The sequence below is a fragment of the Rufibacter ruber genome, assembly GCF_001647275.1.
Taxonomy (GTDB): Bacteria; Bacteroidota; Bacteroidia; order Cytophagales; family Hymenobacteraceae; genus Nibribacter; species Nibribacter ruber_C.
Window position 1 is genome coordinate 1 of sequence record NZ_LRMM01000010.1, and the last position, 107,997, is coordinate 107,997.

The 107,997-nt window shown below is 49.7% G+C and carries 84 protein-coding genes, 1 tRNA gene and 1 pseudogene; 53 read left to right on the plus strand and 33 right to left on the minus strand.

Going from position 1 to position 107,997, the window contains the following annotated elements:
* Positions 1–624 precede the first annotated feature (624 nt).
* Positions 625–1,734, plus strand: coding sequence for a type III polyketide synthase (locus tag A8O25_RS05750; RefSeq protein ID WP_066832018.1), 1,110 nt, complete (start codon positions 625–627; stop codon positions 1,732–1,734).
* A gap of 187 nt (positions 1,735–1,921) precedes the next feature.
* On the opposite strand, the gene A8O25_RS05755 is transcribed toward A8O25_RS05750, so the two are convergent.
* Positions 1,922–3,421 carry a hypothetical protein gene (locus A8O25_RS05755; protein ID WP_066832020.1) on the minus strand — a complete coding sequence of 500 codons (1,500 nt, stop codon included), beginning with the start codon at positions 3,419–3,421 and terminating at the stop codon, positions 1,922–1,924.
* A 290-nt stretch (positions 3,422–3,711) separates the two neighbouring features.
* On the opposite strand from A8O25_RS05755, the gene A8O25_RS22875 reads away from it, so the two are divergent.
* The 5 genes from A8O25_RS22875 (at position 3,712) to A8O25_RS22880 (ending at position 8,679) form a co-directional block, all read left to right on the plus strand.
* Positions 3,712–3,927 carry a hypothetical protein gene (locus A8O25_RS22875; protein ID WP_153042607.1) on the plus strand — a complete coding sequence of 72 codons (216 nt, stop codon included), beginning with the start codon at positions 3,712–3,714 and terminating at the stop codon, positions 3,925–3,927.
* Positions 3,928–4,045: 118 nt separating this feature from the next.
* Positions 4,046–5,773 carry an ABC transporter substrate-binding protein gene (locus A8O25_RS05760; protein WP_082893476.1) on the plus strand — a complete coding sequence of 576 codons (1,728 nt, stop codon included), beginning with the start codon at positions 4,046–4,048 and terminating at the stop codon, positions 5,771–5,773.
* A gap of 60 nt (positions 5,774–5,833) precedes the next feature.
* On the plus strand, positions 5,834–7,156 hold the full coding sequence (locus A8O25_RS05765; RefSeq protein ID WP_161947703.1) for an ABC transporter permease: 1,323 nt from the start codon (positions 5,834–5,836) through the stop codon (positions 7,154–7,156).
* A 2-nt stretch (positions 7,157–7,158) separates the two neighbouring features.
* Entirely contained in the window at positions 7,159–8,217 is a 1,059-nt protein-coding gene (locus A8O25_RS05770; RefSeq protein WP_066832023.1) for an ABC transporter permease, read from the plus strand.
* Positions 8,218–8,418: 201 nt separating this feature from the next.
* Entirely contained in the window at positions 8,419–8,679 is a 261-nt protein-coding gene (locus tag A8O25_RS22880) for a hypothetical protein (protein ID WP_153042608.1), read from the plus strand.
* Positions 8,680–9,547: 868 nt separating this feature from the next.
* On the opposite strand, the gene A8O25_RS05775 is transcribed toward A8O25_RS22880, so the two are convergent.
* The 9 genes from A8O25_RS05775 to A8O25_RS05815 all read right to left on the minus strand — a co-directional run bounded on the left by A8O25_RS05775 (position 9,548) and on the right by A8O25_RS05815 (position 17,534).
* Positions 9,548–9,634 (minus strand) — tRNA-Ser (locus tag A8O25_RS05775).
* 72 nt (positions 9,635–9,706) lie between these two features.
* Complete coding sequence (locus tag A8O25_RS05780; RefSeq protein ID WP_066832025.1) at positions 9,707–10,780, minus strand: asparaginase; 1,074 nt, start codon at positions 10,778–10,780, stop codon at positions 9,707–9,709.
* A 4-nt stretch (positions 10,781–10,784) separates the two neighbouring features.
* On the minus strand, positions 10,785–11,546 hold the full coding sequence (locus A8O25_RS05785) for a TatD family hydrolase (RefSeq protein WP_066832027.1): 762 nt from the start codon (positions 11,544–11,546) through the stop codon (positions 10,785–10,787).
* A gap of 89 nt (positions 11,547–11,635) precedes the next feature.
* Complete coding sequence (locus A8O25_RS05790) at positions 11,636–12,727, minus strand: glycosyltransferase (protein ID WP_082893477.1); 1,092 nt, start codon at positions 12,725–12,727, stop codon at positions 11,636–11,638.
* A 3-nt stretch (positions 12,728–12,730) separates the two neighbouring features.
* Entirely contained in the window at positions 12,731–13,360 is a 630-nt protein-coding gene (locus A8O25_RS05795) for a polysaccharide deacetylase family protein (protein WP_066832029.1), read from the minus strand.
* 110 nt (positions 13,361–13,470) lie between these two features.
* Positions 13,471–14,694: a PP2C family protein-serine/threonine phosphatase gene (locus tag A8O25_RS05800; protein WP_066832031.1), complete on the minus strand. Its 1,224-nt coding sequence runs from the start codon at positions 14,692–14,694 to the stop codon at positions 13,471–13,473.
* A gap of 454 nt (positions 14,695–15,148) precedes the next feature.
* Positions 15,149–15,406 carry a hypothetical protein gene (locus A8O25_RS05805; protein WP_066832033.1) on the minus strand — a complete coding sequence of 86 codons (258 nt, stop codon included), beginning with the start codon at positions 15,404–15,406 and terminating at the stop codon, positions 15,149–15,151.
* Complete coding sequence (locus A8O25_RS05810; protein ID WP_161947704.1) at positions 15,403–16,539, minus strand: glycosyltransferase; 1,137 nt, start codon at positions 16,537–16,539, stop codon at positions 15,403–15,405. The genes A8O25_RS05805 and A8O25_RS05810 overlap by 4 nt, the downstream gene beginning before the upstream one ends.
* Positions 16,536–17,534 (minus strand): lysylphosphatidylglycerol synthase transmembrane domain-containing protein, encoded by a 999-nt coding sequence (locus A8O25_RS05815; protein WP_161947705.1) that lies wholly within the window; start codon positions 17,532–17,534, stop codon positions 16,536–16,538. The genes A8O25_RS05810 and A8O25_RS05815 overlap by 4 nt, the downstream gene beginning before the upstream one ends.
* Positions 17,535–17,537: 3 nt before the next feature.
* Between A8O25_RS05815 and ruvC the strand changes: the two genes are divergently transcribed.
* Positions 17,538–18,110 (plus strand): crossover junction endodeoxyribonuclease RuvC, encoded by a 573-nt coding sequence (gene ruvC, locus A8O25_RS05820; protein WP_066832036.1) that lies wholly within the window; start codon positions 17,538–17,540, stop codon positions 18,108–18,110.
* Between the two features lie 318 nt (positions 18,111–18,428).
* Here ruvC and A8O25_RS05825 read toward each other — a convergent pair whose 3' ends face one another.
* Complete coding sequence (locus tag A8O25_RS05825; protein WP_066832041.1) at positions 18,429–18,821, minus strand: HIT family protein; 393 nt, start codon at positions 18,819–18,821, stop codon at positions 18,429–18,431.
* A 3-nt stretch (positions 18,822–18,824) separates the two neighbouring features.
* Positions 18,825–19,298, minus strand: a complete 474-nt coding sequence (gene greA, locus A8O25_RS05830) for a transcription elongation factor GreA (RefSeq protein WP_066832043.1) — start codon at positions 19,296–19,298, stop codon at positions 18,825–18,827.
* Between the two features lie 256 nt (positions 19,299–19,554).
* On the opposite strand from greA, the gene A8O25_RS05835 reads away from it, so the two are divergent.
* A complete protein-coding gene (locus tag A8O25_RS05835) occupies positions 19,555–20,478 on the plus strand; it encodes a Ppx/GppA phosphatase family protein (protein WP_220483053.1) in 924 nt (307 codons plus the stop codon).
* 281 nt (positions 20,479–20,759) lie between these two features.
* Here the strand turns inward: A8O25_RS05835 and ppk1 are convergent, their stop codons facing one another.
* Positions 20,760–22,868 carry a polyphosphate kinase 1 gene (gene ppk1 / locus A8O25_RS05840; protein WP_066832045.1) on the minus strand — a complete coding sequence of 703 codons (2,109 nt, stop codon included), beginning with the start codon at positions 22,866–22,868 and terminating at the stop codon, positions 20,760–20,762.
* Positions 22,869–23,084: 216 nt separating this feature from the next.
* A complete protein-coding gene (gene gyrB, locus A8O25_RS05845; RefSeq protein WP_066832047.1) occupies positions 23,085–25,049 on the minus strand; it encodes a DNA topoisomerase (ATP-hydrolyzing) subunit B in 1,965 nt (654 codons plus the stop codon).
* Positions 25,050–25,627: 578 nt separating this feature from the next.
* Between gyrB and A8O25_RS05855 the strand changes: the two genes are divergently transcribed.
* The 4 genes from A8O25_RS05855 (at position 25,628) to A8O25_RS05875 (ending at position 29,774) form a co-directional block, all read left to right on the plus strand.
* Positions 25,628–26,593 (plus strand): ROK family protein, encoded by a 966-nt coding sequence (locus A8O25_RS05855; RefSeq protein WP_066832051.1) that lies wholly within the window; start codon positions 25,628–25,630, stop codon positions 26,591–26,593.
* 576 nt (positions 26,594–27,169) lie between these two features.
* Positions 27,170–28,162 carry an ABC transporter ATP-binding protein gene (locus A8O25_RS05865; protein WP_066832174.1) on the plus strand — a complete coding sequence of 331 codons (993 nt, stop codon included), beginning with the start codon at positions 27,170–27,172 and terminating at the stop codon, positions 28,160–28,162.
* 373 nt (positions 28,163–28,535) lie between these two features.
* The gene (dcd, locus tag A8O25_RS05870; RefSeq protein ID WP_066832055.1) at positions 28,536–29,072 is read left to right on the plus strand and encodes a dCTP deaminase; all 537 of its coding nucleotides are present in this window, start codon (positions 28,536–28,538) and stop codon (positions 29,070–29,072) included.
* A gap of 219 nt (positions 29,073–29,291) precedes the next feature.
* Positions 29,292–29,774 carry a hypothetical protein gene (locus tag A8O25_RS05875; RefSeq protein WP_153042609.1) on the plus strand — a complete coding sequence of 161 codons (483 nt, stop codon included), beginning with the start codon at positions 29,292–29,294 and terminating at the stop codon, positions 29,772–29,774.
* Positions 29,775–29,852: 78 nt separating this feature from the next.
* On the opposite strand, the gene gldC is transcribed toward A8O25_RS05875, so the two are convergent.
* Positions 29,853–30,218, minus strand: coding sequence for a gliding motility protein GldC (gene gldC / locus A8O25_RS05880; protein ID WP_377047720.1), 366 nt, complete (start codon positions 30,216–30,218; stop codon positions 29,853–29,855).
* A gap of 602 nt (positions 30,219–30,820) precedes the next feature.
* Between gldC and A8O25_RS05890 the strand changes: the two genes are divergently transcribed.
* Positions 30,821–31,165, plus strand: coding sequence for an energy transducer TonB (locus A8O25_RS05890; RefSeq protein WP_066832061.1), 345 nt, complete (start codon positions 30,821–30,823; stop codon positions 31,163–31,165).
* A 189-nt stretch (positions 31,166–31,354) separates the two neighbouring features.
* On the opposite strand, the gene dnaN is transcribed toward A8O25_RS05890, so the two are convergent.
* From dnaN to A8O25_RS05905, 3 genes are all read right to left on the minus strand, one after another.
* Positions 31,355–32,479, minus strand: coding sequence for a DNA polymerase III subunit beta (gene dnaN / locus A8O25_RS05895; RefSeq protein ID WP_066832063.1), 1,125 nt, complete (start codon positions 32,477–32,479; stop codon positions 31,355–31,357).
* Positions 32,480–32,915: 436 nt separating this feature from the next.
* Positions 32,916–33,686, minus strand: coding sequence for a hypothetical protein (locus tag A8O25_RS05900; protein ID WP_066832066.1), 771 nt, complete (start codon positions 33,684–33,686; stop codon positions 32,916–32,918).
* A 122-nt stretch (positions 33,687–33,808) separates the two neighbouring features.
* On the minus strand, positions 33,809–35,359 hold the full coding sequence (locus tag A8O25_RS05905) for an N-acyl-D-amino-acid deacylase family protein (RefSeq protein ID WP_082893479.1): 1,551 nt from the start codon (positions 35,357–35,359) through the stop codon (positions 33,809–33,811).
* 516 nt (positions 35,360–35,875) lie between these two features.
* On the opposite strand from A8O25_RS05905, the gene A8O25_RS05910 reads away from it, so the two are divergent.
* A complete protein-coding gene (locus A8O25_RS05910) occupies positions 35,876–36,535 on the plus strand; it encodes a hypothetical protein (protein WP_066832068.1) in 660 nt (219 codons plus the stop codon).
* Positions 36,536–36,605: 70 nt separating this feature from the next.
* Here A8O25_RS05910 and A8O25_RS05915 read toward each other — a convergent pair whose 3' ends face one another.
* From A8O25_RS05915 to A8O25_RS05950, 7 genes are all read right to left on the minus strand, one after another.
* Positions 36,606–37,700 (minus strand): AMP-binding protein, encoded by a 1,095-nt coding sequence (locus tag A8O25_RS05915; RefSeq protein WP_082893480.1) that lies wholly within the window; start codon positions 37,698–37,700, stop codon positions 36,606–36,608.
* Positions 37,701–38,121: 421 nt separating this feature from the next.
* Entirely contained in the window at positions 38,122–38,946 is an 825-nt protein-coding gene (gene menB / locus A8O25_RS05920; RefSeq protein WP_066832073.1) for a 1,4-dihydroxy-2-naphthoyl-CoA synthase, read from the minus strand.
* Between the two features lie 723 nt (positions 38,947–39,669).
* The gene (gene menD / locus A8O25_RS05930) at positions 39,670–41,382 is read right to left on the minus strand and encodes a 2-succinyl-5-enolpyruvyl-6-hydroxy-3-cyclohexene-1-carboxylic-acid synthase (RefSeq protein WP_066832077.1); all 1,713 of its coding nucleotides are present in this window, start codon (positions 41,380–41,382) and stop codon (positions 39,670–39,672) included.
* Complete coding sequence (locus A8O25_RS05935; protein ID WP_082893481.1) at positions 41,379–42,605, minus strand: chorismate-binding protein; 1,227 nt, start codon at positions 42,603–42,605, stop codon at positions 41,379–41,381. The genes menD and A8O25_RS05935 overlap by 4 nt, the downstream gene beginning before the upstream one ends.
* Before the next feature lie 77 nt (positions 42,606–42,682).
* Positions 42,683–43,036, minus strand: coding sequence for a DUF5615 family PIN-like protein (locus A8O25_RS05940; RefSeq protein ID WP_066832079.1), 354 nt, complete (start codon positions 43,034–43,036; stop codon positions 42,683–42,685).
* On the minus strand, positions 43,033–43,269 hold the full coding sequence (locus A8O25_RS05945; RefSeq protein WP_066832081.1) for a DUF433 domain-containing protein: 237 nt from the start codon (positions 43,267–43,269) through the stop codon (positions 43,033–43,035). Before A8O25_RS05945 ends, A8O25_RS05940 begins: the two co-directional genes overlap by 4 nt.
* 33 nt (positions 43,270–43,302) lie before the next feature.
* Complete coding sequence (locus tag A8O25_RS05950; RefSeq protein WP_066832083.1) at positions 43,303–43,728, minus strand: hotdog fold thioesterase; 426 nt, start codon at positions 43,726–43,728, stop codon at positions 43,303–43,305.
* 50 nt (positions 43,729–43,778) lie between these two features.
* Between A8O25_RS05950 and A8O25_RS05955 the strand changes: the two genes are divergently transcribed.
* Both A8O25_RS05955 and A8O25_RS05960 read left to right on the plus strand, forming a co-directional pair.
* Positions 43,779–44,393: a histidine phosphatase family protein gene (locus A8O25_RS05955; protein ID WP_153042610.1), complete on the plus strand. Its 615-nt coding sequence runs from the start codon at positions 43,779–43,781 to the stop codon at positions 44,391–44,393.
* 137 nt (positions 44,394–44,530) lie between these two features.
* Complete coding sequence (locus A8O25_RS05960) at positions 44,531–46,246, plus strand: pyruvate dehydrogenase complex dihydrolipoamide acetyltransferase (protein ID WP_066832087.1); 1,716 nt, start codon at positions 44,531–44,533, stop codon at positions 46,244–46,246.
* 647 nt (positions 46,247–46,893) lie between these two features.
* Here A8O25_RS05960 and tsaD read toward each other — a convergent pair.
* Entirely contained in the window at positions 46,894–47,898 is a 1,005-nt protein-coding gene (tsaD, locus tag A8O25_RS05965) for a tRNA (adenosine(37)-N6)-threonylcarbamoyltransferase complex transferase subunit TsaD (protein WP_066832092.1), read from the minus strand.
* A 6-nt stretch (positions 47,899–47,904) separates the two neighbouring features.
* Here tsaD and A8O25_RS24200 point away from each other — a divergent pair, with 6 nt between their 5' ends.
* The 11 genes from A8O25_RS24200 to A8O25_RS06020 all read left to right on the plus strand — a co-directional run bounded on the left by A8O25_RS24200 (position 47,905) and on the right by A8O25_RS06020 (position 60,421).
* On the plus strand, positions 47,905–51,621 hold the full coding sequence (locus tag A8O25_RS24200) for a translocation/assembly module TamB domain-containing protein (protein WP_479559375.1): 3,717 nt from the start codon (positions 47,905–47,907) through the stop codon (positions 51,619–51,621).
* A complete protein-coding gene (locus A8O25_RS24205) occupies positions 51,531–52,481 on the plus strand; it encodes a translocation/assembly module TamB domain-containing protein (RefSeq protein ID WP_082893488.1) in 951 nt (316 codons plus the stop codon). The genes A8O25_RS24200 and A8O25_RS24205 overlap by 91 nt, the downstream gene beginning before the upstream one ends.
* Before the next feature lie 440 nt (positions 52,482–52,921).
* On the plus strand, positions 52,922–53,821 hold the full coding sequence (locus A8O25_RS05980; protein WP_066832098.1) for a cell division protein FtsX: 900 nt from the start codon (positions 52,922–52,924) through the stop codon (positions 53,819–53,821).
* Between the two features lie 15 nt (positions 53,822–53,836).
* The gene (locus A8O25_RS05985) at positions 53,837–54,058 is read left to right on the plus strand and encodes a DUF3098 domain-containing protein (protein ID WP_066832100.1); all 222 of its coding nucleotides are present in this window, start codon (positions 53,837–53,839) and stop codon (positions 54,056–54,058) included.
* Positions 54,058–54,900, plus strand: a complete 843-nt coding sequence (locus A8O25_RS05990; protein ID WP_066832102.1) for an undecaprenyl-diphosphate phosphatase — start codon at positions 54,058–54,060, stop codon at positions 54,898–54,900. The genes A8O25_RS05985 and A8O25_RS05990 overlap by 1 nt, the downstream gene beginning before the upstream one ends.
* Complete coding sequence (truB, locus tag A8O25_RS05995) at positions 54,900–55,613, plus strand: tRNA pseudouridine(55) synthase TruB (protein WP_066832104.1); 714 nt, start codon at positions 54,900–54,902, stop codon at positions 55,611–55,613. Before A8O25_RS05990 ends, truB begins: the two co-directional genes overlap by 1 nt.
* Positions 55,591–56,517, plus strand: coding sequence for a bifunctional riboflavin kinase/FAD synthetase (locus A8O25_RS06000; RefSeq protein ID WP_066832107.1), 927 nt, complete (start codon positions 55,591–55,593; stop codon positions 56,515–56,517). The genes truB and A8O25_RS06000 overlap by 23 nt, the downstream gene beginning before the upstream one ends.
* 95 nt (positions 56,518–56,612) lie before the next feature.
* Positions 56,613–57,017, plus strand: a complete 405-nt coding sequence (locus tag A8O25_RS06005; RefSeq protein ID WP_153042612.1) for a hypothetical protein — start codon at positions 56,613–56,615, stop codon at positions 57,015–57,017.
* Between the two features lie 116 nt (positions 57,018–57,133).
* Positions 57,134–57,829 (plus strand): CoA transferase subunit A, encoded by a 696-nt coding sequence (locus tag A8O25_RS06010; RefSeq protein WP_066832111.1) that lies wholly within the window; start codon positions 57,134–57,136, stop codon positions 57,827–57,829.
* A 21-nt stretch (positions 57,830–57,850) separates the two neighbouring features.
* Positions 57,851–58,510 carry a 3-oxoacid CoA-transferase subunit B gene (locus A8O25_RS06015; protein ID WP_066832113.1) on the plus strand — a complete coding sequence of 220 codons (660 nt, stop codon included), beginning with the start codon at positions 57,851–57,853 and terminating at the stop codon, positions 58,508–58,510.
* A 357-nt stretch (positions 58,511–58,867) separates the two neighbouring features.
* Positions 58,868–60,421 carry a GNAT family N-acetyltransferase gene (locus tag A8O25_RS06020; protein ID WP_377047721.1) on the plus strand — a complete coding sequence of 518 codons (1,554 nt, stop codon included), beginning with the start codon at positions 58,868–58,870 and terminating at the stop codon, positions 60,419–60,421.
* Positions 60,422–60,912: 491 nt separating this feature from the next.
* Here the strand turns inward: A8O25_RS06020 and A8O25_RS06025 are convergent, their stop codons facing one another.
* Entirely contained in the window at positions 60,913–61,545 is a 633-nt protein-coding gene (locus A8O25_RS06025) for a hypothetical protein (protein WP_153042613.1), read from the minus strand.
* An 843-nt stretch (positions 61,546–62,388) separates the two neighbouring features.
* Between A8O25_RS06025 and A8O25_RS06030 the strand changes: the two genes are divergently transcribed.
* From A8O25_RS06030 to A8O25_RS06050, 5 genes are all read left to right on the plus strand, one after another.
* Positions 62,389–63,822: a lipopolysaccharide biosynthesis protein gene (locus tag A8O25_RS06030; protein WP_066832119.1), complete on the plus strand. Its 1,434-nt coding sequence runs from the start codon at positions 62,389–62,391 to the stop codon at positions 63,820–63,822.
* Positions 63,823–63,934: 112 nt separating this feature from the next.
* On the plus strand, positions 63,935–64,717 hold the full coding sequence (locus A8O25_RS06035; protein WP_082893482.1) for a methyltransferase domain-containing protein: 783 nt from the start codon (positions 63,935–63,937) through the stop codon (positions 64,715–64,717).
* Positions 64,710–65,792: a DegT/DnrJ/EryC1/StrS family aminotransferase gene (locus tag A8O25_RS06040; RefSeq protein WP_066832121.1), complete on the plus strand. Its 1,083-nt coding sequence runs from the start codon at positions 64,710–64,712 to the stop codon at positions 65,790–65,792. Before A8O25_RS06035 ends, A8O25_RS06040 begins: the two co-directional genes overlap by 8 nt.
* Positions 65,793–65,795: 3 nt before the next feature.
* Positions 65,796–66,446: a NeuD/PglB/VioB family sugar acetyltransferase gene (locus A8O25_RS06045; protein ID WP_066832122.1), complete on the plus strand. Its 651-nt coding sequence runs from the start codon at positions 65,796–65,798 to the stop codon at positions 66,444–66,446.
* Complete coding sequence (locus tag A8O25_RS06050; RefSeq protein WP_066832123.1) at positions 66,431–67,366, plus strand: glycosyltransferase; 936 nt, start codon at positions 66,431–66,433, stop codon at positions 67,364–67,366. The genes A8O25_RS06045 and A8O25_RS06050 overlap by 16 nt, the downstream gene beginning before the upstream one ends.
* Positions 67,367–67,442: 76 nt before the next feature.
* Here the strand turns inward: A8O25_RS06050 and A8O25_RS06055 are convergent, their stop codons facing one another.
* Positions 67,443–67,772: a hypothetical protein gene (locus A8O25_RS06055; protein ID WP_066832124.1), complete on the minus strand. Its 330-nt coding sequence runs from the start codon at positions 67,770–67,772 to the stop codon at positions 67,443–67,445.
* A 332-nt stretch (positions 67,773–68,104) separates the two neighbouring features.
* On the opposite strand from A8O25_RS06055, the gene A8O25_RS22885 reads away from it, so the two are divergent.
* From A8O25_RS22885 to A8O25_RS06150, 20 genes and pseudogenes are all read left to right on the plus strand, one after another.
* Positions 68,105–68,296, plus strand: coding sequence for a hypothetical protein (locus A8O25_RS22885; RefSeq protein ID WP_153042614.1), 192 nt, complete (start codon positions 68,105–68,107; stop codon positions 68,294–68,296).
* Between the two features lie 114 nt (positions 68,297–68,410).
* Positions 68,411–69,349, plus strand: coding sequence for a glycosyltransferase family 2 protein (locus A8O25_RS06060; protein ID WP_082893483.1), 939 nt, complete (start codon positions 68,411–68,413; stop codon positions 69,347–69,349).
* Complete coding sequence (locus A8O25_RS06065) at positions 69,303–70,364, plus strand: glycosyltransferase family 2 protein (protein WP_153042615.1); 1,062 nt, start codon at positions 69,303–69,305, stop codon at positions 70,362–70,364. The genes A8O25_RS06060 and A8O25_RS06065 overlap by 47 nt, the downstream gene beginning before the upstream one ends.
* A 3-nt stretch (positions 70,365–70,367) precedes the next feature.
* Positions 70,368–71,672: an O-antigen ligase family protein gene (locus A8O25_RS06070; protein WP_066832127.1), complete on the plus strand. Its 1,305-nt coding sequence runs from the start codon at positions 70,368–70,370 to the stop codon at positions 71,670–71,672.
* Positions 71,653–72,777, plus strand: coding sequence for a glycosyltransferase family 4 protein (locus tag A8O25_RS06075; RefSeq protein WP_066832129.1), 1,125 nt, complete (start codon positions 71,653–71,655; stop codon positions 72,775–72,777). Before A8O25_RS06070 ends, A8O25_RS06075 begins: the two co-directional genes overlap by 20 nt.
* A 65-nt stretch (positions 72,778–72,842) precedes the next feature.
* A complete protein-coding gene (locus tag A8O25_RS06080; RefSeq protein WP_066832131.1) occupies positions 72,843–73,964 on the plus strand; it encodes a glycosyltransferase family 4 protein in 1,122 nt (373 codons plus the stop codon).
* Positions 73,936–75,201, plus strand: coding sequence for an O-antigen ligase family protein (locus tag A8O25_RS06085; protein ID WP_066832132.1), 1,266 nt, complete (start codon positions 73,936–73,938; stop codon positions 75,199–75,201). The genes A8O25_RS06080 and A8O25_RS06085 overlap by 29 nt, the downstream gene beginning before the upstream one ends.
* Positions 75,202–75,417: 216 nt before the next feature.
* Positions 75,418–76,800, plus strand: coding sequence for a histidine--tRNA ligase (gene hisS / locus A8O25_RS06090; protein ID WP_066832133.1), 1,383 nt, complete (start codon positions 75,418–75,420; stop codon positions 76,798–76,800).
* Between the two features lies 1 nt (position 76,801).
* The gene (hutH, locus tag A8O25_RS06095; RefSeq protein ID WP_066832134.1) at positions 76,802–78,307 is read left to right on the plus strand and encodes a histidine ammonia-lyase; all 1,506 of its coding nucleotides are present in this window, start codon (positions 76,802–76,804) and stop codon (positions 78,305–78,307) included.
* 35 nt (positions 78,308–78,342) lie between these two features.
* Positions 78,343–79,953 (plus strand): T9SS type B sorting domain-containing protein, encoded by a 1,611-nt coding sequence (locus tag A8O25_RS06100; RefSeq protein ID WP_153042616.1) that lies wholly within the window; start codon positions 78,343–78,345, stop codon positions 79,951–79,953.
* A 663-nt stretch (positions 79,954–80,616) separates the two neighbouring features.
* Positions 80,617–83,103: a PKD domain-containing protein gene (locus tag A8O25_RS06105; protein WP_161947706.1), complete on the plus strand. Its 2,487-nt coding sequence runs from the start codon at positions 80,617–80,619 to the stop codon at positions 83,101–83,103.
* Positions 83,100–84,584, plus strand: a complete 1,485-nt coding sequence (locus A8O25_RS22625; RefSeq protein ID WP_082893485.1) for a T9SS type B sorting domain-containing protein — start codon at positions 83,100–83,102, stop codon at positions 84,582–84,584. Before A8O25_RS06105 ends, A8O25_RS22625 begins: the two co-directional genes overlap by 4 nt.
* 6 nt (positions 84,585–84,590) lie before the next feature.
* Positions 84,591–85,585 (plus strand): annotated as a pseudogene (locus A8O25_RS06115) (PorP/SprF family type IX secretion system membrane protein).
* A gap of 77 nt (positions 85,586–85,662) precedes the next feature.
* Positions 85,663–86,067, plus strand: a complete 405-nt coding sequence (locus A8O25_RS06120; RefSeq protein ID WP_074987942.1) for a VOC family protein — start codon at positions 85,663–85,665, stop codon at positions 86,065–86,067.
* A gap of 925 nt (positions 86,068–86,992) precedes the next feature.
* Positions 86,993–88,891: a glycoside hydrolase family 13 protein gene (locus A8O25_RS06130; RefSeq protein ID WP_066832147.1), complete on the plus strand. Its 1,899-nt coding sequence runs from the start codon at positions 86,993–86,995 to the stop codon at positions 88,889–88,891.
* Positions 88,892–89,081: 190 nt separating this feature from the next.
* The gene (gene pgmB / locus A8O25_RS06135) at positions 89,082–89,744 is read left to right on the plus strand and encodes a beta-phosphoglucomutase (protein WP_066832149.1); all 663 of its coding nucleotides are present in this window, start codon (positions 89,082–89,084) and stop codon (positions 89,742–89,744) included.
* Positions 89,745–90,056: 312 nt separating this feature from the next.
* Positions 90,057–90,920: a hypothetical protein gene (locus A8O25_RS24210; protein WP_153042618.1), complete on the plus strand. Its 864-nt coding sequence runs from the start codon at positions 90,057–90,059 to the stop codon at positions 90,918–90,920.
* On the plus strand, positions 90,892–92,370 hold the full coding sequence (locus A8O25_RS24215) for a family 65 glycosyl hydrolase domain-containing protein (RefSeq protein ID WP_153042619.1): 1,479 nt from the start codon (positions 90,892–90,894) through the stop codon (positions 92,368–92,370). Before A8O25_RS24210 ends, A8O25_RS24215 begins: the two co-directional genes overlap by 29 nt.
* A gap of 361 nt (positions 92,371–92,731) precedes the next feature.
* A complete protein-coding gene (locus A8O25_RS06145) occupies positions 92,732–94,495 on the plus strand; it encodes an alpha-amylase family glycosyl hydrolase (protein WP_082893490.1) in 1,764 nt (587 codons plus the stop codon).
* A gap of 122 nt (positions 94,496–94,617) precedes the next feature.
* Entirely contained in the window at positions 94,618–95,943 is a 1,326-nt protein-coding gene (locus A8O25_RS06150; protein ID WP_066832153.1) for an MFS transporter, read from the plus strand.
* A gap of 363 nt (positions 95,944–96,306) precedes the next feature.
* Here the strand turns inward: A8O25_RS06150 and A8O25_RS06155 are convergent, their stop codons facing one another.
* The 5 genes from A8O25_RS06155 to A8O25_RS06175 all read right to left on the minus strand — a co-directional run bounded on the left by A8O25_RS06155 (position 96,307) and on the right by A8O25_RS06175 (position 106,443).
* The gene (locus A8O25_RS06155) at positions 96,307–98,514 is read right to left on the minus strand and encodes a glycoside hydrolase family 97 protein (protein WP_066832191.1); all 2,208 of its coding nucleotides are present in this window, start codon (positions 98,512–98,514) and stop codon (positions 96,307–96,309) included.
* Positions 98,515–98,627: 113 nt separating this feature from the next.
* Positions 98,628–100,169 carry an alpha-amylase family glycosyl hydrolase gene (locus A8O25_RS06160; protein ID WP_241498944.1) on the minus strand — a complete coding sequence of 514 codons (1,542 nt, stop codon included), beginning with the start codon at positions 100,167–100,169 and terminating at the stop codon, positions 98,628–98,630.
* A gap of 168 nt (positions 100,170–100,337) precedes the next feature.
* Positions 100,338–101,780, minus strand: a complete 1,443-nt coding sequence (locus A8O25_RS06165) for a cadherin repeat domain-containing protein (RefSeq protein ID WP_066832157.1) — start codon at positions 101,778–101,780, stop codon at positions 100,338–100,340.
* An 18-nt stretch (positions 101,781–101,798) separates the two neighbouring features.
* Positions 101,799–103,283 carry a RagB/SusD family nutrient uptake outer membrane protein gene (locus A8O25_RS06170; protein ID WP_066832159.1) on the minus strand — a complete coding sequence of 495 codons (1,485 nt, stop codon included), beginning with the start codon at positions 103,281–103,283 and terminating at the stop codon, positions 101,799–101,801.
* A gap of 55 nt (positions 103,284–103,338) precedes the next feature.
* Positions 103,339–106,443 carry a SusC/RagA family TonB-linked outer membrane protein gene (locus A8O25_RS06175; protein ID WP_066832161.1) on the minus strand — a complete coding sequence of 1,035 codons (3,105 nt, stop codon included), beginning with the start codon at positions 106,441–106,443 and terminating at the stop codon, positions 103,339–103,341.
* Between the two features lie 424 nt (positions 106,444–106,867).
* On the opposite strand from A8O25_RS06175, the gene A8O25_RS06180 reads away from it, so the two are divergent.
* Positions 106,868–107,911 carry a LacI family DNA-binding transcriptional regulator gene (locus A8O25_RS06180; protein WP_066832164.1) on the plus strand — a complete coding sequence of 348 codons (1,044 nt, stop codon included), beginning with the start codon at positions 106,868–106,870 and terminating at the stop codon, positions 107,909–107,911.
* Positions 107,912–107,997: the final 86 nt, after the last annotated feature.

Consider the following 107,997-nt stretch of genomic DNA (forward strand, 5'->3'; position numbering starts at 1 on the left):
CCCTCGGGGCCGGGGGCGGAAGCCGTAGTAGTTTTCACACACCGCTAACAGTGCTTCTGCCCTTTTTTATCCTTCTACCTTAAAATGTCCGAAGTATTGCAGAAAAACAGGCCTAAAACGGCGTCTGTCTTTTCTCTAGCAGTAAGAGTAGCCTTCGCTCAGACCATGCCGCTTACCCGTGCCCGTTACCCTTTAAAGTTCTATTAAAAAGGGCGCTCTTCCAGATTGGTAATTCCGGAGCAAATATGGAAGGGGGGATTGGCAACCCTAGGGCTCTGCAACTCTGGCGGCAGGGCGGCCGTTTCCAGATCTGCAGGTGCCAGAATTGAGGATTGCAAACCCATCAAAGCTGGCAACGTCATGGCCCTGCCACTCAAACGGGGAAACAAAACCCGCGCAACTAGATGTGGGGCTTCAATAGAAAAAGCATACATGTAGGACTACACGCCTCACCCAGTACATCTCCTTTGGCATTAACCATATTGCACCACAACCCCTTCCACCCTCACCTAAAGACAATATCAACCCAGACACAACCTGCACCGGCGGTTCTAAGTATGCCCTTGCAACAGCTTTCTCACAACAGCCTAAACATCTTGGCCGCTTTTTGCTTATACTTAGAATATGAAGAGTTACCTCTGCGCCATTGGCACGGCCAACCCCCCGCATGCTTACCCTCAGCTACAGATTGCTGATTTCATGGCGCAGGCGCTCCAGCTGGAGGAGCAGGAGACCAGAAAACTGAAAGCCCTTTACCGCGTCTCTGGCATTGAACAGCGCCACACCGTGCTGCCAGACTACGGCAGAGAGAACGGCAACTATGACTTCTACCCCAATACCCCGGGGCTGGAGCCTTTCCCCACGGTGGGGCAGCGCATGCAGGTGTTTCAGGAGACGGCGCTTCCGCTCTCAGTGGCCGCGGCGCAGGACTGCCTGCGCCAACTGCCCCAGGTCCCTGTTGACAGTATCACCCATTTGATCACCGTAAGCTGCACCGGCATGTACGCCCCGGGGCTGGACATTGAACTGGTGCAGGCGCTGGGGCTGTCTGCGCAGGTACAGCGCACGTGCGTCTATTTCATGGGCTGCTACGCCGCGTTTAACGCCCTAAAAGCCGCCGATGCCATTTGCCGCGCAGATGCCCACGCCCGCGTGCTCATTGTCTGCACTGAACTCTGCACCCTGCACTTTCAGAAGCGCCCTGAAAGCGACCATCTGGTCTCCAACGCCCTGTTTGCTGATGGCTCTGCCGCCGTGCTGGTGAGCGCGCAGCCGCTGTCTGACCTCACGCTCCGGGTAGAGGCGTTTCACTGTGACCTGGCCCCCTCTGGCCAGAAAGAGATGGCATGGCATATCAATGATTTCGGGTTTGAGATGACGCTCTCTTCGTATGTGCCCGCCCTGATCAAACAGGGCATTGGGCAGCTCACGCAAAAGCTGCTGCAGAAACTCAACCTCAGCCTGGAGGAGGTGCCCCATTTTGCCATTCACCCCGGCGGAAGGAAGATTCTGGAAGTGATAGAGCACGCGCTCCACCTGACCAGAGAAGACAACCGCCACGCCTATGCCGTACTCCGCCAGTTCGGCAACATGTCTTCGGCCACGGTGCTGTTTGTGCTCAAGAGCCTCTGGCAGGAGCTGCAGCCCCAGCAGCAGAACGAGCCCATTCTCAGTTTTGCCTTCGGCCCCGGCCTTACCTTAGAATCTATGTTACTCACCGTGCACCATGTTTAGGGAGCGTTCTACCCAGCCAAACAGATAATTAAAATGGTGAAAAAATTCCCCTTTTTCCTAGTAGTTTCAATACCCTTGGATAGTTCCTAAAATATTTAATCCTGATAGTGAATAAATAATTATGCCAATCTGACGTAAGATAGCTTACGTCTTATGCTTTTCAACAGCAAGGCTTCAAAATAGAATTCTATGCCTTAGCTCTAGCTTTGGAAAGGCCGTGTAACATCTTTAGAATCAATTCCCAAAGGTGTTCATATGGTATTATCTCCGTTTCAGCATAGGCATCACCAGGAGTGGGGATACGCTGCAGTTTTTGATACAGGTAATAACTTTTCTTGGAAGTCTCCCAGGGGTCAAAATCTGTTCTCACCATCACTCCTAATAACCGGAAGAAAGTGCGGCTCCTGTCACTGAAACTATCTTTAAAGTGATTATGGGCATATTTTTTTAAAGCCTCCATCCGGTACTCAAGAGTTTCTATTTCATGTTTCTCCAAATAATACATCACCTGGAGAATGAGAATGGCAACATTAAACCCTTCTTTATCTTTACTATAGCTAGGTGCATTCTGTACAAGTTCCTGTAGTTTAAACGGCTTTTTCTTTAATGGATCAACAAAGTGGACATATGCTTCAAACAAATACCACCTTTCCTGAGCCATTTTATTGATTTTATTGAAGAAAGGATTGCTTAGAATTTTTTCCAGCAGATAATGAGCTTCTGTATAACGTTTAGAGTGAAGCGCCAGAAGCAGATAATTTTCCATAAAGGCAAACCAGTTGTTACTAGAAGGGTTAAAAGCTTCTTCGTATGATTTGGCTAATTGCAAACCTTTTTCTAATTTCTTTGCCCTTAAGTGCGCATATACTTGTATATATTTATTAAACCGATGATCAAAGCGTTGTGGATGTATTTTTTCAGTTTTTAACAGATCCTCAGAATTGTCACTAAGTTCTACAATACTCTGGAAATTTCCTTTCAGTTCCTGGGCCCAAATAGATAGCCTATAATAATTGTCAAACGTATCATAAGTTTGTGCATTGATCCAAAGGGAATGCATTTCCTCCAAAATGACATCAATTCTATCTAGATACTTCTTTCGGGCAGCCACAGAAGAATTTAATTCTAAAGTAGATTCCAAAATTAATTTTTCAGATTCCTGATCCGCCAACATACAAGCACTGATTTTCTTTAACTGTGATGATGCTTTAGCAAATTCTTTCTTTTTACCTAAATTAACATAGATATGCAACAAGGATCTAAGTGCCAGGTAAGCCACATCATTAAAACTATATTCTTCTGAGGTGCCTAATACTTGTTTTAGCAACGGAAGAGCAACTTCATAAGCACCTGAGTTGACTAAAATCCTAGCTTGATATAATTTTGCAAAACACTCCTGTTCTACCGCGTGAGACGCTTTAAAACTTTGGCCCTGAAATTCAAGGAAGAAAAGCTGGTTTAAAAGCTTTTTTCTGAGCCTGGACTTAACCATTTTCAATCCACTGGCCGAAGGTGAATCAGGATATAAATACTTCAATGCCTCACTTTCAGAGGATACAAGACCCTTTATCAATGCGTCAAAGAGGAGCCATTCTTTGGTAGGTTTTTGCCGTTTAAAATCAACCAAAGAATCTTCGGCAATACCTCTTTTATGAATAATTTGGGCTAACTTCTTTAATTCTTCCATTATAACATTTCATGACCCTTCTCAGTATCTAACTGTTGCACAGAAACAAATTGTGTTTGTACCTTGTGCCGCTAAAGCTATGAATCTTTTTTTCTAGCGTTTTGTTACCTACAAAGTAAATTTTGCGAATATTTAATCTAATAACAAACTAACTAAGGGCTTTTTAGGCTTTTTCCTTCATTTTATTATAATATTTAAATATATAATACTAGTTACGTATTAGAGCATAGTTTCCTTTTCTTTGGCTCCTCTACCCACCATCTTTGTACTATACAAAAACATAAAACGCCATGATAGAATTAATACTTGCTCTGCTCCTTCAGCTTTCCACCCTTGCTTCTGGAAACAATTCTAACACTACAGCTACAAGCCAATCAACAAGCAGTGCCTCTGCTACTACTCTAAGTTCCACCAGCACCACTACTTCTTCTACTACTAGTGGCTCTTCTAATGATGCTGGCACTACAAATTATGGCGGTGTTGGTAACTGGGATACAAAAGACTAATTAAAAAAGAAATGGTACCCCCACCATTTCTTTTTATTCTTCACATACGGTAGCAACCTAAGGGTTATTGAGTCAAGTTTAGTAATATTGGGAGGGTCTTCACCAGAACCGCCCCCTTATGAGAAAACTTGCCTTTTATACCTCGTGGTTGCTTTTGTATTTTGTAACCTCCTGCGGAAACTCTACTAACAACAACCCAGCCGTAAGAATAAGATTGGCACAGGACCCTGAGTCGCTGCATCCCATTAACTACGCAAATGCCTATTCGTTGCAACTCTTAAACCTTATATATCAGAGTCTGCTAACGGTTAATCTAAAAGATCATTCTGCCCAACCTCTATTAGTTGAGGCTCTTCCTACCGTAGAGGTTCAAGACTCTCTCTCTTACTTCAGATTTAAAATCAGACCTGAAGCTAAATGGGATAACGGCAATCCTGTCACGGGCCTTGATGTGGCGTTTTCTCTGAAAGTGCTACAGAGCCCTGCGTTAGAAAATGACAGGTGGCGGGCACAATATCATTTTATAAAAGATATAAAAGTAGATCAGCAGGACCCTCATTCCTTCACCATCATCTGCTCTGGGTATGCTCCCGAGATGCGAATAATGGTGGGGGATTTTTTTGTTCTTCCTCAATATAGGTTTGATCCTCAAAATATTCTCACCTCCTTTTCATTGCCGTTCATAAGAGACCGTTTTGATTCTCTGGCGCGCACAACCACTTTTAAATCTTTTTCTAACGCCTTACAAAACCCTACCTTGAGCCGGGATACAGCCGGGGTAAAAGGAAGCGGGCCTTATAAACTCATAAGCTGGTCAAGCGGGCAACACGTATTACTCCAAAGGAAAAATAATTGGTGGGGCGATCAGGTAAACCCTATTCCCACTCCCCTTATAGCCAGACCTGACCAGCTACTATTTCAAATTATTCCTGATGACGCCGCTGCAACCTTGGCTTTGAAAGCTGGCCAGTTAGACTTAATGGACAATATCCCTCTTGTTGCTTACCAGGAAATGAAACGGGACAGAGACATGAAAGAGAAAATACAGTTTTTCTCGCCTGCTACCTATGACCTGGTTTTTTTAGGAATGAACGGGGCCTCTCCTGTTCTTGAAGACAAAAAAACAAGAAGGGCCATTGCCCACCTCTTTGACATACCTCAAATAATAAAAACTCTTCAAGGGGGGTATGCAACGGCTACAATAGGAGTTGTACACCCCACTGTGAACGCTTTCTACCATCATCAGTTACAACCAATACCTTATAATACCTCTAAAGCGGTACAGCTTCTAAAAGCTGCAGGCTGGAAAAAAAAGCCTTCTGGATGGACAAAGCATAAAGGTGGGCGTGAAATAAAACTTGCGCTGGAATTAATACACCGGGCAGGGAATTCTGACTTTGAGAATATGGGACTACTGCTGCAACAAGCCGCTCGGTCTATTGGCGTACCTATTTCCATAGGCACTTTAGAAAGCAGCCAAATTAGCGAAAGGTTAAACCAAGGTAATTTTCAGTTGTATTTCAGAACCTTAACCACAAGCCCCTTTTCCTATAACTTACTGCCTCTGCTTCATACCTCCAGCGCAAAAGAGGGGGGCGCGAATGTCACTCATTTCGGGAATAAGGAGACAGACCGTCTATTGGAGAGAATTGCAAAAACAGAAAGCCCCGCTGAACAAGGAGAACTTCTAAAACAACTCCAAGAGCGCATGCAGGAAGAAAGCAATTTTGTCTTCCTCTATTTCCTGCAGAATAAAATTGCCATCTCAAAAAGAATAGACTCAGTGGTAGTGTCCAGTATTAAACCTAACTATGACCTCAGTAAGTTAATCATCAAGAAGGAGTAGCAAATGGTCTGGAGTACGTTTTTCCGGAAATCACTAAGCTTACCATTTTCTTTATGGGCAATGGCCACCGTCATTTTCTTACTGAGCAGGATAATTCCCAATATCTATACTCCTGCGGGAATGACAGAGGCAGATACGACCATTTATGGCACAACCAATGGAGATGTCAGGGCAAAGGTGATTCAGGAGTACCGGCAAAGAATGGGGCTTGATCTCCCGGTTTTCTATTTCACTATTTCACCTACAGCAGTAGGCACAGTATTAAATCAGTATTCTAAGGAAACGCTGGAGGAGCAACCCTGGCTTTCACAATACATAAAATGGTACAACAAGGAAACGGTTGGTGAATTCTTGAAGTCCTGGAGAGAATGGAACTCAACTGAAAAAACATTTGGAAAGGAAGCGCTGCTACAGGCGAGAGCAGCTTTGTTAGGACATTCAGAAAGTCAAAGTTCAGAAAGTAAGAAGTTTTATGGATTACGTTTTGAGCATGTTTTAGCAAAAACAGGCCATAAACAGCCTTATCCCTCATTACGTAACTTAAAAAATTCCTGGTCCAAAATGGTTGCCAGTAAGGCAGCTTTCAGTGGATTAATTCCTGTCTTCCATTGGCATGGAGCCAATTCCCAATACCACCGCTGGCTCACAGGGCTTTTGATCGGAAACCTGGGTACATCTGTCAAGGATTTCAGACCAGTGCAGGAGAAACTGACGGAGGCACTGAAAACGACCATCCCCATTAGCTTTTTTGGTTTATTTCTGGCAGGTTTTCTATCCTATGCCACCGGAGTACTGCTTACGCTCTACGCGGAGAGCTTTGGCAGCAAGTTCCTCAAAGCAGTCCTGTATCTGTTAGATTCCATTCCTGCCTTTCTTCTGACCTTGGTTCTTTTTGCCGCTTTTGTTCTAGCAGGAGGCACTCTTTCTTCCCCAGTGATGGCCGCTTCTGAATCTCTGTGGGCATCTTTTTTTACTAACAGCACCTTATTGTTGGCTGGTGTCAGTATAGCACTTATTCTGATACCGCATCTCTCTATCCAAATCTACCAAAGCTTTTCCCAGGAGATGTCAAAGCCTTACCTCTTAACTGCCAAAGCAAAAGGTGTAAATAAGATTAAAATGATCAATCGCCACGCCTGGCCCAATGCCTTGATGCCTGTTATAACCTTACTGAGTGAAGTTGTCATTGGCCTTTTGGCAGGTGTTCTTATTGTAGAAATCACTTTTTCGTTGCCTGGAATTGGAAGCCTATTGACGCACTCAGTTTTGAATAGAGATTATCCGGTTTTAATAGGTGTGACCCTCTTTCTTCTAGCGTTTAGAACAGTGGTTGTGTGGCTAACCGATGTGGCGCATAGTTGGGCTGACCCAAGAGTACGGTAAAAATGGATCTAAAAGCCTCCTTACTTCCCTTTAAGAAAGGGAGATATATCCCCCAGACTATATGGGCTCTGTTGTGGCAATTCGCGTTTTTTATAATTGCATGCCTCGCTTATATTTTTGATGAGGACAGTGTCACCTCTAACCTACAGGAGACTTATTTACCACCTTTTGTTTCTAATGCCCATGTATTGGGTACAGATCATTTAGGCAGGGATGTCCTTTCTAGCCTTTTACTTAGCTGTAAGACAGCCTGGTGGCTGACCTTTCCGCCTCTTCTGTTGGCGAACATACTTGGGGTATCGCTAGGGGCAGCCGCCGCCACACTAGGCAATCACCATCTAAAATGTACAATTGCCTCGCTGGTAAGGTGGTTTTTATTTTCCTTTCTGGTCTGGTACAGCTGGGAGCTGCAACGGCAGCAATTGCTATCACCCTTACTGTCTGCAGAATTCTCTAATTACAGTTTTCTGCTGTCCCTGTTAGTGTCTTGGGTGCTGTCTTATGTACTTTACAAAATCCTTTTGCTGCTTCCTTTGTTCCGAAAGAAGAGTACGATTCCCGTTGACTCATGCTTTCAGAAGATCTCTGACCTGTGGTCAACCTTGCCTAAGCTTCTGCTTATTGTATTACTATCTGTTTTTGCCGCCCCTTCTTTGGCTTCAATGGTAGTTTGGATTAGCCTTTCGTATTGGGTCTATCCGGGTAGACTCACCAGAACGGCCTTACTTTCTCTCCGGCAGGAACCTTATATAGAAGCGGCCATAGCGTTAGGCACCCCACCATTACCACTTTTTAGAAGGCACCTGTGGCCAACTTTGAAAGGTTCATTGCTCGTCAATTTCTGTTTTACGGCCTCCGGTCTACTAGGGGTTGGCGCCACTCTTTCCTTTCTTGGCATTGGCCTGCCTTCGGCTGTTCCCTCATGGGGAAAAATGCTCTCAGTGGCCCGTTTATCACTGGAGGCGTGGTGGCTTTTTGCATTTCCGGCTGTATTCCTGCTCCTCAGTGTCTTGTCTTTACAAGTGATTGGCAGCAGACTTTCTTTCAAAAGAAGGGACTAATTTTGTTACAAATCTCACTTTGTTAGTCTACATTTTAAATTTACCATATCCTAAAGGTTCAATATTCGACTAATAAAAGCCTTTTTAAGCCCTTCATGATCAATTCTACCTTATTTTTTCCTTGTTACGTTAAGCCACAAAGTTTCCTATTTTTTCATCACCATCTGCCGTAATATTGTATCAACAATAAAGACAAAGAAGATGAAGGTACAGCAACAAAGCCTGCCCACTAGTTTGGGCAGTCAGTACCAGCCAGCCATGAGTTATAATTTAATAAGCCATCCTGGCGGACAAACTACCTTTTGCACGCCACAACAGGTAGAAGATTCATCATTGGCTTGGTCAACTACCTATGTAGACTTTATGCCATCTGAATTTGTTGGCGGATTTAAGACAGAGAGCTTTTTCATAAGCACCTATGATTTTGAATCCCTTACCGGTCACCCCGGAATTAGATATTGATATTTGGTTGTCTTCCGTAGCCCCCCATGCGGAAGTTAGTTTACTTGTTTTAGTTTTTTGTTGTTTGTCTGTCTGCCTGCCGACTTGTCACCGGCAGGCATTTTTTTTTGATAGCTCCCGCTTCTTTTAAGTGTCTCAAGCAAATGGGGCTCTGATTAAATCAGCTTCTGCGAGGACCTGTTCAAACCTCTTCCTTGCTGGTTCCTGACAAAAATATAATCCCGTACTTTGCTAAGCTAAAAGGAAGCTTCAATCATAGACAAGAAGAGGGGCTACCAGGTAGATTCAACAACTACAGCGCCTACCTACTTCACATGTAATTCACTTCTTCCAAAAACTAAAACTCATGGTACATGTGTCTGACAATGCCCAATTGTGCGATAGCGGGAATACCCTCTGATTCTATTATTTGGAATTAATTATTGCCCGCTTTATAACCTTCAAGCTGCTGCTGGAACGCTGTTTTGGAGCTGTTTTCCTGAAAACAGGCCAAAAACAGAACTAGTGGTTTGATAGGTAAATTTGAAATCAGGTAGTGGCAGCAGATAGTATTACTGGCGAAGAAGGGATCTATGCTCAATGACTCCTGAGCTCACGTGTGGTAACCGTATTAGGGCTAGAGAGACAGAACTTAAGAAGGTCTTATATCATCTCTGGCGCAAGCCTCTCTTTTACCTATGGGTGTGGTAACTTTCTGTTTTCGGGCTGTTTTTCAAAAAGTAGCCCAGAAACAGAATTACAGGCAAAGCCTTCGCTGGCTATCTTTTGATAAAGCTGAACATGAGACTCTATATAGCATCAAAAAAACTAAAGGCAAAAAAAGAAGTCCCTCCAGTTTAAAACTGAAGGGACTTCTTTTTAAATGGAGCGGAGAGGGAGGGATTCGAACCCTCGATACCGTTACCAGTATACACACTTTCCAGGCGTGCTCGTTCGACCACTCTGACACCTCTCCGTGTTCACCTGTTTGGGAATGCGAAATAACGCAGAATAGATTTCTTTTACAAATAATAAAGCAAAATTGAGGCTACTTTCTCGCCTTCATTTCTCCCCGCAGGTTCTGCTGCAGTAATTGAGCTGTTTTTTCTACACTTACATTTTGAGCCAGTACAAACATGAGCTTTGTGAGGGCAGCCTCTGTGCTGATATCGGCGCCGCCAATCACACCCATATCTTTCAGGTACTTGCTGGTTTCATATTCTCCTTGCCTCACCTCCCCTTCCTCACACTGGGAAACATTTAAAATAGTGATGCCACGGTGCACAGCGTCTTTCAGCAAATCTAAAAACCAGGGGTAGGTAGGGGCATTTCCGGCACCAAACGTCTCCAATACAAGTCCTTTCAAGCCCTCAGAATTAAGGATAGCCTTCACAATGGCGGGAGTGATTCCTGGGAAAAGCTTCAAAACACCCACTCTGCTCTCTAAATCACCGTAAACGCGCAAGGGTTCTGCCGGGGGCGGCAGAATCATAGAGGGATTGAACTCTATATCAATGCCCGCCTGCGCCAACGGCGGATATTTACCGGAGTGAAAAGCATTGAAATGACGGCTTTCCACCTTCGTAGACCGGTTGCCACGCAATAAAACTGTGTTGAAGAAAATACAGACCTCTGGCACCAAAGGCCTCCCCATGCGCTGGGCTGAGGCAATCTCTAAGGCCGTTATCAAGTTACGGCGGGCATCAGTCCGCATTCTGCCAATAGGCACCTGGGCACCGGTGAAGATGACCGGTTTCCCCAGGTTCTCCAACAGAAAGCTAAGGGCAGAGGCACTGTAAGCCATGGTGTCAGTGCCGTGCAGAATAACGAACCCGTCATACTCATGGTAGTTCACCTGGATAAGCTGCGCCAGTTTCACCCAGTGCTCCACCCCCACATTAGAGGAGTCAATGGGTGGGTCAAGGCTTAACACGGTCAGCATCACTTTGAACTGCCGCATCTCAGGCACCCGGTGTATCACTTCACTGAAATCAAACGGCACCAGCGATTCATCCTGCTTGTCAGAAACCATCCCGATGGTCCCTCCGGTATAGATGAGCAAGATAGAGGCCTCTGGGTGGCGGGGGGCGGCCGTGTTTATGTCAACCTTTAAAAACTTCATTGTCTCAGGCAAATAAGTCTAGCGCATTGGCCGTAGTTGCCGTTGCCACCTCTTCTACTGTCATTGATTTGATTTCTGCTATGCGCTGGGCCACGTAGGGCAGGTAGGCCGGTTCATTTCGTTTGCCACGCCTGGGCACCGGTGCCAGATACGGGCTGTCGGTTTCCAGCACCAGGTGTTTCAGGTCAATTTGCTGTAACACCGGCTCCAGTCCGCCATTCTTAAACGTACTCACCCCGCCAATCCCGAGCAGGAAATTTACCCCCAGCACAGCCTGTGCCTCTTCTACCGTGCCTGAGAAGCAGTGAAAAATACCTCTCAGGGTGCCGTCTTGCTGCTCCTGCACAATTTCTAAGGTCTCTTGAAAGGCGTCTCTGGTGTGCAGAATGATGGGGCGCTGGTATTTCTTAGCCCAGCCACACTGCACCCGCAACGCCTCCCGCTGCTGGTCAAGTAATGATTTATCCCAGTAAAGGTCCAGGCCCGCCTCCCCTATTCCCTTAAAACTGCGGGTTTCCAGCCATTTTTCTATCACTGCCAGGTCTTTTTCAAACTCCTGCTTCACATAACACGGGTGCAGCCCTATCATGGCATGGCACCACGCATGCTTTTCCTCTACCTGCAACATGGCGTCAATGGAAGCCACATTAATATTGGGCATATAAACTTGTGTCACCTGGGCCGCTTGTGCCCGCTGCAGCATCTCCTCCCGGTCTTCATCAAACTCTGGGGAGAAGACATGGGCGTGTGTATCTATAAAGGTCATTTACTTCAATAACGAACGTGCTGTTTTTGGCCTGTTTTTCAGAAAACAGCTCAGAAACAGCAAAGATAATGCATTCTACCGGCAGAAGGTTAATATTGTCTGCCCTTCCATCTGATCTTGGTAGGAAGGAAGAAGTAAACAATTAAAACCAGCGAGGTAAAGAGCAGGTACAGCTCCAGGAGAAACAGATCCCTCCCCTGAACCTTCCAATGCACCCGCTGGCAACAGAAAGATACAAAAACCGACTGCAGCAGAAGCTTTGCTGCAAAGACACCCCCCCAGACGGCCCAACCCGCATGCAGGAAGAAAGGGACCCACACGGGATAATACGAGGAGTGAAAAATGAAGAGCAGCAGCATGTACCAGGGCAGTTTTACAGAACCCCGCATCCAGCGCCGCCGCTGGTTAAAAAAGTCATTCAGGTTTCCAATCGGTTTAGAAAGGGCTAGCGCCGAGGGGCTGTAAACATGGGCGGTCTGGAAACCGGCCGCGGTTATTTCCTTGTGCAGTTGCACATCTTCTGTAATAGAGAAAGGGATTCCCTCAAAACCACCTACCTGTTCATAGGCCTCCCGGGTCACCAGCATGTTATTCCCCATGGTAGAAACAGAGACGCCCCTGTCTGCCACCACCTGCATCAGCCCCAGATTATAGAGCCAGTCAAGTGCCTGAAGCCGCTCAAAGAGGGAATGGCCCTTAGTGGTGGTGATTCCCGTCACTATGCCTGTGGTAGGGGTAAGCCGTTGCAAAAGCGTATGCACCCACTGCGGCGGCACCTCAATGTCTGCATCAGTAATGAAAAAGAACTCAGAGGTAGCTCTTTTTGCCAACTGGGCCAACACATTGGCCTTTCCTTTGGTACCGGCCATGTCATAGGAGATGGGAACACAGGTGACGTACGGTTTGCCCAGGCTGTACTGCTCTACCAGAGAACGGGTGTTGTCTTGGGAGCGGTCATCGCCTACCAGTACTTCCAGCTTATCTTTGGGGTAAGCCAGCCGGTCAATGGCGGCCAGGCAGGTTAAGATATGCTCCTGTTCATTTCTGGCAGCAATCAGAATACTTACTGGGGGGAATTCTTGCGCGGCAGAGCTTTCTGGGGGTGCCCTGAAGACCCAGAGCAGCAGCAACAGCAGAAAAACAAAAAGGTACAGCGTTAGAAAGCCAATAGAAAACAGCATCTGCTACAGGGTTTTGAACGAGTAGCCCAGTGAGGTGAAGTGCTGCAGCAAGCGGGGCAATACATACCGCAGATTCTTTTCTGCTTTCAGGCTATCATGCATCACTACTATAGAACCCGGCTTGATGGAGGCAATTGACCTGCTAAGGCATTCTTCTGCCGGCAAGGACGCGTCAAAATCATAGGTAAGGCTGCTCCACATCACCACTTGGTACTCAGGTTGAAGCTTACGCAGATGCGCGAAGGTGAGTTGGCCGTGGGGCGGCCTGAAGAGCTTCTCTGCTGCCGGGGCCCCTGCCCTTTCAAGGGCCTGTTGGCATTGCTGCACCTCCTGGCCATACGTCTCCACCCGGTTCTTCCAGGCCTGCACATGATGATATGTGTGGTTTCCCACCCTGTGACCCGCAGCCAGTACTCTTTTTGCTATCTCAGGATACCGCTCCACATTGTCGCCCACCCAAAAAAAAGTGGCTTTTGCGTGATATTGGTCCAGCTGCCCCAGCACAAAGTCTGTCACCTCTGGAATGGGGCCATCATCAAAGGTGAGAAAAATGACCTTTTCCTGCACAGATTTCTTCCACCAGATCCTTGGGAAAAGCCACCTCAACAATGCCGGAGTCTGGTGAAACCTCATTTCTTAGTTGTTGTTGTCTCTCAATCTGCTACAGAAGCACTACGCCGTTCGGCATCCTGTTTTCGGGCTGTTTTTCTGAAAACAGCGAAAACAGGAAAGCAAAGAATGAATTATTTAAACCGACATGAAAGGAGCGTGATGTCATCATGGAACGAGTTGCCGCTGTTGTAGGCATTAATCTCCTGCAGCAACTGGGTATGGATGTTGCGGGAACTTACAAAGCGGCAGCATTGCAGAAACTTGATGGTATTCTCTACGCCAAACTCATCCTCCTCCTGGTTAAAAACCTCGGTCAGGCCGTCTGTGTAGCAAAAGACGAATGACTGCGGCGGCACAGGCACTTTGGTCACCTTCAAAAATGGGAGAACGTCAAAAATGCCCAGCATGGTACACCCTTCCTCCAACAGCTGATACGTGTTGTTTTCATAAAGAAGAATAGAGGCGTTGTGCCCGGCATTCACATAACTCAGCTCACGGGTGGTTCGGTTGTAAATGCCCAGAAAGCAGGTGATGAATTTCTCTGCCACCGCATTGCGGTAGATGAGGTCATTCAGCTCAGAGACAATGGTGTCCAGGTTGGTGGTTTGCCGTAAAATGGTACGCAGGCCGGCCTGGAAGTTAGACATCAACAACGAGGCAGGCACTCCCTTGCCAGAAACATCTGCCACACAGAAAAGAAACTGGTCTTTGTCAATGGGGATGTAGTCATAGTAATCTCCGCCTATAGAAGAATGCGGAATATAGGTGGCATGTACAGAAACCTGCTGGTTGTTGGGCAGCGACTTGGGGAACAGCATGTTCTGCACTTCGCGCGCAATCTCCACTTCTTTTCTCACTGCTTCCTGGGCCAACCGCTGCCTTTCCAGCCTTCGGTTCTCCATGGCCACCAGAATGATGTTGCTCAGCGTCTGTACAAAGCTCAGGGCCCCCAGGGTGGTATAATAGGCATGCACGTTCCCAATCATCACAAAGGCCAGTATCCTGCTATTGTGTATAATGGGTATGACGGTTTCAAAGTCATGCCACCGGCGGTCAATGTTGAGTTTTGACAGAGACGTGATTTCCCGCAGCTCTGCTATCTCCTGCGGAAGCGCAAGTTCCCTGAAGTTGTAGTCTGTGCCAAAACAGACCTTGCACTCCCATTGCTCGTCTAGCAGAAACAGCGAGAGGCGCCGTATGTTCAACTGGGCCAGCAGGGTGAAATGGTAAATCTTATAAAGAGCTTCTTCAGGCAGATTGTTATTGATAGCCTTTGTGATCTCCAGCAGAGCCGCCAATTCCAGCTTCTTCAGGTTCAACTCTTGCTCTACTGTGGGGAACTTCAATTCTGACATTGACAACTGCCGTTTTCTTGAATTTATCTTATCTGGGTGCTATAGCAAATCAAAAGGCAATTTAACTAAAAGACCCGGGATTGCTAAGAGTACTCACCTTCATCTGAAACACCTGAACTAAAAAAAAGTTATCTGATCAACCGCCCCTGCAGGAAAGGCCTGCCCTAAGTGTTTATTTTTGTTTAAATTTTTAGGCTGAACGGGCAAACAGGAAGGTTCTTAAAGTTATCTCATAAATGCCTGATCAGGGAGAAAGGTTCTGCGCAGGCAGGAACTTCTCTCTGTTTTTGGCTTGTTTTCCTGAAAGTAGGCTAAAAACAGAAAAACATGTTTCAAACCTTCTGCTTATGAAAGGCTACGTTTTACCAGGTCAGAGCCAGGGAGCAGCCAGCGGCAAGCAAAAAGAGAACTGATTCCTGCCGGGCATTGCCATCGCCAAGGCAATTAACAGCTGTTATAAAGTATTGTGCGAAAGCAGGCCCGCTTTGGTGGCTAAGAAAAAATACCGGTGCCCCTCTACCTCAAAATGTCCGGGGTCATACGGTACCTCTGTGTCCTGGTCTGGGAACAGGCACTTAACGTAATTCATACTGATGAGCCCTCTTAGCGCCTCCCGGAGTTCCCCCTCTGGCATCTCCAGCTTTTGCTGAAGTTCCTGAAAGGAAGTCACAAAGTAAAGCTCGTCTAAAATATCAAATTCCTGATCTGTCATGATGATTCGTGTTCACGCCCCTTCCACCGGTACCTTCCCTTTAAGCCAGATAAGGCGGTATACAGCACATACGGCACATAAACTACCTGTAGCAAAGGGATGAGCGAAAATAGCCTGTTTTTCTGAAAGAAGGGCAAAACTGAACTGAAAAGAAGCAGGTCTGGCCCCAGTTTCACTAGCAAGCAAAGGGCAAAAAACCACCAGCTCCAAATGTTTGCCACGGCCATAAAGAAGGCGAACCAAAGAAGTAGGTTGGCTCCCGCCACTAAGACTGCCAACACTTTAGGCCCCCACGCTTCATAGTGCTGCCACTTGCTGGCCCACCGTACCCGCTGGTGAATAAATTGGCTCAGGCGGGAGGCGGGGGCGGTTTTCACAACTGCATTTTCCGCTTTTAAAAAAACAGCCCGCTTTGGGTACTTCTGCTGTATTTTGTGGAGCAGGAATTCGTCATCGCCTGAAGGCACGTGTTCATTCCCCTTAAAACCATTCACTCCGTAAAAAGCGTCTTTTTCATACGCCAGGTTGGCCCCGTTGCACATGGTGGGCCTGCCCATCTGCAGGGTGGCAGCCCCTACTCCTATCAACGCTGAAAACTCCAGCGCCTGTAAATTCTGAAAGAGATTCTGGCAGGGTGACAATGCTACCGGGCCGCAGATGATCTTAGGGTTCTCCCGCTGCTTTAATTGGTTAAGCAGCGCCAGCCAGGAAGGGTGTAGCCTGCAATCGCCGTCAGTACAAGCAATCCACTCGCCTTTCGCTGCTTTGATTCCCGCCTCCACGGCGCCCTTTTTCTGCCTGACTCCCGGAAAAGAGGCCAGGTTCAGGACTGAAAGCCTCAATTGTGTCTGCTGCTGAAACTGCTCTACCTGCCGTACAGTGTCATCTTCTGAATGGTCATCTACTACAATTACCTCAAAAGCTGATGCCGGATACTGCTGCCGTTCCAGATCTCCCAGGAGCTGTACAATATGGGTGGCCTCGTTTCTAACCGGAATAATGACAGAGAAGAAAACTGTGGGCACGTCCTGCCCCGTTTCCACTGTAGGGATTCTCCGCCAACTGATCCAGCAAACCACCAGGCACACGCCATACGCCAGTACCACCAGCAAAGACAGTAGTTGCAGAATCAACGGGTTCTGAAAAATTTAAGAGGTAACACAAAAACCAACCCTATGACACTGGGCAAGGCTATATTGAGCGCCCACAGAGATAGGCTGGCCCCTAATACCAGCATTGTATCTTGCCCCATCAGTCCAAAAAAATGCATGGCACTGAGTTCACGCATCCCAATGTCTGCCAAGGCGTTGATAGAGGGCACCAGCGACTTCATCAGAAACGTTCCGGCAACTCCCCAAATGTACTGCTCCATGCTAAGTTGTACCCCAAATGCCCACAACAACGCCACAAACTGGGTCATGAAAACCAGGTACCTCACCAGTGACAGCCAAAGCACCTGCACCAGCTCTTGCGCAGAATACTGCCCCACCACGGCAAAATAATGCACCCACCGCCTCAGGTATGGCACACGGTCCAGCAGAGAGACCGCCCATTTGAAACTGAACAGCAGGGCTAGCGCCCAGCTGTTCGCCATCAGTAACCCCAGGGCAATAGACAACCCCAGCGGCGAGGCCAACGGCAGGTAATATTGGTAAATAAAATATGCCAGCGCAGCAGAACCAATGAAAACAGTGGCAAATAACTGGCAAAGCCTTCCCAGCAGAATGGCCCCTATGGCATCTGCCCGGTTCTGTTGTTGCATGGTGAGAATGCGGCCGGCATAGTCGCCCACGCGGTTGGGGGTGATAAAGCCGAGCGTAAGCCCCACCAGCACCGCCCGGTACGCCTTCAGAAAGGAGATTCTTTCAATTTTTGAGGAGAGATACTGCCATTTATATGCTTCGGCGCCCCAGTTGACCGGCAGGAGCCCTGCCGCCAGCAGCACCGCCGGCCAGCCCCGGTGCCAAACCAGCTGTAAGGTCTGAACAGAAAACGCCGTGTTGGTGCTGGCATCGTGCACAGCCTGACGCAGATAGTAAAGGGTTAAGGCAAATACGAACAATTTTCCCACCCACACCAAGATGCGTCTGGATAACCGGATGTTGCCGGATTGTTCGTAATTTTGCACTTTATGATTCATTCAACTGCGCCGCTTCCTAATAACAAATTAATTCTAGGGGTAGACCCGGGTACCAACGTGATGGGCTATGGCCTCATTGAGGTGAGCGGTTCTAAAATTACTGTGCTCCAGTACGGAGTTTTACACCTCAAGAGTTACACAAACCACGCCCTTAAGCTCAAGAAGATATTTGACGCCACTTTACGGCTCATCACCGAATACCTGCCTGATGAAATGGCCATTGAAGCACCCTTCTACGGCAGTAACGTACAGTCTATGCTAAAGTTGGGGCGGGCGCAGGGGGTTGCCATTGCCGCCGCCCTCTCCCGCGACATCCCGTACGTGGAATATGCGCCAAAGAAAATAAAACAATCAGTGACCGGCAACGGCAATGCCTCAAAAGAACAAGTGGCCGCCATGCTGCTCCAGATCCTGAAAATTAAAGAAGCCCCCAAGTTCCTTGATGCCACAGATGCGCTGGCCGTGGCCCTTTGCCACCATTATACCCAGGGCGGAAACCAAAAAGCCGGCGCTAAATCCTGGAAAGCCTTCCTAACCGAGAATCCTGACCGTTTGTCCAAGTAACTGCACAGGGTAGCGCGCCAGGGAGTATTCTTTACTGGGGGCGCAGGTTTAATTTAGTTTTACGAGGCAAAATGCGTCTGGGTGGGGTTCTGCCTATGCGGTTGCAGAGCCACGTATTCCGGCGGCGAAGGCAACCTAAGGGGGAGAGAAAGGTTCAACTTCTGGCCTTTTACAGAGGGCATCATTTGCATAAACCTCCTCTAACAACCAACCTTCTTATGGCCGCTGTCCCCTCTAAAACAAGTTTTCCTGTTTTCGCTGTTTTTGAGAAAACAGCCCGAAAACAGGAATAACCACCAATATCAGCAGGCGGGAGTTTTATAGCTCCTGTCTGATGCGCTGGGCAATTTCCTCCATTTGCGCGGCTTCAAACTTCTGTTTCGGGTTACCGAAGTTCATATCTGCCACCTGGTTGATGGGCACCAGGTGAATATGGGCATGCGGTACTTCTAAACCTACTACTGCCACGCCTACCTTTTTGCAAGGAATTGCCTTACCCACTGCCAGTGCCACTTTCTGCGCAAACTTGTGCAGGTCGGCCAAGGTCTCCGGGGCCAGGTCAAAAATATAGTCAACCGGCTCTTTGGGGATTACCAGCGTGTGGCCTTCCACCAGAGGGAACACGTCCAGAAACGCCAGAAAACGATCATCTTCCAGAATCTTGTAGGCACTGATGTCGCCTCTTATGATCTTAGAGAAAATGGTCTCCATGGCTTAGCGGGAAATATCCAGAACCTCAAAGCGTAACTTACCGGCAGGCACGGTGATCTCAGCCACTTCTCCTACTGATTTCCCCAGCAGGCCTTTGCCAATGGGTGATTTGACTGAAATCTTACCGGCGGCCAGGTTCGCCTCCTCTTCGGCTACCAGGGTGTAGACCACCTCCATGTTATTGTTCAGGTTTTTGAGCTTTACTTTTGAGAGAATCAGCGCCTTAGACAGGTCCAGGTTTGACTCATCAATGATACGGGCATTGCCAATCACCTCCTCCAGTTTTGAAATTTTCAGCTCCAAATGGCCCTGGGCATCTTTGGCGGCGTCATATTCGGCGTTCTCACTCAAGTCACCTTTGTCACGTGCCTCAGCCAGCTGATGCGCCACTGCCGAACGGCCTTTTGTCTTCAGTTCATGTAACTCGTCTTTGAGCTTCTGCAGTCCTTCTGGGGTGTAGTAAGATACTGATGCCATAGTTTTTTATGGGTTAGTACAATGAATAAAAAAGAAGAACGGCCTTCCGTTTGGAGACCGTTCTTATGCTAAGGTAGTACATTTTTTCAGAACCAACAGCAAAGCCGCCAATATTTTGAAGGCAGAGGGTGGCTCTGAGGCTGCTGGTTCCATTCCCATAATTCCTGTTTTTAAGCTGTTTTCTTGAAAACACGTCAAAAACAGAACCCTTTTTTTACCACCTATATATTTAATGGCTATCTTTGTTCTACTACCTATGTCTGAATCAACTGAACCATTCATAAAGCTGGCCGCCATAGACATTGGCTCTAACGCGGTGAGATGCCAGATTTCCAACGTCTTCAAGTTTGAGCACCACACCCTGTTTAAGCGGGTGGAGTACATTCGCTACCCCATGCGCCTGGGCGAAGATGTGTTTGCCACCGGCATCATCTCCAAGCCCAAAGCAGAGAAATTCATCACGTTTCTCAACGCCCTAAAACTACTGATGCAGGTACATGAGGTGCATGATTTCATGATCTGTGCCACCTCCGCCATGCGCTCTGCCCAGAACGCGCCAGACATCATTGCCGAAGTACAGCGGCGGCTGGGGTTACAGATTCAGGTGATTGACGGCACCACCGAGGCTGATTTGATTAACATGGTCATCAGGCAGCAGCTGGATGACCGCAACTACCTGCACATTGATGTTGGTGGCGGCAGCACTGAGTTCAACATCTATGTAAACCGGCTCAAAGTGGCGTCGCGCTCGTTTGAGCAAGGCTCCATCCGGCACATGCAGGGAGACGATTCACAGGAGATGTGGCTGGCCATGCAGAACTGGGTCACTGAGAATGCCAAGCTGCACCACGTCACCAGAGCCATAGGCACCGGCGGAAACATCAACAAGATTTATGACATGGCCCGTAAGTCTGTGGGCAAACCCATTTTCAGGAAACAGATTGAAGAAGTAGTGGAGCAGATTGCCTGCCTCTCTATGGAGGAACGGGTAAAAGTGCTGCTGCTGAACGCAGACCGCGCCGATGTGATTGTTCCCGCCGCAGAGATCTATCTTTCGGCAATGAAATGGGCACACGTTGAAAGCATGCTGGTCCCGCAGGTGGGGTTGAAAGACGGCATTCTGCAGATGTTGTTTGAACGCCACCAGGGTACCACCCAGCACCTGTTCAGGTCTGAGTAATCAAACCCGTTTTTGGGCTGTTTTTGGAAAAACAGCCCAAAAACAGCAATCCCTCCTGCGTAGACCGCAGGAGGGATTGCTGTTTTTAGAGCATCTTAACAGGTAGCTTATGCGCTGCAAACGGGCCTCAAAAAAACCTGACCTCACACCAGAGAGCCGCTTTGCTGCTCTAATAACGGGATAGAAAAATTTTGCGCCCCTTGTTCGCCTGCAAAAGCAAAATGTAAACCAGCGCTTAGGAGTGAGTGCGCGGGTTAGTAAGATTGCTTTAGAAACAACTATCAAAAAAGATTCACCTCTTCCCTCATTTCCAGGTCTACCTTGTAGAACTCACGGTGAATGTTGAACGAGGCCTCCCCCTCGGCAGGCTGACGCTTGATATAGGACCCGTCTTCGCGCATAATGTACGCATTCTGGTTGTCCATGAGGTTGTAGCGCAGAATATTGATGGCCTGCCGCTTGAGCTCATCATTTACAATATGGAACAGGGCCTCAATACGGCGTTCAAAACTCCGCACCATGATATCGGCGCTGCCGCCCAGCACTGTGGGGTTCCCGTTGTTGTGGAAGTAGAAAAGGCGCGCATGCTCCAGGTATTCCCCCACAATAGAGCTCACCTGAATATTCTCACTTAGCCCTTCCCGCCCCGGACGCAAACAGCAGATGCCGCGCACTATCAGCCGTATCTGCACCCCGGCCTGGGAGGCGTTGTAAAACTCGTCCATCACCTCTTTGTCTTCCAGGGAGTTGATCTTGATCACAATACCGGCCGGCAGCCCCTGGGCGGCATTGTGGGTTTCCCTCCTGATCAGTTCTATGAGCTGCTGGCGCATGTCTTTGGGCGCTGTGATCAGGTATTCATAGTTCTCCGGATATGAATGGCCGGTGATAACGTTGAAAAACTCAGACACGTCATGGGCATACACCTCATCTGTGGTCAGCAGGCTGATATCTGTGTACTGGCGGCTGGTCTGCTCATTGTAGTTCCCGCTGCCAATGTGAATATAGCGCGTCACCTTCTCCCCTTCCTTCCGGATGATCATCATCATCTTGGTGTGGGTTTTGTACTTGCTGATGCCGTAAATCACAAAGCAGCCCGCCTTCTCCAGCTTCTCCCCCTCCTTGATGTTGCGCTCCTCGTCAAACCGGGCCTTCACCTCAAAGAGGGCAGAGACGTGCTTCCCGTTTTCAGCGGCCTTGAGCAGGGCGGCTGTTACGCGGGAATTATCTGCTAACCGGTAAATAGTCTGCTTAATGCCCAACACATAGGGATCCTCAGCGGCTTTCTCCAGCAGGCTTACAATAGGTTCCATGCTGTTGTACGGGTGGTGCAGCAGCACGTCATGGTCTTTGAGGAACTCAAACAGGTTCTCACTTGCCCCGCGCGGAAGACTGGGGGATGGCACCGGCGCGGGAGATTTTTTGATCTTGTTGCTGAACTGCGGGTGTTTGATGATCTGCCAAAGCCCTTTGAAATCCAGCAGCTGGTCAACAGAGAACACATTGGCATTGTCAATTGACCAGCGTTCCTTCAGGATCTTCATCATGTACCCAGACGGTGCCTGCTCTGTCTCCAGGCGCACCACCCGCCCCTTTTTACGGGTCTTGAGCTTCTGCTTCACCTCCTGCACAAAGTCCTGGTCCATGTCATCGCTTTCCTCCAGGGTGAAATCTCCGTTTCGGGTAATCCTGAAGAGGTTCACTGAGTCAATCTCCACGTTCCGGAACAGCTTACCCATGTTGTGCCTGATCACTTCTTCAATGGGCACAAAGATGATCTTGTTCTTGCGCTGGATCTCATAGAACCGGGAAAGGTTGTTTGGGATCTGCACAAACGTAATGCGGCTCTGCTGCTTGGTCTCCTCAGTGGTTCTGGTCACCACGCCAAAGATGAGCAGCTGGTTCATCATCAGCGGGAAACCGTGGTAGCTGTCATACACCATGGGGGTGAGCAGCGGGTACACCGTGTGCATGAAGAAAGCCTCTGCTTTAGACTGCTCTGACTCTGTGAGCTCCCCCACCTTGCAGATATTGAAGCCCTGCTTCTCAAACTCCGGCCGCAGCTCCTCATAGGTCTGGTACTGGTCAGAGACAAACTTATGGGCAAAATCTAACAGCTTCTTCCGGAACGGCAGTTCCCGCAGCCCGGAGTAGTCAATGCGCTCCTTGCCGTAATCAATGTAGTTGTACAGGCTGCCCACCCTGATCATGAAGAACTCATCTGCATTTGACGCCGTAATGGCCAGAAACTTTAGCCGCTCAAACAGAGGCGTAGCGGGGTTGCGTACCAGGTCCAGAACCCGGTAGTTGAACCTTAGCCAGCTCAGGTCACGGCTTATGTAATTACTTCTCCGGATTTGCTCCGATGCCTTGATGGTAGTGTTATTCATAGGAGATGCTCAACCTCAACGGGGATATTCTCACCTACTGGATATCCCCTTGCTAAGTTAACAGCTTTTTGTTGCCTGCCACAACTCAAAACAGAAAAGCCTGCGTCCTGCAGGCCTTTCTGTTAATGGTTTCTACTTACTAACGGTGCACATGGGTATCTGTTTTAGCCCTGTTTTAGGAAAAACAGCCCGAAAACGGAAAACAGCCAGTGTTACTTATTTTGCCTTACACGTCAACTTTGCGTATTTGGCGTTGCGTTCAATAAAGTCACGGCGGGGCGCTACCTCATCACCCATCAGCATGGAGAACAAGTGGTCTGCCTCAGCCGCCGACTCTACCGATACTCTTTTTAAGCTGCGGGTATCTGGGCGCATGGTGGTTTCCCAAAGCTGCTCAGGGTTCATCTCCCCAAGACCTTTGTAGCGCTGTACGCCCACGCTCTCGTCTTTCCCTTTGCCCAGTTCGGCAATGGCCTCTACACGGTCCTGCTCTGTCCAGCAGTAACGCTCTTCCTTGCCTTTCTTCACCAGATACAGCGGCGGCAATGCAATATAGATATAGCCGTTGTCAATCAGATCGCGCATGTACCGGAAGAAGAACGTCAGAATTAAGGTCCTGATGTGAGAACCGTCCACGTCAGCATCTGTCATGATAATGACTTTGTGGTAGCGCAGCTTGGTCATGTTCAATGCCTTGTCATCTTCCGGAGTCCCAAAGCTCACCCCCAGGGCGGTGATCATGTTCTTGATCTCCTCGTTCTCATAGATGCGGTGCTCCTGCGCCTTCTCTACGTTCAGGATTTTTCCGCGCAGCGGAAGAATGGCCTGGAACTTGCGGTCGCGGCCCTGCTTGGCTGAGCCACCGGCTGAGTCACCCTCTACCAGATACAGCTCACAGTTCTCAGGATCACTGTCAGAGCAGTCGGCCAGCTTACCGGGCAAACCGGAACCGCCCATCACGTTCTTACGCTGCACCATCTCGCGGGCCTTACGGGCCGCCAGGCGCGCCTGCGCCGCCAGGATCACCTTCTGGATGATGATCTTGGCTTCTTTGGGGTTTTCTTCCAGGAACTGGTTCAGGATTTCCCCCACCACGGTGTCCACGGCGCCCATCACGTCTGAGTTTCCCAGCTTGGTTTTGGTCTGGCCCTCAAACTGCGGCTCCTGCACCTTCACAGAAATAACCGCGGTCAGCCCCTCCCTGAAGTCGTCTCCCTGAATCTCCACCTTGGCTTTCTCCAGCATGCCAGATCGCTCTGCATAGGCTTTCAGGGTACGGGTAAGCGCGCGGCGGAAACCGGCCACGTGCGTACCGCCTTCATGGGTGTTGATGTTGTTCACGTAAGAGAAGATATTCTCTGTGTAAGACGTGTTGTAGTTCAACGCAATCTCTACCGGAATTCCCCCTTTTTCGCTTTCCACATAAATGGGCGTAGGAATCAGGTTCACCCGGGTTTCCTCCAGATAGGCCACAAACTCCTGCAGACCGCCTTCTGAGTAAAAAGACTCATTGAGAGGGTCACCCGCATCATTCATCTCACGCAGGTCTGTGAGGTTGATTCTGATGCCTTTGTTCAGGAACGCCAGTTCGCGCAAGCGGCTGGCTACGGTTTCGTATTTGTATTCGGTAACCGTAAAGATGCTGGCATCTGGCTGGAAGTGCACCGTGGTACCGGTTTTCTCAGTGGTGCCAATCTCACGCACCGGGTACGCCGGAACCCCAATGTTGTAATGCTGCTCATACATTTTGCCGTTGCGGTGAACCGTTACGTGCAGGTCAGTAGACAGCGCGTTCACGCAGGAAACCCCCACGCCGTGCAGCCCCCCTGAAACCTTGTAAGAGTCTTTGTCAAACTTACCGCCCGCGTGCAGAACCGTCATAACCACCTCCAGCGCCGACCGGCCCTCTTTCTGGTGGAAGTCAACCGGAATACCGCGGCCGTTATCAGAAACTGAAATGGAATTGTCTGTGTGAATGGTGACCGAGATTTCGTCACAATGCCCGGCAAGGGCTTCATCTATGGAGTTGTCTACTACCTCCCAGACCAGGTGGTGCAGACCTTTAATGCCTATATCGCCGATGTACATGGCTGGCCGTTTACGCACTGCCTCCAAGCCTTCAAGCACCTGGATACTGTCTGCGGAATAGGCGGTCATGTTGTTTTGTTCGATGTCACTCATCTAGTTTATTCGGTGGGTTATTAACATACAAAAATACGCATTTTTATCTGCATTTGCCAATGATTTGCCTATTAATATAGCAGAAGCTGAATGATCCTGAGCCCTATTTCTCAGCCCTTCCTTTCCCTGTAGATACCTGTGTTTCTGACTTCCCCGTGCTGTTTCCGGGCTACTTTTTTGATTTCAGGGCAAAACCAGAATAAAAGCGGCCATTGTATAAGTTTAGGTGGGGCAACCTGCGGGGCGTGGGTATTGGAAAGGCAGATGTCTTCCCCCTGCCCTACTCCCCAAGCCCCGGGCATCACCGGCTGCCCTCATAACTTTTTAACAGAAGAATGATTCCCCCAAACATCAGTGCCAAATTCAGAATGGTGGTGAAAATCCGCTCTTTTTAAGCTGAGGCTGGGGGTTATTCCAGAAGTCTCGGGCAAAAAATGGGATTAAACGCGTAAGGTGGCGGGAATATTTTGGCGTTTCGCGGGTTTATTGTTAAGTTTCCACCTCGTAAAATCAATTGCTTCCGGGCATACCGCATTCCATGCGCAAACGCCTCATCGCACCAATCTGTACAAACACTCATGAAGGACGTAATTTTAGGTATTGACATTGGGGGTACCAACACCAAGTTCGGTTTCTTAGACCGTGACGGCATCAGCTTAACCCAGGGCGAGATTTCTACCGCTGAAGGGGAAACCGTGCATGACTTTCTCCGCCTCTTCTACCAGGAGGTGCAGGCCAAATTCAAAAAAATAGAAGACGAGGCGCGTCTTATTGGCGTAGGCGTGGGTGCCCCTAACGGCAACTTCTACACCGGTACCATTGAAAACGCGCCCAACCTGAAGTGGCATGGCTCAGTACCGCTGGTAGAGCTGCTGCAGTCATATTTCAAACTGCCGGTTTTCCTGACCAATGATGCCAATGCAGCCGCCATTGGAGAAATGATCTACGGCGGGGCCAAGAACATGAAGAACTTTGTTGTGGTGACATTGGGCACTGGCCTGGGCAGCGGGATTGTGGTAAACGGAGAACTGGTGTATGGGGCAGACGGCAACGCCGGCGAATTAGGCCATACCCTGGTGAACGTGAAGGGCTCTGGCCGCGTGTGCGGTTGCGGCCGCCGGGGTTGTTTAGAAACCTATGTTTCGGCCACCGGCATCAAGCGCACCGTTTATAAGTTCTTAGCTGATTATACAGATTACAGCGAACTGCGCGGCGTCAGCTTCAATGACCTCACCGCTGAGATGATCACCCAAGCCGCCAAACGTGGTGACAAGATTGCCATTGACTGTTTTGAGTACACAGGCAAGGTGCTAGGCATGAAATTAGCCGATACCGTAGCGCATTTGAGCCCAGAAGCCATCTTCCTGTTTGGCGGACTGGTACGGGCCGAGGAGTTGCTATTTGACCCGGTAAGATACCACCTGGAGAAGAACCTGTTAAGCATCTTCAAAGGAAAAGTAAAAATCCTTCCGTCAGGCCTTGGCCTAAACAATACCGCCGTAATGGGTGCCGCCGCTTTGGCCTGGAAAGAAATGGAACGCTAGTCTTTTCAAACTAATATTTCTGAAGCCCAGTTGTCACTACAACTGGGCTTTCTTTTTTAAGTCAGAAGCTGTTCAGAGTTTTTGAAACCGCGAGGCAATGGCTGCCGGGTAAGGTTTTTCACCAGCCAGTGGTTTCTGTTTTCGGGCTGTTTTTGTAAAAACAGCCCGAAAACAGAAACTTAAATCTTTGCCAAATGCCTTTCTGAGAAAAACCTAAACAGCTTCTCAATTTCATACCCATTAAACTGAGGATAGAACTGACTAAGAGCCTGTTTACATTTTTGTTTTGCAGCGGAAAATGGGGAGCGAAAGGTACTGGCGAAGCCATTTTTGAGCAGCGTAGCAGCGCTACGGTGAGAGGAAAAGGCAAAAACTGGTTCTTCTGAAACCACTTTGTAGTACAAAAGATAAATAAAAACACGCCCTAAAGCCTTTTGAAGCAGTCTTTCTTTTCCACTCCACCTCCATCTCAATTATTGATTTTAACTATATCATCAGCACCTGGTTTACGCATCACCCAGGAAAACAAAAGTTGAAATAAGGTCTTAGATGCCCCTAGGTTGTATCTTTGGGCCTATGAGTTTTTTACAGGTCACTGGCATCAGTAAGCGGGAAGAGAAAGGATGGGTGGTGAAGGATGTTTCTTTTTCCCAGCGCGAGCACCAAAAAATTGCGATTGCCGGCGAAACCGGCTCCGGGAAAAGCACCCTCCTCAAAATGGTAGCCGGGCTGGTTCAGCCAGATACAGGCAGCATCTTTTTTGAAAAGGAGAAGGTGTTTGGACCAGCAGAGCAGTTGGTGGCGGGACACGAACGCATTGCCTATCTCTCCCAGCAGCATGAGCTGCCGGAATTTTTGCGGGTAGAACAGGTGCTGCGGTATGCCAATACCCTTGACGCGCAGGACGCCGAACAGCTATTTGAGGTGTGCCGCATTTCGCACTTGCTGAAGAGACGCACAGACCAGTTGTCTGGCGGGGAAAAACAGCGGATTGCGCTGGCCAGGCTCCTCCTCACCTCCCCTGGCCTGCTTCTGCTGGATGAGCCATTCTCTAACTTAGACCCCCTCCATAAGAACGTCTTGAAAACAACTATTCAGGAAGTGGGGGAAACCTTGGGCATTACCTGTATCCTGATTTCCCATGATCCGCAGGACACCCTCTCCTGGGCAGACCACCTGCTGATCATGCGCCAAGGCGAAATTATTCAGCAGGGCTCACCCCAGCAGGTATATTATGAGCCGAAAGATGAATACGTGGCCGGCCTTTTTGGGAAGTACAATCTGGTGCCAGCAGAACTCTTACAGGGTATAGTCTCAGATACACAAGCGAATTCCCTCTTCTTGCGGCCAGAACAGCTCACCATCCTGAGGGATGGCAGACCAGGCCTTAGAGGCACTATTGTGGGGAAAGTATTTTACGGGGCCTATTATGAAGTGGAAGTTCTTCTAAAAGGCGCCTCCCAGCCCATACTGGTTAGAACAGACAATGCGCAACTCTTGCCGGGAGCTGAGCTATTTCTTTCTCTTACTGCTGATTCGTTCTGGTTTTTATCATCAGATGTGGTGTAGGGCTTTCTTTTCTAGTTCCTCCAGGAGGGTCCGTCTATGACTTGGGCTTCTGTTTCTGGCCTGTTTTTGTGAAAGTAGGCCCAAAACGGGGCGCACGCTTATGCCAGCCCAAGTCTTTTAAAGAAGAAAACGGCAAACGTTAAACAGCTTCTCAGTTTCCTAAAAGAAGTAACTTTTATAGAAAGACAGTCAGAGAAGATTTTCCATTGGTCCACTTCTAGTCTGGGGTAAACCATTCCGGTTTCCCCTGATGGGCGTATTCTGTTTTTGGGCTGTTTTTCAAAAAACAGCCCCAAAACAGAATACGCCCTCTGCGTGGCAAGAAACAGAATTTAGGTGTACCTTGCATCTCCAAAATTAGCTTATAACCAGCATGATCCTCACTGACCGCCAGATACTGGAAGAAATAGAAAAAGGCACCATTTTGATAGAGCCGTATGACCGTACCTGCCTGGGCACCAACTCCTATGACGTTCATCTTGGGAAATACCTGGCCTCTTATAAAGATGAAGTTCTTGATGCCCGCAAGCACAATCAGATAGAAACGTTTGAAATCCCCGCCGAAGGGTTTGTGCTGGAGCCCGGCAAATTGTACCTGGGTGTTACCGAGGAATACACCGAAACCCATGCCCACGTCCCTTTTTTAGAGGGCAAATCAAGTGTGGGCCGGTTGGGCATAGACATTCATGCCACCGCCGGGAAAGGTGATGTAGGCTTCTGCAACCACTGGACCTTAGAGATCTCTGTCAGCCAGAAAGTGCGGGTTTACCACCAGATGCCTATTGGCCAGCTCATTTACTTTGAGGTTAAGGGCGGTATTGAAAACTACTACAACCAGAAAAGCAACGCCAAATACAATGACCGCACCGTGTACCCGGTTGAGTCTATGATGTGGAAGAACAACTTTTAACGCAGTTTCCCTGTGCAAACAATCTTCATTGCACCATTCTGTGAAGGCAGTTGCAACAGGGGAAGAATTTCAGGTAAAAGCTGCAAAGCGCTTTGCAGAAAGCAACAAAAGGCGCTTGCCCCCGTTCTTTTTTACAGGGTAGCCAACTATTTTCCCTTCAGTTTTGTTCTAAGATAGATGGCACGGATGTTGTGTAGTATAAACCAAAACCTGAAGACGATGAAAAGATTAGCATATGCATTGGTAGTGATGATGTTAGCTAGTGTGGTTTCTTTCGCCCAAAATACCGGAACCGCCGAGCAACGCGCCCAGAACCTTTCAGATAAAATGATCAGAGAACTGCAGTTGAACAACTATCAGTCCCGTAAGATCAGACAGATAAACCTGGAAAAAGCCAGAAAAATGGTGGAGTTTGAGGCCAAGCACGCCAATGACAAAGCTGAACTGGAGAAATGTATCAATGGGGTGTGTAAGGAGCGGGACGTTGAGCTGGCCAATCTGCTGAGCACTGCCCAGTACTCCCAATACTACAGCTCCCGCAAGTCTTTCAATAGTTTTGACCGCGAATATGCTGTAAAATTGCAGAAGCAGAACTCCAAGGTGGCCAAAACCCTGGTTGCCCAAGACAAGGAAGATGCGAAACGTTCTTTCCCTGCCGCCGAGGTGGCAGTGATCAAAGAGGCTTCTCCTTCTAAGAACTAAGACGCCAACTAATTTATAAAAGCAGAAAGCCGCCCATTCAGGCGGCTTTCTGCTTTTATAGAAATCTGATCTGGTGATTTAGGACTGGGGGTTCTGGGCTGCGTTTCTTTTTTGCTGTTCTTCTACGTGTTGCATTAACTCCTGGCAAAGCGTACGCATTTTCTCAGCCATCACCTTGTCACTGGTGGCTGTCTCTAAACTCTGGGCCATAGCACCAAGGGTGTCAATGTAGAAATACTTCATCTCATCTACCGGCATGTCTTTGGTCCAGAGGTCAATTTTCATGGTTCCAGAATCATTTCTGTCCCATAGGGCAATGTTGATGGCCTTAGCGAAATGGATATCAGTACCGGCATCGGTGGCGGTCCAACTGATGGCCTCTGGTACGCGTTGGTCATCCAGGGCAATACTAAAATGTATCTCTGATTTTTTCATCTGCTTCATGTTCTTTCGCGCCGGGGCGCTGATTTCTGAAAGCGCAAAGGTAAACTGTTTTTCTCAGTTCTGGGAGAAAGTTGAAAAACTCCGGGCCCATAGCTATTTAAAAGTAGGCCTTTTAGCCATTTCCTAAATTCTATTAAAAACTATCTTTCATTTGAAGATTACTTATACTCAAGATACTATACATGAAACAACCAGGTTTAACTGTTCTTCTGGCTTTTACAGGTTTAACGGCCTAGAGCCAGACTGACACTGTATATTTAAACCAGTAGTACAAGGCTACAGCAGAAAAAGAGGGGGCTGTTTATTAAAGAGTTACCACCTATACAGGTTCAAAAAAAGAGAGGAGGCTCCAAAACACTTTTTATAGGTCAGGCCAAAAGTTTTATGAAGATGCTGCAGTCAAGGTGTCTAAAGACTTATATAAACAGCAAGGGCCTACCAGGTACTATTATAAAAATGGCCAGGTGAAAGAGGGACAACTCTATACCAGTGCAGAAGTCCAAATAAGCAAATGGCATGAGAACGGCCAGCTCTACTACAGGGGTGTAAAGAGGAACGGCAAGCCGGAAGGTGAGGCGGTTGGCTACTAACCCAGCTGAAAGTTGCTTAGGCGCGAAATATTCAGCAAAGGGGAGCTGGTGACAGGTGAATGTTTTGCTGAAGATGGTAAAACAACCATCCCATATTATCCGCATTTTTCTTTTCCTGATTTTCCGGGAGGCCCAAGCACCCTCATGAAACTGGTGATGACCAGTTTTAAAATGCCGCAGGAAACCAGTAGAAGTAGGGTCGCAGGAACAACCGTCGTACATTTTATAGTTACAAAGGAAGGCAAGCTCCATTCTCCGTCAATTGTAAAGTATGTTCACCCAGATATTGACGAGGAGGTATTAAGAGTTGTGAACACGCTGCCCAATTTTGCTCCTGCTCTTGAAGAAGGGAATTGATGACACCTACTCCTTCCCTGTTAGGGTTAGATAAGAGGCCTGCCTTAAAAAAATAGCTATACAACCAACAGATGAGCCATTCCTTTTGGTAGTACCCCGCTACTAAAAAACACGAATGGCGTGACCTAAAAAAGAAGCCTCCCCAGAGTCACTGGGGAGGCTTCTTTTCTTCTGGATGGAGAAGTAGTACTATACGTAATTGTTCAGCATTACCGGCATTACCAGCATTAAGATGCTTTCCTCCTCATCTGTGTTGGCTGGCATTAAAAGACCGGCTCGGTTAGGGGTAGACAGTTCCAGCGTGATTTCGTCTGAGTCCATGTTGTTCAGCATCTCGGTCAGGAATTTCGCGTTGAAACCAATTTCCATGTCCTCGCCGTCATACTGGCACGTAAGACGTTCGCTGGCTTCGTTAGAGAAATCCAGATCTTCTGCAGAGATCTGTAGTTCACTGCCAGTAATTCTGAGACGGACCTGATGGGTGGTTTTGTTTGAGTAAATAGAGATACGCTTCACTGAGCTCAGGAAGTCATACCGGTCAATGCTCAGTTTGTTAGGGTTCTGCACCGGAATCACGTTCTCATAGTCTGGGTAACGCTCATCAATCAGACGGCAGATCATTCTGATGTTGTCAAAGCTGAAGAAAGCGTTTGAGGTATTAAACTCAACCCGCACCGCCGTAGCCTCACTTGGCAAAGTAGACTTGAGCAGGTTGAATGCCTTTTTAGGAATGATAATTGACGTAGCGTTTTCGCTGCCAATATCTTTGCGGCGGTAACGCAGCAGGCGGTGCCCGTCTGTGGCCACAAACGTGATGTTGTCGCTGTTCAACTGGATGTAGATACCGGTCATGGCGGGCCGCAACTCATCATTGCTCACCGCAAAGATGGTTTTGGTGATGGCCCGGCTCAACACGTTTGAGGGAATCTCAATGGCGTTCCCGCCTCTCACCACCGGTACCTTAGGGAAATCAGTGGCATTCTCACCAGACAGCTTGTAACGTCCGTTTGAAGAGCTGATCTCTATGGTGTAAGTTTCTTCATCAATGGTAAACGTCACCGGCTGGTCAGGCAGGTTTTTCAGGGTATCTATCAAGATACGGGCCGGGGCGGCAATGCGTCCGTTCTCACGGGCCTCCACGTGTATCTCCGTAATCATGGATGTCTCCAAGTCGCTGGCGGTGATGGTGAGAACACCGTCGTTGATCTCAAACAGGAAGTTTTCCAGAATAGGCACTACCGGGTTGTTGGCCACTACCCCGTTAATGCTGGTAAGCTGCTTGAGCAGCGCCGTAGAAGATACAATGAATTTCATGCGGTATAGTCGTTTAGCGAAAGGTCTTTAATAGGGCAAAGTTAACCAAAAAAGGATTTTTTCCTACCGCCACCGCCACCATTCTCCCCTTTTTTTGATCACCGGCAGCGAGGGCGGCTTTTCAGTTTTCACCGCAACTTCAGCTCTCCCGCCAGCTTTTAGTACCTGTTCCTGTTTTAGGGCTGTTTTTCAGAAAACAGCCCTAAAACAGGAGGTCTTCTTTAACAGGAACTTGAAGTATTCTGGTACAATAGACACCACAGCCCACAATGGGCATGCAGCACTGAGCCGCCCCCTTTCCTAAAGATGAAACGGAACACCAAACTATCTGGCCTGAAAGGGACCCTGCCGTCACTTCTAACCCTATAGACAAATGGATCTAGCCTTTCTAATTGAAAGGAACTTGCCAGTTGAAAGGAGCTTGCCAGTTTGCCTATTACCTGCGCGCCTTTTTCAGGAACCGTTGCTTAGAATCAGAAAAAGCACGTGCCGCGCTGGCCCTATCAGAGCTAGCAGCACTGGGGGAGAACTGGAACAACAGGTTAGGCTCAGCCAAGGTGATGAAAGATTGCTCATTAAATTGCGAAACCACCTCTAGAACACTGCCTGCCGCCTTTTTATCAGCACTTAGAATATGAATTTCATCTGACAAAGAGAAGACTATTTTGGTATTCGTTTTCTGTACCAGCTGCTCTAACTGGGCTAAAGTGCCGCTTCCTTCAATAGAAACCAAAAATTCATTTGAAACACCCAGCCAGGCATCTACAGCCGGGTCTTCAGAGGGAGTAGAAAAGGTGGGATTGGCAAATAGAACGCTAGGGTGCTTCTCCAGCCGCTTCATCAGTTTAGTGGCGTCAAAGCAGGTGCTGTTTGGCTTTAGCCGAACAATGGTGAGCACCCCTGAGTATAAGAAGGTCTCCCCTTCAATGCTGTCCACCTGCGGGTGCAGTGATAAAAGCCACTTTTTTGCCTGTAGGGGCACGCCTTCAGCAAAACCCACCAGCACCAATTTGCCCCAGGCATTCCCCAGGCTAACCCGGCCGTCATATTTATGGAAGTAGGAAAAGTCCTGGCAGCTGGCTTCCCGGCTTTCTGAAACCAAGGCAAGCGCCTGGGCCTCTTCTGAAGGATCTACTACTTCTTTTTCACAGGAAAACAGGAAGGGGAGCGCAAACAGTATAGAAATCTTGAATAGCAGTTTTTTCATTGTAAGAGAAATTAAACAGAAAATCATCTCTTACGGAATTGGCTTAATTCAAGCCCATTATCTCCCCATATTTCTTAAAATAAATTTTGATAGCACAATACCAATATATCATCCGCTAAAAATCAGTTTCTCTGCACCATCTCTCCGTTTTTAACCTCTAAGAACTGGCCTTGCATCTTGCTTACTTTCCCGTTAACCAGAATGGTGTCAAACCCTTCAGCCAGCTGAAATGGGTTTTCATAGGTAGCGGTAGCCTTTACTTTCTCTGGGGCAAAAACCAGTATATCAGCCTTCTTACCAACGGCAATCTCGCCCCTGTCTGTAAGGCCCAAGGTTTGTGCAGGCAGGGAGGTCATTTTACGGATGGCCTGCGGCAGGGTGAGCAGTTTCTGCTTGACCACGTATTCTTCAATGATGAGCGGGAAGGAGCCGTAGCCGCGCGGGTGGCGCATGTCTGGGCCACCATCTGAGCAGATCATGGTGCTGGGGTCTGTGATAAACCGGGCCTGCAACTCCTGGTCCATCACAAAATACGCCGCTGAGGCCCCGCCGGGTTTGATGTCCTCTATGAGCACGTCTTCAAACGGCTTCTGCTTTTCCTGCGCCAGTTGGGCCAGCGTCTTGCCCGCAAACGGCCCAGAACCTAGCAGCGTCGCCTCGGGGCCGTTCCTCTTTAAGACGCGGTTACGCAGGTAGGTGGCCAATTCTTTCCGCCGTGCGGCGACCACCTGCCCGTAATCATGCGGCGGCAAGGCCCACTCCGGGAAGAGAATGCTGATGCCCGTGAACGAGGCCGTGTACGGGTACACATCTGCGGTGACGCGGATGCCCTGCTGCCGCGCCCGTTCCAGCTGCTGCAAAATTTGCTCGGCGCGTTCCTTGCCTTGGCCATACACCACTTTTATGTGCGACACGTGCACCGGGCAATGCTGGCCTTGCATGAGCAGTTCCTCCAAAGAAGCCTCTACGGCGTTGTCATCTTCATTGCGCACGTGGCTGGTAATGAACTTGCCCTTCTCCCCTACCACTTTGGCCAGATACTCCATCTCATAAGCGGGCGCGTACAAACCGGGCAGGTATTCTAATCCGGTGGAAAGGCCAATGGCACCCAAATCCAGTTGCTCCCGCAACAGCTGTCCCATTTTCTCCAACTGCGCCTGGGTGGGCAGGGAGTCATATTTAATGCCCGAAGCCATTCTGATGCTGCCATGCCCTACAAACGTGGCCATATTCACTTCTGACCCAGTGGCACCTACCCGTTGCAGCCAACTTTCCAGATCTTGGCTGGGGCTGTCGCCGTCGTTGCCCAGGGTAATGGTAGTGGCACCCATGGCCAGGAAGTTCATGAAGCCTCTTTTGCCGGTGGGGTTGCCGTGGGCGTGGGTATCAATGAACCCGGGCGTGACTACTTTGCCTTTGGCGTCAATGGTTTTGGCAACCTGCACCAGGGTTTCGTCTACTTCACCAATAAAAGCAATGGAATCACCGCGCACCAGAATATCAGCGGTGTACCCTGCTTTGCCGGTTCCGTCCACCACCTGGCCGTTATCAATGAGAACGTCAAAACTTTTGCTGGAATTTGCCTGAAGAAACTTCTGAAATGGACTAACCTTGGGCGTGCAGCCTGCCAGCACCAACAGGCACAGAAAAGAGAAGAGGGAATTGCGAATCATAGCTGCAGTCATGGTCTGAAGCCGTAAATTACGCATTGGCTCTCATTTACCAAACCGCCTCCTGGCTGCTCCGGTCTTTGTGTTTTTATCCTATTCCTGAAAAAGCAGATATGAAACAGAAAGAAAAAGGATGGGTAGATTAATTAAAAAGAGAGCCTGTTTAGCATTTCCAAAACTGAGCTTTAGATAGCTTCTGTACTGGCGCCAGCACCCGCTTGTGTCGCTGTTTTGGCTCTTCTTTTGCGAAAACAGGCCAGAAACAGAAGCAAACAACTTCAAAAGACTACCAAAAAGCAGACACTTGCGCCTATGATCAGAAAACACTAAACAGGCTCATAAAATAGATTTAACACCTGGTTCTTTAAGATGAAAGATTAGGTGAAAGTTACTATCATTAGGTAAGACATTAATTTATTTATCAAACACAAGCAAAAGATATTCAGAACGTCCGGAATGATTTTTTTTATATATCTTTACTTAGCATAACCATTTTGGGCTGACTTTTAACATTACGCTATGCGGCTTATCTACTTGATGCTTTTTATGGCCTGGCTTTTTTCCATGACACCAGGAATTGCCCAAAATGTTCCAAGGCAATATGTAAATGATATGGCAAAGGTGCATGCCACGCACTCCTCCCGGCAGTTTCATATGAATACTACTGTTGGTGTTGGAATTAATCTTCCGGCTATCCTGCAGAAAATGGCCTATAACCCTGAGTCAGCCTACATCATTACTTTTAAAGACAGCACCCAGAAGCAAGTTCTCGCTAAGATAAATTTTGAGGACAAGAAGGTATTTCTAATGCCCGCTGTGTCAAAAGCAAAAAAAGACACATTACAAAAGCCTATGCGTATTTACCCAAACCAAACATTGTCCATTTTAGCGGTTGATCCCGCTGGTGTTGCCTCTTCAGTAGGTATAGCCAATGATAGTTGTTGGCTTTTCACAAACATAAAAGGGAGGATCAATGCTTATTCTTATCTACCTAAACCATTTACAGGCAAAATAGGGGAAGATTTTTTTCAATTTATACAAAAAGATGGCGGCCCTATCCAACCTTTTTCTCCAGAATTACTAAAAGATTTGGTTTCTGACAATGAAAAATCAAAACTAAAATTAAATGTACTGAAATACTATGAGGCAATGGTAGTATACAATAAGGAAAAAAAGTAGTGCCGCGTTTATAGCTAAGGCTCTTATTACATAAGGCACTTACAAGATTTTAAATATACTTAAAAGGCAATTACAACAATGCCATTCCGCCGCGGCGGTCAATTTTGCCGGTAGCCGTCTCAGGCAACCTTGGCAAGTAACCAAACTGCTTGGGAATCTCATATTTGCCCAGCTGTTCACTCAACATGCCTTTCAGGTTCTGCTCCTCCTCATCCGCAAGCGGACTTCCTTCCAACACAGCAATGAGCCGCTCGCCTAAACTTTCATCTGGAAGGGCAGCGGCGAAGCACCGGCGGCTCATGCCGAGTTGGTGCAGCGCATCTTCCAACGCACTTTCCACCTTTTCCAGCTGCACCTTCACCCCGCCGGAGTTGATAGTATTATCGGCGCGGCCGAGCCATTTAAACGAATGCGCATCTATCATCTCCACGCGGTCATTGGTCACCAGCACCTCACCGCCGGTCACATCAGCCATGATGGTGAGGCAGCCGCGTTCGTCCTGGCCGAGCGTCACTTCCGCCGGGGCGGTGTAGTAGTCTGTTCTCTCAGCGCCATTCAACCGCCGCACCGCTACGTGCGAAACCGTTTCGGTCATGCCATAGCTTTGGAACACGGGTACTTCCAGCGCCTGCACCGCCGCTTCCAGCTGTTTAGAGACTGGCGCGCCCCCAAGTAAAATGGCTTTCATGCGGTTCAGCAGCCCCACTTTCTCCGGCGTCTGCTCCAGAATGGTCTGCAGTTGCAGCGGCACCAGGGCCACAAAGTCAAACTCAGCCGCGGTGTCCACGCGCACCAGCGGGTTCCCCGATGGCTCTACGATGGTCATGTGCAGCTGCCCCACAAACCCGCGCACCAGCATCATCATGCCGGCAATATACTCGGTGTTCAGGCAAACCAGCACCCGGTCTTCAGGTTGCAAATCAAACAGGCGAAGCGTGCGTTTGGCACTGGCTTCCATGCGGTCACGGCTCAATTCCAGCCACTTGGGCGTGCCCGTGCTCCCCGACGTCTGAATAGCAAACTCCTGCACGCCCTGCAGCCAGTTTTTGCAGAACTCCAGCGTCTTGGCCTCATACCCGTCAATGGGAATGCTCTCCCGGAACGAGTAGTGCTGGATTTCGTCTAAGAAAAACTTCTTCTGGTTGAGCAGCAGGTGGTCTGGCATAGGTGGGTATCAAGTAGTGCGTATCAAGTAGCAAGACAAACGAATAAATTCAATTGTCAAGTGCTATACGCAAAGAAACAGAAACCTGTAAAAGAAAGCGGAGCAGTTTTCAGGTTTTAGCCTAGAACTGCTCCGTTTTCTAATTTCTAAACTTTAGGCATGCATTCCGTCCCCCTTTGAAGGCCCGGGATGACTAAGGCCGCTCTAGACCCTCTAACTTTAATCAAGCGGAATGGAAAATCAATTCTCGGAAATGCGTGGCACTGCACGAGTAAATCTGCACGAGTAATCATCCCCCTACCCCCCCTTCAAAGGGGGACGGAATGCGTGCCTAATTTTCAAGAAAATGACTTCACAGGCTAATTGTGCTCTACTCAAACCAAAAGTCTTGCTACGTCGCGATACGCGATACACGATACACTTAAGGGAACTTAGGATACTTAGAGAAATCCGGTTTGCGCTTCTCCAGGAATGCGTTTTTGCCTTCCTTGGCTTCGTCTGAAAGATAGTATAGCAAGGTAGCATCACCGGCCAGTTGCTGCACGCCGGCCTGACCGTCAAGTTCGGCGTTGAAAGAGGCTTTGAGCATGCGCAGGGCCAACGGGCTTTTCTCCAGAATCTTCTGGCACCACTCCACCGTGGTTTCCTCCAATTGCTCCAGCGGCACCACTTTGTTCACCAGGCCCATGTCCAGGGCTTCCTGCGCGTTGTATTGGTCGCAGAGGTACCAGATCTCCCGTGCTTTCTTCTGGCCTACAATGCGGGCCAGGTAAGACGCCCCAAAACCACCGTCAAAGGAACCTACTTTGGGTCCTGTCTGTCCGAAGCGGGCGTTCTCCGCGGCAATAGATAAGTCGCAGACCACGTGCAGCACGTGCCCGCCGCCAATGGCCCAGCCGGCCACCATGGCAATCACGGGCTTGGGGATGCGTCTGATTTGCATCTGCAGGTCCAGCACGTTCAGGCGCGGAACGGTGTCTTCACCCACGTAGCCGCCGTGGCCGCGCACGCTCTGGTCGCCGCCCGAACAGAAGGCTTTCCCGCCCTCGCCAGTCAGGATTATCACGCCAATGTCTGAGTTGTCGCGGCAGATGTTCATGGCGTCAATCATCTCGGCCACAGTGCGCGGCGTGAACGCGTTGTGCACCTGCGGACGGTTGATGCTGATCTTGGCGATGCCGTTGTAGAACTGGAACAGAATCTCCTGGTATTCTTTGATGGTGCTCCAAGTGTAGTTGCTTTCCATAACTTGTTTTTTATAAATCAGGCTCCCGCCCGAAATTTAACAGTTGGTTCTTCTGAGGAACGTACGAAACCGAACGGTTTTCCGCCGCCCCGGCGCAAAGGTATTGAACCCGGCGGTCATTTCGTAACTTGAAACCAGCAGCTGGGCATTTCTGTTTTCGGCCTCCTTTCTGAAAACGAGGCCAAAAACGGGAATCAGGGGAACAGTTCCATGAAAGTAGTGCACCGTTCGTTCCTCCTGCGCTTCAATCCTATTTCTGAACATTCACCACGCCTTCCCACTTTTTTTAGTCATTCTGAAAGGAACCGGTGGGCGAACTAGATGTCTTTTTATAATACGTTACTGCCGCTTGCCGCCAAGATTCTTCCAGAAGGACCAAGGGGAAAAGCCATGCCCCAAAGCGCAATTATCTGCTTTTGTCTGCGCTATTCGGGATTTGCAATCTTCCGCTATTCGGGATTTGCAATCCCGAATTTGATTACCTGCGGATTTGCAATCCGCGGCGCGTGCTGTTCAAAAGTGCCGAGACGGGGATTACAAATCCCCCAGTTATTTGCTTCCGGATTACAAATCCGGAAGAGCGTTTAGCAGAATATGGCGCGGAAGTTACTTCCGTGACTTACGGTTAGGAAGTGACTTCCGCGCCATAGTTGAAAAACCTAGTGAAACGGTTTCTGTTTTTGCCCTCATTTCTGGAAAAGAGGCCGAAAACGGAAATCACCTTTATCCCAGCTTTATTCCCTGTACCGCTTTCCGGTACTCCGCAAAAATCTCGTAGTTCTCCGGGCTGCTGGTTTCTAGCTCTAAGAGTTGCGGCCCCGCCGATGGGTCAAAGAAACCGGTCAAAGCTTCTTGCAGTGAAACCGAGTCTGTCACTTTCAAATAACCCAGCCCCATGTCTTCGGCGGTTTTCTGGGCGGTTTGGCGTTGCTCGGTCTCAAAGAAGGGCCGTAACTCAGGCTGACTTCTGGGTCCTTCAATCATTCTAAAGATGCCGCCGCCGTGGTTGTTGAGCACAACAATGCGCAGGTTCTGGGGCAGGTCATTGTGCCAGAGCGCGTTGCGGTCATACAGAAACGCCATGTCTCCCGTCACCAGCGTCACCAGTTTGTCGGTGCTCAACGCCGAGCCAACCGCGGTACTGGTGCTGCCGTCAATGCCGCTGGTGCCGCGGTTGGCAAAGACCTCCACGCCTGGGTTTTCGGCCACGCCGATGAGGTTGGCGTAGCGCACGCTCATGCTGTTGGCCAGGTGCAAAAGACTGTTCTGAGGCAGATTCCGCAACACCTGGTAACACGCGTTGAACTCTGAAAATGGGCTGTTTTCCTGAAAACGCATCAAAACCGACTTCGCGGTAGCGTTCAGTTCATGCCAGGCTTGGGTAAACGCGGGAGTTACTTGCAACCCTGTTTCCTGCTGCGTCAACTGCTCAAAAAACGTCTGCGGCTGCGTTCGGATGATGCGGGTGAGTTTCTGGAAGGTATCGGCTACCATGCCCGCCGGTTGCACGTGCCAATGGGCCATTCCCTGCTGCTGGCGCAAGAACAGTTTCAGGTTCTTGGAGATAAGTGATTTATGGAACGTAATGAGTAAATCTGGCTTGAGCGCCTCCTCGGTTTGCAGGTGTTTGGCTCCCAGAAACACGTCATGGTAGTTGATGGTTTCGCCATCGGCTTGCTGGTTGCTGATGGTGTCTGCCACAAACACAGCTCCGGTGGCGCGGCAGAAGTTCTGGATGACGGCGTGCAGCGCATCGTCTTTCCTGCCTTGCCCGGCCACCACCAGCACGCGCTTGTATGTTTTCAATTCAGTTGCCAACTGTTGCCAAACCTCGGCCGGCAGGCCGAAAGCAGAAGGCAGTTCCTCTATGATTTTCACATCACTGGAAAACGCGAACACCTCCCCTTCCTCGGGGTAAAAAGGTTCGCGCAGCGGAATATTGAGATGCACGGGACCTTCCGGAAAAGCGGTGGCTTCGTTAAAGGCTTCATTGATTAAACGGTTGGCGTGCCATTGGGAATCTGCGTGCGACGTATCTACCGGGAAATCCAGGCTGCGCTTCACGTGGCCGCCGTAGATGTGGCTCTGCCGGATGGTTTGGCCGTCCAGCTGGTCAATCCACTCGGGCGGTCTATCAGCGGTGAGCACCAACAGCGGAATGTTCTGGTAGAAAGCCTCGGCCACGGCGGGCGCGTAGTTGTAGGCGGCAGTGCCAGAGGTGCAGACCAGCACCACCGGCTTGCCCGTCTGCTGCGCGATGCCCAGCCCAATGAAGGCGGCGCTGCGTTCATCTGGCACCGTGCGTACCCGCAGTTGCGGGTGACGGGCAAAGGCCAGTGTGAGCGGTGCGCAGCGCGAGCCCGGCGAAAGCACCACGTCCTGCACACCTTTGCGGGCGCAGATTTCGGCTATGTCAATGACGGCTTGTAAAATCATGATTCAGAGGCTTGGAAAAGGCGCAGCACGGTCTGCATTTTGAGTTCGGTCTCCTGCCATTCTTTGGCGGGGTTGGAGTCAGCGGTCATGCCGGCGCCGGCGTAGGCGGTCACGGTCTCTTTCCTTACTTCCGCACAGCGGAGGTTCACAAACAGGTTGGTCTCCTGCCCCAGCTGTACCGGTCCCAGAAACCCGCTGTAGTACCGGCGGTCGTGCTGCTCCAGTTCATTTATCATTTTCAGGGCCGCGGCTTTGGGCATTCCGCCCACGGCGGAAGTGGGGTGCAACAGTTCCAGCATCTGGGAACCCAATTGCGGAAATCCAACTTCGTCCATGGCCGCACTATAATCGGTTTTGAGGTGCAGCAGATTTCCGGCGGCTATGGTTCTGGGCCCCGCCTCCACGTATTCGCGCAGCCGGAGGTGTTTGAAACAGCTGATGATGTAGCGCTGCACCAAGGCCTGTTCCTCAATTTCCTTCTGCCGCCAGATGGCATCGGCGGGCGTGAGGCCGTCGGTGATGGGTTGCGTTCCGGCCAAGGCCACCGTTCTGAACACGCGGTGGCGGTCAATCTGCACTAAAACCTCTGGCGTAGCGCCCAGCCACGTGCCAATGCCCGGAATGGCCACCAACGAGACGAAAGCCGTGGGGTACAGTTGGGTGAGGTGGTCAAAGGTCTGCAACAGGTCAAACCCCTCAAACAGCGGCAGCGTTTTGGTTCTGGACAGCACCACCTTCTCCAGACAGCCCGCCTGCATGGCACTCACCGCCGCGGCCACCGTCTGCTCAAACGCATCTCGCCTAATAGCGGAAACGGTGCCCTGCGGGTGCTGCGCCCAGTTCTGTAACGGCTGGCTTTCCTGTTTTTGGCCTGTTTTCGCCAAAACAGCCCGAAAACGCTCTGGCAAATCTATAGTGTTGACTTCTACGTTTTCATCGGCTTTGCCGCAGTAATAGATATCTGCGGGCAGGAAATTAATAGGAGATGTTGGGGAAACCTGGAACGGGTGGAAAGCAAATCCTTTTCCCGGGCCTTCCAGCGGCGGCAAAGAATTCTCCGTTTCCTTGGCCACCAGTGCCTGTACGTGTTGCGTATTGGGCAGCCGCCAGAGAGCAGTGGGGAGTTCAGCTTGAGCGGCAGCTTTAAACAATGAAAAAGAAATCTCCTGCGGCGAAAGGCCGGCAGTGGATTGGTGGATTGAGGAAGAAATATTGTCGGGCATGGAATGTTAAGGTTGGCTCTGCTGCCCGTTTTGTTAGGCACATGCGCTTTGAAATTTTTAGTTTCTACGGCATCTATTTACTGATGTACAATAATTTCATCACGGGTCATTTCCACCAAATCATGGTGTTTTAATAATCTCTGCAGCAACGCAAGATTCTTCTCAAATAAAGCCAGCAGTCCTTGGTTCTTTAGGTTCCCTGTTTTCAAAAGGAGTAGCTTTGGCGGCTCTTTCTTAATGATATAGGATTTGAGAAAATCGGTGTCTTTGGTGATGACAATTCGCTCCTGCTCTTTTGCCAAACGGGCAATCAAGCCGTCTTTCGTAGCATTCTTTTCGGGTAAATCCAGCGTATGCACAGAATCAACTCCTTGATTCTTAAAGAACTCAGAAAGGCTTTTAGGCAGCTGAGCATCTACCAAAAACTTCATGAGGCAATGCGGTACACGCCCTTCACCTGCAACACTTTAGCGGCGTACTGCAGACACGCCAGAAAATCTTCCCGCTCCAAATCTGGGTAATCTTCCAATAGTTCTTCAATGGTCATGCCTGCGGCCAAGAGTTCCAGCATGTTCTCCACGGGGTAGCGCAATCCCCTGATGGTAGGCTTGCCGTGGCAGATGTCCGGGTCAATGGTAATGCGGTTAATCAGTTCTTCCTGCATGAGCTAGGCTTAATATTGGTGCAACGCAAAAATCTATTTCACTTTATCCAAAACGGCCATGGTAATGCGGCTAATACACACCAAATCGCCGGCCTCTGAGGTAATACGTATTTCCCAGACCTGGGTCTTGCGCCCCACATGCACGGCCGTGGCCTTGCCATAGACAAACCCGCTACGCACACTCTTGATGTGGTTGGCGTTGATTTCCAGCCCCACGCAGTACTGCTTCTCCAAATCCAGGAACATGGTGGCAGCTACACTCCCCAGTGTTTCGGCCAGGGCCACTGAGGCGCCGCCGTGCAACAGGCCCATGGGCTGATGCGTGCGGTGGTCAACGGGCATGCGGCCAATTAAATAATCATCGCCAATTTCTGTGTATTCCATCCCCAGGTGCTCTCCTAACGTATTCTTGTTCCAGGCGTTGAGTTGCTCCAGGGTGAGGTCGCGGCGTTTTTTCATGGGTAGTATTGGGAATAATGGCCTATCTTGGGCCGCAAATTAGCGTAAAATTGAGCCTCAAAAAAATATACCTCATCCGGCACGGCCAAACCGACCTCAACCTGCAAGGGATTGTGCAAGGCAGCGGCGTAGACAGTTCCCTCAATGAAACCGGCCGCTGGCAGGCCGACAAATTCTTCCAGGCGTACCAGCACGTGAAATTCGATAAAATCTACACCTCGGCGCTGCAGCGCAGCGTGCAGAGTGTGCAGCCATTCATTGACTTGGGCATTCCGTTTGAGCAGCACGCAGGGCTGAACGAAATCTGCTGGGGACACCGGGAGGGCACCAGAATCACCCCTGAGGAGGACGCCTATTACTATGAGATGCTGGAGCGCTGGAACCAGGGCGAAACCCACCTGCCCATTGAGGGCGGCGAAAGCCCGGAACAGGTGGCCGAGCGGCAGAAACCGGTGATGGAATTGATTCTGTCACGGCCCGAGGAACAAACCATTCTTATCTGCATGCACGGCCGTGCCATGCGGGTGCTGCTGGCGTGGCTCCTGCACTACCCGCTCTACCAGATGGACCGCTTCACCCACCACAACCTCTGCCTCTATGAGCTGAACCACACGGGCACCATGTTTTGGGTGGAGAAGTTTGACGATGTCTCACATCTGGGCTGAGTTTCAGGAACAACTTTTCCGTTTTCGGCCTGTTTTTCTGAAAATAGCTCAAAAACGACTTTACATTCTCTTACCACCATATTTGTATTAGAGCATTTTTGCCTCTATTTTTGAAGCCTTAAAACTGAGCAAATACTATGGCCGAAATCATTAGAATGCCCAAGATGAGCGACACCATGACCGAAGGGGTCATTGCCTCATGGTTGAAGAAAGTTGGTGATTCTGTGAAATCTGGGGACGTTCTTGCCGAGGTGGAAACCGACAAAGCCACCATGGAACTGGAGTCTTACGAAGACGGAACCTTGTTATACATCGGGCCCAAAGACGGCGAGTCGGTGCCCGTTGACGGCGTGCTGGCCATCATTGGCAAGCAAGGCGAAGTTATTTCCGGCCTGTTGGCCGAAGTGAACGGCGGCGGCGCCCCTGCCCCCGCTGCTGAAGCCCCTCAACCAGCCGAGGCCCCTAAAGCCGAAGCCAAGCAGGAAGCCGCCCCTGCCGCCGCACCATCGGCGCCTGCCGCTAAAGTGAACGCTGAACTGGTGAAAATGCCCAAAATGAGCGACACCATGCAGGAAGGAACCATTGTGGCGTGGCACAAGAAAGTGGGCGACAAAGTAAAATCCGGAGACCTGCTGGCCGAGGTGGAAACCGACAAAGCCACCATGGAGCTGGAATCTTATGAAGACGGAACCCTGCTGTACATTGGCGTAGAGGCCGGTGCCTCAGTGGCCGTAGACGGTGTGCTCTGCATCATTGGTGAAGCCGGGGCAGATTACCAGGCCTTATTGAACGGTGGCGGCAAAGCCGAAGACAAAGGAGCCAATGTTCTGTCTGGTTCTATTGAAGAAGTCACCCGCGCCGAAAACCATAAAACCGATGCCCAAACCCAATCTGGTGACGGTGTAAACCAAGCCGCCGGTGGCCAGGTTCCAAGCCAAGGTTCAGGTGCTCCCGCTGGTTCAGAAAACCAAGGCCGTATTTTAGCCTCGCCGCTGGCGAAGAAAGTGGCCCAGGAAAAAGGCATCAGCTTAGCTCAGGTAAAAGGCTCTGGCGAGAACGGCCGTATTGTGCTGCGTGACGTGGAGAACTTCACCCCTGGCGCCGCCGCTCCTAAAGCTGCCCAACCCCAAGCTGCAGCCCCGGCTGCGCAAGCCGCTCCGGCTCAGTCTGGTGAAGCGTTCTCTGAGGTTCCGGTTACACAGATGCGCAAGGTGATTGCCCGCCGTCTGTCTGAGAGCTTGTTCACCGCGCCGCACTTCTACCTCACCATGGAAATTGACATGGACAAGGCCATGGAAGCGCGCACCGCCATGAACGAGGTGTCTCCGGTGAAAGTATCATTCAACGACATGGTCATCAAAGCCGCCGCCGCTGCCCTGAAAAAACACCCAGCCGTGAACTCTTCGTGGTTAGGCGACAAGATTCGCTACAACAACGTGGTGAACATTGGCGTGGCCGTAGCCGTGGAAGAAGGCCTGTTGGTACCGGTTGTTCGCAACGCCGACCAGAAATCACTTTCTACCATCTCTGCCGAAGTAAAAGACTTGGGTGGCAAAGCCAAGTCTAAGAAACTCCAGCCAAGTGATTGGGAAGGCAGCACGTTCACCATCTCTAACCTGGGCATGTTCGGCATTGAGGAATTCACTGCCATCATCAACCCGCCAGATGCCTGTATTCTGGCCGTAGGCGGAATCAAGCAGACGCCAGTGGTGAAAAACGGGCAGATCCAGATTGGCAACGTGATGAAGGTAACATTATCGTGCGACCACCGCGTGGTAGACGGCGCCGTAGGTTCTGCGTTCCTGCAGACCCTGAAAGCGTTCCTGGAGAACCCGGTGACCATGCTGGTGTAATTAGTTGCTAGTTGTTTGTTCTTCGTTGTTAGACGGACTATAGATAAGCAAGAGCCGAGGGAGAAATCCTTCGGCTCTTGCTGTTTTAGGCCTGTTTTCTGAAAAACAGGCTAAAAACGCAAATAGCGGTGTCCCTTCTCCCGCTGGGAGAAGGTTAGGATGAGGGTGGTTCCAATTGCCAGAAGCAGGATTTTCGGGATTAGGTGAATTTTCAGGATTGGGTTAGAAGTTGGCTTAGACGCTCGCAGGTCCTCCGGACGCTACGAGGTCTTTTTGAAATGGCTGATTGTGCATTGTTGATGGTTAAGAATAAATGCGCTGGCGCGAGCTTGCAGCTCGTGCCTACCCGTGCTGCGAGTCTCCAGACTCGCCGGGAACCAAGAGTTGGGAATATGTGATAACAGGAGTCTGGAGACTCCAACCACCCATCGCACGAGTCTGGAGACTCGCGCCAGATAAGACGGAGCATAGACGCAATCTTTTCTTTGGCGCGGAAGCTACTTCCGTGCCTTTTCTCTGTTTGGCCTTTGCTATTCTAAAAGCAACGGACTTGCCCTCCTCCTCCCCTTTCCCTGAAGGGGAAGGAACGCCGCTGTTCCTGTTTTCGGGCTGTTTTCCTAAAAACAAGCCAGAAACAGGAACATGCCTTATACTTTCAGCCTTGGGTCTGGGCTGGCGTACTGGTCAGTGAAGTCTCCGGCCAGGAATTGGTAATGGGCGGCCATGGCAATCATGGCGGCGTTGTCTGTGCAATATTGGAAAGCAGGCAGGTAGACGTTCCAGCCGTACCGTTTAGAGTAGTCTTGCAAGGTGGCCCTTAACCCAGAATTGGCAGAGACACCGCCGGCAATGGCAATTTCTTTTATGCCTTGCTCCTTGGCCGCCAGCACCAGTTTCTTCATCAGTGTCTGGATCAGGGCGCTTTGGATGCTGGCGCAAATGTCGGCCAGGTTATGCTGCACAAACTCTGGGTCAGCGGCAGAATTCTTTTTTACAAAATTCAGGATGGAAGTCTTGATGCCACTGAAGGAGAAGTCATAGCCTTCCATGTTCACAATGGGGAACTGGAAACGGTTTGGGTCTCCAGCCGCCGCTTTTTTGTCTAGCAGCGGGCCGCCCGGGTACGGCAGCCCCAGCAGTTTGGCAGATTTGTCAAAGGCTTCGCCCACGGCGTCATCTGTGGTCTGGCCCAGCACCTGCATGTCCAGATGGCTTCGCACCAGCACAATCTGGGTGTGTCCGCCGCTCACGGTGAGGCAGAGAAACGGGAAGGCTGGCCGGGGGGCTTCAATAAAATGCGCCAGGATATGCGCTTTCATGTGGTTCACCTCTATCAAAGGGATCTCCAGACCCAGCGCGAAAGATTTGGCAAACGAGCAACCCACCAAAAGCGCCCCCAGCAAACCCGGGCCGCGGGTAAATGCCACCGCATCTAACTCTGATTTTGCTATATTTGCTTTTTGCAGGGCCTGTGCAACTACGGGAATAATGTTCTGCTGGTGTGCCCTGGAGGCTAACTCTGGCACTACCCCGCCGTATTGCTCATGTATTGCCTGCGTGGCCACAATGTTTGACAGCACATGGCCGTTTTGAATGACAGACGCCGAGGTCTCATCACAAGATGATTCTATCGCTAATATTGTAGGGTTCATAATCCGTTGGAGACGCCAAACCAAGAAGAGACGCAAGAAAAAAAGAAAAACTATCCGCAAGTTATAGCAAAAGCTCTGTTAAAAATAATTCTGGGCACGCTAATCTTTGTGATGGTACTGGTGGGCGTGCTCTTCATGGCCCTCCGGATTCCTAGTGTCCAGACCCGGGTGGCCCAAAAAGCCGCTGAAATCATCTCTGAAACCATTGACCACCAGGTGACTATTGGTGGGGTTGACATTAGGTTCTTCAAGAGCGTGGTACTGAACAAGGTACGCGTGCTGGACCGCCAGAAGAAAACCCTTTTCTATGTGGGGGAACTGGAGGCAGACATTGGCCACTTCAACCCTTTCTCCCCAGACAGCCTTTATATTTCCTCGCTCACCCTCACCCAACCAGAGGCCAACCTGATCCAGTACAAAGGTTCTGACACGCTCAACATGAGCACGTTCATCCGCTCCCTGGGCAAGCTCATAACCACAGACACCGCCCAGGCCAAGAACCCGTTCAAGTTCAAGATTGATGAATTGGTGCTCAAAAACGGTCATTTCACTTACCATGACTACAATGAGCCTTTTTCTGACTATGGAGTAGACTATGACCATCTGGACCTGGAACGGATCAGTGGCAGGTTCTCTGAACTGGATATCAAAGGTGACACTTTGTACGGCCAAATCACCAACCTCACCACCCAGGACAAGCGCTCCGGCGCCTTCCTCAAAGAACTCGACACCCGCATGGTTTACGCCCCCACCTTCTGGGAATGGGGCAAACTGAACCTGCGGGTGAACAACAGCCATCTGGCCAACTTTGTACGGTTTGATTACCGGCGCTTCGGTAATTTTGTGCACTTCAATGACAGCATAGAAGTCACCGCCAACTTTGACAGCACCTATGTCACCTCAGATGACATCTCCATGTTTGCCGAGGTGCTCAAAGACTGGGACGAGAAGGTCCTGCTCTCTGGTAATGTAAAAGGCAAAACCAACAGCTTCAGAGCTCAGAACGTTGACATCAGATACGGAAAAAACACCCATATCAAAGGAGATATAAGTGCAGATGGCCTCCCAGATTTCAGGAACACCTTTGCTGACCTGCACCTGGAGGGCAGCACCCTCAATGCCCGTGATCTGAAACGGTATATTCCGCAACCCGCCTATGACATAGCCGCACGGGCGGGCACCATTCAACTGGAGGGAGACTTTACCGGTTTCTACAATGACTTTGTAGCCAACGGGGCATTTAAGACGCCGCTGGGAAATCTGCAGTCTGACATCAACCTGAAGTTTGACAAGCAGAACGCCAACCACTCCTCTTACAGCGGGTATGTAAAGACCGGCGGGTTTGACGTTGGTGGCCTCATTGGGGACAGAAGCATCATTAAACGGGTGGCGCTAGACGGCAGAGTGAAAGGCAGCGGATTCTCCTTTGAAACCGCTCACCTGCAACTGGATGCCACTATCAATGCCATTGACCTGTACAACTACAACTACCGTAACATTGTAGTAGACGCAGACCTGAGCCGGGAGACCTTCAACGGTGATTTGAGCATTAAGGACCCAAACCTTGCCCTCACCGCCCATGGCAAGGTCAACCTGCAGAACAACAACCAGATTTTTAACCTGAGCGTGCAGTTGAAACGCGCCAACCTGAAAACATTAGGGCTCACTGATCAACAGATCTACCTGGAAACAGACGCAAAGGTAGACTTTACCGGTGTGAAACTGGATGAAATAAGCGGTACCGCCACCTTTGAAAACACTTTCCTGAGCTACCAGGACCAGAAAGTGGCCATTGACTCTCTGGAGGTGGTCTCCCATTTCCATGACGGCATCAGGGAACTGCATGTAGGCTCAGAGCTGCTGGCCTTGCGGGCAGGGGGGAATTTTCAATACAGTACCCTCTTTGCTGACCTCAAGACCCTCTATGAAGAGTACCGGCTGAACTTCAGGAATGACCCGGTGGCCCTGGCCAATTACTACCGCCGCAAACCGGCTACACCGCCCGCGCCGTATGAGGTGGAACTGGATGTGCTTTTCAGGAGGGTGAACCCCTTGCTGCACGCCTTCGCCCCTGAGGTTTCCCTTTCAGACTTCACCCACATGGAAGGCTCCTTCAGAAACGGGCCAACCGCCATCCTCTCCCTGGTGGGCACGGTTGACACGGTGTACTACGGCAAAAACCAGTTCTACAAGAACCGGGTAGATTTCACATCGTCTAAGCTTTGGAACAGTGCAGATGTATTGGCCAACGCGGTGGTGACATCAGAACGGCAGAGGCTGAAAGGTGCCGGTGACACAGAAAACCTGTACGTAGAAGGGGTGTGGAATGACCGCTTGATCAGTTTCTCCAGCAACATTGCCCAAACCGGCACCACCAACCGCGCCAACATCAGCGGAAATGTGGCGTTTCACCAGGATGATATTCAGATTGTCTTTAACCGCTCCAACATCAATGTGCTGGACCGCGTCTGGACCATCTCCCCCAACAACACCATTGTGTTTGAAGACGGTGACATCAACTTCAACAACATCATCTTCTCAAACGGGCCCCAAAGCATCACCCTCACCGGGGCGGTCTCCAGAAATCCGCAGCAGCTGCTGACCGTTGCTATCCAGGATTTCCAGCTCGAAAACCTGAACCCTTTGCTGCCAGACAAGATCAACGGTCGCCTGAACGGGGAGCTGCTCCTCAGAGACCTCTACCAGAACATCATCATGTCTTCGCGCATGACGGTAGATTCTTTCATGGTTGACAATCTTCTGATAGGAAACGTTACCGGCACCACCGCCTGGGACAATACCCGGGAACTCCTGAATGTAGACGTGGGAATTAGCCGCGACAACCAGAAAGTGCTGTCCCTCACCGGTACCTACAACCCAGACGGGGGGGCGCAGGAACTGGATCTTATGGCGGTCATGGATGACGCCCAGATTAAAATTGTGGAGCCCCTGCTTAAAACCATCATGACAGATATGAGCGGTACCATGGCGGGCAGAGTTAGGATTTCTGGGAAACTCTCCGGGCCAATCCTGAAAGGTTCTGTGATGGTGACAGACGGTTCTTTTGTATTCAACTACCTCAAAACCAAGTACACGTTCTCAGACCGCGTCTACTTCAGTGAGAACGACATCTCCTTCCGGAATGTACGGCTGCGGGACATTTACAACAACACGGCCATTCTGAATGGCGGGGTCTTCCATGACGGCTTCAGCAACATGGTGCTGGATCTGAAAGCCATCTTCACCCGCTTCATGGTACTGAACACCACCCGCGAAGACAACCCCATGTACTTTGGTACCGCCTTTGCCACGGGAGAGGTCACCGTGTTGGGGCCCACTTCAAACATGCGGGTAGACATCAAGGCTAAAAGTGAGAAAGACACCCAAATCTCTATTCCGTTAGACAACGCCACCTCACTGGAGCAGCAGAACTTTATCAGTTTCATCAATACCAACCCGGCCCTCAGAGACACAGCCGCCGCTACCGGGGTTGTTCCAGAGAAGAAAGGCCTTGATCTCTCAGGCATCAGGCTCAACTTTAACCTAGACATTGATGAAAACGCCTACCTGGAACTCATCTTTGATGAAAAAACAGGAGACATCATCGCGGCCGCGGAAGGGGGAATATCAGGATGGACATTGATACCCGCGGTGAGTTCTCCATGTACGGCACCTATGAGATCATACAGGGCCGGTACAACTTCACCCTGCTGGGGCTGGTGAACAAAGAATTCAACATAAGGCCGGGGGGAACCGTGACCTGGAACGGAGACCCCCTGGAAGGTCTGCTCAACATCACGGCCACCTACACCCAGCGGGTGTCGTTAGAACCAATTCTGGCCTTGGGAGCTGCCCAAACACAGTCTGGGATTACCTGGGGCCGGTATCCGGTAACGGCGGTCATGGATCTGGACGGCCCCCTCACCACGCCGCAGATCAGGCTGAACCTGGAGTTCAATGACACTCCCAGTCTGCTGGAAGACCAGATCACCAACTACCTGAACACCATCAGGAATGACGAACAGGAACTAAACCGGCAGGTTTTCTCGCTCCTGGCCTTTAAACGCCTGTCGCCGCAGAACGAATTCCAGGTGGCCGTGGGCGATTTGGGCAGCAGCGTGGGGGAACTCTTCTCCAACCAGTTCAGCTACTGGCTTTCCCAGATAGACCCCAACCTGGAGGTTGACATTGGGGTGAGCGGCAGCGGTGATCAGGTGCTGGATGACATTCAATTGCGCCTCAGTTATACCTTTTTGGAGGGCCGTTTGCGCATTACCCGTGAAGGCAGCATCAACAACAACCAGGTGGGCAACAGCGGCAGAACCACCGCCATTGGCGACCTCTCTGGTGAGTTCTACCTGAGCAAGAGCGGCCAGCTGCGGTTACGGGTCACCCACCAGACCACCCCGCGGGATTTTGAGGCCAACACCACCGCCACCAGACAAACCATTAGTGTGCTGCACCAGGCCAACTTTGACAACCTGGGGGAACTCTGGCGCAGCATCTTCCCCAAGAAGATCAAGGAACCTGCCCGCCAGATTATTGACGAAGACGAGCGGGTACCAATTATCAACCCAAATTAATTGCATTCCTGTTTTCGGCCTGTTTTTCAGAAAACAGCCCGAAAACAGGAATGCTGGTTTCTAAGAGGAATTGAAGAACTGCGAACAACCATGTTGTTCAGTTGAGGCAAGCGCCAGACGGTGCAGGTAAAAGCAGCTTTGGCGTTCGGGGCGGTTAAGGGAAATGGGCCATGCCAGGTTATATAATAGCCAGGGGAAGGCTCGGTAAGGCAGAGTAGCATTGGCCTTCCTGTCAATATGATTTCGGCCCCATCTCCTGTTCCCAGCCTGCTGTAATACCAGTCCTTTTGCTTCGTTTATAAGGAACCGGTGTCTACATCTGGCTTTGGCAGAAGGACTTCCCGGTTCTGTTTCTGACCTATTTTTCTGAAAACAGGCTAAAAACGCTCAGGGATCCGGTCTTGTTCTAAATAATTGCTATTTTTGCGAGCATACATCCTATGGCAGCAAAACCGCTAAAACATACCCGTAAGAAGAAGCTGGGCAACTACCCGCACACCATGGTGATTTTCAGCATTACGCTGGCGCTGTTTGTGATTGGTTTGTTTGGGTTACTGCTTATACATGCCGGTAAACTCTCTAATCTGGTAAAGGAGAACATGGAGGTGCAGGTGTACCTTGACCGTGACCTTACCCCCCTGGAAATAGAGAAGCTGAAAAAAACGCTGGCCCGCAAAGAATACATAGCCTACCAGGAGGGCAAAGCGCAGGTAACGTTTTTCTCAAAGGAAGACGGTGCCCGTGAATTCATAGAAGACAGTGGGGAGGATTTTTTGACCTTTCTGGGGGAGAACCCGTTGCGGGATGCCTTCATTTTGCGCATCAACCCTGAATTTGCCACTTCGGCCCAGCTCAAGAAAATAAAGCATGACCTGCAGAACACGGTGGGCGTGTATGAGGTGGAGTACGTAGAAAGTCTGATTGACTCCATTAACCAGAACCTGAGACGCCTGAGCATTGTGTTGCTCTCGTTTGCGGGCATTCTGGTACTGGTGGTCATCATTCTCATCAACAATACCATCAAACTGGCATTGTTCTCCCAGCGGTTCCTGATCAGGAGCATGCAGCTGGTGGGGGCCACCTCCTTCTTCATTCAGAGGCCGTTCCTGAACCGGGCGGTTTTTCAGGGAATTATCAGCGGCCTGCTGGCCTCCCTGCTGCTGTTTGCCCTGCTCCAGTATGCGTACCATGAAATAAGTGAGCTGTACGTGCTGCGTGATGAGCGGCAGATGGTGATTTTAATGGCGGCCCTGCTGGTGCTGGGTGGTTTACTGGGCTTTTTCAGCTCTTACCGCTCAGTAAAAAAATACCTGAGAGCTTCTTTAGACGATTTATACTAGGATTAACAACACCCCATGGATACTAAGAACACCAACCTTTTCTCCTTCGGAAAAAGAAATTACCAGATCATGCTGTTAGGTCTGCTGGTGATGGCCATTGGCTTTATCATCATGGCCCTTGACTCTGAACCTTACGGTTACGGTTTCCTGGGCCTTACGCTTGGCCCCCTTGTACTGGTGGTTGGGTTTATCATTCAATTCTTTGCCATTCTGGCCAAACCTAGAAAAGACGCTTAATGAGTATCTGGGAAGCCATTATCCTTGCCATTGTAGAAGGATTGACAGAGTTTTTGCCGGTTTCTTCTACCGGCCACATGGTGATTGCCTCCAGCCTTATGGGGATCAGCGCCTTTGAATTTACTAAAATGTTTACCGTCACCATTCAGTTTGGGGCTATTCTCTCAGTGGTGGTGCTGTACTGGAAGCGGTTCATCAACTCCTTTGATTTTTACAAGAAGCTGCTGGTAGCGGTGGTTCCGGCCTTGGCCATTGGTTTTGTGCTGAAAGATGTGGTAGACGCCATGCTGGAGCGTGTAGAGGTGGTGGCCATTAGCCTGGTGCTGGGGGGGATCATCCTGATCTTCATTGACCGCTGGTTTAGGGAGAAGACCAACCCTGTAACCACCCCCAGTTATAAAAACGCACTGGTGATAGGCTTTTTTCAGTGCCTGGCCATGATTCCCGGGGTTTCCAGGTCTGCCTCCTCTATCATTGGCGGCATGACGCAGAACATGACCAGAAAAGCGGCCGCCGAGTTTTCGTTCTTTATGGCAGTGCCCACCATGCTGGCCGCAGCCGGTTACAAAGTGGTGACAGACCTCCTGCACCTTGAAATATCTGATCTGCTCACGTTTGACCTCCCCAAAATTGAGGCGGGTTTTAACGCCATTACCCCCCAGGAATGGCAGGCGCTTCTCATAGGCAATGTGGTGGCTTTCATTGTGGCCATGGCCGCCATCAAATTCTTTGTTGGCTTCCTGACGAAATACGGGTTTAAACTATTTGGGTACTACCGTATTATAGTGGGTCTGGTGATTTTAATGCTGTTGGCCTTTGGGGTAGACATTCAGGTAGTATAATGCAGGAAGAACGCAATTTTGATTTTGAGGCAGGGGCGGTCCTGTTGATCAACAAACCCCTCACCTGGACGTCTTTTGACGTGGTGAAGAAAACCAAGTTCACCCTGCGCATCAAAAAAATTGGCCACGCCGGCACGTTAGACCCCCTGGCCACCGGTCTCTTGATTCTCTGCACTGGCAAATTCACCAAACGCATTGAGGAGATTCAGGCACAGGAGAAGGAATACACCGGTAAAATGGTGCTGGGCCACACCACCCCTTCCTTTGATCTGGAAACCGAAATCGACTCTACCTCCCCCACAGACCATCTCACAGAGCAGATGATCAGAGAAGCGGCGGCTTCGTTTGAAGGGGAGATTGATCAGGTGCCCCCTATTTACTCGGCGGTAAAAGTAAACGGGCAGCGCGCCTACACCATTGCCCGCAAGGGCGGCGAGGCCGAAATCAAAGCAAAGCGCATCACCATCAAGCAGTTTGCCATCACCTCTGTTGACGGCAACCAGATTGCGTTTAAGGTAGTTTGCTCCAAAGGAACCTACATCAGGAGTTTAGCCCGGGACCTGGGCGGGAAACTAGGGTGCGGCGCTTACTTATCTGAGTTGGTGCGCACCCGTATTGGCGATTACAAATTAGAAGAGGCCATGAGCCTGGAACAAGTACAGGAACTCCGCGATAAACTTTTTGCCCAGCATGATCGTCATCCGGGAGCTTAACCAATTTCCTTTACTTGCGCATGCGGTGGTGACCTCTGGCACCTTTGACGGCGTACACGTGGGCCATCAGAAAATACTGGCCCGGCTTACTGAGAGTGCCCGCCAAAGCACCGGGCAGAGCGTGGTGATAACGTATTGGCCGCATCCGCGCACGGTCCTTAACCCTCATGATGACTCCCTGCGTCTGCTCTCCACCATTGAAGAGCGCATAGAGGCGCTGGAACAGTTTGGGGTAGACTATCTCCTGATACTCCCGTTCACCAGAGAATTTGCACAGCTCACGTCTGAGGAATACATCCAGCAGATACTGATCAACACACTGCACACCAAAAAACTGGTCATTGGCTATGACCACCGCTTCGGGAAAAACAGGGAAGGCGGGTTTGATTACCTGCAGGCCAACGCCCGCCGGTACGGCTTTGAGGTGGAGGAGATTCCCAGGCAGGATATTGACGAGGTGGGCGTGAGCTCCAGTAAGATCAGAACCGCTTTGGAGAAAGGCGATGTAGAAACCGCCGCCCGCTATCTTGGTCGCCCCTATACCCTCTCAGGACGGGTGGTGGAAGGGAAAAAATTAGGCAGAACCCTGGGCTACCCCACCGCCAACCTGCAACCCCAGGACAAACTGAAACAGGTGCCGGCCATTGGTATTTACGCGGTCATGGTAAAAACCACATCTGGCAGCTTCAAAGGCATGCTCAGCATTGGCACCAACCCTACCGTGAACGGCTCTTCCCAGACCATTGAGGTCCATCTCTTTGATTTTGAGGGGGAGCTCTACGGCCAGGAAATCACCCTCTCCTTTATTGCCTACATGCGGCCTGAGGAGAAGTATGAGAACCTGGACCTACTGGTCCGGCAGCTGCACCAGGACAAAGCCACCGCCTTACAACTGTTAGGATAATTCAGTCTTTTCCGTAACTTCACCACGGGCTTTCACGATAGAAAGGGGAAGAAGGCAGCCCAGATTAGGTTTGTCAGTTCTAACGTTCCTGTTCTATGTTCAAAAGCATACTCGCTGTGTTAGGCGGGGCAGCCGTAGGTGTCTTCACCATTGGTCTGGTCCAGTACCTTGGGCACCAGTGGTACCCCACCCCCGGCAACCTTTCCCTGGATGACACGCAGGCAGTGGGCTCCTATCTTGCCACTGCCCCAACCGGCGCGCTCCTCCTGGTGCTGCTGGCCTACGCCCTCGGTTCCTGGTTTGGCGGTATGGTGGGCGCCCGCTATGCCCCCGCAAAACCGGTGGTACATGCGCTGGCAGTAGGGCTGCTGCTCATGCTTTCAGGAATTGCCAATCTGCTGGTGATTCCGCACCCGCTCTGGTTTAGCATTGTTTCTTTGCTGGTGTACCTGCCCATGGCATTTTTTGGGGGCATGATGTCCTCCAGGAGAATTCCATAGGTATTCCTGTTTTCAGGCTGTTTTTCTGAAAACAGGTCTAAAACGCACATTCTGAGAAAACTGGGCCCTAGCTGCCCTTTCAAATAAGATAACTTTCCATCTCTACTTAGAGTCACATGATCAACAAAGTAGTACAAGACGCCGCTGCCGCCTGCCATGACATCCCTTCTGGCGCCACCCTCATGCTGGGGGGGTTTGGGCTCTGCGGAATTCCTGAGAACGCCATCCAAGAGCTCCTTCGGTTGGGGGTGAAAGACCTTACGTGCATCTCCAACAACGCCGGGGTAGATGATTTTGGGATTGGGCTGCTGCTGCAGAAACGGCAGGTTAAGAAAATGATCTCCAGCTACGTGGGTGAAAATGCCGAGTTTGAGCGCCAGCTGCTCTCCGGGGAGCTGGAGGTGGAGCTGATCCCGCAGGGAACGCTGGCCGAGCGCATCAGGGCCGGCGGCGCGGGCATTCCTGCCTTCTTCACTCCCGCCGGCTATGGCACTGAGGTGGGGGAAGGCAAGGAGAGCCGTGAGTTCAACGGCAAAATGTATCTCATGGAAACCTGGCTTAAGGCAGATTTCGCGCTGGTCAAGGCCTGGAAAGGAGACACGGCCGGCAACCTTATTTACAAAGGCACCGCCCGCAATTTTAACCCCATGATGGCCGCCGCCGGCAAAATCACCATTGCCGAAGTAGAGGAACTGGTTCCTGTGGGCGAGCTGGACCCCAACATGATCCATACCCCCGGCATTTACGTGCAGCGCATTTTCCAGGGGAAGGACTATGAGAAGCGCATTGAACAACGTACCATTCGGTCTTAACTAGTACTCATTTTGAACAGTATGCCTTTAGATAAACACGGAATAGCGAAACGCATAGCCCAGGAACTGGAAGACGGGTTTTATGTGAACCTGGGGATTGGAATTCCCACGTTAGTGGCCAATTATATACCCGAGGGAATGAATGTGGTGCTGCAGAGTGAGAATGGCCTGTTGGGCATGGGCCCCTTCCCTACTGACAGTGAGGTAGACCCAGACCTTATCAATGCCGGGAAGCAAACCGTGACCACCTTGCCCGGCTCTGCCCTTTTCAGCTCGGCAGAAAGCTTTGCCATGATCAGGGGCGAACATGTGCAGCTGACCGTGCTGGGCGCCATGGAAGTCTCTGAACGCGGAGACATTGCCAACTGGAAGATCCCGGGCAAAATGGTGAAAGGCATGGGCGGTGCCATGGATCTGGTGGCCTCTGCCAAGAACATCATTGTGGCCATGCAGCATACCTCAAAAGACGGTCAGTCAAAACTGCTCAAGACGTGCTCCCTGCCCATCACCGGTTTGCAGTGCGTTAAGAAAATAGTCACAGATCTGGCCGTACTGGAGGTGACAGCAGATGGCTTTAAGCTTCTGGAGAGGGCTCCGGGCGTAACGGTAGAACAGATTCTGGCCGCCACTGAAGGCCGTTTGCTGGTAGAAGGGGAGATTCCTGAAATTAAAATTGCCTGAGAGTTGTTACCACTTCGGCGCAAGCCGTACCTCTAATTTTGTGTTTTTGACCTGTTTTTCAGAAAACAGGCCAAAAACAGCGTATAGATACTTGTTCTTAAAACAAAAGTGCCAGCTTACCTTTGTGCTTAGAGCATGTTAAAATTGTCTTCTGCGCTTTAAAACGGCACCAGAATAACCTGGCTTTGCCAGAACCTTTTGCTTCTGTTTTAATGCCGGTGCAATAACTCTTTAAACAAGCTCTAACTTGCGGCGGAAAGCAGCAACCATCCTGGGAGGGGGCTGGGTATAAAGATTTCCTCCTTTTTCACCTCTTCTGTGTTGGCTATGGCACAGAAAAGAAAAGCAACCAGCAATATGAGTGAGACAACTGAACACAAATTAATACTAAGACAACTTACCCAGGCAGATTATAAAGAGGTAAAGCAGATCATGGAAATGGTCTACACCAACCTGGGCGGCTCCTGGACCCAAAAAGAATTCAACTCCCTGCTCAAACGCTTCCCAGAGGGGCAGCTGTGTATTGAGGATAAAGGACGGGTGGTGGCAGCCGCCTTGAGCTTGATCGTTGATTATTCTGAATACGGCGACAAGCACACCTATGAGCAGATTGTGGGCGGTGGCAAGTTTGACACCCATGACGCAGACGGCGACACCCTGTACGGCGTAGATGTGTTTGTGCACCCAGACTACCGTAACCTGCGCCTGGGACGGCGTTTGTATGACGCCCGTAAGGAGCTCTGCGAAAACCTGAACCTGCGCGGCATCATCCTGGGCGGCCGCATACCCGGCTACAAGGAACATTCTGACAAGATGACGCCGGGCAAGTACATTGAGCAGGTGCGCAACAAGGAGATCTATGACCCTATCTTAACGTTCCAGCTGAGCAACGGCTTTCACGTACGGAAGATTATCAAAGGCTACATGCCCCAGGATAAGGAGTCTAAAGCCTATGCCTCCTTGCTGGAATGGATCAACGTGTACTATGAAGAAAAGGAGACGCTGGTAGGCGGCACCAAGAAAGTGGTACGCATTGGGGTAATCCAGTGGCAGATGCGCCAAATGAACTCCCTGGAGGATTTTGAGCAGCAGATTGAGTTCTTCGTGGACACGGTAAGCTCTTACAAGGCAGACATGGTGCTGTTCCCTGAGTTCTTTAATGCCCCGCTCATGGCACTCACAGATGAGACCACCCCGTCTGCGGCTATCAGAAAGTTAGCCGATTATACAGACGGCATACGGGAGCGCCTCATTCACCTGGCCCTCTCGTACAACATCAACATCATTGCGGGGAGTATGCCGGAGTACATAGACAACAAGCTCCACAATGTAAGCTACCTCTGCCGCCGCGATGGCACCTGGGACAAACAGTACAAGCTGCACGTTACACCAGACGAGGCCCATTACTGGGGAATGCGCGGCGGAAATAAACTGAATGTATTTGACACCGACTTCGGGAAGATAGGGATTCTGATCTGCTATGACGTAGAGTTCCCGGAGCTGGCCCGTATGCTGTCTGACCAGGAGATGAAAATCCTGTTTGTTCCGTACCAGACAGATACCAAGAATGCGTACTTGCGGGTACGGCACTGCGCCCAGGCCCGTGCCATTGAAAACGAATGCTATGTGGCTATCACCGGCAGCGTGGGCAACCTGCCCCGGGTAGAGAACATGGACATCCAATACTCGCAATCAGCGGTGTTTTCGCCCTCAGACGTTGCTTTCCCGCATGATGCCATCATTGCAGAGGCCACACCCAACACCGAGATGACCCTGATCGCCGACCTGGACCTGGAGCTTCTGAAGGACCTGAACACCACCGGCAGCGTGCGTAACCTGCGTGACCGCCGGAAGGATCTCTACAACCTGAGCTGGCTGCACCAGAAAGAAGATGATTTAACTGAGATTTAGAGAAAGTAGCTCAGAAACAGGAACGGCTGGCCACATGGCCAGCGTTCCTGTTTCTGAGCGGTTCATTGCAAGAGGAGACGTTGGGGAGCTTGTGGAGAGGGGTTTGTATTGCAGGTAAAGCTTAAGAACAAAGAACTAGGTGCTGGTGCATTAACTTCAATCTTTGGCCAAGGACTGTGATTGTCTCTAAAGCTTCTGTTTTGGGGCTGTTTTTTTAAAAATAGACCAAAAACGGCAACACCAGCTCAACCTTTCCCACCTAAGTAAAACGGAAAAAGTAATACCAGGGAAGTTCTTTAGATTTTAAACCGGCAGACGTATTAGAAGGTACATCTCCTTTAACGAAAGCTTTTTGACCTGCTTAACAAAAGGCGCTGCTGTTTTCGGGCTATTTTTCTGAAAACAAGCCAGAAACAGCGTCGCCTGCCTAGCTCTTCGCCACTAGTTATAAACGTTAAACTGAAACGCCAACCACGGTGCCAGTTTTTTTCCTATATCAAACTTGCCTTGCTTCTTTTATGGTTGTCATACCAAAAGGCCAAAAGAAGGCCAATGAGGTAGCCTATGATACCTCCTATAATCAGGTGTTCTTTTAAAACGGGCTTTGTTGGCTTTTGGATAGGAGCGAAACCTACTACTACCTGCACGATCTCCAAGGTTTTTAACCTTGACCGAAGGTATTCCTGCTTTTCAACTAAATTCAAACCTGTCTCATACAAACCTGCCTGATCTACCAAGTCACCCTTCACCAGTTCGTTTACCGGCTGTTTAAGCCTTTTGAGAGAGATGGATGACTGTTTAGCACTGTCAAGGGACGCAATATCATATTCCAGTTTGGCAAGCACGCGTTCCATGTACTCCCTCTTTGCGCCGGTACTTTTGGTGAAAAAATCATTTTTGTTAAAATAATGCACGAGCCCTTTCTGGAGAGGAACAAAAATTGTCTGGTCATAGACTTCTGCTTCTATGCTGAAAGGTCCGCCATATATCACGGTATCTACCTCTTCTGAGAATTGATCCAGGTTAGAAAATTTGAGGGACTTGATGAAAGAGGCTTTGTCTTTGCTCATGTTAAGGTTGGCCGAAATCTCATCTAAATTCCCATCCATCACTAATTTGTTCATTCTTTCAACTTCCCCCTTGAAATAGTCATTTCTTATTTCAGCAGGCGCCAAGGTCATGGTACTAATAAAATATTTCCGCTTTACCTGAAAAACCAGCTGCCCCGCCCCTATCCCAAGAAGGAGTGTAAGAACAAGCAGGAAAAAATAGTTAAAGTTGATAATGGCAGTACGTTTCAAGCCAGATAAAAGCCTGTGGTAAAGCTGGTTGAGCTTTCTCAAAACCAACCTGAGATCTATTTCATCTGAATAAACGGAAGCGGGCTTAGACGGCTCCCTAGTACTGTTGTCCATAAAATGCTGAAGAAAACTAATGTAAAGATGAGGATTTTAAGAAAATGAACAAAAGTAAATGAACTTGGGCCCATCTTTGGTTAGTGACAGGTACTGGTATTGCGCAGATTGACATTTGTGCTGAAAATCAATCTAGCGCCCACCTGCCTCTCTCCAATTTGCCAGCCAAAGCGCACCTAGGCTGCGCAAAAAGAGCTTAACCTAGACCTGACGCTGCTCTTTTTCGCCTGCAAAACCAAAAGCTGATCCTGCTTTAGCTGAATAGAAAAGTGGTTCTACCCCAGCTGACCAGGTCTAACAGAGAAATTTGACCATAGTCCCTGATACACTTTCCCCGGTACTTGGCTTTTGACCTCCTGAACAGCCGGCTACAGCAGATTGCTCCCCCCTGGCCCGCTCTCCCAGGGTGTACCCTTCCTGCTAAAGTTGCCCTGGCCCTTTGACGTTGCCTATTTGTTTGGTTACTTTGTTACAGTAGAACCAACCTCTCTTTTTTATCATTAAGACCAATAGGCCTAGGTGCGGCTTTGATCTTGTGTCCCGTTTTCTCTAATGTTTTTAAAAGGAATTTACTGGGATTTTTTAGAAAAGGTCCTTAACCAGGGAATTGGTTTGATTGTTTCAATTATCCTGGCCCGCCTCCTGTCACCTGAAGACTTCGGTTTTCTGAGCATGGTCATGGTGATTGTAACCTTTGCAAATGCGTTTATGGACATGGGCTTTAGTACCGCTCTTGTGCAAAAGCAGGAAATCACGGAGGAGCAGTATTCCACAGTCTTCTACTTAAACCTAATGGTTGGCTTGCTGCTGTCTGTATTGATATTTGCAAGTTCAGGAATGGTTTCAGATTTCTATGGAGAGCCTTCCTTGGCTCCCTTGATTCAAGGAATCTCCCCGGTTTTTCTCCTCAATGCCTTTGCGTTAATACAGACCTCTAAACTCTTAAAAGCCATTGATTTAAAACCCCTGGCCATTTACAGGGGCATAGCAGTGGCTGTATCTGGGGCAATAGGCATTGCCATGGCTTACCTGGGGTATGGAGTATGGAGCCTGGTGGCACAAAGCCTGCTCAATACAATAATTTTCACGCTGCTTCTATGGCTTTTCTCCCCCTGGCAGCCAACATGGACTTTCAACCTTTCTTCTGTGCGGGAGTTATGGGCTTTCGGTTCAAAAATCTTTCTGCCCACGGTGCTTGAGAATATCTTTAGCCGTTTAGATGTCTTTATCATTGGAAAGATTTTTAATGCTTCGTCACTGGGGTATTATACACGGGCCCAATCCCTGAATAGCCTGGTGGTGCATTACAGTTCTGGGAGCATTACAAAAGTATTTTTCTCTGTAATTAGCAGGCATCAGCATGATATAGGGAAAGTGGTCTCCGTTTATAAGAAATCCCTAGTAACGGTTTCCTTTTTAGCGTTTATCCTGTTAAGCATTTTATATGTTTCTGCAGACCATATCATTCTTCTCCTGTTCACCTCAAAATGGAGTCAGTCTATTGTCTATTTCAGAATTATGCTGTTAGGGGGGTTTGCTTACCCGTTAAGCTCTATCATGGTGAACCTTATCAGTGGCCGGGGAAATTCGTCAGCCTTTCTTAAACTAGACATGATAAAAAAATCAATTCTGCTTCTGGTTTTTATTATCGGGTTTCAGATGGGTATTACTGCTTATCTGTACGGGATGGTCATCTTTTACTTTATTTCGGTTTTAGTGAATATGTTGTTTGTGAGCAGAGATATCAGTCTGTCTATGGGCACACAGGCCAGAATGATAGTTCCTTATTTCCTGCTGGCGTTTATCTCTGGTTTTGCGGCAATGCAGATTAAAACGTACCTTTTGCTACCCAGAATCTTATTGTTGGGGCTGGAGGCGTCTACCATCCTTTTTCTTTATATAGGGCTTAATTTGATTTTTAGAACGGAAGCGTCACTACTTATCAAAGAAAAATTTTCAAATATTCTGAGCCAGAAAGGCAAGTAACCTTAAACTAATTTACCTTTACATTCAATATCCTTCACCATTTGCTTCTTGTTCAAGCATTTTTGAAGTTCATTAAAAGAACCCTCTCCTAACACTGACTCTCCCCGCTAAGATGCTACAAAAGATAAAAAGCCTTGCTTATAGGGTTATAACAGGTGTTTTACCAGCCAGAAGACAATGTATTGTTTGCAACAGTAAAATATTTTCATTTAAGGCTTTATCACCTCATTACGCCCAAAAGCTGAAGGAGTATGGGTGGCCTTATTCTTTTGATGATTTTGAAACTCTCAATGTGCAGGAGTACCAATGCCCCCGGTGTGGTTGCTCAGACAGAGACAGGCTGTATGCGCTCTATATGAAGAAGGTAATTGACCCTCTGGTGCCTTACAGACTGCTGGATATTGCCCCCGCCCCGGCCTTAAGAAGCTTTATCAAATCCTTCCCTAACATCACGTATAGGTCGGCTGATCTTTATATGCATGACGTAGATGATCAGGTAGATCTTACTGATATGCATTTGTATGAAGACAGTAGCTTCCATGCGTTCATTTGCTCCCATGTTTTAGAACATGTGCCAGATGATCAAAAAGCAATGAAGGAACTATACCGGGTCCTGAAACCTGCGGGTTGGGGAATTGCCATGGTGCCTGTTCTCTTATCTATTGAACAAATTGATGAAGAACCCACCCTTGAGTCTATACCTGAGAGGTGGCGACGCTTTGGACAGGATGACCATATTCGCCAGTTTTCTAAGAGTGGTTTCGTGGGCAGACTTAAAGGAGCTGGCTTCAAGGTTAGAGAATGGACGGTGAAGGATTTCACCCCAGAGGAGTTTATAAAAAATGGCATCAGCCCACGTTCTGTTCTGTACATAGTTTCCAAAGAAAATGATTAATGTAACTAAACCGTTTCTGCCCCCTAAGGAAGAATATGACACCTATTTACAGGGCATCTGGAAAAGGGAATGGTTAACGAACAATGGTCCGCTGGTCAATGAGTTGGAGCTAAGGCTAAAGGAATATTTTGAGGTACCTCATCTGTTCTATGTAAGCAACGGCACCATAGCCTTACAGATAGCAATCAAAGCACTAGGGCTGACCGGGGAAGTCATCACCACCCCGTTCTCTTATGTTGCCACTACCAGTAGCATTGTTTGGGAAGGCTGCACCCCTGTCTTTGTTGACATTCACCCAGGCACGCTCAACATTAACCCTGCGCTTATAGAGGAGGCCATCACCCCCCGTACCACTGCCATTCTAGCCACGCATGTGTACGGGAACCCGTGTGATGCAGAAGCTATTGAAGCGGTGGCCGCAAAACACAACCTGCGCGTCATTTATGATGGAGCCCATGCTTTCGGTTCAAAAATAGGCACGGGTTCCGTCTTCCACTTTGGTGATGTTTCAACGCTGAGTTTCCATGCCACTAAATTATTCCATACCATTGAAGGGGGCGCCATTGTCACCAAAGACCCTGAAACCGCAAAAAAAATAGCCTTCATGAGAAACTTTGGCCACAATGGGCCAGAAAAATTCTCCGGTATAGGCATCAACGGCAAGAACAGTGAGTTTCATGCCGCCATGGGGCTCTGTAATTTAAAATATGTTGATGAAATTCTTCAAAAAAGGAAAGAGCTGTCAGAGCGGTATGACCACATGCTTCGTAGGCTAAAGGTGCAACGCCCTTCTGTTCTTTCTAACCATACCGCAAACCATGCTTACTACCCTGTCATTTTTGAAGACGAACCAGCTTTGCTAAAGGCTATTGAGGCGTTACATGGTGTCTATGTCTACCCTAGAAGATACTTCTACCCTTCTCTGGAGACACTGGAGTACATCACTACAGCTTATCCGGTGCAGACATCTGGCGATATCTCTAAACGGGTCCTTTGCCTGCCTTTGTACCATGAGCTTTCTGTTGAGGAAGTAGACATGATTTCAAGGGCCTTGTTAAGAGCCCAAAACTATTAGCCCATGATCATTATTGGAGCCAACGGCCATGCAAAAGATCTGCTGCAGGTTCTAACAGCCAATGGCGAAACTTCTGGCTTGTCTTTTTTTGATGATGTGACCAGAGACCTTCCCCCGCAGCTTTACGGACGCTTCCCTATCCTTAGGTCTATAGACGAAGTAGGCCAGATTTTCAGGAATGACAATCGATTTGCGCTGGGGGTGGGCCAACCTAAGATTCGGTTCACCTTAGGTCAAAAATTCACAGAGTTAGGCGGTTCTTTGGTTTCTGTTATTGACCATAAGGCAGACATTGGCCAGTATGGGGTTTCCCTTGGCACGGGGTTGAATGTTATGTCAAAGGTTCTAGTCTCTAATAGTGTGCAGATTGGGGAGGGTTGCTTACTGAATGCTGGCGTGCAAGTGCACCATGATGTGGTGGTAGGGAAGTACACAGAACTGTCACCCGGTACTATAGTAAATGGCGGGGCAACCATAGGTGATTTCTCTTTTCTAGGGGCGGCTTCTACGGTGCTGCCCAAGGTGAAGATTGGTATAAATGTAGTAATAGGGGCTGGGGCGGTAGTTACCCGGGACATACCTGACCATTCGGTAGCGGTGGGGGTACCAGCCCGGGTAATTAAAACGAATACTAGCGAATGGCTCCCAAGGTAAGCGTCTGCATGATTGCCTACAACCATGCAGACTTTATAGTACAGGCAATTGAAGGGGTGCTCATGCAAAAAACAGATTTCCCGTTTGAGTTAATCATTGGGGAAGACTGCTCTACAGACGCGACCCGATCCATTATCAAAAAATATGGAGAAACTTTCCCGGAAAAAATAAGGCTTCTGCTTCCTGATACCAATGTAGGAATGATGAAAAATTTCCTCCAAACCCTTGATGCCTGCAAAGGAGAGTACATTGCCTTATGCGAAGGTGACGATTATTGGACGGACGAGCTAAAACTACAGAAGCAAGTAGACTTTTTAGATCAAAACCCTGATTTTTCTATCTCCTTCCACAGGGCAAGAATTGTTATGGAGCCCAGTGGCAACGAAGAGACCTCTAATTTAGACCAACCTCCTGTTTCTACCATAAAAGACCTCTTTAGAGAAAACTTCATTTTCACAGCCACCTGCCTTTTCAGAAATCATCTGGTTGCGCCCTACCCAGCTTTTCTTTTAAAAGCTGCCATTGGTGACTGGCCGCTCCATATTTTAAACGCTCATAAAGGTAAAATAGGCTTTTTGCCAGAGGTAATGGCGACGTATAGAGTGCATTCAGGGGGAGCCATCTCCACCGCTTATGCTTCTACCGCCAAGGTAAAAACCATGTTGACTAAGAATGTTGCCACCTTTCAGGCTCTGGATGCCTTCCTGAACTACAGTTACCATAAAAACATACAGCAGACAATATCAGGGTTTTATCTCCACTTAGTGAAGATAAACTTACAGGAGAAGAATAAAAAGGAAGCTGTCCAGAACAGTTACAAGGCCCTGCAAGCAAACTCCAGCATAAAAAGATGGGCGGTATGGCTGTTTTTGACACTTGTGCCTGGCACACGTGTACCCCAAAAGTTCTTGAAAATTTAAACAGTTGGGGAAAGATGAAAGTAAGTAAGCGAGCTGTTTAGAATTTTGAAACTGAAGGAAAAGGCGGCTATGTAAGTTATTCAACCTTCGTTGGTTTCTGTTTTTCGCTGTTTCTGTAAAACAAGCCCGAAACAGAATCAGCATCTTTGCGAATGGACTCTCTTTCATAGTTCCAAGCCATTATGAGGTATTGCTCCCGATCATAGAAGCTTCGTTGAATTTTCTGTTTTTTTGCATTTAAAGTGTCTTGGCTGCGCAAGCGGTGTTGGCGGTGTTGGTGTCTACGTTTTAGGCCCAGTTTCACAAAAACAGCCCTAGAACAGAAGCTTCCTTTTTCTAAAAAAACTAGCAGACGCTTGCGCCAGGGAAAGAAAGAAAGAAAAATTCTGAACAGCTTCCTTTCCAAAAGGTATGGGAAGCAAAAATTTTTCTGGTATGCTTTTATTATTCTACACAGGAAGGCCCCGCTTCTGTTTTTGGCCTGTTTTCATAAAACTAGGCCAAAAACAGAAATAGTTTTTCTGAGGCCCCATTTAGGAGAGTGTCACTCTCTACCAGGTTGGAGGCTTTCAGTTTTATAAAACTTGCTAACCGTGTAAGATTCTACTTTTCCAATCTCAACCTCTCTTTTTATTAACGTATTTTTGCTTTCATTCCTTTTCTTTCATCAGAGCTTCTATTTTTGGGGCTTACATCAAGAATAGAAGTATCTTCTAAATCTAAGATTGCTTTAAGAGCATGTTTAAATTTGTCTTTTGCGCTGCAAACGGGTATCAAAAGAACCTGACTTTGCCTTTTTCTCGCACCATAGCGGGGCGTATGCTGCTCAAAAAAGGCTATAAAAGAACCTTGAGCTCCCCGTTTTCGCTTGCAAAATCAAATTTTAAACAAGCGCTAAAAGTAAAAGGAAGGCACAATGATGTGTGGTAATAGAAGACATTCTTGCCTCCAAACATATAAGTTAAAAAAAGAACTTTACTCTGATTGAGTTAGAATAACTTAAAATTTCTTTCCTACAGAGAATCTACCATTCAGACCAAAAGCATGACTACCCCTCTCGTTTCCATAGCTATGGCCACCTATAATGGTGAAAAGTTCTTGGAGGAGCAGCTTGCTTCTATTTTTAACCAGACGCACCCAAATCTGGAGGTGGTGGTCTGTGATGACATTTCTACAGACAGAACCATAGATATCCTTCAGCAGTACGCACTCACGCACAACTTAAAATATACAGTGAACAGGGAACGGCTGGGGGTGGTACAGAACTTTTCAAATGCAATCAGTATGGCCAGCGGTGACTATGTGGCGCTGGCCGATCAGGATGACGTGTGGCTTCCCACTAAAATTGAAAACTCTCTTCAAAAACTGCTGCTGCTAGAAAGGCAAAGCTCCCCTTTGACACCGGCCCTTGTCTTTACTGATCTGCAGGTGGTAGATGAACAGTTGCAGCCCCTCTACCCCTCTTACTGGGAGTTTATGAAGCTTAATCCTTCTAATTGGTATTTAAATAGAATTTTGGTAGAAAACGTCATGACGGGTTGCACAGCCCTTATGAATAAACCGCTGCTTGAAATAGCACTCCCTATCCCTAACCAGGCGCTCATGCATGATACATGGCTTCTTCTAACGGCTGCCAGTTTTGGGAAAGTGTCCTTTTTACAAGAGCGAACAGTGCTGTACAGACAACACCCCCAGAATGTAGTAGGTGCCCGGCAAAGTAGCCTGAAAAATAAATTCCAGAGCGCTTTAAGTAAAATCACCCGGAACAACTTTTCCCTTTTAGGTGCTGAAATTGAACAAGCAGCGGTTTTTTATAACAGGTACTCTTCAAAACTCAACTACTTCCCTGAGAAAAAAAATGTGCTTAAAGCGTTTATCTCCCTGCAGAAGGTAAACTTCTTCAGGAGAAAATTTCTAATTTTGAAGTTCTCCTTTTTTGGAAGCTCTTTCAAAAAAGCACTTAATGTGCTGGCAAGGGCATAATATTACATTAACAGAGCAAAACTCAGGTATGTCTTTTCTGCCCCAGATTTATACTGTCCTCGTGAATTATAAAGGATGGGAAGACACCCTTGAATGTTTGGAGAGCCTGTTAAAGCTAGACTACCCTCACAACAAGATTATGGTAGTTGACAATGCATCTCCTGATAACTCCTTTCAGCATCTTATAAATTGGGCCGGTTCTTACTTTAAAAATGAACCCTCTGCCTTTGCAGTGCTTACCTGTAAGCAAGTGCTCGAGGTTGACACTGTTGCTTTGGAAGCAACAACAAAGCTGTTTTTCTACCAGTCAGATCAAAATGCAGGATTTGCCGCAGGCAATAATATAGGGATCAGATTTGCCTTACAACAAAACAGCGCTGACTTTCTTTGGTTATTGAATAATGACACGGTTGTAGACAAGAACTGCCTATCTGAGTTGGTGAAAGAAGCGTTATCAGTTGAAAGTAAAAAGAAGAAGGTGGGCATCTGGGGATCAAAAATCCTGTACTACCATGCCCCTGACACCATTCAGGCCTTAGGAGGCAAACTTTCATTGAGAACCTTTACCTCCAGCCATATTGCAGAAGGTCTAAAGGAGGCTGAAATACCAGAACGAATCCAAGCCCCAGATTATATTGTGGGTGCCTCAATGTTTGTAAGCAAGACTTTCATTGAGCAGGTTGGCTTACTGGATGAGAGCTACTTCTTATACTTTGAAGAACTGGATTGGGCTGAGAGGGGAAGGCGCAAAGGCTTTACACTTGGTTTTGCCCGGCAGAGTAAGGTGTTCCATAAAGAAGGACGTTCTATTGGCTCCAGTTCTTCAGGAAAGAAAAAAAGTGAGTTAGCTGACTACCACGGCATCAGAAGCAAAATCATCTTCTTTAAGAAATTTTATCCGGAACGCCGCCTGCAGCTGTTCTTTCTCTTAATGGCCTCTGTTGTTTTGAGATTGGCCAGGTTTCAGTTCTCAAGGGCAATGACCACGCTACGCCTAATGTTAACATCTAGATAAAGGATGGCCCCCAGCTATAAAATATCTGCTTCCAGTTGGTTGGTAACACTGCTGTTGCTGGTGCTTCTGTTTAGTGGTTTTATCACCAATTTCCTCTCTTTTACAGAGATAAGCTTAAGTACAATTGTATTTGATCTTCTGATTTTCCTTTTACTACTCCATACTGGCTTAACCCTTTATGAGCTGACCCTACAAGCGGGGAAAATGAACATCTCGTATGTTTTCTTTGCAGCATTTTGGTTTTTCCTGTTCGTTCTCACCTTGATTAAAACCATTACATTAGATGTGAACCCGCTTCTGGAAAGGCTTTTTGGAATAAGAAACAACCTCGTATATGCTGCCAGCATACTGTATGTCCCGCTTCTTTTCAAAAAAGAACGGCAGATAGGCAGGAGCATCAGACTCTTATATCTGGCAGGCGTACTGCTTTGTTTGTTTGCGATTTTCCAGTTTATTTTCTCTTTCAAACTTCCTATTAGCTTACTGGTACTTAGAGGGGAAGTGACCTTTAGTTTTGTAGAATTTTCTATAGTCAGGCCTACCGCTTTATTGGGCAACACCATTATTTTCGCCAGCTTCACCATTATCCTGTTTTGTATTCTACTACCTAAATACCTCTACCAGAAAAGAAAGATAGATCTGTTTTATATAGGAATTACATTACTGGCCAATGTATTGACCTATACCCGCGCCGCCTTATTTGGAGCCATTTTGTCAGGAGCCATCATCTATGTTCTGTGTTATGGCCGGTTTACCTTGAATTACCTTATCAAGTTGATACTGGGCTTTTCTCTTTTGGTCCTGGCCCTGGTTGGCATTGGCAATTTTTTTAAGGATTCTTTTTTGGTCAGAAGGGTGACGGGGGTGGAAGAAGGCACCATAGGTTCTACAGATGAGCATTTCAGGCAGATTTTTAATTCTATAGATTACCTCAAAGAGCACGTTGTAGCAGGCGCTGGAATAGGTACGCAAGGGCAGAGTGGTGATCCGGAGAAGAAAATTGTCACAGATGGCTACTGGTTTCAGTTGTTTCTGGAGAATGGCCTGCCATTAGGGTCTCTCTATTTTCTCTTTTTCGTGATCAGCGTTGCCTACTCCCTGCTGCTTTTCTTTAGGTATGAAGACCAACGGCTAAAGCAGCTTTGCCTGACTTTTATTGGACTCTCAGCTTACTTCTTTGCTGCCAGCCTACTGAATTCTGCCTTGAGCAGTAGAGTAAATTTCTTTTTGTACTGGTTGCTGTTTAGCTTTCTGTTAGCTCAGCAGATCATTGTTAAAAATAATACAAATGCCCTCCATCGTAATTGACGCCAGAATGGTAAACTCATCTGGAATTGGCGTTTACATAAAGCAGACCATACCGTACTTACTCCCATTGGCCAAGGTGATAGTTCTTGGCAGGAAAGAGGAATTGCAAAAATTTAGCTGGGCCCCGCAAGTTACTATCATACCTATATCAGCCCCCATCTATTCCATAAAAGAGCAGGTGGAGTTGTGCTGGAAGATCCCAACTTGTGATGTCTTCTGGTCTCCTCACTATACTACCCCACTTCTTCCTATAAGGGCCAAAAGAAGGCTGGTAACTATACATGACACCTACCACCTGGCCTACAGGCAAAACCTAACCCTCAAGCAAAAAATATATGCTACCTTTTTTTTGAATGCCGCGGTAAGGGTGGCAGATCAGGTGGTAACTGTTTCAAATTTCTCTAAAAAAGAGATCACCCACTATACCCATTGTGCCCCTGAAAAAATTACCGTCATTCACAGTGGGGTAGATAAAAGCATTTTTCATGAAGATTTCAGTGCTACGCAGATAAAAGAACTGCGTAGCCAGCTCCCTGCCCTGCCCAAACAGGACTACCTTTTGTACGTGGGCAATGTAAAGCCCCACAAGAACCTCAAAACGCTTCTGGCAGCCTATGCCCTACTGCCCCTGGCGCTACGTCAAAAATTCCACTTGGTAATTGTAGGTCAGAAACAGGGCTTTCTGACCCCAGACCAGGAGGTGTTTAAACAGCTGGAGAGGCAGCCGGAACTAAAAAACTTTGTTCATTTCACCGGCTTTGTGCCAGATTCTCTTTTGCCGTTACTCTATAAATGCGCATCTTTGTCGGTTTTTCCTTCTATTTATGAAGGGTTTGGGCTGCCGCCACTGGAGTCTATGGCCTGTGGCTGCCCAGTGGTGGCATCTACTTCTGCCAGTATCCCAGAAGTTTGCGGAGACGCCGTGTTATATTTTGACGCGTTGAATGTAGGTCAGCTTAGGCAGCAGATGGAGCGGGTGTTGCAGGACCAACCCTTACAGGCTGAGTTAATCCAGAAAGGGCGGGAAAGATGTCTGAAATTCTCCTGGGAAGCATCTTCTTTAAAGCACGTTCAGTTGTTTAAAAAGCTTCTGGAGACGGTTTAGAGGTAAACAGTGGGTTAAGCGGTTCTTGAACGGAATGGGTAAGGACACATTTTAATGGCAAATTTGTGAAAGTTGCGATTGTACATGAATGGTTTGTTGATTTCTCTGGATCAGAAAGAGTCATTGAACAGCTGCTGCAGGTTTTCCCGGAGGCAGACCTGTTCTCAGTGATTGACTTTATGCCTGATACCTTCAGAAAGCACCTTTTACACAAAAAAGCCACTACAACCTTCATCCAGCATCTCCCCTTCGCCAGAAAACAGTACAGAAACTATTTGCCCCTGATGCCGCTGGCCATTGAGCAGCTAGATGTCTCTGCGTATGATGTTGTGCTCTCAAGCAGCCATGCCGTAGCCAAAGGCGTACTGACCCATGCCAACCAACTGCATATCTGCTACTGCCATTCGCCCGCCCGCTATGCCTGGGACCTGTACCACCAGTACCTGCAGGAGTCTGGGTTGAAAACGGGGATCAAAGGCTTTTTTGCCAAGATAATCCTGCACCGGTTCAGGCTCTGGGACCTGGCCTCCACGCAGCGGGTTGATTATTTCTTAGCCAATTCTAACTATATTGCCCGTAGAATTTCTAAAAACTACGGAAGGCAATCTACTGTCATATATCCCCCGGTAGACGTAGACAGCTTTGCCACCGTGCCCCAGCATGGCGACTTTTATTTTACCGCCTCCCGCATGGTCACCTACAAACGGATTGATCTGATTGTAGAGGCGTTCAGGGACATGCCTGACAAAAAACTGGTGGTGATTGGAGACGGGCCAGATTTTCAGAAAATAAAGAAATTAGCCTCTAAGAACGTCACCCTGCTGGGCTATCAGCCTTTTGAGGTCCTGAAAGATTACCTGCAGCGGGCAAAAGCCTTTATTTTTGCCGCCGAAGAAGATTTTGGCATCACCCCGGTAGAAGCGCAGGCCTGCGGCACCCCTGTCATAGCGTATGGCAAGGGCGGCGCCCTTGAAACGGTCACTCCTGTTTCCGGGCTATTTTTCAGAAATCAGACCAAAACCAGCCTACAGGAAGCCATAGCAACTTTTGAAGATACGCAGTTCCAGTTTGACCCCCATAAAATAAAGGCCTCTGTGCAACGGTTTAACAATAACCGTTTTAAGGAAGAAATACAGCAGTTTGTAACAGAGAAATTTCATGGGTTTCAGCAAAGCCTCTCTCACTAAAATCAGGACCGGGGAAAGCCTTTTTGCTTTCCTGGTGTACTTGTATGCTTTTTGTCTTCCGCTCAGAACCAACCTGAAGTCTATTCTTCTCTTTGTCCTGCTGGGCTTCTTTCTCTGGCACACGGTCAAGACCAGGCCAGCCCTTTCCTCCATCTTACGGGAAAAAACTTTTTTGGCCCTGCTTGCCCTTTTCTGTCTCACGCTCCTGTCTGTGCTGTACAGTTCTAATGTGAAAGCAGCCCTCAACTTTGTGCACCTGCTGGCCACGCTCCCGCTGCTGGCGGTCATGTTTTACCGGAAACTGACCCGGGAGCAGGTGCAAAACGCCTTGTTTGCCTTCAGCTTTGGCTGCTTCTTACTCAGCGTATACGCCATTACTATTATCTTCTTAGAGTACTTTGGGAAGTTCCCGGAACATTTGACCAGGGCGGGGCTGATAGACTGGACCTATTTCTCTTACTTTCTACCCCAGCGAATAGACTTTCATGCCCCCTATTACAGTCTGTACATAAGTACCAGCCTTTTAATCCACTGCTATTTCCTCTATCAGAAAAAGAAAAGTGGTGACTTGAAAAGCATGGGGGGCCACCTGCTCTTCTGCTTGTTTTTCTTTGCACTGCTTGCCTTGCTTTCTTCCCGCACGTCTTTAGTGGTGACTATGTTGGTATTAGCGCTGGTAATGGTCTACCGGGCGGCACAAGCAAGAAGGTTTGGGATGCTGGTGGTCATCTTATTGGGCACGTTGGTCACCGGAATCACCCTGGTTCAGAAGGTAACCTACCTCCGCATAAAATTCACAGAGAACGCAGGGGTTGACCAACGCCGGCAGATGTGGCAAGGGGCGTTGGAAGTGATCAAAGAAAACCCATTGTTGGGAGTAGGCGCTGGTGACCGGGAAGAAGCGTTGGTGAAAAGGTATAAAGAAAATGGTTTCACTGAAGGGGTAAAATTCAGGTTTGACGCCCACAACCAATACCTTATGTTTGGGGTGGAAATAGGGGTTATTGGCGTTGCGCTATTTCTCTTATTTCTCCTCTTCACCCTCTGGAAGGCATACAGACAGCAAAACTTCCTGCTGTTTTGCTTTGTCCTGATCTTTGCGTTGTGCTGCCTCACAGAGTCCCTGCTGCAACGGCGTGACGGGAGCCTGCTCTTCTCCTTTCTCATCTCCCTCCTGCTGTTTGCCCCCAGAAGAAGCAACCAGCAAGCATCTGTTGCCAAACCTTCAGAAGTATAAGCCCCGCTCCTTCTGTTTCCGGGTTGTTTTTGCAAAATCAGGCTGAAAACAGAACCCATTCCCATGCCGTTTTTCAGAGATACTCTTGAAAAAGCCTCAGGTCTGTTTTAGAGCTGTTTTTCTAAAAACAGCTCTAAAACAGAAAGTTTGAGTTGCTCACAAACCACCGTAAGTCTTTCCTGAATTTGCTATCTTCGCGGCATTAGTAACTTCAGTATGAGCAAAGACAAACCTTCTATCCCCAAGGGCACCCGTGATTTTGGGCCGGCCACGGTGGTGAAACGCAATTATATCTTCTCCATCATCAAGCGCACCTTTGAGAAATTTGGGTTTCTGCCGCTGGAGACCCCGGCCATGGAGAACCTCTCAGTGCTTACCGGCAAATACGGGGACGAAGGGGACCAACTCATTTTCAAGATCCTCAACTCCGGTGATTTCCTGAATAAAATCACCCCCCAGGACCTGGAGCAGGGCTACAAGCCGCTCACCCGTAAAATTTCTGAGAAAGCCCTGCGCTATGACCTCACCGTACCCTTTGCCCGGTACGTGGTCATGAACCGCAATGACATCTCCTTCCCCTTCAAGCGTTACCAGATTCAGCCGGTGTGGCGGGCAGACCGTCCGCAAAGAGGCCGGTACCGTGAATTCTACCAGTGTGACGCCGACGTGGTAGGCACTAATTCCCTGCTCTGCGAAGCCGAAATCATTTTAATGATGGATGAGGTGCTAAGCACGTTGGGGCTGGACGATTTTACCATCAAATTCAACCACCGCGGGCTGTTGGCCGGCATTGCCGAAGCCATTGGTGCCTTCGGCCGGGAGGCCGATTTATGCGTGGCCATTGACAAACTGGACAAAGTTGGGCAGGAGGCCGTAAACAACGAGCTCAGGGAGAAAGGCATTTCTGAAGAGGCGGTGACCCAGCTGCAGCCAATCCTGGAACTCTCAGGTGACGTGCAAGATCTGCTGCCCCAGCTAGACGCGCTCCTGCAAACCTCTGAAGAAGGCCAGCGCGGCCTGAGAGACATCAGACAGATGCTGGCGTTTCTGGGCTCCTTTTCGCTAAACAAGGCAAAACTGCAGCTTGATGTCACCCTGGCCCGGGGCCTCTCCTACTACACCGGCTGCATCTTTGAGGTGAAAGTGAACAACGTGCAGATGGGCAGCATCAGCGGCGGCGGGCGCTATGACAACCTCACCGGCATGTTTGGGCTGCCGGGCGTGTCTGGGGTGGGCTTCTCGTTTGGCGTGGACCGCATTTTTGATGTACTGGAGGAGCTCAACCTATTCCCGAAAGACAGCCAGACCATTACGCAGGTGCTGATCTCTAATTTTGATGATGCCGCAATGCGGTACTCACTGCCTGTATTGCAGACATTACGTAAAGCTGGCATAGCCGCTGAGCTTTTCCCGGAGTCTGCCAAGCTGAAGAAACAGATGGGCTACGCTGACCAGAAAAACATCCCGTACGTGCTCTTGATTGGTTCAGAGGAAATGGAAAGCGGCCAGTTGAACCTGCGCAACATGCGCACGGGGGAGCAGAAGAGCCTCCCGTTGGCAGAGATTGTTTCTGAACTGCAAAACAGCCTACCCGCATAAAATGGCAGAGCAGCACCTCATCTCCCCCGCCCCCTTTACGCTCTCCCAGATGGACCGAGTATTGCGCAGTGGTGCCACCCTGGCCCTTTCTGAAGAGGCAGAACAGTTGATAGGGCGCAGCCACCAGTACCTGCACCAGAAACTGAAAGAAGCCACCAAACCGGTGTACGGCATTAACACCGGCTTCGGCTCACTCTGCAACACCACCATCTCGTCTGAGAACCTGGAGAGGCTGCAACAGAATCTGGTGATGTCGCATGCCTGCGGTACCGGGGCCGAGGTTCCCGCTGAGGTGGTGAAGCTCATGCTGCTGCTCAAAGTACAGTCCCTGGCATATGGGCACAGTGGCGTGCAGCTATCAACGGTGCAGCGGCTGCTGGCTTTTTACAACCGGGACATTTACCCGGTGGTGTACCAGCAGGGGTCATTAGGCGCCAGCGGCGATCTGGCCCCATTGGCCCATCTCTGCCTGCCGCTGCTGGGCTTAGGCGAAGTGACGTTTCAGGATTTCAGGTTGAAGGGAAAAGATGTGCTGGACATTTTCAGCTGGGAACCGGTCACGCTTATGGCCAAAGAAGGGCTGGCGCTCCTGAACGGCACCCAGTTCATGACGGCCTACGGGATCATGATCTGCCTCAAAGCCCGCCGCCTCTCCTTTGCCGCAGACGCCATTGCCGCCCTTTCCCTGGAAGCCTTTGAGGGCCTTTCAGACCCGTTCCTGCCGTACATCCATCAGGTGCGGCCCCACCCCGGGCAGCAGCAGTCGGCGGCCAGAATACTGGGGTTGCTGCAGGGCAGCCAAATGCAGCAGAAACCCAGGGCGCAGGTGCAGGACCCGTATTCATTCAGGTGTGTACCGCAGGTGCACGGGGCAAGCCTGGACGCACTGGCCTACGCAGAGCAGGTCTTCACCACAGAAATGAACTCTGTGACAGACAATCCCAATGTCTTCCCGGAGGAAGACCTGATTCTGTCTGGCGGAAATTTTCACGGCCAGCCGTTGGCCCTCGCCCTTGATTTCCTGAGCATCGCCCTGGCCGAGTGGGGCAGCATTTCTGAGCGGCGCTCCTTTCAGCTGGTCTCCGGGCAGCGGGGTCTTCCGCAGTTTCTGATCCAGGAGCCCGGGCTGAATTCCGGGTTTATGATTCCGCAATACACGGCCGCTTCAATCGTTAGTCAGAATAAGCAACTTTGCACGCCGGCCAGCGTTGATTCCATTGTCTCGTCTAACGGGCAGGAAGACCACGTGAGCATGGGGGCGAATGCGGCCACCAAGGGGTATCAGGTAGTGCAGAACGTGGAGCGCATTCTGGCCATTGAACTGATGACCGCCGTGCAGGCGCTTGAATTCAGAAGGCCGCTCCAAACGTCACCTGCCCTGGAAAAGCTGGTGCAGGCATACCGCTCACAGGTGGCGCCCCTGAACCAGGACCGCGTGTTGCAACCAGACATTGACAAAAGCATCCAGTTTATTCAGCAGTACCCCTTTGCAGATTTGATGGCGTGAGAAAACAGCTCCTCTTTTTGTTCACCTGGTTAGGAATGGCAGCAGCCGTATCGGCTCAGCAGGTGCCTTCTTTTTTAGCCTATAATGAACAGAATCAGGTGGTAGAGACTTTTTGCGTGGGCCAGCGTATCACGTTCAGAGACAATACCGGGGAGACCAACGTCACCGAGTTTTATGATTTTGACGCAAACAACGGGCTTGATTTCTCTGCCAAAGAGACGGCCTTTACCTTTACCACACCGGGTACATACCGGATCACCCAGCTAAAGGGAGTAGGAAACTTTAAGGAACGCACCTTTGACGTAAAGGCCGCTGAACCTGCCTCTGCCCCTGTTCTCCAGAAACTTACGCTTGAACTTACCGGCCTTCGGCTCCAAATCCAATCAGGTGCCATCAATGACCTGGTGGTGGAGCAGGCAAATTCTTCTGGGGGATCTTTTACCGCCATCGCCACGCTTAGAGCAGTTGCCGTGGGGCAAAGCGAACATACGGTGCCGCTTGCTTCCCCTTCTGGTTGTTTCAGGGTAAGGGTAACCAACCTGTGCACTGGGAAAGAAACCATTACATCTACTACCGTCTGTACCCAACCCCTGCAGGTTACTGCTGGTGACCGTAGAAATCCTCTATCCTGGGCTCCAAACGCCAGCATGGGGGCAGTCACCAACTACCAGCTGCTGCGGGGCGGTCAGCCTTACCAGAACCTTTCAGGCACCCAAACCACTTTTACAGATGAGCAGGTAGCCTGCGGCCGAATTTACACATACCAACTGGTGGCCCTCCTTCCTAACGGAAGTCAAAGCGTTTCCCTTACCGTTCAGGTGACAACACAGGGCACCACCCCGCCCGCACCTCCCCAACTGGTGGTGAGTTTTACCCCCCAGAACCGGCTGGTGGCCACCACCGTTGCCCCGGCCCAGGAAACCTTTAAAGAACAAGCGCTTTACAGGAGCCAAGGGGGCGGCGTTTTTAGCCTGATTTCAGAAAAACAGCCCGGAAACGCCCTTGATCCCTCCTTTTCCAGCTTCTCGCCCAGGCCCTGCTACCAGACCACTTATACAGATTCCTGCAGCCTTACCTCTGCCCGCAGCAATACCGCCTGCCCTGCCATTTTAACGGCCCGCCTGCAGCCGGAGGGGGGCGTGCAACTGAGCTGGGAACCTTATGAGGGTTTCACCGCCGGAAACGGAAGCCAAACCCTGGAACTGGTGGATGAACAAGGGAGCGTGTACTGGAGCACCCAAGTCACCGGGCGCAGTTACCTGGACTTGCAGCCACCCCAAAAATTTCAACGGCTACACTACCGGCTGCTTTCCCAGTCTCAGGACCAGCGGCAACAGAGTCTTTCTAACACCGTGGCGGTTGACCAGCCCTTCGGCTTCTTCTTCCCTACCGCCTTCAGCCCCAACCATGATGGCTTAAATGATGTGTTCAGAGCAGTGGGGCCAGCGTATGCCTCTAAATTCACCTTACAGGTCCTTAACCGGTGGGGGCAGATTATTTTTGAGTCCACTACCCCCACTCAGGGCTGGGACGGCACCTATGGCGGCAAACCTGCCCCTCCGGGGGGCTATCTCTATAGGCTTGAGGCCATTGATATTAACGGCCAGCGAATTACCAAAAGCGGAACTGTCACGCTGGTCAGGTAGCAACTCCCCCCTCATCATTGAGCTTGAACGGAAAGAGCAGAAGAATTCTCTGTTTTGAATCTCTCTGAAACGCGGAGCAGAAAGTATTCAGATTCATCTTCCCACTCCATTTCCCCAGAAAATCAACTTGTACTTTTCAATTACAGATTACGCTTCCTTCGTTAGATTATCCGTCTGTCGTGCACTATAGAATATGTTAAGTACCATAAATTTTTGGTGGCAGGAGCGTTTACGATTTGCACAAACCTGGTTCTGATGCTATTAGGTTAGGGCATATTTTTGTATTATTACATCTTAGAGGCCTTCTCTGTGTTACTTCCGGGTTTAACTATCCAGAATAGGAAGGAAGCAGCAGAAAATCCAGGATTTCACTAATCACTTTTGCTTACTGAAGTAAAACTTTACTTACCTACCTTGATGCACTCTCTCAAAAGTTACCTGCTGATAACGTTTCTTTATCTGTGCAGCTCCTCTTTGCTTTATGCCCAAGATTGCCCCGCTACCATAACTGCCTCCAACACCCAGCCAGGCTGCCAACCAGGGCCAATTACTTTAACCGCTGCCCCAGGTGGAGCCACCTTTGAATGGTTCAGGGACGGGGTGTCTGTTCAAGGCCCCAGTGCTACGAATACATATACTGCGTTAGTTTCTGGTAGTTATACCGTGACCGTAAGCGGGGCCTGTAATACCAAAACATCTGACCCGGTTATCCTGAACATTAACCCGTTCACCCCTGATTTTAATTTCAATCCCAATACCATTAGGTGCGCCGGCACCCCCATTGCGTTTTCTATTGTCAGCCCCCAGGCCAGTGAAGAGTATGTATGGGATTTTGGTGACGGCACCACCACAACCGGGGCAAATGTCTCCCACTCTTTCTTTTCGACCGGTGCCAGCACTGCTAGTTTCAATGTGGCGGTATATGCCAGGTCCTCTATTGGCTGCCTCTCCCCTGTAGTCAACAAAACGGTTACCGTCAGCCAAAAGCCAGCCTTTGTGCCGCCCACAGACAGCAGTTCCTTCTCAGTGTGTGTACCAGAAAGTGAACCAGCCATTAAGGTGAAGGCTTCTTTGTTGAATAATACCCCCGTGCCCAATGACATTGTTTCTTATGTGGTAGACTTTGGCGATGGCGCCGGGCCAACAACCTATACCCCCGCCGAGTTCACCGCCACTGTCCCCATCAGAAACAGCATTGCCTATGATACCACCGGGGCCTTCCCTATCACCATCAGGGCCATTGGCGCTAACGGCTGCGACTCTGTATATACCAAGAACTTTGAGGTCAACCGGACACCGTACGCTCACTTTAGCCCTCAGAAAGACAGAATTATCCCAGGAGCCTGCGTTCCTGTCAAAGTAACCGTTGACACTGACAGCACCCGGGGGGGCAACCTTTCCTATGAGTGGATTGTGCAGAATAACAGAGGGCAAAACGTAGGATTCAGCGACTTTGAGTACTTAGAAAGCACCACCAACACCTCAGAGAAACCCGTCTTTAGTTTCAAAACCATGGGACGGTTTACTATCAAAATGATAGCCTCCAACACCTGCGGAAGGGATACGGCCACCTCCAGTGTGCTGATTGCTTACCCAGAGGTGAGGCTGGATGCTGATACCACCCACTGCGGCCCGTTAACCATTTCCTTTAATGGTGATTTAGTTGATTATGATGCCAATCTTGGGACAATTGACCCTACCACTTACCGTTGGACGGTAACGGGCCCTGGTGCTCAACCTATTGATGGTACCAGTTTCACAAGCCGTAACCCTATCATCAGTTTCCCAAATCCTGGTACTTATACGGTAAGTGTAGTTGTCAGTAACGAGTGTGGCCCTTCAGACGCAGTAGAACAACAGATGGCGAAGGCTACCATAACAGTTAACCCTATCCCCAGTAAGCCTACCCTCACCACCACTTCCCCGCTGGTCTGCTTTGGTCAGCAATATACCATACGCCCTTCCGGCCCAGGCACCAAATTCGCCTTTTATGATGTCAAAGCTGGAGGCACAGCGCTTCGTACTGACAGGGAATATAAAACAGACCCATTAAATGGCGACAAAACCTTCTATGTAGCCACTGTTTCTGATAAAGGCTGCGAAAGTGAGAGGGAGAGTTTTACCATTAAAGTTACCCCCAGGATCAACAATAACACTATTTCTCTGGCTGCTAACCAGAAGGATCTTTGCGCGGGCAATGCAGTACCAGGAGCAATAAATGGCCTCTCTGCCACCGGAGGAACAGGAAGTATTTCTTACTACTGGCAAAAAAACACCATTGGTGAAACCGCCGTTTTCTCCACCATCTCTAATTCAGATGTAGAGGACTACCCACCCGGTTCCTTGAATGCCACCACCTGGTTCAGACGCATTGCAAGATCAGGGGCCGCCTGTAACAATGACACAAGTAATGTGGTCATGATTACGGTCTATCCCAACCCCGGTAACAACCGACTTACCCTTAGCAGCCCCGTCCCAGTCTGCAAAGGTTCTGCTGGCCCAACCATCAATGGAGATCCCACGTCTTATACGGTTGTATGGCAAAGCAGCCCTAGCGCATCTGGCACCTATACTACCGCGGTAGGCACTATTGGTACCAATTCATTTACCCCTGCCACCCTCACCCAATCTACCTGGTTTAGAAGAATCATTAGAACGGGCGGTGATTGCGAAAGTGTTTCTTCTCCGATATTGGTTTCAGTTGTAGAGCCTATTGATGCTAGCTCTAACACGATCTCTACTTCCAGCGGTACAGGCCTCTGCGCTTCCACTGCCAGCACCACGGTTCAATTAAACGGCTCTGAGCCGAAGGCTGGGGGTGTGGTGGTGCCCAATGCCAGTCTCAAATACACGTGGCAGATCAGTACCACCGGCACTAGCTTTTCTAACCTGTCTGGTTCTAACAGCAGAAACTTCACTTATACAGGAGTTTTAAGCAGGACCACCTACTTCAGGAGAATAGTAGAATATACCTCTGGCACATGCCCCAGCCATACCAGCGATTTTATAACCATTGAGGTAACCCCTGCCATTACAGGAAACAGTTCCATCACAACGTCTGCCAGCGTTATCTGCCAAGGCACTGCCATCACCTTATCAGGAAATGCACGGCCGGTGGAAATGGAACCTTTGATTTCAGGTGGGAAATGAGCACCAACGGGGGCAGCACCTGGAGTTCTACCGGTACTGGTGGAACAACCACCATCACGTCTAAGTCTTACACACCAGCGGCAGCGGGAGATTACCTTTTCAGACGGTTCATCAGATCTGGTTCCTGTGAAAGCGTTTCTGGTTCTGTGGCGGTAAAAGTCAATGCCCCTATCACCAACAATACCATCACGTTGAATAGCCCGCCAACTGTGTGCGCCCCAACCACTGCCCCTGTCAGGTTTACGGGCTCAGAACCTGTTGGCGGTGGGGGGAGTGCCAATTATATATATAAATGGCAGAGAAGTTACTCCGGCTCATTCAATGATATTGTCGAGGTAGGGACGTTAAAGGATTTAGAATTAACAAACTTAGATCAATCGGCATCCTTTAGAAGAGTGGTTGAATCAAAAGATAGGAACTGCGCCCCTAGTACCAGTTCTCCCGCAATACGAGTAACGGTAATACCAGTTGTCACCAACAACACCATTACGCCGCCCACCTCGCCCATCTGTGAGGGAAGCAGCACCACTATTGGCGGTTCAGATCTGGGAATGACCTATGTGTGGGAGATTAGCAGCAACGGTTCAGCTTATGTAACCGCCCCAGGCAATAGCAGCAGTGCCAGCTATACCACCGCAGCCATAACGGCCCCAACGTGGTTCAGAAGAAGAATTGACCGCGGCAACAACTGTTCGCCCTCTTATTCCAATGTGGTCAAGGTAGAGACCCAGGCCGCCCCTGCTGCGCCAACCGTCAAAGCGTTTCAGGTGACCACCTGTGTAAATTCATCTGTAACCCTGGAGGTTACCTCTTCAGCAGCCCAGTTCAGATGGTACAAAACGGCCACTGGGGGTACTCCTGTTGGGTTAGGCAACCCTTTCACCACCGAATCACTGCCTGCCGCTACCTCTTTCTTTGTGGAGGCGGTGACTAGCGCCGGCTGCGTTAGCCCAACCCGTACCGAGGTAAGAGTAGATGTTACTTCTACCCTGGCCAATGCGGGCGAGGACATCACCATCACTGAAGGCCAGTTTACCACCTTGAAAGGATCTGGGGGGGTGACTTATAAATGGTCTCCCGCTGAGTTCCTGAACAATGCCAATGTGGCCAATCCGGTGCTGACCCCCACCAGGGCCGGACAGTTTACCTATACCCTCCAGGTAACAGACGCCTTTGGCTGTACAGACCTGGATGAGGTGATTGTCACGGTGATTGGAAGGGTGAGAATCTTCAACACTTTCAGCCCGAACAATGACAACCTGAATGATGTCTGGGAAATTGAAAACATCACCAACTTCCCTGAAGCCACGGTAGAGATCTTTAACCGCTGGGGCCAGCAGGTGTTCAAGTCAGACGGCTACGCCACCCCCTGGGACGGGAAACTCAACGGGAAACCCCTGCCCATAGACACCTACTACTACATCATTCGGCTTAACAAAAATGACAACCCGCTGAAAGGCAGCGTCACCATTATCAGATAACCAAGTATGAAAAAGATAGGCGCATTTTTGGTTCTGCTGCTTTTGTCTTCCCCGCTGTGGGCACAGCAGCGGCCGCAGTTTACCCAGTACATGATCAATGGGTACTTACTTAACCCCGCCCTCACCGGCATTGAAGACTATACAGATGTAAAGCTGGGAACCCGCCAGCAGTGGGTGGGGCTGGAGGGCGCGCCCGAAACCTATTACCTCAGCGCCCACACCCCGCTGAACAAAGCGGTGTCCAGCGTCCGGAAAAAAGGGGGAGGAACCCGCACCATTGGGCGTAACCGCTTTGTGCCGGCTTATCCGCACCACGGGGTGGGCATCATGGCTATTGCTGACAAAGCCGGTCCCCTGCGCCGCACCAATGTCAATCTGTCTTATGCGTATCACTTGCCAATCAACAGATTCGTCACAGTGTCTGTAGGCGCTTACGGGGGCATTTTACGGAACAGCTTCAACAGCAATGAAGCCAGTTTTGCCAGCGGCAATGGCACAGACCCGGCGGCATTCAGCAATCACACCAACCGCAATTTTCTGGATATGGGACTGGGCACCTGGATTTACGCCCCCAACTTTTACCTGGGGTTGTCCGGAGCCCAACTTTTGAATACAGAGTTAAGCTCAGAGGAACGCACGGCCATTGAGGGTGTCATTCAAAAACACTTCTTCGCCACGGCAGGATACAAGATCAGGCCTACGCAGGACCTCACCCTGATCCCGTCTGTGCTGATGAAGTTTGCCTCCCCCAGCCCCACTACGTAGATGCCAACCTGCGGGCCGTCTATGCTGACCGCCTCTGGCTTGGAGGCACCTACCGTACCAAAGATGCATTTGCCCTCATGGCCGGCGTCAACATCAGCTACCTTATGGAAGTAAGCTACGCCTATGATTACAACACCTCTAATTTGAATGTGGCCAACTCCGGGAGCCATGAAATTGTACTGGGCCTCAAGCTGTTCAACAGCGCCAAGGTGATTTGCCCGCGCTGGATGAATTGATAAGTCTTTCTGTTTTCGGGTAGTTTTCAGAAAAACAGCCCGAAAACAGCTTTTCAACTGCCACCCCCTATCGTACTGTGAGCCGTCAAAAAATTGGGTATGTGGCCATGGTTGTACGGGAGTATGACGAGGCCATTACATTTTACACGCAGCAGCTTTCCCTCACTTTGGTAGAAGACACGCCCCTGGGTGATGGGAAAAGGTGGGTTTTGCTTTCGCCGCCCGGCGCAGCTGAAACCTGCCTGCTTCTTGCCAAGGCTTCTTCCCCTAACCAGCTAAACGCGGTGGGCAACCAAACCGGCGGCAGGGTTTTCCTCTTTTTGCACACAGATGATTTCTGGCGCGATTATCCCCAAATGCAAAACAGTGGGGTGCGTTTCCTGGAGGCGCCCAAACAGGAAGCCTACGGTACCGTGGCTGTGTTTGAAGACCTTTACGGCAACAAATGGGACTTGCAGGAACTCAGGAAAACTGACCAGTAAATTCAAATCCATAAATAAACTTTACAAACGTTACCCCACCCTCTTTGGCGCGAAAGTTACTTTGGCGCCTTCTAACGCCCCTACTTTCGCCCTCTTAGACGAGCGAAGGGAAGAACCCCTGTGGGTAGACGATTTCTGCTTTATGAACCTTGCTGTCAGGCCATCTGCCATTCCCGAGTTCATGTTGATTTTGGGAGCACTTCCAGCCAAGCGGTAGCTGCCCCAGCTTTATTCTTGTAGACGCTATTGGGAGGAACGGCCCCGGCCATAACCAAACTTTAAACCAGGAGCCACGGGGGACATGGATCACCACCAGCCCGCCACCTCCTGGAGGCGCCAGTGCCCGCGTGCGTTTAACTTTCCTGTGCCCGTGGTTCAGGCTACCCTGGGTACAGATAATACAACTTCCCTTCAGAAACAGGGTATCTGTTGCAGGAGTTGCTGCGAGACCTTTCCTACTTCAGTTGCTAGTTGCCCCTGACTTATTTTACCAGCATAAGAAGCAGAAACTAGAAACCTATCTCTTGTCTGCCACATATTTTCATAAATTCTTATTTTAAATAAAGGGAAATCGTTTTCCTAATCATAAAAAAAGCTATTTTAGCAACTGATTTTACAATATTAACAATCAAACAGAAAGAGCAGCTGTAAGAGTGGAAGATTATCTACTGAAATTGATCTGCGGAAGGGCTGAATTGGCTCAGGAAAGGCCGTTCAAAGAGGAGGCATGGATAGCTGCCAAAGCAGTTTCCCGGCGAACGATTTCCAAAGCCCCTCACAGAGCTTGAACCATGATCCAGGGCATTTTCTGTTTTCGGGCTGTTTTTGAAAAAACAGCCCGAAAACAGAAAAGTATCCTTCTAAAATTAGAAACAGGAAACACAGGAGAAGACCATAAGCGCTCCTAAACAAGACATAAGTAAACATGAAGCAGCATTCCTTTCCGTTCTCGTTGGCAAGACCACTGGCACTGCTGGTATGTATTCTCCTTTCCCTTTCGGGCAGTACCCAGCAGAAAGCCGCCATCACCCGCGTGGACCCAACCTTCTGGTGGGTGGGCATGAAAGACCAGAACCTGCAACTGTTGGTGTACGGTCCCAACGCCGGCACCTTTACATATTCCATTGACTACCCGGGCGTGACGCTGGTGAAGACGCATACAGTGGAGAACCCCAACTACGCGTTTCTAAACCTCACCCTCGCGCCCCAGACTAAGGCGGGCACTTTTACCCTCACGGGCCGCAATGGCAAGCAGAAACTCACCCGCCAATACCAGCTCAAAGCCCGCACCAATGAGCCCAAAGCGCAGGGCGTGAATGCCTCTGATTTCATCTACCTGGTCCTGCCCGACCGCTTCGCGAACGCCGACCCCAAGAATGATGCTTTCAAGAACATGGCCGACACCCAGGCCGACCGCAGCAATCCGTTCCTACGCCACGGCGGCGACCTGAAGGGCATTCAGAACCACCTGGGATATTTTGAGGAACTGGGCGCCACGGCACTTTGGCTGAACCCCATCATTGAAAATGACCAACCGCTCACGGAGGAAGGCGGCACCCAGCGCAGCGCCTACCACGGCTACGCCTTCACCGACCATTACCAGGTGGACCGCCGCCTGGGCGGAAATGACGCGTATAAAAAACTCATTCAGGCGGCGCATACCCGCGGCATGAAAGTGGTGAAGGATGCGGTGTACAACCACGTGGGCAGCAACCACTGGTTTATCAAAGACCTGCCGTCTAAAGACTGGCTGAACCAATGGCCCGCCTACACCAACACTTCGCACAAATTTCAGCCCACCATAGACCCGCACGCCGCCCAGGCAGACTATGAAGTCCTCCGCAAGGGCTGGTTTGTGCCGCACATGCCAGATTTGAACCAGAACAACCCCTTCGTGGCCAACTACCTCATTCAGCATGCGTTGTGGACCGTTGAGCATTTTGGGGTAGATGCCTGGCGCATTGATACGTATCTTTACAATGAAGACGAATTCATGAACCGCTGCAACCAGGCGCTGCTCAATGAATATCCTACTATCCACATCTTCGGGGAATCTTGGGTAAACAACGTGGTGGCGCAGGCGCGCTTTGTGCAGAATACCATCAACTTCCCGTTCAAGAGCAACCAGCCCGGCACCTTAGACTTTGTTTTGTTCAATGCCATCAATGACGCGCTCAATCAGAACTTCGGGTGGGACGAAGGCGTGAGCAAAATCCACCAGACCCTGGCGCAGGACGCCGTGTACCAGGACCCCATGAAGCTGGTCACCTTCCTGGACAACCATGACATGAACCGCTATTTCTCGGTCATCGGTGAAGACCTGAACAAGTACAAAATGGGCATGACCTGGCTCCTCACGCTGCGCGGAATCCCCTCGCTCTACTACGGCACCGAGATTCTGATGAAGAACTTCAAAGACCCCTCAGACGCCGAGGTGCGCAAAGATTTCCCCGGCGGTTTTGCCGGTGACAAAGAGAACAAATTCACCGCCGCCGGCCGTACCGAGCGCGAGAACGAGGCTTTCAACTTTGTAAAGAAACTGGCCCAGTACCGCAAGAACACCCCCGCCCTGCACAGCGGTAAGCTCACGCAGTTTGTGCCGCAGGAGGGTATTTACGTCTATTTCCGCCATGATGAAAAGAAAACTGTGCTGGTGGCCACCAACAGCACAGACAAAGAAGCCGAACTGAAAACCGAGCGTTATAAGGAGCGCCTGCAAGGGTTCAGCAAAGCCAGAAACGTACTCACAGACCAGAACCTGAACACCCTGACCACCATTAAAATACCCGCCAAAACGGCGCTGGTGCTGGAGCTTCAGCCGTAGGCGGCTTCTGAAAAATAAAGCAACCTGGTTTGGCGCCGATTCCGGAAAAAGAGCCGCTAAACGGAAACCCTCACCAGCCTGGCCCAGAGAGAATTAGTACGAACGGGTTTAGCGGCTCTTTTTCAAAAAAAGCCGCTAAACCAGAAAAGAAGAAAGCCCTTGAGCGGGCGAAGACATAAAACAAAATACAATGCGTACCATTAAAGCCTGCCTTTTTGATTTAGACGGAGTGCTGGTAGACACGGCGGTTTACCATTTCAAAGCCTGGCGCCGCCTGGCCCAGACCTTGGGGATTGACTTCACCGAACACGACAACGAGCGCCTCAAGGGCGTGAGCCGCGTGCGTTCCCTGGAAATCATTCTGGAGATTGGCGGCCAAACGCTGCCGCAGGAACAGATGCTGGCCCTCTGCGAACAGAAAAACACCGAGTACCTGTTGGATGTGGCCCAAATGACCCCAGACGAAATTCTGCCCGGCGTAGTAGATTTCCTGAAAGCCCTAAAAGCCGAAGGCATCAAAATCGCCCTGGGTTCTGCCAGCAAAAACGCCCAGCTCATTCTGGAGCGCACGCAGCTTCTGCCCTATTTTGACGCCATCATTGACGGCCGCCACGTAACCATTGGCAAACCAGATCCCGAGGTATTCCTCAAAGGCGCCGAAGCCCTAGGCGTACTGCCTTCTGAATGTGTGGTCTTTGAAGATGCCGTGGCCGGGGTAGAAGCCGCCAAAAACGGCGACATGCTGTGCGTGGGCGTAGGCCAACCAGAAGTATTGACGCAGGCAGATGTGGTGGTAAAAGATCTGACCGAAATGTCGGTGGCGCGCCTGAGAGAATTAGAACAAAAAGGATAATGCGTTTTTGGCCTGTTTTTCAGAAAACAAGCCAAAAACGGAAAGAGAAACGTTCCGGCAGGTTCGTCCCCCTTTGAAGGGGGTTGGGGGAGACCAAGCCAGACGAAGAACCGAAAGCCTTAGCTAAAACCAAAACCGAATGATTCTCGGGAATGCTACACTCTGCCCGAGTAATCACCCCCCTCCCCCCATCAAAGGGGGACGAAAAAGAAAACCGCGTTTAGCGGCTGTTTTTCCAAAAACAGGCCGAAAACAGAAAATATAGAAGTAAAACCATCTTGATACGTGTGTCTTGATACTTGATACCAACCTATGAAACAATACCTGACCGTTGATGAGTGGTCTATCATTGAAGAAGGCTTCCATCCTGACTATAACCAGATTACTGAGAGCGTTTTCAGCCTGGGCAACGGCCGTATGGGCCAGCGCGCCAATTTTGAGGAAGCTTTCTCCGGCGAAACCCTGCAGGGCAACTACGTGGCCGGCGTGTACTATCCAGACAAAACCCGCGTGGGCTGGTGGAAAAACGGGTATCCCGAATATTTCGCCAAGGTCCTGAACGCCGCCAACTGGATTGGCATTGACGTGCAACTGGACGGCGAAACTCTGAACCTGCACCAGTGCGAAGTCACTGATTTCCGGCGGGAGCTGAACATGCGTGAAGGCTGGCTGGAGCGCCGCTTCACCGCCACCCTGCCCAGCGGCAAACAGGTGCGCGTGGAAGCCAAACGCTTTACCAGCATCGTGGATGATGAGGTGGGTGCCATTAGGTACAGCGTGACCCCGCTCAACTTCAGCGGCACGCTCACCCTCACCCCCTACGTGGACGCCGACATCATGAACGCTGACTCCAACTACGATGAGAAGTTCTGGAACGAGGTGTTGCAGGAAGCCCAACCCACCGAAGGCTACGTGATTGCCGAAACCAAGAAAACCTTCTTCCACGTGTGCACCGGCCAGAAGTTTGTGGTCACGCAGAACGGGCAGGAAGTAGCCCTGAACGCCACCCCAACGAAGCGCACCAAGTACATCGCCTCCCGCTTTGACGTGGCCGTGCAACAAGGCCAGGAGACCGTGCTGTACAAGTACGCCGCCAACCTGTCCTCAGAGAATCACCCCAAAGCAGACTTGCTTGCCAACACCAAGAATGTGGTTTGCGCGCCGAAAAGGGTTTGAGCAGCTCTTGCGGGAGCAAGCCGCTGCCTGGGCCGCCAAGTGGGAAGAAAGCGACATCGTGATTGAGGGCGATGCGGCCGCGCAGCAGGGCATTCGGTTCAACATTTTCCAACTGAACCAGACCTACACCGGTGAAGACGAACGCCTGAACATCGGCCCAAAGGGCTTCACCGGCGAGAAATACGGCGGCACGACGTATTGGGACACCGAAGCCTACTGCCTGCCCTTCTACCTGGCCACCGCAGATCCGCAGGTAGCCCGTAACCTCTTGATTTACCGCTACAAGCACCTGCCAAAAGCCATTGAGAACGCCGAGAAACTTGGCTTTACCGGTGGCGCGGCGCTGTACCCCATGGTGACCATCAACGGCGAGGAGTGCCACAATGAGTGGGAAATCACGTTTGAGGAAATCCACCGCAACGGCGCCATCGCGCACGCCATCCATGACTACATCCGCTACACCGGCGATGATTCCTATTTAGCAGAATATGGTATTGAAGTGCTGGTGGGCATCTCCCGTTTCTGGGCGCAGCGCGTGAACTGGTCCAGCGCCAAAAACCAGTACGTGATGCTGGGCGTGACGGGACCTAATGAGTACGAAAACAACGTCAACAACAACTGGTACACCAGCACCATCGCCACCTGGACGCTGGAATACACCCTCAAAGCCCTCCAGCACGTGCAGGAAACTGAGCCAGCCCGCTATGCGGAACTGGTGGCCAAACTGAAACTGAACGAGGAAAAAGAACCCGCGCAGTGGCAGCATGTGATAGACCACATGTACTACCCTGTTGATGAAGAGCTAGGAATTTTCCTGCAACAGGACGGCTTCCTGGACAAAGAACAGACCCTGGTAAAAGACCTGCCTGCATCTGACCGACCGCTGAACCAGAAATGGTCTTGGGACAGAATCCTGCGCTCGGTGTTCATCAAGCAGGCCGATGTGCTGCAAGGCATCTACCTCTTCGAGGACCGCTATGACCTGGAGACCATCCGGCGGAACTATGATTTCTATGAGCCGCGTACGGTGCATGAGTCGTCGCTGTCGCCGTGCGTGCACGCCATTCTGGCCGCCAAGTTAGGCGATGAGGAACGTGCCTACGAGTTCTACCTGCGCACCGCCCGCCTGGACTTGGACGACTACAACAATGACACCGAAGACGGTTGCCACATCACCAGCATGGCCGGCACCTGGATGAGCGTGGTGCAGGGTTTCGGGGGCATGCGCGTGCGCGATAACCAACTGCATTTCAATCCGTTTATCCCCGCCGGTTGGAGTTCTTATTCCTTTAAAATTCGGTTCAGAGGTCACTTGCTCAACATCAAAGTCACCAAAGACAACGTGCAGATTGAGAACCAATCGGCGGAGCCGCTGACCTTGCAGGTGTTTGACCAGGCCCAGACCATTGACGCCCACAGCAAAGCGGAGATTGCGCACCAGTTGGCGTAAACCACTGCTTTAGGCGGTAAATCCTGGTTTTCCGTTTTTGGCCTGTTTTTCAGAAAACAGGCAAAAAAGGAAGTTTAATCTGGCGCGAGACTAAAGTCTCGTGACAAGGGGTGATGCGAGTCTCCAGACTCGCCGGGAACTACCAGTTGAAACATAGGAGTCTGGAGACTCCATTCATCCCAAGGCACGAGTCTTTATACTCGCGCCAGTAGAAAAGAAATCCTGCTACCGATTACAAACAATGACTCAGACCAACCGTTCTTTTCTGTCTTTCCTGCTGCTGGCGGCGCTGGTGGGGGCGTGTAAAACCACGGCACCCACGGCCACCAAGGCAACGGAAAATAAAACCTCGGCCCCCGTTATGGAAACACCCACCCCGCCCGTTGACCCCAACACCACCCAGGAGGAAGTGCAGGACCACAAGCTGGTCATTTACCAGATCATGACGCGCCTGTTCGGGAACAAGAAGACGCTGAACAAAAATTATGGCACGGTGCAGGAAAACGGCGTGGGCAAGTTCAATGACATCACTGAGGTGGCCCTGCAGGAAATCAAAAAGCTGGGCGCCACGCACGTGTGGTACACCGGGGTGCTGGAACACGCCCTCATGACCGACTACACCAAACACGGCATTCCCTTAGACGATGCCGATGTGGTGAAAGGACGCGCGGGCTCGCCATACGCCATCAAAGACTACTATGACGTGAACCCAGACCTGGCCGTCAATGTGGAAAAGCGCCGGCAGGAATTTGAAGCTTTAGTAGAACGCACCCACCGCAACGGCCTGAAAGTCATCATTGACTTCGTACCGAATCACGTAGCCAGAAAGTACAGTTCAGACGCGAAGCCTGCTGGAGTGGAAGATTTCGGGGCGAAGGATGACACCACGGTTCCGTTCAAACCCGGCAACAATTTCTATTACCTGCCGGGCCAGCCATTGCAGGTTCCGGCGGCGTACAACCCCTTGAGCGCGGCTTTCAAAGGTCCGCAGGAAGACAGTAAGTTCCAGGAGAATCCGGCCAAGGCCTCGGGCAACGATGTGTTCAGCGCCAGCCCCAGCGTAGACGATTGGTTTGAGACCGTGAAACTGAACTACGGGGTAGATTACCAGAGCAACCGCAGCAAACACTTCTCGCCTACCCCAGACACCTGGCTCAAAATGCGCGACATTCTGCTCTTCTGGGCAGGCAAAGGCGTGGACGGTTTCCGGTGCGACATGGCCGAAATGGTGCCCGTGGAGTTCTGGGCCTGGGTCATTCCGCAGGTGAAAGCCCTACACCCAGACCTCAAGTTCATCGCGGAGATTTACAACCCGGCAGAGTACCGCAACTACCTCAAAACCGGCGGCTTTGACTACCTCTATGACAAAGTAGGCCTCTATGACGGCGTGCGCCGATTGATGGAGAACCGTGGTCAGGGCAACACTGCTGACATCACCAAAGTATGGCGCGAAGAAAGCCGGGGCATCTCTAACCACATGCTGCGCTTTTTGGAGAACCATGACGAGCAGCGCATTGCCTCTGAGCAGTTTGCCGGTACGCCGTGGGCCGCCGTGCCTGCTATGACCGTGAGCGCCACCCTGGGCAGCGGCCCGGTGATGGTGTATTTTGGGCAGGAAGTAGGCGAACCCGGCAAAGGCCACGAAGGTTTTCAGGGCGAGGACGGCCGCACCACCATCTTTGACTATTGGGGCGTTCCCGCGCACCAGGCTTGGATGAACGGCGGCAAATTTGACGGCGGCAAACTCACCCAAGACCAACAGCGTCTCCGCGAGTTCTACACCAAATTATTGAACCTAAGCTCCAGCCGCGAAGCCATTAGAAAAGGAAAGTTCTATGCGCTTACCGCCGAATCTGGTACGGCACCGGCTGGCGTCTATGCATATCTTCGGCATACAGAAAAGGAACAGGTGCTGGTGCTGGTTAACTTTAACCGCGAGGCCGCCAACTACGGGTTGTCCTTACCGGCATCGGCGCTGGCCGCCGTGGGCGCCGATGCTAAAGGCTCGTTCATTCTACAGGATTTGCTCTTTGACACGCCGCCGTTGTTCTTGCAGCCCAGCGTGAAGACCAGCATCACATTGGCTCCTATGAGCGCGCATGTGTTCCTGTTGCAGAAGAAATAAGTTCAAACCTGTGAGGTTTTTGAAACCTCACAGGTTTATAATTCCATTAGCGTTTTTGGCCTACTTTTTTGAAATTAAGACGAAACTGTACCACTCACTCACCTACTAAACTAACATTGCCCATGGCACAAACAATACAGGCGCAAGCCAAACCACGCCTGAGTTTCTGGCAGATCTGGAACATGAACTTCGGGTTTCTGGGGATTCAGTTCGGATTTGCGCTGCAGAACGCCAACGTGAGTCGCATTTTTGAAACCCTTGGCGGAACCGAAATCGCGCTTTACTGGCTGGCCGCCCCCGCCACCGGCCTGCTCGTGCAACCCATCATCGGGTACTTGTCTGACCGCACCTGGTCCCCTACTTTTGGCCGCAGAAAGCCCTATTTCATGATTGGGGCCATCCTCGCCTCCATCTCCCTGCTCATCATGCCCAACTCCTCGGTGCTCTGGATGGCGGTAGGCATGCTCTGGATCATGGATTCTTCCATCAACGTTTCCATGGAGCCTTTCCGAGCGTTGGTAGGTGATCTGTTACCGTCTAGCCAACGCACTGCGGGTTTCGCTTTCCAGACCTTCTTCATTGGCATAGGCGCGGTGGTGGCCTCAGCCCTGCCCTGGATCCTGAACAACTGGTTTGGCGTGGCCAACACGGCTCCGGCGGGCGAGATTCCGCCTTCGGTGAAGTGGGCGTTTTACTGCGGTGGCTTAGTGTTCTTTTTGGCCGTGCTCTGGACCGTGCTTAAGACGAAGGAATATCCGCCGGAAGACTTGGCTGCGTTTGAAGCCGAGAAAACCCAAACCACGTTTCTAACTGGCGTGAAAGAAACGTTCTTCGGGATTTTCCAGATGCCGAAGACCATGTTACAACTGGCGGCCGTGCAGTTCTTCACGTGGTTTGCGCTCTACGCCATGTGGATCTTCACCACCCCTGCCCTCACCAGCCACGTGTACGGCACCTCAGACACCACCTCCAAACTCTACAACGAGGGCGCCGACTGGGTGGGCATCTGCTTTGCCGTTTACAACGGGGTGTCTGCCATCTTCGCGTTGCTGCTCCCCAGAATTGCGAAGGCCACCAGCCGCCGCATGACGCACCTGATCTGCTTAGTGATTGGCGGCTTGGGCCTGATTTCGATTTACTTTATCCAGGACCCTAAGATGCTGCTGGTCTCCATGGTGGGCGTGGGTATTGCCTGGGCCAGTATCTTGTCCATGCCTTACGCTATTCTGGCGGGTTCGCTTCCTGCCAACAAAATGGGCTACTACATGGGCGTGTTCAATTTCTTCATCGTGATTCCGCAGCTCATTGCCGGGGGCGTTCTGGATAGCATCAACAAACACTTCTTCAACGGTGAGTCTATCTACACCCTGGTTCTGGCGGGTTGTTCCCTTGTGCTGGCGGGTTTCTTAACGCTGGTGGTAAGGGATGTGGATGAGCAGGAAGCGTAACCTTAGATCATATTGAAAACAGCAACGCCCGAGGTACTCCCTCGGGCGTTCTGTTTTGGGGCTGTTTTTGGAAAAAGAGGCCCTAAACAGAAAGGTACATTTGCACGCATTCCGTCCCCCTTTGAAGGGGGTAGGGGGATGACAAAGGCAGTAGAGGGAATTAGTTTCAGCCAATTGTGATGAAAGATGATTCTCGGGAATGCGTAATTCTGCACAAGTGGCTCAGCACGCGTAATCATCCCCCTACCCCCTTCAAAGGGGGACGGAATGCGTAATGAATTTCATCTGCTAAAAAATGTCTGTAAAGTAAAAGGCCCCGCCACATTTCTGTACCGGGGCTTTTTCATCTGAGTAAAATGAAAGCTACAGTTTAGGCAAGCCTTTAGTTTTGTCTTTGGTGGCTACCTCAAAGCTGATGGCGTATCCGCCGCCTGGGGCTACGAACTGAGACAGTTTGGACTTATTGGTCACTACCACCTTCTTGATGGTATAAGCCTGCGGATTGGTTTTATAATGCGCATCCTTGGCATCTGCGTAAATGGTGGCGATGTAGGTTTTGCCTTTGTCCAGAAAATCGAACTTGATGTTGGAGGTGCGGGAATTGTCTCCGCCTACGCTGCCCAGGAACCACTGACCAGTGCCTTTGGCTTTGCGGGCCACAGTCACGTACTCTCCGGGTTCAGCCTCCAGGTACTTGCTGTCGTCCCAGTCAACGGCTACGTCTTTGATGAACTGGAACGCGTCTGGGAAGCGCTCATAGTTCTCGGGCAAGTCGGCGGCCATCTGGAGGGGGCTGTACAGGGTCAGGTACAAGGCTAGCTGGTTAGCCAGCGTGCTGTTCACGTGCGAGCCGTTGTCGGGGTTCAGCTTGCTCAGGTCCATCTCGAAGATGCCCGGCGTGTAGTCCATCGGACCACCAATCAGGCGGGTGAAGGGCAACACCGTCACGTGGTTCGGCTTAGAACCTCCGAAGGACTGGTACTCCGTGCCTCGCGCAGATTCGTTCCCGATGAGGTTAGGATACGTGCGGGCGATACCGGTAGGGCGAACAGCTTCGTGAGCGTTCACCATGATTTTGTATTCGGCGGCTTTCTCCAGGGCGTATTGGTAGTGGTTCACAATCCACTGGCTGTAGTGGTTCTCGCCGCGCGGCAGAATGTCGCCCACGTAGCCGCTTTTCACGGCGTCATAGCCATTGTCTTTCATGAACTGGTACGCTTTGTCCAGGTGGCGCTCATAGTTGCGCACCGAGCTGGAGGTTTCATGGTGCATGATCATTTTCACGCCTTTGGACTTGGCATAGTCTCTGATCTCCTGCACATTGAAATCTGGGTACGGCGTCACGAAATCGAACACGTAGTCTTTGGAGTTTCCGAACCAGTCTTCCCAGCCCTGGTTCCAACCTTCCACCAGCACCCCGCCAAAACCGTGTTTAGCCGCAAAATCAATGTAGCGCTTCACGTTGGCGTTGTTGGCCCCGTGCTTGCCGTGCGGCTGGGCCTTGGTGTAATCTGTAATGCCCAGCTGAATGGTGGGGTAATCATTGGTATAAGACCAGGTGCTCTTGCCGGTAATCATCTCCCACCACACGCCCACGTATTTGGTTGGCTTAATCCAGGAGGCGGCGTCTTTGATCTTGTTAGGTTCGTTGAGGTTGTAAGTCATCTTAGAGGCCAGAATGTCGCGGGCGTCATCGCTCACCAGCACGGTGCGCCAAGGCGTGGTACAGGGGGCTTGCATGTAGCCTTTGTCACCCACGGCATCGGGCGTGAGCCAGGACTCAAACACCATGTTCTTGTCGTCCAGGTTAAGGTGCATGACCGGGTAATTAATGAGCGCCGCCTCGTGCAGGTTAATGTACAGGCCATCTTTGGACTTCATCATGAGCGAGGTCTGCACGCCGGTGGGCGAGAAAGGCGTCTGGGAGATGTTGGCGGTCACCGCTTTGGCCATGATGCCTCTGATCTCCGACAATTTGGACGTGGTGTAATCGTACTCCTGGGTGTCATAGTCGCCCGCAATCCAGTAGGCGGTGTGGTCACCGGCCATGGCAAATTGCGTCCGTTCCTCCTTGATCACGAAGTAGGTCAGGTTCTTCTGGGTGGGGAACTCATAGCGGAAGCCCAGGCCGTCATCAAACAGCCGGAAACGGATCACCATCTGGCGGTTGGTCTGTTGCTGGTTCAGGGTCACCGCCAGTTCATTGTAGTGGTTCCGGATGGTTTTCACTTCGCCCCAAACGGGCGCCCAGGTCTCGTCATAATTGGTAGTCTGGTTGCTGACCAGCGTAAAATTGCTGTGCAAGGAACCTTGCAGGTTCACGTTTTTCTGCTCCATGTTGGCGTCTGAGCCACCGGAGGCTTCATCGCGCGGCTTGGTCTTCAGGTCAAAACCCAACTTGCTGGGCTTGATCACCGGCTTGCCTTTGTAAGTGAGGCTGTAGGTGGGAACGCCGCTGTTCTGCAAAGAGAAATTCAGGAGGAGTTTCCCGTTGGGCGATTTCAGCTCCTGCGCCAGTGCTAGGTTCAGGAGGCACAGCAGAAGGAGGGCGAGGATGGAAAGTTTTCGCATGTTCTGTAAGCGGTTGTAAATGGTGAATGAGAGAAAGCTGGCAGGCAGGGTTCTGCCAGCAGCAGGTTTCCGTTTTTGGCCTGTTTTGCTCAAAACAGCAAAAACGGAAAATTCTATTTACTTAATAGCAGGGAGCTATAGGCTGGAATGGTGACTTCGCCTGCCTTGAGCCTGGCGCCGTTGGTGCTAAAAAGCACTTTTTGGAATCCGGTCACCTCCTGCGGTAGTTTGTAAGTCACCGCTGCTTTGGAAAGATTGTGCAACACCAGCACAGACTCCTCCTGGTGCTTTCTTTCAAAAACGCTCAAACCGGCCGTTTCCGTGGCAATTGGTGAAAGCTCACCGTAGGTTAACGCCTTGCTCCTGTTGCGAAGCGCAATGAAGGATTTATAATGGTTGTACAAGGAGTTCTTGTCTTTCTGTTGAGCCGCCAAAGGCACGGTGGTGCCCTCAGCATTATAAGTGGGCGTCATCCAGGAGGTTCTGGCTTTATCCCTGGCTTTCCTGTCCCACAGGAAAGGCTCCCTGATTTTCTCATCGGGTTTTTTCCCGGTCATGCCAATCTCTTCGCCATAGTACAGGTAAGGGGAGCCGGGCAAGGTGAGCAGCAGGGCCGCCGCCATTTTGGCTTTGTGCAGGTCACCGTTCACGGCGCTCATGATGCGGTTCTGGTCATGGTTGGTGAGAAAGGTGGCATCTACGTATTCTGGGTTTACGCTCTGGTAGAACGCTCTGATCTTTTTGTGGTTGGCCACCAGGTCTCCCGCCTGCTCCTCGTTCACCGCCTTGGTGATGGCAAAGCCCATGTCAAAGTTGAACAGCGCAGGCAAGCCCTTCAGGTAAGGCCCCACAATGTCTGCCGGCGCCCACACCTCGCCAACCAAATACACGTCTTTCTTGGCTTTCTTCATTTCATTGAGAAAATACACCCACCACTGGTGGTTGTCATGCGGACGCTCATCTGGGAAAATATGTCGGGCTGCGTCTAACCGGAAGCCGTCTACGCCCATCTCCGTCAACCAATACTTCCCTATTTTAAACACCTCCGCCCGTAGTTTGGGGCTGTCAAAGTTGAGGTCGGGCATGCCGCCGTAGAAGTAGCCGTAGTACAGGTAATCACTGCCTTCCACTTGGTGCCAGTGCCGGGTATTGTCTGAGTCTGCACCCGTTGGTCTTCCGTCTTTCTGCGTCTGCGGATCGTCTTTGTGCGTCCAGACATAGTATTCGCGGTAGGGGCTGTTCTCATTCTTTACCGCGTCTAAGAACCAAGGGTGCTTGCTGGAGGAATGGTTCAGCACCATGTCTATCACCACCTTGATGTTGCGCTTGTGCGCCTCCCTGGTGAATTCCTTGAAATCTTCCAGGGTGCCGTAGTCGGGGTGGATGCCGTAATAATCAGTCACGTCATATTTGTGGTAAGACGGCGACGGATTGATGGGCATAAGCCACACCGCCCCTACCCCCAGGTTCTGGAGATAATCCAGTTTGGAGGTCATGCCTTTGATGTCGCCAATCCCGTCCCCGTTGGAATCGGCGAAGGACTGCACAAAGATTTCATAGGTGATGCCGCGGGGCCATTGGCTGGCTTGGGCAGGTTGGGCGTTTGTATCAATTAAAACCGTTAAAAGGGCTAATGTGGCAATTACAATTCTCAAGTTTTTCCTTAACATCAAAGCTATTCATTTTTGGTGGAGGTAAAATTGCTTCCATACAAGTGTGTACCACTATGGGTAGATATTTGTATAGATAGGGTCCAAGGAAAAGAAAAGAGGCTATCCTTTCCAGTAAAGGGATAGCCTCTAAAACTTTAATACATAAGAACTCTATAATTTGGTAAGCTTGTAGGTTCCAGTACCCACAGTGAAATCTACATCTATTTTATATCTCCCTGCTGCTAGTCCTTTAGTAGAAAAGTCTGAACCACCGCCTTGCGAAGCCAATGTGCCTTGTGTCACAGTCCCTGCACCCACTCCCCACTTATCATTCCATTGGTTATATTCTGGCAGCAACAGATAATTGCTATCAGTTTTTAAATCTATAGTAATAGAGTACTTACCTGGAGCCGTCTTTGTGTAGTCCTGACCAGATGAGGCGCCCCAGTCACCAGGAGTGGCGTTTCCTACCATCACAATTTTATTTCCTAAGGTAAAGGCTGCATCACCAAAGCTTCCTACAGCAATTCTAGCAGGGTTTGTTTTTCCATCCCAGGTAGCGGTTTGGGCAAAACCGTATCTGTTTTTACCCGTTGAGGAAGCATCACCCTTAACCACCACGTACTCTACTCCAGCTTTTCTAGGGGCAGCTGCCGCAACTTTGTTTGCTTCAGAAAATGGCACCATTTTAATGGCATTTGCAAGGCTGGTGGCTCCTTTCTCTACCAAGTAATAATTATCATCTTTAGCTTGGATGTCTTTGTCTAAATCTGCTACAACTGTTAGCATTCCCGATTTTACGGCGCTACTAGGAATATCCAGTAATTCAAAAGGTACAAGCGGTCTATCTTTCCAGTTTCTTACAATAATCTGAATGGACTTCTCATTTTTGTACACAATATTATCAGAATCCTGACCTGAACCAGTGGTCATCTGTTTATCCCAAGTGCCTCTAGTAATCTTGAATTGATCTCCTTCTACCAGGTGCATGGCTATCTCGTAGCAATTGTCTGATAACCGTGTAAATTTGTGCGGCCCATTGCCTCCGTCCCAATCAGTACCACCTTCTCTGGCCCCAAAGCTGCCCGTGATGTAGATGGTATTATCATTGGCTGGCAAATCTTCCCCTTTGGGCAAATAAAGTCTTACCCAAACTGTTTTCCCTGTTGGCAAAGCACTTGTATAAGTACAAGGGATTGAGGTTAAATTATTTACCACATTGATATTATAGGTGCCCGTTTGCTGTTCCCCAGCTTTACTGGTCATCTTATAGGTAACCGTGTAAATACCGGTGGGGGCATCTTTACTACCTGGAAAAGGCACCCCTAAATTGACTCTATTCAAGGTTGTAGCCTTTATGTTGGTTAATTGGTTAGAGGCAATCACCTGAGAAGAGCCCAAAGGGGTAATTTCTACCGTTACTTTAGAAAGTTCATCGGCGGCGGCGGTAAAAGATACCGGCACACTGGAAGTAGCATCTGATAACACCACAAGATCATACTCCTGATTTTGAACCTCCTGGAACATAGGCTCTACTGAATCATCTTCACATCCCCAGAGAAAGAGACTTGCAAAGAGGCTAATGAACAGAAAAGGATTTAAAAACTTTTTCATAACATATTAATTAAATTCTTAGTAACCAGGATTCTGTACCAAAGTACGGTTATTAGCAATTGCTTCAGCTGGTATTGGGAACAGTTTATACTTATCTGTACTTGCTGGTTTAAATGCCCTTGCAGCAGTGAAAGTACCAAAACGAATCATGTCCTGACGGCGGTGCCCCTCCCACACCAGTTCACGGCCACGCTCATCATACACTTCGCTTAATGTTACGGCGGAGGTCAAATTACCCAGACCGGCACGGTTCCTTACCTCGTTCACCAAGGCTCTGGCCGTTAGCTCGTTCCCATTACTTCTTAAAATTGCTTCTGCCTTGGTCAACAAAACATCTGCATAACGATAAACAGGGAAATCATTTGAGCTACTGTTGTTGCTCTCATAGGGAGGTACAGGGAAATACTTTGCATTTCTTGCACCATCTGTGTTCCCGGCAGAATTCAGGGAAGAGATATTCAGGTTATAAGTAACGTTACCAGGCTGAGGCCCCACTAGCCATTGCGCCTTCCTTTTATCCTCGTCTGAGTATTTGTTGATAAAGTCTTGGTGTGCCGTAGCTCCATTCCAGCCACTAAACCCAAATAAAGCAGCAGCATGGGCGGCGTTTAGTGATCTAATTCCGATAATATTACGCGGAGCGGTCAACGCATCAACATAAACCGCCAGTATCACCTCTTGGTCTGGTAACCTATCTCCAAAGATAGCTTGCTGTCCGGCATTGTCGTAGAGTGATTGTACCAAGGAGAAGCCACCTTCATTGATGATTTTATCTGATGCCGCAATTGCCTCTGACCATCTTGCCGTTCCAGTATATACTTCTGCATTGAGGTACAGTTTAGCTAACAAGGCATAACCCGCCCATTTGTTGAACCTCCCGTAGAACTGCCCCCCTTTTGTGGCTGGCAGTAAATCAACGTTATTCTTCAACTCACTTTCAACAAATTTAAAAATCTCAGCTCTTGGGGTTTGGGGTATTTGATCTATGGTCAAGTTATTCTCTGTATAAAAGGGGACATTTCCCCATCCATCCATGAGCATATAGTAGAAATAAGCCCTGAGCACCTTAGCCTCAGCAATTCTGGCTGGGTCAGCGTTGGCTTTGGTTAATAGCTCCACCGCAAGGTTACACTTGAACACACTGCGATACAACCAGTTCCAGGTATTACCTATAAACTCCTGTGACCCTGTCCAGGTATGGGTGTACATGGCCCGCCAGATTCCATTGTCATCCCAATCTCCGTTTTCACGTCTTGGAATCATCATCTCATCTGTGGAGGATTCATTTAAGTCAAACCATCCGCGGTCTGCGCCAGCAATGCCCTTTCCGTTCCAATCTCCACGAACCTCGTTGTAGATATTAGCGAGAGCAGCATTCACCCCTACTTCTGTCGCGTAAAAGTCATCGGCCACCTGCTGCCCATAAATACCTTCATCCAAGTCTGTACAACCTACATAGGTAAGGGAGGCAAATAAAAAGGCTGAATAAAATATCTTCTTCATATAAAAGCTTTGGTTAAATAGGAGACACTAAAAGTGTATCTCCTATATCATAAAATTAAAAAGTTGCGTTTACCCCAAATGCAAAGCTGCGGGTACGAGGGTAAATACCGTAGTCAATTCCAAACCCTGAGCTACCGTTGGTGCTTAATTCAGGGTCAATACCGGAGTAGCCAGTAATAACGAAGAGGTTATTGGCCGTGAATGACAGCCTCAGGTTTTTGATAGCTCTTAACCTACTAGAGTTGACATTATATCCAATGGTAAGGTTCTCCAACCTAGCGAAATCTCCATCTTCTAACCAGTAGTCAGTGGCGTATGTAAGACTGTTTATACCATCTTCTAGAGCAGACTTTAACATGTTGTTTTGACCGAAAGCACCAAGCGCACTCAAGGTTGCTCTTCTAGCGTTGAAAATCTTATGGCCATGGGCTCCTCTTACCACCATATTTAAGTCAAATCTTCTGTAACGGGCAGAAGGAGTGAAAGCCCATGTTACTTTAGGCAAGGCCTGTCCGGCTATGTATCGGTCTGGGTTTTCTCTGTTGCCATCAGAAATGATTCCATCATTGTTCAAGTCATCTACAATCTGGTTACCAAAGGCATCCACTCCAGCATGTTTGAACAAGTAGAAAGTACCTAAGGGTTGCCCAATAATTAAGTGGGAGATGGCATTGTTAGTGGAAGCTACCCCTGTGGTACCCCCTGAACCCCATATTACATAGTTGGTCTCTAAAGGAAGTCCGTTTAAACTACCATTTAAATCGTTGATTTCAGTTTTAGTGGTAGAGACGTTTCCGGCCAAGGTTACCCCAAACTCCTCTCTGTCAATTAGGGCATAGCTAAGGCTTGCCTCAAGTCCTTTGTTCATGATTTCCCCAATATTAGCTTTTATTGACCCGAATGGGTACGGAGGCTGAGGTACGCTATAATCAAAGAGCAAGTCGCTGGTTAGGCCATAATATCCGTCAATAGAACCGGTAAGTTTATTTTCAAACAGACCAAAATCCACCCCTGCGTTAAACATCTTTTTAACCTCCCAACGCAAATCTCTGTTTTCATTCTGAGTGATGGAGAAGTTAGGGATAACAGAACCTCCAAAGAACACCGTTCCATCTGGGTTTACCAGACGTACTGAATTCAATGGACCCAATCCCTGCTGGTTTCCTGTTTCACCGTATCCTACTCTTATCTTCAAATCAGTCAGGGTAGTGAGGTTGCTCATGAAACCCTCTTCAATAATCCTCCAGGCACCAGAAACGGCATAAAAATTAGCCCATTTGTTATTGGCTCCAAAAACAGAGGAACCGTCACGTCTAAAGCTGGCACTGAAGAGATATCTATCTTTGTAAGAATAGTTTACACGCCCTAAGAAAGAGGAAAGGGTTCTGTCATTCTTATACGAGGTAATATTGCCTTGCTGAAACAAGGTAGGATCTGCTGACTGAAGTGAGCTCAGGTTATTGGCGTTATCCACTAAGAAACCTCTTGAGGTTGCTCTAAAACCGTTGTAAACTTGTTTTTGCCACTCATTTACTCCAATCACATCAATGCTGTGGTCACCAAAATCCTTCTTATAGTTCAACATGAAGTTAAACAATCTCTCATCTGAGCCATTAGATTCTTTGGAGGCAATACCATCTGGGAGGTTGTTGATGTAAACTCTCTTCTCCTCTTCTGATAAATCGCTTGGGGCTGGGTCTCCAATGTTTCTGGCCCCCTCTATGGTTGTTCTGGCAGAAGAGTAATTCTCATATTCTCTGCTGGTTCTGCGCCAAGACCCAAACGCGGTGGCGGTGAGGCCGGGCAAAAGGTTGTACTCTGCCCTTAAGCTCCCAAACTGATTATTAGTTTTATCACGGTCCACAATCTCCATGGTTCTGGCCACAGGGTTTAAGTAATTGAAGCCGGCTGGATCAATAAAGTAATTCCCTACATCTTTAAACAGTGGTTGCTCTACATAGATAGGGTCTGTGGGTCTGCGGTTGATGGCATCATTGATTCTTCCCCCATTGTTATAATCATTAGATAAAACGGAGGTATTCAAGTTGAAAGTCAAGGCCAATTTGTCTTTAAAGGCTTTCTGCGTTCCCTGAAAACGCGCTATGTAGTTTTCAGAGTTTGACTTTTTAATAATTCCTTGCTGGAAAATACCGGTAAGGGAGGTTCTGTAGCTAAAATTGTCATTGCCGCCAGATACCGCCAGGTTGTGGGTAGTGGTAGAACCGGCACGAATGATTGCATCCAGCCAGTCTGTGTCTCCACCATAATCATAAGAGTTGCTTACTCCTCTAGAGGCAGCAGCCGCTCTATACTCAGAGGCAGACAGGAGGTCATAGCTTTTAGAGATACGCTCTAATGAGGCAGTTCCGCTGTATTCAACATTGGTCTCCCCGGCTCTGCCTTTTTTTGTACTTACTAAAACCACCCCGGCAGCTCCCCGTGAACCGTAGATAGCAGTGGCCGAAGCATCTTTCAAAATCTCAATGGATTCAATTTCACTAGGAGGGATTTGTTTCAAAAGATTCAAATCTCCTTGGATTCCATCCACTACCACCAAAGGATCATTGCCTCCAATCAAAGAAGTTATTCCTCTAATCCGGATGCTGGGCGCCTGACCCGGCTCATTTCCCACCTGGTTGATGGTGACACCTGCGGCACGCCCGTTAATCTGCTGCAATGGACTGGTGATTGGGCCAGCATTGAAATCTTTTTCATTCAGTGATGCCACAGAACCCGTAAGATCTCTTTTGTTCTGGGTACCATAACCAACCACTACTACTTCCTCCAGGGCCTTGGCGTCAGTTAACAGCGTTACAGAAACGTTTGATTGGCTACCCACGGCCACCTCCTGGTTCAGATAACCAATGTATGAGAACACCAGGGTGGCGGTATTACCGGTGACAGGTAAAGAGAAGCCGCCGTTTACATCAGTGGCAGTGGCAGTAGAGGTTCCTTTTACCAGAACTGTCACGCCAATCAGGGGAGTGCCGCCCTCCCCTCTTACCGTTCCGCTCACATTCCTCTGTTGGGCAGAGACCGCTCCGCTGCTGGCTACAAGCAAAGCCAGGGCAAACAGGAGGCAGGCATAAAACCTCCTGGTAAAAATTTCACCAGCACTTTTTTTAGAAGGCGGTAAATCTTTTTGTAATACGTCTAACATAGATGAAGAATTAGGAGTGGTTAACAATTTTGTTTGCAGAGATGCCAGGTGGTAACTATCTACAGAACAAGCTTTTAAAATTATAACTCTTTTTAGGAAATCGTTTTCCTTAGCGATTTAGGAATTTTCAATCAAATCTCAAAGCTTTCAGGCAAACAAAAAAAGAATAATTTTTAACGATTTTCTAAAAAGCACCTGCTGAAAAACCCCTTTTTCAATAAAATAGAGTTTTAGCCGCTTCTTTTTAAGATATGTTTAATTAGCTTTGGGTAAACGACTGCCAATTCCTTTAAGGTAAAGTTAGCCTCTATTGCTTTTTTATCAAGGAAATCGTTGGTATTTGGTCTATTATTATTGTTTCTGCAATACCCTGTGCAGGTTCAAAGATTGTTAGTTAATTGCGTACGAAACCGTTTAATGCCCTATGGCTAGAGTAACCATACATGACATTGCCAGAGAAGTAAACAGTACGCCCTCTACTGTATCTAAGGCACTGAATGACCACCCTTCTATAAGCGCCGCCACCAAAGAAATGATTAAAGCCGCGGCATTGAACCTGAATTACCGGCAGAACAGACTGGCTTCCTCCCTGCGTTCCGGCAAAACCAACATCATAGGCATCATCATTCCCAGTTCAGACATAGGCTTTTTTGGGGCGGTGGTTCACGGAATTGAGAAGGTTGCCAGGAGCAATGGCTACAACATCCTGCTGTTCCAGTCGCATGAGACGGGCGAGTATGAGGTGGAGGGGGTGGAAACCCTGCTACAGACCAGTGTGGACGGTATCATTGCTTCTATTGCAAAGGACACGCCCAACCTGGACCATTTCTATGATGTGAAGAAACGCAAAGTACCGCTGATCCTGTTTGACCGGGTAAAAGATGAGCTGGAGTCGCCTTCTGTGGTGGTAGATGACTACCGCGGGGCCTACATGGCCACTGAGCATTTGATTGGCCAGGGCTATTCCCGTATTGCCCACATCTCTGGCCCGCAGCATGTCAAAATTTTCAACGACCGGCTTTGCGGCTACGCAGATGCCCTCCGCGCGTACAATCTCCCCGTTGATGATGACCTGATCCAATATGGCAAAACCTCTATTGAGTCTGGTCAGTTGTGTGCCGAGCAGCTCATGCAGACGCCCCGTAAACCTGATGCCATTTTTGCCGCAGTTGACATCACGGCTCTGGGGGCGCTGCAGCGTATTAAACAGTTAGGCTACCAGATGCCGGGCCAGGTAGGGCTGATCGGCTTCGGGAATGAGTCATTCAGCCCCTATGTCACCCCTTCGCTCTCCTCTGTAGACCAGCAACCGGCCCGTATGGGCGAAGAGTCTTTCCAACTGTTCCTGAATGCCATGGCAAAAAAAGGAAACGGCCAGATAGTGGAAGAGGAAACCGAGGCCCCCACAAAAATCATCCTTGACCCTGTATTGGTGATCAGGGAGTCTTCGCAACGCAAGCACGTCTGATTTTTTCCGGATATATTTTTCAACCATGTCCTTTTCGCTGTTTCCTAAAACATGCCCGAAAACGGCACGTAGGTTCTTTATGTGAT

Excerpts from the sequence above, each read along its gene's own strand:
- truB (WP_066832104.1), top strand. The coding sequence starts at position 54,900 with ATGCAGGAAGAACGCAATTTTGATTTTGAGGCAGGGGCGGTCCTGTTG.
- A8O25_RS05835 (WP_220483053.1), top strand. The coding sequence starts at position 19,555 with ATGTCTGAATCAACTGAACCATTCATAAAGCTGGCCGCCATAGACATT.
- A8O25_RS06000 (WP_066832107.1), top strand. The coding sequence starts at position 55,591 with ATGATCGTCATCCGGGAGCTTAACCAATTTCCTTTACTTGCGCATGCG.
- A8O25_RS24210 (WP_153042618.1), top strand. The coding sequence starts at position 90,057 with ATGAAACAATACCTGACCGTTGATGAGTGGTCTATCATTGAAGAAGGC.
- A8O25_RS06150 (WP_066832153.1), top strand. The coding sequence starts at position 94,618 with ATGGCACAAACAATACAGGCGCAAGCCAAACCACGCCTGAGTTTCTGG.
- A8O25_RS22875 (WP_153042607.1), top strand. The coding sequence starts at position 3,712 with ATGATAGAATTAATACTTGCTCTGCTCCTTCAGCTTTCCACCCTTGCT.
- A8O25_RS06180 (WP_066832164.1), top strand. The coding sequence starts at position 106,868 with ATGGCTAGAGTAACCATACATGACATTGCCAGAGAAGTAAACAGTACG.
- A8O25_RS05795 (WP_066832029.1), bottom strand. The coding sequence starts at position 13,360 with ATGAGGTTTCACCAGACTCCGGCATTGTTGAGGTGGCTTTTCCCAAGG.
- gldC (WP_377047720.1), bottom strand. The coding sequence starts at position 30,218 with ATGAAGCAGATGAAAAAATCAGAGATACATTTTAGTATTGCCCTGGAT.
- A8O25_RS24215 (WP_153042619.1), top strand. The coding sequence starts at position 90,892 with ATGTGGTTTGCGCGCCGAAAAGGGTTTGAGCAGCTCTTGCGGGAGCAA.
- A8O25_RS05855 (WP_066832051.1), top strand. The coding sequence starts at position 25,628 with ATGAAGGACGTAATTTTAGGTATTGACATTGGGGGTACCAACACCAAG.
- A8O25_RS06060 (WP_082893483.1), top strand. The coding sequence starts at position 68,411 with ATGACTACCCCTCTCGTTTCCATAGCTATGGCCACCTATAATGGTGAA.
- A8O25_RS06030 (WP_066832119.1), top strand. The coding sequence starts at position 62,389 with ATGTTTTTAAAAGGAATTTACTGGGATTTTTTAGAAAAGGTCCTTAAC.
- A8O25_RS05915 (WP_082893480.1), bottom strand. The coding sequence starts at position 37,700 with ATGCCAGACCACCTGCTGCTCAACCAGAAGAAGTTTTTCTTAGACGAA.
- A8O25_RS05750 (WP_066832018.1), top strand. The coding sequence starts at position 625 with ATGAAGAGTTACCTCTGCGCCATTGGCACGGCCAACCCCCCGCATGCT.
- A8O25_RS06085 (WP_066832132.1), top strand. The coding sequence starts at position 73,936 with ATGGGTTTCAGCAAAGCCTCTCTCACTAAAATCAGGACCGGGGAAAGC.
- A8O25_RS06040 (WP_066832121.1), top strand. The coding sequence starts at position 64,710 with ATGATTAATGTAACTAAACCGTTTCTGCCCCCTAAGGAAGAATATGAC.
- A8O25_RS05790 (WP_082893477.1), bottom strand. The coding sequence starts at position 12,727 with ATGCTGTTTTCTATTGGCTTTCTAACGCTGTACCTTTTTGTTTTTCTG.
- A8O25_RS06175 (WP_066832161.1), bottom strand. The coding sequence starts at position 106,443 with ATGTTAGACGTATTACAAAAAGATTTACCGCCTTCTAAAAAAAGTGCT.
- gyrB (WP_066832047.1), bottom strand. The coding sequence starts at position 25,049 with ATGAGTGACATCGAACAAAACAACATGACCGCCTATTCCGCAGACAGT.
- A8O25_RS05985 (WP_066832100.1), top strand. The coding sequence starts at position 53,837 with ATGGATACTAAGAACACCAACCTTTTCTCCTTCGGAAAAAGAAATTAC.
- menD (WP_066832077.1), bottom strand. The coding sequence starts at position 41,382 with ATGATTTTACAAGCCGTCATTGACATAGCCGAAATCTGCGCCCGCAAA.
- A8O25_RS06005 (WP_153042612.1), top strand. The coding sequence starts at position 56,613 with ATGTTCAAAAGCATACTCGCTGTGTTAGGCGGGGCAGCCGTAGGTGTC.
- A8O25_RS05945 (WP_066832081.1), bottom strand. The coding sequence starts at position 43,269 with ATGCAGGAAGAACTGATTAACCGCATTACCATTGACCCGGACATCTGC.
- A8O25_RS05755 (WP_066832020.1), bottom strand. The coding sequence starts at position 3,421 with ATGGAAGAATTAAAGAAGTTAGCCCAAATTATTCATAAAAGAGGTATT.
- A8O25_RS05770 (WP_066832023.1), top strand. The coding sequence starts at position 7,159 with ATGGATCTAAAAGCCTCCTTACTTCCCTTTAAGAAAGGGAGATATATC.
- ruvC (WP_066832036.1), top strand. The coding sequence starts at position 17,538 with ATGATTCATTCAACTGCGCCGCTTCCTAATAACAAATTAATTCTAGGG.
- A8O25_RS05785 (WP_066832027.1), bottom strand. The coding sequence starts at position 11,546 with ATGACCTTTATAGATACACACGCCCATGTCTTCTCCCCAGAGTTTGAT.
- A8O25_RS06020 (WP_377047721.1), top strand. The coding sequence starts at position 58,868 with ATGAGTGAGACAACTGAACACAAATTAATACTAAGACAACTTACCCAG.
- A8O25_RS06045 (WP_066832122.1), top strand. The coding sequence starts at position 65,796 with ATGATCATTATTGGAGCCAACGGCCATGCAAAAGATCTGCTGCAGGTT.
- A8O25_RS05875 (WP_153042609.1), top strand. The coding sequence starts at position 29,292 with ATGAAAAGATTAGCATATGCATTGGTAGTGATGATGTTAGCTAGTGTG.
- A8O25_RS06070 (WP_066832127.1), top strand. The coding sequence starts at position 70,368 with ATGGCCCCCAGCTATAAAATATCTGCTTCCAGTTGGTTGGTAACACTG.
- A8O25_RS05760 (WP_082893476.1), top strand. The coding sequence starts at position 4,046 with ATGAGAAAACTTGCCTTTTATACCTCGTGGTTGCTTTTGTATTTTGTA.
- A8O25_RS06130 (WP_066832147.1), top strand. The coding sequence starts at position 86,993 with ATGAAGCAGCATTCCTTTCCGTTCTCGTTGGCAAGACCACTGGCACTG.
- A8O25_RS05940 (WP_066832079.1), bottom strand. The coding sequence starts at position 43,036 with ATGAAGTTTTTGGTAGATGCTCAGCTGCCTAAAAGCCTTTCTGAGTTC.
- A8O25_RS24205 (WP_082893488.1), top strand. The coding sequence starts at position 51,531 with ATGGACATTGATACCCGCGGTGAGTTCTCCATGTACGGCACCTATGAG.
- A8O25_RS05980 (WP_066832098.1), top strand. The coding sequence starts at position 52,922 with ATGGCAGCAAAACCGCTAAAACATACCCGTAAGAAGAAGCTGGGCAAC.
- dnaN (WP_066832063.1), bottom strand. The coding sequence starts at position 32,479 with ATGAAATTCATTGTATCTTCTACGGCGCTGCTCAAGCAGCTTACCAGC.
- A8O25_RS06015 (WP_066832113.1), top strand. The coding sequence starts at position 57,851 with ATGCCTTTAGATAAACACGGAATAGCGAAACGCATAGCCCAGGAACTG.
- A8O25_RS05865 (WP_066832174.1), top strand. The coding sequence starts at position 27,170 with ATGAGTTTTTTACAGGTCACTGGCATCAGTAAGCGGGAAGAGAAAGGA.
- A8O25_RS05805 (WP_066832033.1), bottom strand. The coding sequence starts at position 15,406 with ATGACAGATCAGGAATTTGATATTTTAGACGAGCTTTACTTTGTGACT.
- A8O25_RS05905 (WP_082893479.1), bottom strand. The coding sequence starts at position 35,359 with ATGATTCGCAATTCCCTCTTCTCTTTTCTGTGCCTGTTGGTGCTGGCA.
- A8O25_RS06010 (WP_066832111.1), top strand. The coding sequence starts at position 57,134 with ATGATCAACAAAGTAGTACAAGACGCCGCTGCCGCCTGCCATGACATC.
- A8O25_RS06155 (WP_066832191.1), bottom strand. The coding sequence starts at position 98,514 with ATGCGAAAACTTTCCATCCTCGCCCTCCTTCTGCTGTGCCTCCTGAAC.
- menB (WP_066832073.1), bottom strand. The coding sequence starts at position 38,946 with ATGGAAAGCAACTACACTTGGAGCACCATCAAAGAATACCAGGAGATT.
- A8O25_RS05950 (WP_066832083.1), bottom strand. The coding sequence starts at position 43,728 with ATGAAAAAACGCCGCGACCTCACCCTGGAGCAACTCAACGCCTGGAAC.
- A8O25_RS06165 (WP_066832157.1), bottom strand. The coding sequence starts at position 101,780 with ATGAAAAAGTTTTTAAATCCTTTTCTGTTCATTAGCCTCTTTGCAAGT.
- A8O25_RS05800 (WP_066832031.1), bottom strand. The coding sequence starts at position 14,694 with ATGTCAGAATTGAAGTTCCCCACAGTAGAGCAAGAGTTGAACCTGAAG.
- hutH (WP_066832134.1), top strand. The coding sequence starts at position 76,802 with ATGGCAGAGCAGCACCTCATCTCCCCCGCCCCCTTTACGCTCTCCCAG.
- ppk1 (WP_066832045.1), bottom strand. The coding sequence starts at position 22,868 with ATGAATAACACTACCATCAAGGCATCGGAGCAAATCCGGAGAAGTAAT.
- A8O25_RS05960 (WP_066832087.1), top strand. The coding sequence starts at position 44,531 with ATGGCCGAAATCATTAGAATGCCCAAGATGAGCGACACCATGACCGAA.
- A8O25_RS06100 (WP_153042616.1), top strand. The coding sequence starts at position 78,343 with ATGGCAGCAGCCGTATCGGCTCAGCAGGTGCCTTCTTTTTTAGCCTAT.
- A8O25_RS06050 (WP_066832123.1), top strand. The coding sequence starts at position 66,431 with ATGGCTCCCAAGGTAAGCGTCTGCATGATTGCCTACAACCATGCAGAC.
- A8O25_RS05990 (WP_066832102.1), top strand. The coding sequence starts at position 54,058 with ATGAGTATCTGGGAAGCCATTATCCTTGCCATTGTAGAAGGATTGACA.
- A8O25_RS22885 (WP_153042614.1), top strand. The coding sequence starts at position 68,105 with ATGTTTAAATTTGTCTTTTGCGCTGCAAACGGGTATCAAAAGAACCTG.
- A8O25_RS06075 (WP_066832129.1), top strand. The coding sequence starts at position 71,653 with ATGCCCTCCATCGTAATTGACGCCAGAATGGTAAACTCATCTGGAATT.
- tsaD (WP_066832092.1), bottom strand. The coding sequence starts at position 47,898 with ATGAACCCTACAATATTAGCGATAGAATCATCTTGTGATGAGACCTCG.
- greA (WP_066832043.1), bottom strand. The coding sequence starts at position 19,298 with ATGGCATCAGTATCTTACTACACCCCAGAAGGACTGCAGAAGCTCAAA.
- A8O25_RS06025 (WP_153042613.1), bottom strand. The coding sequence starts at position 61,545 with ATGAACAAATTAGTGATGGATGGGAATTTAGATGAGATTTCGGCCAAC.
- A8O25_RS05935 (WP_082893481.1), bottom strand. The coding sequence starts at position 42,605 with ATGCCCGACAATATTTCTTCCTCAATCCACCAATCCACTGCCGGCCTT.
- A8O25_RS06170 (WP_066832159.1), bottom strand. The coding sequence starts at position 103,283 with ATGAAGAAGATATTTTATTCAGCCTTTTTATTTGCCTCCCTTACCTAT.
- A8O25_RS05910 (WP_066832068.1), top strand. The coding sequence starts at position 35,876 with ATGCGGCTTATCTACTTGATGCTTTTTATGGCCTGGCTTTTTTCCATG.
- A8O25_RS06035 (WP_082893482.1), top strand. The coding sequence starts at position 63,935 with ATGCTACAAAAGATAAAAAGCCTTGCTTATAGGGTTATAACAGGTGTT.
- pgmB (WP_066832149.1), top strand. The coding sequence starts at position 89,082 with ATGCGTACCATTAAAGCCTGCCTTTTTGATTTAGACGGAGTGCTGGTA.
- A8O25_RS05765 (WP_161947703.1), top strand. The coding sequence starts at position 5,834 with ATGGCCACCGTCATTTTCTTACTGAGCAGGATAATTCCCAATATCTAT.
- A8O25_RS05780 (WP_066832025.1), bottom strand. The coding sequence starts at position 10,780 with ATGAAGTTTTTAAAGGTTGACATAAACACGGCCGCCCCCCGCCACCCA.
- A8O25_RS05825 (WP_066832041.1), bottom strand. The coding sequence starts at position 18,821 with ATGGAGACCATTTTCTCTAAGATCATAAGAGGCGACATCAGTGCCTAC.
- A8O25_RS22880 (WP_153042608.1), top strand. The coding sequence starts at position 8,419 with ATGAAGGTACAGCAACAAAGCCTGCCCACTAGTTTGGGCAGTCAGTAC.
- A8O25_RS05900 (WP_066832066.1), bottom strand. The coding sequence starts at position 33,686 with ATGAAAAAACTGCTATTCAAGATTTCTATACTGTTTGCGCTCCCCTTC.
- dcd (WP_066832055.1), top strand. The coding sequence starts at position 28,536 with ATGATCCTCACTGACCGCCAGATACTGGAAGAAATAGAAAAAGGCACC.
- A8O25_RS06145 (WP_082893490.1), top strand. The coding sequence starts at position 92,732 with ATGGAAACACCCACCCCGCCCGTTGACCCCAACACCACCCAGGAGGAA.
- hisS (WP_066832133.1), top strand. The coding sequence starts at position 75,418 with ATGAGCAAAGACAAACCTTCTATCCCCAAGGGCACCCGTGATTTTGGG.
- A8O25_RS22625 (WP_082893485.1), top strand. The coding sequence starts at position 83,100 with ATGAGCACCAACGGGGGCAGCACCTGGAGTTCTACCGGTACTGGTGGA.